At 46.3% G+C, this 115,343-nt stretch carries 106 protein-coding genes and 3 tRNA genes (2 of these 109 running past the window's edge); 54 read left to right on the top strand and 55 right to left on the bottom strand.

Annotated features, from left to right (window positions below):
* Window positions 1-542: the 3' portion of a ParA family protein gene (locus ACXACM_RS06270; protein WP_474820528.1), read on the top strand. Its footprint begins 226 nt before the window's first position; only the last 542 of its 768 coding nucleotides appear in the window; its start codon lies off the left edge, out of view; the stop codon is at window positions 540-542.
* Window positions 543-553: 11 nt separating this feature from the next.
* Here ACXACM_RS06270 and ACXACM_RS06265 read toward each other — a convergent pair whose 3' ends face one another.
* Window positions 554-1,183, bottom strand: coding sequence for a LysE family translocator (locus ACXACM_RS06265; protein ID WP_474820526.1), 630 nt, complete (start codon window positions 1,181-1,183; stop codon window positions 554-556).
* Between the two features lie 198 nt (window positions 1,184-1,381).
* On the opposite strand from ACXACM_RS06265, the gene ACXACM_RS06260 reads away from it, so the two are divergent.
* The 3 genes from ACXACM_RS06260 (at window position 1,382) to ACXACM_RS06250 (ending at window position 3,193) form a co-directional block, all read left to right on the top strand.
* Window positions 1,382-1,816 carry an MAPEG family protein gene (locus ACXACM_RS06260; RefSeq protein WP_474820524.1) on the top strand — a complete coding sequence of 145 codons (435 nt, stop codon included), beginning with the start codon at window positions 1,382-1,384 and terminating at the stop codon, window positions 1,814-1,816.
* 73 nt (window positions 1,817-1,889) lie between these two features.
* A complete protein-coding gene (locus ACXACM_RS06255) occupies window positions 1,890-2,843 on the top strand; it encodes a diguanylate cyclase (RefSeq protein ID WP_474820523.1) in 954 nt (317 codons plus the stop codon).
* 8 nt (window positions 2,844-2,851) lie between these two features.
* Window positions 2,852-3,193, top strand: coding sequence for an Hpt domain-containing protein (locus ACXACM_RS06250; protein ID WP_474820521.1), 342 nt, complete (start codon window positions 2,852-2,854; stop codon window positions 3,191-3,193).
* 50 nt (window positions 3,194-3,243) lie between these two features.
* On the opposite strand, the gene ACXACM_RS06245 is transcribed toward ACXACM_RS06250, so the two are convergent.
* From ACXACM_RS06245 to ACXACM_RS06220, 6 genes are all read right to left on the bottom strand, one after another.
* The gene (locus tag ACXACM_RS06245) at window positions 3,244-5,256 is read right to left on the bottom strand and encodes an EAL domain-containing protein (protein ID WP_474820520.1); all 2,013 of its coding nucleotides are present in this window, start codon (window positions 5,254-5,256) and stop codon (window positions 3,244-3,246) included.
* 393 nt (window positions 5,257-5,649) lie between these two features.
* Window positions 5,650-5,736 (bottom strand) — tRNA-Leu (locus ACXACM_RS06240).
* A gap of 85 nt (window positions 5,737-5,821) precedes the next feature.
* Window positions 5,822-6,496: a 3'-5' exonuclease gene (locus tag ACXACM_RS06235; protein ID WP_474820518.1), complete on the bottom strand. Its 675-nt coding sequence runs from the start codon at window positions 6,494-6,496 to the stop codon at window positions 5,822-5,824.
* Between the two features lies 1 nt (window position 6,497).
* Window positions 6,498-8,330: a DUF294 nucleotidyltransferase-like domain-containing protein gene (locus tag ACXACM_RS06230; RefSeq protein ID WP_474820517.1), complete on the bottom strand. Its 1,833-nt coding sequence runs from the start codon at window positions 8,328-8,330 to the stop codon at window positions 6,498-6,500.
* A gap of 96 nt (window positions 8,331-8,426) precedes the next feature.
* Window positions 8,427-10,151, bottom strand: a complete 1,725-nt coding sequence (locus tag ACXACM_RS06225) for a sodium:solute symporter family protein (protein WP_474820516.1) — start codon at window positions 10,149-10,151, stop codon at window positions 8,427-8,429.
* Window positions 10,152-10,154: 3 nt separating this feature from the next.
* The gene (locus ACXACM_RS06220) at window positions 10,155-10,421 is read right to left on the bottom strand and encodes a DUF4212 domain-containing protein (RefSeq protein ID WP_474820514.1); all 267 of its coding nucleotides are present in this window, start codon (window positions 10,419-10,421) and stop codon (window positions 10,155-10,157) included.
* Window positions 10,422-10,674: 253 nt separating this feature from the next.
* Here ACXACM_RS06220 and ACXACM_RS06215 point away from each other — a divergent pair, with 253 nt between their 5' ends.
* A complete protein-coding gene (locus ACXACM_RS06215; protein ID WP_474820513.1) occupies window positions 10,675-14,112 on the top strand; it encodes a PAS domain-containing hybrid sensor histidine kinase/response regulator in 3,438 nt (1,145 codons plus the stop codon).
* Here ACXACM_RS06215 and ACXACM_RS06210 read toward each other — a convergent pair.
* Window positions 14,090-14,731 carry a mechanosensitive ion channel domain-containing protein gene (locus ACXACM_RS06210; RefSeq protein WP_474820512.1) on the bottom strand — a complete coding sequence of 214 codons (642 nt, stop codon included), beginning with the start codon at window positions 14,729-14,731 and terminating at the stop codon, window positions 14,090-14,092. The genes ACXACM_RS06215 and ACXACM_RS06210 overlap by 23 nt on opposite strands.
* A gap of 178 nt (window positions 14,732-14,909) precedes the next feature.
* Here ACXACM_RS06210 and rimK point away from each other — a divergent pair, with 178 nt between their 5' ends.
* Genes rimK through ACXACM_RS06195 form a run of 3 tightly spaced genes read left to right on the top strand, consistent with a single transcriptional unit; the run spans window position 14,910 to window position 17,302 of the window.
* Window positions 14,910-15,815 carry a 30S ribosomal protein S6--L-glutamate ligase gene (rimK, locus tag ACXACM_RS06205; protein ID WP_474820510.1) on the top strand — a complete coding sequence of 302 codons (906 nt, stop codon included), beginning with the start codon at window positions 14,910-14,912 and terminating at the stop codon, window positions 15,813-15,815.
* Window positions 15,815-16,849 (top strand): succinylglutamate desuccinylase/aspartoacylase family protein, encoded by a 1,035-nt coding sequence (locus ACXACM_RS06200; RefSeq protein WP_474820509.1) that lies wholly within the window; start codon window positions 15,815-15,817, stop codon window positions 16,847-16,849. The genes rimK and ACXACM_RS06200 overlap by 1 nt, the downstream gene beginning before the upstream one ends.
* Window positions 16,850-16,858: 9 nt before the next feature.
* Window positions 16,859-17,302, top strand: coding sequence for an ATP-dependent zinc protease family protein (locus ACXACM_RS06195; RefSeq protein ID WP_474820508.1), 444 nt, complete (start codon window positions 16,859-16,861; stop codon window positions 17,300-17,302).
* 29 nt (window positions 17,303-17,331) lie between these two features.
* Here the strand turns inward: ACXACM_RS06195 and ACXACM_RS06190 are convergent, their stop codons facing one another.
* Entirely contained in the window at window positions 17,332-17,973 is a 642-nt protein-coding gene (locus ACXACM_RS06190) for a response regulator (RefSeq protein WP_474820506.1), read from the bottom strand.
* A 12-nt stretch (window positions 17,974-17,985) separates the two neighbouring features.
* Window positions 17,986-19,932: an acetate--CoA ligase gene (gene acs, locus ACXACM_RS06185; protein WP_474820505.1), complete on the bottom strand. Its 1,947-nt coding sequence runs from the start codon at window positions 19,930-19,932 to the stop codon at window positions 17,986-17,988.
* A 293-nt stretch (window positions 19,933-20,225) separates the two neighbouring features.
* Here acs and ACXACM_RS06180 point away from each other — a divergent pair, with 293 nt between their 5' ends.
* The gene (locus ACXACM_RS06180) at window positions 20,226-21,341 is read left to right on the top strand and encodes a DcaP family trimeric outer membrane transporter (protein WP_474824247.1); all 1,116 of its coding nucleotides are present in this window, start codon (window positions 20,226-20,228) and stop codon (window positions 21,339-21,341) included.
* 43 nt (window positions 21,342-21,384) lie between these two features.
* On the opposite strand, the gene ACXACM_RS06175 is transcribed toward ACXACM_RS06180, so the two are convergent.
* The 5 genes from ACXACM_RS06175 to trxA all read right to left on the bottom strand — a co-directional run bounded on the left by ACXACM_RS06175 (window position 21,385) and on the right by trxA (window position 26,893).
* Window positions 21,385-22,542, bottom strand: coding sequence for a Na/Pi symporter (locus tag ACXACM_RS06175; RefSeq protein WP_474820504.1), 1,158 nt, complete (start codon window positions 22,540-22,542; stop codon window positions 21,385-21,387).
* A gap of 110 nt (window positions 22,543-22,652) precedes the next feature.
* Window positions 22,653-23,705: an aldo/keto reductase gene (locus ACXACM_RS06170; RefSeq protein ID WP_474820502.1), complete on the bottom strand. Its 1,053-nt coding sequence runs from the start codon at window positions 23,703-23,705 to the stop codon at window positions 22,653-22,655.
* Between the two features lie 25 nt (window positions 23,706-23,730).
* Window positions 23,731-24,804, bottom strand: coding sequence for a chemotaxis protein (locus ACXACM_RS06165; protein WP_474820501.1), 1,074 nt, complete (start codon window positions 24,802-24,804; stop codon window positions 23,731-23,733).
* Window positions 24,805-24,969: 165 nt separating this feature from the next.
* Window positions 24,970-26,235, bottom strand: coding sequence for a transcription termination factor Rho (gene rho, locus ACXACM_RS06160; protein ID WP_216027565.1), 1,266 nt, complete (start codon window positions 26,233-26,235; stop codon window positions 24,970-24,972).
* A 331-nt stretch (window positions 26,236-26,566) separates the two neighbouring features.
* Entirely contained in the window at window positions 26,567-26,893 is a 327-nt protein-coding gene (gene trxA, locus ACXACM_RS06155; RefSeq protein ID WP_474820499.1) for a thioredoxin TrxA, read from the bottom strand.
* A 99-nt stretch (window positions 26,894-26,992) separates the two neighbouring features.
* On the opposite strand from trxA, the gene rhlB reads away from it, so the two are divergent.
* Window positions 26,993-28,276, top strand: coding sequence for an ATP-dependent RNA helicase RhlB (gene rhlB, locus ACXACM_RS06150; protein WP_474820498.1), 1,284 nt, complete (start codon window positions 26,993-26,995; stop codon window positions 28,274-28,276).
* Window positions 28,277-28,284: 8 nt separating this feature from the next.
* Complete coding sequence (locus ACXACM_RS06145; protein ID WP_474820497.1) at window positions 28,285-29,796, top strand: Ppx/GppA phosphatase family protein; 1,512 nt, start codon at window positions 28,285-28,287, stop codon at window positions 29,794-29,796.
* 63 nt (window positions 29,797-29,859) lie between these two features.
* Here ACXACM_RS06145 and hemB read toward each other — a convergent pair whose 3' ends face one another.
* Genes hemB through tatA form a run of 7 tightly spaced genes read right to left on the bottom strand, consistent with a single transcriptional unit; the run spans window position 29,860 to window position 35,433 of the window.
* Complete coding sequence (hemB, locus tag ACXACM_RS06140) at window positions 29,860-30,858, bottom strand: porphobilinogen synthase (protein ID WP_474820495.1); 999 nt, start codon at window positions 30,856-30,858, stop codon at window positions 29,860-29,862.
* Between the two features lies 1 nt (window position 30,859).
* Window positions 30,860-32,755: a sensor domain-containing diguanylate cyclase gene (locus tag ACXACM_RS06135; RefSeq protein ID WP_474820494.1), complete on the bottom strand. Its 1,896-nt coding sequence runs from the start codon at window positions 32,753-32,755 to the stop codon at window positions 30,860-30,862.
* An 8-nt stretch (window positions 32,756-32,763) separates the two neighbouring features.
* Complete coding sequence (locus ACXACM_RS06130) at window positions 32,764-33,543, bottom strand: TatD family hydrolase (RefSeq protein WP_474820492.1); 780 nt, start codon at window positions 33,541-33,543, stop codon at window positions 32,764-32,766.
* 20 nt (window positions 33,544-33,563) lie between these two features.
* Entirely contained in the window at window positions 33,564-34,085 is a 522-nt protein-coding gene (locus ACXACM_RS06125) for a type 2 periplasmic-binding domain-containing protein (protein WP_474820491.1), read from the bottom strand.
* Between the two features lie 20 nt (window positions 34,086-34,105).
* Entirely contained in the window at window positions 34,106-34,894 is a 789-nt protein-coding gene (tatC, locus tag ACXACM_RS06120; protein WP_474820490.1) for a twin-arginine translocase subunit TatC, read from the bottom strand.
* Window positions 34,895-35,194: a Sec-independent protein translocase protein TatB gene (gene tatB / locus ACXACM_RS06115; RefSeq protein WP_474820488.1), complete on the bottom strand. Its 300-nt coding sequence runs from the start codon at window positions 35,192-35,194 to the stop codon at window positions 34,895-34,897. It lies immediately after the preceding gene.
* Window positions 35,194-35,433, bottom strand: a complete 240-nt coding sequence (gene tatA, locus ACXACM_RS06110) for a Sec-independent protein translocase subunit TatA (protein WP_474820486.1) — start codon at window positions 35,431-35,433, stop codon at window positions 35,194-35,196. The genes tatB and tatA overlap by 1 nt, the downstream gene beginning before the upstream one ends.
* Window positions 35,434-35,617: 184 nt before the next feature.
* Between tatA and ACXACM_RS06105 the strand changes: the two genes are divergently transcribed.
* Window positions 35,618-36,568 carry a hypothetical protein gene (locus ACXACM_RS06105; RefSeq protein WP_474820485.1) on the top strand — a complete coding sequence of 317 codons (951 nt, stop codon included), beginning with the start codon at window positions 35,618-35,620 and terminating at the stop codon, window positions 36,566-36,568.
* Window positions 36,569-36,583: 15 nt separating this feature from the next.
* On the opposite strand, the gene ACXACM_RS06100 is transcribed toward ACXACM_RS06105, so the two are convergent.
* The 8 genes from ACXACM_RS06100 to orn form a co-directional block, all read right to left on the bottom strand.
* The gene (locus ACXACM_RS06100; protein WP_474820484.1) at window positions 36,584-38,503 is read right to left on the bottom strand and encodes a methyl-accepting chemotaxis protein; all 1,920 of its coding nucleotides are present in this window, start codon (window positions 38,501-38,503) and stop codon (window positions 36,584-36,586) included.
* A 198-nt stretch (window positions 38,504-38,701) separates the two neighbouring features.
* Window positions 38,702-39,199 carry an acetolactate synthase small subunit gene (ilvN, locus tag ACXACM_RS06095; RefSeq protein ID WP_474820483.1) on the bottom strand — a complete coding sequence of 166 codons (498 nt, stop codon included), beginning with the start codon at window positions 39,197-39,199 and terminating at the stop codon, window positions 38,702-38,704.
* Window positions 39,199-40,917, bottom strand: a complete 1,719-nt coding sequence (locus ACXACM_RS06090; protein ID WP_474820482.1) for an acetolactate synthase 3 large subunit — start codon at window positions 40,915-40,917, stop codon at window positions 39,199-39,201. The genes ilvN and ACXACM_RS06090 overlap by 1 nt, the downstream gene beginning before the upstream one ends.
* A 222-nt stretch (window positions 40,918-41,139) precedes the next feature.
* Window positions 41,140-41,511, bottom strand: a complete 372-nt coding sequence (locus ACXACM_RS06085) for a MaoP family protein (RefSeq protein ID WP_474820481.1) — start codon at window positions 41,509-41,511, stop codon at window positions 41,140-41,142.
* A gap of 254 nt (window positions 41,512-41,765) precedes the next feature.
* Complete coding sequence (locus ACXACM_RS06080; protein ID WP_474820479.1) at window positions 41,766-42,227, bottom strand: hotdog fold domain-containing protein; 462 nt, start codon at window positions 42,225-42,227, stop codon at window positions 41,766-41,768.
* A gap of 182 nt (window positions 42,228-42,409) precedes the next feature.
* A tRNA-Gly gene (locus tag ACXACM_RS06075) sits at window positions 42,410-42,485 on the bottom strand.
* Window positions 42,486-42,620: 135 nt separating this feature from the next.
* A tRNA-Gly gene (locus ACXACM_RS06070) sits at window positions 42,621-42,696 on the bottom strand.
* A 233-nt stretch (window positions 42,697-42,929) separates the two neighbouring features.
* A complete protein-coding gene (gene orn, locus ACXACM_RS06065; protein WP_474820478.1) occupies window positions 42,930-43,475 on the bottom strand; it encodes an oligoribonuclease in 546 nt (181 codons plus the stop codon).
* An 83-nt stretch (window positions 43,476-43,558) separates the two neighbouring features.
* Between orn and rsgA the strand changes: the two genes are divergently transcribed.
* The 4 genes from rsgA (at window position 43,559) to ACXACM_RS06045 (ending at window position 47,162) form a co-directional block, all read left to right on the top strand.
* The gene (gene rsgA, locus ACXACM_RS06060; RefSeq protein ID WP_474820477.1) at window positions 43,559-44,593 is read left to right on the top strand and encodes a small ribosomal subunit biogenesis GTPase RsgA; all 1,035 of its coding nucleotides are present in this window, start codon (window positions 43,559-43,561) and stop codon (window positions 44,591-44,593) included.
* Window positions 44,594-44,717: 124 nt separating this feature from the next.
* Window positions 44,718-45,590, top strand: a complete 873-nt coding sequence (gene asd / locus ACXACM_RS06055) for an archaetidylserine decarboxylase (RefSeq protein ID WP_474820475.1) — start codon at window positions 44,718-44,720, stop codon at window positions 45,588-45,590.
* Window positions 45,591-45,593: 3 nt separating this feature from the next.
* Window positions 45,594-46,466 carry a DMT family transporter gene (locus tag ACXACM_RS06050; protein ID WP_474820474.1) on the top strand — a complete coding sequence of 291 codons (873 nt, stop codon included), beginning with the start codon at window positions 45,594-45,596 and terminating at the stop codon, window positions 46,464-46,466.
* On the top strand, window positions 46,467-47,162 hold the full coding sequence (locus ACXACM_RS06045; protein ID WP_474820473.1) for a glycerophosphodiester phosphodiesterase: 696 nt from the start codon (window positions 46,467-46,469) through the stop codon (window positions 47,160-47,162). It begins immediately after the preceding gene.
* A gap of 4 nt (window positions 47,163-47,166) precedes the next feature.
* On the opposite strand, the gene ACXACM_RS06040 is transcribed toward ACXACM_RS06045, so the two are convergent.
* From ACXACM_RS06040 to ACXACM_RS06025, 4 genes are all read right to left on the bottom strand, one after another.
* Entirely contained in the window at window positions 47,167-47,592 is a 426-nt protein-coding gene (locus ACXACM_RS06040; protein ID WP_474820471.1) for a MerC domain-containing protein, read from the bottom strand.
* 79 nt (window positions 47,593-47,671) lie between these two features.
* On the bottom strand, window positions 47,672-48,502 hold the full coding sequence (locus ACXACM_RS06035) for a divergent polysaccharide deacetylase family protein (RefSeq protein WP_474820469.1): 831 nt from the start codon (window positions 48,500-48,502) through the stop codon (window positions 47,672-47,674).
* 151 nt (window positions 48,503-48,653) lie between these two features.
* On the bottom strand, window positions 48,654-49,664 hold the full coding sequence (locus ACXACM_RS06030) for a D-cysteine desulfhydrase family protein (protein WP_474820468.1): 1,011 nt from the start codon (window positions 49,662-49,664) through the stop codon (window positions 48,654-48,656).
* 7 nt (window positions 49,665-49,671) lie between these two features.
* On the bottom strand, window positions 49,672-50,838 hold the full coding sequence (locus ACXACM_RS06025) for a murein hydrolase activator EnvC family protein (RefSeq protein ID WP_474824245.1): 1,167 nt from the start codon (window positions 50,836-50,838) through the stop codon (window positions 49,672-49,674).
* A gap of 202 nt (window positions 50,839-51,040) precedes the next feature.
* Here ACXACM_RS06025 and ACXACM_RS06020 point away from each other — a divergent pair, with 202 nt between their 5' ends.
* The 4 genes from ACXACM_RS06020 (at window position 51,041) to gpsA (ending at window position 53,320) form a co-directional block, all read left to right on the top strand.
* Complete coding sequence (locus tag ACXACM_RS06020; protein ID WP_474820467.1) at window positions 51,041-51,466, top strand: rhodanese-like domain-containing protein; 426 nt, start codon at window positions 51,041-51,043, stop codon at window positions 51,464-51,466.
* A 13-nt stretch (window positions 51,467-51,479) separates the two neighbouring features.
* A complete protein-coding gene (grxC, locus tag ACXACM_RS06015) occupies window positions 51,480-51,737 on the top strand; it encodes a glutaredoxin 3 (protein WP_474820465.1) in 258 nt (85 codons plus the stop codon).
* Window positions 51,738-51,799: 62 nt separating this feature from the next.
* Window positions 51,800-52,312, top strand: coding sequence for a protein-export chaperone SecB (secB, locus tag ACXACM_RS06010; protein ID WP_474820464.1), 513 nt, complete (start codon window positions 51,800-51,802; stop codon window positions 52,310-52,312).
* A gap of 6 nt (window positions 52,313-52,318) precedes the next feature.
* Complete coding sequence (gpsA, locus tag ACXACM_RS06005; protein WP_474820463.1) at window positions 52,319-53,320, top strand: NAD(P)H-dependent glycerol-3-phosphate dehydrogenase; 1,002 nt, start codon at window positions 52,319-52,321, stop codon at window positions 53,318-53,320.
* Between the two features lie 92 nt (window positions 53,321-53,412).
* Here the strand turns inward: gpsA and trmL are convergent, their stop codons facing one another.
* The 5 genes from trmL to ACXACM_RS05980 form a co-directional block, all read right to left on the bottom strand.
* Entirely contained in the window at window positions 53,413-53,877 is a 465-nt protein-coding gene (gene trmL / locus ACXACM_RS06000; protein WP_474820461.1) for a tRNA (uridine(34)/cytosine(34)/5-carboxymethylaminomethyluridine(34)-2'-O)-methyltransferase TrmL, read from the bottom strand.
* 109 nt (window positions 53,878-53,986) lie between these two features.
* On the bottom strand, window positions 53,987-54,190 hold the full coding sequence (locus ACXACM_RS05995) for a hypothetical protein (protein ID WP_474820460.1): 204 nt from the start codon (window positions 54,188-54,190) through the stop codon (window positions 53,987-53,989).
* Between the two features lie 285 nt (window positions 54,191-54,475).
* Window positions 54,476-55,462, bottom strand: coding sequence for an alpha/beta fold hydrolase (locus ACXACM_RS05990; RefSeq protein WP_474820459.1), 987 nt, complete (start codon window positions 55,460-55,462; stop codon window positions 54,476-54,478).
* Window positions 55,447-56,832, bottom strand: a complete 1,386-nt coding sequence (locus tag ACXACM_RS05985) for an ATP-binding protein (protein ID WP_474820457.1) — start codon at window positions 56,830-56,832, stop codon at window positions 55,447-55,449. Before ACXACM_RS05985 ends, ACXACM_RS05990 begins: the two co-directional genes overlap by 16 nt.
* On the bottom strand, window positions 56,829-57,536 hold the full coding sequence (locus tag ACXACM_RS05980; protein WP_474824243.1) for a response regulator: 708 nt from the start codon (window positions 57,534-57,536) through the stop codon (window positions 56,829-56,831). Before ACXACM_RS05980 ends, ACXACM_RS05985 begins: the two co-directional genes overlap by 4 nt.
* Before the next feature lie 302 nt (window positions 57,537-57,838).
* Here ACXACM_RS05980 and ACXACM_RS05975 point away from each other — a divergent pair, with 302 nt between their 5' ends.
* The gene (locus tag ACXACM_RS05975; RefSeq protein ID WP_474820456.1) at window positions 57,839-58,624 is read left to right on the top strand and encodes a Spy/CpxP family protein refolding chaperone; all 786 of its coding nucleotides are present in this window, start codon (window positions 57,839-57,841) and stop codon (window positions 58,622-58,624) included.
* A 59-nt stretch (window positions 58,625-58,683) separates the two neighbouring features.
* Here ACXACM_RS05975 and ACXACM_RS05970 read toward each other — a convergent pair whose 3' ends face one another.
* Entirely contained in the window at window positions 58,684-59,094 is a 411-nt protein-coding gene (locus ACXACM_RS05970; protein WP_474820455.1) for a methylglyoxal synthase, read from the bottom strand.
* Window positions 59,095-59,459: 365 nt separating this feature from the next.
* Here ACXACM_RS05970 and ACXACM_RS05965 point away from each other — a divergent pair, with 365 nt between their 5' ends.
* The 7 genes from ACXACM_RS05965 (at window position 59,460) to argA (ending at window position 66,340) form a co-directional block, all read left to right on the top strand.
* Window positions 59,460-59,585, top strand: coding sequence for a hypothetical protein (locus ACXACM_RS05965; protein ID WP_474820453.1), 126 nt, complete (start codon window positions 59,460-59,462; stop codon window positions 59,583-59,585).
* A gap of 107 nt (window positions 59,586-59,692) precedes the next feature.
* Window positions 59,693-60,712: an N-acetyl-gamma-glutamyl-phosphate reductase gene (gene argC, locus ACXACM_RS05960; protein ID WP_474820452.1), complete on the top strand. Its 1,020-nt coding sequence runs from the start codon at window positions 59,693-59,695 to the stop codon at window positions 60,710-60,712.
* Window positions 60,709-61,473 (top strand): acetylglutamate kinase, encoded by a 765-nt coding sequence (gene argB / locus ACXACM_RS05955; protein ID WP_474820451.1) that lies wholly within the window; start codon window positions 60,709-60,711, stop codon window positions 61,471-61,473. Before argC ends, argB begins: the two co-directional genes overlap by 4 nt.
* Window positions 61,474-61,493: 20 nt before the next feature.
* Window positions 61,494-62,405 (top strand): ornithine carbamoyltransferase, encoded by a 912-nt coding sequence (locus tag ACXACM_RS05950; RefSeq protein ID WP_474820449.1) that lies wholly within the window; start codon window positions 61,494-61,496, stop codon window positions 62,403-62,405.
* A 13-nt stretch (window positions 62,406-62,418) separates the two neighbouring features.
* Window positions 62,419-63,621 (top strand): argininosuccinate synthase, encoded by a 1,203-nt coding sequence (locus tag ACXACM_RS05945; protein ID WP_474820447.1) that lies wholly within the window; start codon window positions 62,419-62,421, stop codon window positions 63,619-63,621.
* Between the two features lie 15 nt (window positions 63,622-63,636).
* Complete coding sequence (gene argH, locus ACXACM_RS05940; RefSeq protein ID WP_474820446.1) at window positions 63,637-65,019, top strand: argininosuccinate lyase; 1,383 nt, start codon at window positions 63,637-63,639, stop codon at window positions 65,017-65,019.
* Window positions 65,020-65,026: 7 nt separating this feature from the next.
* The gene (argA, locus tag ACXACM_RS05935; protein ID WP_474820445.1) at window positions 65,027-66,340 is read left to right on the top strand and encodes an amino-acid N-acetyltransferase; all 1,314 of its coding nucleotides are present in this window, start codon (window positions 65,027-65,029) and stop codon (window positions 66,338-66,340) included.
* A 74-nt stretch (window positions 66,341-66,414) separates the two neighbouring features.
* Here argA and ACXACM_RS05930 read toward each other — a convergent pair whose 3' ends face one another.
* Window positions 66,415-66,924 (bottom strand): YgjV family protein, encoded by a 510-nt coding sequence (locus ACXACM_RS05930; RefSeq protein WP_474820444.1) that lies wholly within the window; start codon window positions 66,922-66,924, stop codon window positions 66,415-66,417.
* 651 nt (window positions 66,925-67,575) lie between these two features.
* On the opposite strand from ACXACM_RS05930, the gene ACXACM_RS05925 reads away from it, so the two are divergent.
* On the top strand, window positions 67,576-68,589 hold the full coding sequence (locus tag ACXACM_RS05925; protein WP_474820443.1) for an aldo/keto reductase: 1,014 nt from the start codon (window positions 67,576-67,578) through the stop codon (window positions 68,587-68,589).
* Window positions 68,590-68,634: 45 nt separating this feature from the next.
* On the opposite strand, the gene ACXACM_RS05920 is transcribed toward ACXACM_RS05925, so the two are convergent.
* Both ACXACM_RS05920 and ACXACM_RS05915 read right to left on the bottom strand, forming a co-directional pair.
* Window positions 68,635-70,326 carry an NAD-dependent malic enzyme gene (locus tag ACXACM_RS05920; protein ID WP_474820442.1) on the bottom strand — a complete coding sequence of 564 codons (1,692 nt, stop codon included), beginning with the start codon at window positions 70,324-70,326 and terminating at the stop codon, window positions 68,635-68,637.
* 52 nt (window positions 70,327-70,378) lie between these two features.
* Window positions 70,379-73,021, bottom strand: coding sequence for a penicillin-binding protein 1A (locus ACXACM_RS05915; RefSeq protein WP_474820440.1), 2,643 nt, complete (start codon window positions 73,019-73,021; stop codon window positions 70,379-70,381).
* Between the two features lie 141 nt (window positions 73,022-73,162).
* On the opposite strand from ACXACM_RS05915, the gene pilM reads away from it, so the two are divergent.
* The 10 genes from pilM (at window position 73,163) to ACXACM_RS05865 (ending at window position 83,065) form a co-directional block, all read left to right on the top strand.
* Window positions 73,163-74,230, top strand: coding sequence for a type IV pilus assembly protein PilM (pilM, locus tag ACXACM_RS05910; RefSeq protein ID WP_474820439.1), 1,068 nt, complete (start codon window positions 73,163-73,165; stop codon window positions 74,228-74,230).
* Entirely contained in the window at window positions 74,218-74,802 is a 585-nt protein-coding gene (locus ACXACM_RS05905; protein ID WP_474820437.1) for a PilN domain-containing protein, read from the top strand. Before pilM ends, ACXACM_RS05905 begins: the two co-directional genes overlap by 13 nt.
* A complete protein-coding gene (locus tag ACXACM_RS05900) occupies window positions 74,799-75,407 on the top strand; it encodes a type IV pilus inner membrane component PilO (RefSeq protein WP_474820436.1) in 609 nt (202 codons plus the stop codon). The genes ACXACM_RS05905 and ACXACM_RS05900 overlap by 4 nt, the downstream gene beginning before the upstream one ends.
* A complete protein-coding gene (locus tag ACXACM_RS05895) occupies window positions 75,404-75,955 on the top strand; it encodes a pilus assembly protein PilP (RefSeq protein WP_474820435.1) in 552 nt (183 codons plus the stop codon). The genes ACXACM_RS05900 and ACXACM_RS05895 overlap by 4 nt, the downstream gene beginning before the upstream one ends.
* Window positions 75,948-77,729 carry a type IV pilus secretin PilQ gene (locus ACXACM_RS05890; protein ID WP_474820434.1) on the top strand — a complete coding sequence of 594 codons (1,782 nt, stop codon included), beginning with the start codon at window positions 75,948-75,950 and terminating at the stop codon, window positions 77,727-77,729. Before ACXACM_RS05895 ends, ACXACM_RS05890 begins: the two co-directional genes overlap by 8 nt.
* A gap of 267 nt (window positions 77,730-77,996) precedes the next feature.
* Window positions 77,997-78,512: a shikimate kinase AroK gene (aroK, locus tag ACXACM_RS05885; protein WP_474820432.1), complete on the top strand. Its 516-nt coding sequence runs from the start codon at window positions 77,997-77,999 to the stop codon at window positions 78,510-78,512.
* A gap of 25 nt (window positions 78,513-78,537) precedes the next feature.
* Window positions 78,538-79,605 carry a 3-dehydroquinate synthase gene (gene aroB / locus ACXACM_RS05880; RefSeq protein WP_474820431.1) on the top strand — a complete coding sequence of 356 codons (1,068 nt, stop codon included), beginning with the start codon at window positions 78,538-78,540 and terminating at the stop codon, window positions 79,603-79,605.
* Between the two features lie 73 nt (window positions 79,606-79,678).
* Window positions 79,679-81,466, top strand: coding sequence for an SPOR domain-containing protein (locus ACXACM_RS05875; RefSeq protein WP_474820430.1), 1,788 nt, complete (start codon window positions 79,679-79,681; stop codon window positions 81,464-81,466).
* The gene (locus tag ACXACM_RS05870; RefSeq protein WP_474820429.1) at window positions 81,466-81,918 is read left to right on the top strand and encodes a YaiI/YqxD family protein; all 453 of its coding nucleotides are present in this window, start codon (window positions 81,466-81,468) and stop codon (window positions 81,916-81,918) included. Before ACXACM_RS05875 ends, ACXACM_RS05870 begins: the two co-directional genes overlap by 1 nt.
* Window positions 81,919-82,192: 274 nt before the next feature.
* Window positions 82,193-83,065 carry a Dam family site-specific DNA-(adenine-N6)-methyltransferase gene (locus ACXACM_RS05865; RefSeq protein ID WP_474820427.1) on the top strand — a complete coding sequence of 291 codons (873 nt, stop codon included), beginning with the start codon at window positions 82,193-82,195 and terminating at the stop codon, window positions 83,063-83,065.
* Between the two features lie 29 nt (window positions 83,066-83,094).
* Here ACXACM_RS05865 and ACXACM_RS05860 read toward each other — a convergent pair whose 3' ends face one another.
* The 3 genes from ACXACM_RS05860 to ACXACM_RS05850 form a co-directional block, all read right to left on the bottom strand.
* Entirely contained in the window at window positions 83,095-83,292 is a 198-nt protein-coding gene (locus ACXACM_RS05860; protein WP_474820426.1) for a DUF2970 domain-containing protein, read from the bottom strand.
* 23 nt (window positions 83,293-83,315) lie between these two features.
* Window positions 83,316-83,651 carry a hypothetical protein gene (locus ACXACM_RS05855; RefSeq protein ID WP_474820425.1) on the bottom strand — a complete coding sequence of 112 codons (336 nt, stop codon included), beginning with the start codon at window positions 83,649-83,651 and terminating at the stop codon, window positions 83,316-83,318.
* Between the two features lie 215 nt (window positions 83,652-83,866).
* The gene (locus tag ACXACM_RS05850) at window positions 83,867-84,610 is read right to left on the bottom strand and encodes a TorF family putative porin (RefSeq protein ID WP_474820424.1); all 744 of its coding nucleotides are present in this window, start codon (window positions 84,608-84,610) and stop codon (window positions 83,867-83,869) included.
* Between the two features lie 336 nt (window positions 84,611-84,946).
* Here ACXACM_RS05850 and rpe point away from each other — a divergent pair, with 336 nt between their 5' ends.
* The 8 genes from rpe to ACXACM_RS05810 all read left to right on the top strand — a co-directional run bounded on the left by rpe (window position 84,947) and on the right by ACXACM_RS05810 (window position 93,484).
* Entirely contained in the window at window positions 84,947-85,627 is a 681-nt protein-coding gene (gene rpe, locus ACXACM_RS05845) for a ribulose-phosphate 3-epimerase (protein ID WP_474820423.1), read from the top strand.
* A gap of 30 nt (window positions 85,628-85,657) precedes the next feature.
* Window positions 85,658-86,668: a tryptophan--tRNA ligase gene (gene trpS / locus ACXACM_RS05840; protein WP_474820422.1), complete on the top strand. Its 1,011-nt coding sequence runs from the start codon at window positions 85,658-85,660 to the stop codon at window positions 86,666-86,668.
* Window positions 86,669-86,692: 24 nt separating this feature from the next.
* On the top strand, window positions 86,693-87,283 hold the full coding sequence (locus ACXACM_RS05835) for an anthranilate synthase component II (protein ID WP_474820420.1): 591 nt from the start codon (window positions 86,693-86,695) through the stop codon (window positions 87,281-87,283).
* Window positions 87,284-87,382: 99 nt separating this feature from the next.
* The gene (locus ACXACM_RS05830; protein WP_474820419.1) at window positions 87,383-88,606 is read left to right on the top strand and encodes an HDOD domain-containing protein; all 1,224 of its coding nucleotides are present in this window, start codon (window positions 87,383-87,385) and stop codon (window positions 88,604-88,606) included.
* Between the two features lie 299 nt (window positions 88,607-88,905).
* On the top strand, window positions 88,906-90,111 hold the full coding sequence (locus tag ACXACM_RS05825; protein WP_474820418.1) for an aspartate aminotransferase family protein: 1,206 nt from the start codon (window positions 88,906-88,908) through the stop codon (window positions 90,109-90,111).
* 25 nt (window positions 90,112-90,136) lie between these two features.
* A complete protein-coding gene (astA, locus tag ACXACM_RS05820) occupies window positions 90,137-91,174 on the top strand; it encodes an arginine N-succinyltransferase (protein WP_474820416.1) in 1,038 nt (345 codons plus the stop codon).
* Between the two features lie 15 nt (window positions 91,175-91,189).
* Window positions 91,190-92,659, top strand: a complete 1,470-nt coding sequence (astD, locus tag ACXACM_RS05815; RefSeq protein WP_474820415.1) for a succinylglutamate-semialdehyde dehydrogenase — start codon at window positions 91,190-91,192, stop codon at window positions 92,657-92,659.
* A gap of 18 nt (window positions 92,660-92,677) precedes the next feature.
* A complete protein-coding gene (locus ACXACM_RS05810; RefSeq protein ID WP_474820414.1) occupies window positions 92,678-93,484 on the top strand; it encodes a 2-oxoadipate dioxygenase/decarboxylase family protein in 807 nt (268 codons plus the stop codon).
* 106 nt (window positions 93,485-93,590) lie between these two features.
* Here the strand turns inward: ACXACM_RS05810 and ACXACM_RS05805 are convergent, their stop codons facing one another.
* The 3 genes from ACXACM_RS05805 to parC all read right to left on the bottom strand — a co-directional run bounded on the left by ACXACM_RS05805 (window position 93,591) and on the right by parC (window position 98,654).
* Window positions 93,591-95,735, bottom strand: a complete 2,145-nt coding sequence (locus ACXACM_RS05805; protein ID WP_474820412.1) for a sensor domain-containing protein — start codon at window positions 95,733-95,735, stop codon at window positions 93,591-93,593.
* A 1-nt stretch (window position 95,736) separates the two neighbouring features.
* Window positions 95,737-96,276, bottom strand: a complete 540-nt coding sequence (locus ACXACM_RS05800) for a heme NO-binding domain-containing protein (protein ID WP_474820411.1) — start codon at window positions 96,274-96,276, stop codon at window positions 95,737-95,739.
* Between the two features lie 83 nt (window positions 96,277-96,359).
* Window positions 96,360-98,654 carry a DNA topoisomerase IV subunit A gene (gene parC, locus ACXACM_RS05795; RefSeq protein ID WP_474820409.1) on the bottom strand — a complete coding sequence of 765 codons (2,295 nt, stop codon included), beginning with the start codon at window positions 98,652-98,654 and terminating at the stop codon, window positions 96,360-96,362.
* A 188-nt stretch (window positions 98,655-98,842) separates the two neighbouring features.
* Here parC and ACXACM_RS05790 point away from each other — a divergent pair, with 188 nt between their 5' ends.
* Entirely contained in the window at window positions 98,843-101,974 is a 3,132-nt protein-coding gene (locus tag ACXACM_RS05790; protein ID WP_474820408.1) for a hybrid sensor histidine kinase/response regulator, read from the top strand.
* 18 nt (window positions 101,975-101,992) lie between these two features.
* On the opposite strand, the gene ACXACM_RS05785 is transcribed toward ACXACM_RS05790, so the two are convergent.
* Window positions 101,993-102,679 (bottom strand): DUF2982 domain-containing protein, encoded by a 687-nt coding sequence (locus ACXACM_RS05785; RefSeq protein ID WP_474820406.1) that lies wholly within the window; start codon window positions 102,677-102,679, stop codon window positions 101,993-101,995.
* Window positions 102,680-102,975: 296 nt separating this feature from the next.
* Here ACXACM_RS05785 and ACXACM_RS05780 point away from each other — a divergent pair, with 296 nt between their 5' ends.
* The 3 genes from ACXACM_RS05780 (at window position 102,976) to ACXACM_RS05770 (ending at window position 106,381) form a co-directional block, all read left to right on the top strand.
* Window positions 102,976-103,995 (top strand): aspartate carbamoyltransferase, encoded by a 1,020-nt coding sequence (locus tag ACXACM_RS05780; protein WP_474820405.1) that lies wholly within the window; start codon window positions 102,976-102,978, stop codon window positions 103,993-103,995.
* Window positions 103,995-105,278: a glutamate-1-semialdehyde 2,1-aminomutase gene (gene hemL, locus ACXACM_RS05775; RefSeq protein WP_474824241.1), complete on the top strand. Its 1,284-nt coding sequence runs from the start codon at window positions 103,995-103,997 to the stop codon at window positions 105,276-105,278. Before ACXACM_RS05780 ends, hemL begins: the two co-directional genes overlap by 1 nt.
* A 74-nt stretch (window positions 105,279-105,352) precedes the next feature.
* Entirely contained in the window at window positions 105,353-106,381 is a 1,029-nt protein-coding gene (locus ACXACM_RS05770) for an adenylate/guanylate cyclase domain-containing protein (protein WP_474824239.1), read from the top strand.
* Here ACXACM_RS05770 and ACXACM_RS05765 read toward each other — a convergent pair whose 3' ends face one another.
* Complete coding sequence (locus tag ACXACM_RS05765) at window positions 106,382-107,308, bottom strand: Dyp-type peroxidase (RefSeq protein ID WP_474820403.1); 927 nt, start codon at window positions 107,306-107,308, stop codon at window positions 106,382-106,384. It abuts the gene before it with no gap.
* 68 nt (window positions 107,309-107,376) lie between these two features.
* Entirely contained in the window at window positions 107,377-109,062 is a 1,686-nt protein-coding gene (ggt, locus tag ACXACM_RS05760; protein ID WP_474820402.1) for a gamma-glutamyltransferase, read from the bottom strand.
* Window positions 109,063-109,379: 317 nt separating this feature from the next.
* Between ggt and ACXACM_RS05755 the strand changes: the two genes are divergently transcribed.
* Entirely contained in the window at window positions 109,380-110,258 is an 879-nt protein-coding gene (locus ACXACM_RS05755; protein ID WP_474820401.1) for a glycosyltransferase family 2 protein, read from the top strand.
* A gap of 100 nt (window positions 110,259-110,358) precedes the next feature.
* Here the strand turns inward: ACXACM_RS05755 and ACXACM_RS05750 are convergent, their stop codons facing one another.
* The 3 genes from ACXACM_RS05750 to glnK all read right to left on the bottom strand — a co-directional run bounded on the left by ACXACM_RS05750 (window position 110,359) and on the right by glnK (window position 113,759).
* The gene (locus ACXACM_RS05750) at window positions 110,359-111,861 is read right to left on the bottom strand and encodes a catalase (protein ID WP_474820400.1); all 1,503 of its coding nucleotides are present in this window, start codon (window positions 111,859-111,861) and stop codon (window positions 110,359-110,361) included.
* 293 nt (window positions 111,862-112,154) lie between these two features.
* Window positions 112,155-113,390, bottom strand: a complete 1,236-nt coding sequence (locus ACXACM_RS05745; protein ID WP_474820399.1) for an ammonium transporter — start codon at window positions 113,388-113,390, stop codon at window positions 112,155-112,157.
* Window positions 113,391-113,420: 30 nt separating this feature from the next.
* Window positions 113,421-113,759 (bottom strand): P-II family nitrogen regulator, encoded by a 339-nt coding sequence (gene glnK / locus ACXACM_RS05740; protein ID WP_216024306.1) that lies wholly within the window; start codon window positions 113,757-113,759, stop codon window positions 113,421-113,423.
* 244 nt (window positions 113,760-114,003) lie between these two features.
* On the opposite strand from glnK, the gene ACXACM_RS05735 reads away from it, so the two are divergent.
* The gene (locus ACXACM_RS05735; protein WP_474820398.1) at window positions 114,004-114,816 is read left to right on the top strand and encodes a hypothetical protein; all 813 of its coding nucleotides are present in this window, start codon (window positions 114,004-114,006) and stop codon (window positions 114,814-114,816) included.
* Between the two features lie 70 nt (window positions 114,817-114,886).
* Window positions 114,887-115,343: the 5' portion of a DUF808 domain-containing protein gene (locus ACXACM_RS05730; protein ID WP_474820397.1), read on the top strand. The gene runs 449 nt beyond the window's last position; only the first 457 of its 906 coding nucleotides appear in the window; the start codon lies at window positions 114,887-114,889; the stop codon falls past the right edge of the window.

Below are 115,343 nucleotides of genomic sequence, written 5' to 3'. Positions count from 1 at the left end.
CTGCGTTTATACATGAAACCGCCTTCAGTGGACTTTCCGTTCTACCTGCACATCCTTCCTTAACGGAATTGGAGCGGGAACTTGAGACCCGCTATAAGATGTTCAAACTGAAAGAAACGCTGGCCGCGCTGGAAAACGATTACGATCGGGTTTTTATCGATACGCCACCAAACTTTAACTTTTATTCAAAAGCTGCGCTCATTGCAGCGGACAGCTTTATTGTGCCTTTCGATTGCGATGATTTTTCAGTACAGGCAATTGGCAGGTTACTCAATAACGTGCTTGAGTTAAGAGCAGATCATAACCCGGAACTCGCCTTCGAAGGCATTGTGATCAATCAATTTAACCCTCAGGCGAAACTTCCTACTGCACTTATTGATGAATTGAAGAATCAGTCTTTGCCGGTGCTGGAGTCAAAAATAACCAGCACAGTAAAAATAAAAGAGTCACACTCAAAGCGAACGCCCATGCCATATTTGGCGCCCTCACATAAAGTCAGTTTGCAAATTGCGGCGCTGTGGGACGAGCTTGAATCTTCTTGAGAGGGATTTTGCTAAGCTACTGGGTGATTTAGCGTTTCAAATAAAATGACCAACCCGAGAAGAAGAAGAATAGAACCAGCAACCCTCTCCTGCCAGATCGCAAACCGGGGGCGGCGTTCAATGAGAATTTTGATTTTAGCGTAGAGTGCTACGACGAGAAGGTCGCTGCTCAAAGCCACAATAGCGTAAATAAGCCCTAGAGTGAGTAGCTGGGCCTTTACATCGGCAGCCTCCACATCAACAAACTGAGGCAAAAATGCGAGAAAGAAAAGGATAGTTTTGGGATTTGTTAATTCTACCATCAGGCTTTGCCTGAAGATTGTACGCCTGCCTTTCACAACTGCGCCTTTTAGCTGAGGCTTGTGCGCTTTGTATAGCCCGCTTGCACCCAAGTACAGTAAGTAACAAGCCCCGCACAGCTTGATACCAACAAACAATATGGGTGAAACAACTACGACCGTAGCAACGCCCGCAGCCGTGGCTACTGCGTAAATGATACTGCCTAATGCCATACCTGTTGCTGCTGCCAAGCCTCCACGGGAGCCGCTGCCCATGGTACAGGCCAAAATATACAGATTTGATGGGCCTGGAGACAAACTGAGTGCATAAGCGGCCACAATAAATGCCAGAAGCGTGTCCAAAGATACGATGAGGCTCTCTCTCTAAATCAAGTTAACGGTGTATTGATGAGAGCCAATTGTAATCTAATAACCTTTCCAACCAAGCCTATTTTATTTTTTTTTGCTATCACTATAACCATAAACTTACTTTTGGGTTGATCCCATTTATTGTTGACTGAGAAAAAAGACAGACTTAGTTTAAAAAAAGGCGAGAACACCGTGGTAGATACTTATTTTTGGTCCTTGATGGGTTTATGGGCTATATTTTTAACCGTGATAATACAAAGCATCGTTGCTGCCACAGCCCACGCCAAAGCGCCGGGGGCAGTTCCAGGTAAGTTGCAGGAAGATCTTAGTCACGATTCTTTCGTTTTTCGCAGCCACCGCACGTTCCATAATTCGCTGGAAAACCTTCTTGTATTCGTTGGTCCCGCGTTAGTTGCAATATTCGCTGGTGTCCCTCACTTATGTTTAGCAGTGATTGTGTGGGTTTATGCCTTTGCCAGGTTCGTGCACATGGTGCTTTACTATTTCATCGCCACAGAGAAAAACCCGAGCCCCAGGAGCTACTTCTACTTAATTGGATTAGGCGCTAACCTTATACTTTTTGCTGTGTTAGGGTATGAATTATTTACAAGTTATACCATGGGTTAATATACATCTTTTCATCGGAAGTTTAGTGTAGGCATCTGATGGACAATTAATTACTAAATAAAGAGGGGTTCACTTGTATCAACGCCCAGCTCAAAGGTCTATCAGTGACTGCACGGTTCTCATTGTTGATGACCAAACATCAAGCCGTTTGGTAATGGCCACCCTGTTACAGGACATTGCAACATGCGTGCAGGCAAGTAATGCACGAGAAGCGCTGGATTACTGCGCCCATATGCCTCCGGATTTAGTACTGATGGATGTATTTATGCCGGAGATGGACGGTCACGAAGCCTGCACTTTGCTAAGCTTGAACCCTAAAACCCAGCAAATTCCGGTTATTTTTGTAACCGGCTCCATTTCGGATGAAGAACAGGAAAAATGCTGGAACGCTGGCGGCGTGGATTTTGTGCAAAAGCCCGTTAATGCGACGACTTTAATTAACCGGGTTAAGTCCCACCTCGCCCATAAATTGAAAACAGATTTACTCGAGCAGTTGATTTATACCGACAGGCTTACTGGCTGCTTTAACCGCCACTATCTTGAGGAACGACTTCCTGACATCGTCAGAGACGCAAGCAGGGACGAATCCCCGTTATCCGTTGCCATATTTGATATTGATTTTTTCAAGCAGTTTAATGATAAATATGGTCATATTGAAGGCGATACATGCTTGTGGAAACTCGCAAAGGCACTTAAAGAGTCTTTACTGCGCCCCATGGACAGGCTGGTGCGTATAGGCGGCGAAGAGTTTATGATCCTTCTTCCGGATACAAACGAAGCGGGGGCAAAAACGGTCTGCGAACGCATTCTCGTCACCATTGACAGACTGCAATTAAAACACGAAGACTCGGCCTTCGGCATAGTAACAGTGAGTGCCGGAGCCGCAACCTTTTCACCGGAAGGCACCTACAACATTGACCAAGTTGTATTAAAAGCAGATCAATGCCTGTATAAAGCTAAAGAGAATGGCAGGAATACTTACGCATATATTGACGAAGCAGGCAGTATCAAAACACCAGGATCATAATACAAACTATGAGTACAACTGACACGTTAGACAAAGCGTCCGCACTTAAGCGGTTGATGAACAATGAAAGCTTGTATGACAAACTCGTGATCTTGTTTACTTCTCAAATTGACGACGTGAAAACTAAACTAGCAGAGTTTCGAGAGTTGCCTCCTGAAACATTGCGATTTGCACTTCACACATTAAAAGGCTCGGCCGGAGAAATCGGTGCAGAAGCTCTTCACAGTGAACTTGCCAGAGTAGAAAACATCGTGAAAACAACACCAGAGAGCATTTCTGAGAAAGACATTCGCGCTGTTGAACATGAAATTAACCGTCTGATGATTGAGTTAGCAACTCCCGACAGCTAATTCTTGTCGGATGATTTCCACGGGGTTAATTTCACCCGTGAATCTTTTTATCAATTAAGAGTTCTGACTTTCCTATTTATGCTTTGGCAAGTTTGTAGAAGTGCATCAAGCGGCGCCGGTTTTGCAATCAGATACCCCTGGAAATACCTGCATCCCAAGCCAGAGAGTTTGTGCATCTGTTCTTCGGTCTCCACACCTTCCGCCACTACGTCATACTTGCAAATACTGGCTATTGAGATAATGGCATCCACAATAACGGCGCTTTTCTTGTCATCGAGTGTCCACACAAAACTACGGTCTATTTTCAGCTCATTGATTGGCATATTAAGCAGGTGCTGTAGAGACGCATGCCCCGTACCAAAGTCGTCAAGGGACAGCCGAATTCCCAATTGTTTCAAAGCCTGAATGGATTCAAAGCACATGGTGTTCACGTCGACAAAAAACGTCTCCGTGATTTCCAGACACAGATAGCTTGCGTCAACCTGATATTTTTCGATAAGTCGTTTGAGTTCTTCTGCAAAGCGGGTATCCATTAATTCTTTACTGGAAATATTTACCGACAACGTGAAATCGCTTTCAGGGATCGACTTCAATGCCAGGACTGCTTGCTCCATAACCCAAAAGTCAATATCCCTAATCAATCCAACTTTTTCTGCAACTGTTATGTACACTTCAGGCGAAAAGCTTGCCAGCGGCAGATGACTGGTTCTCAACAGAACTTCAGCCCCTGCTATCCGTTTTGAAACAACATCGTACACCGGCATAAAAACGATATTAAATGCCTGCTTTTGCAATGCTATTCGCAATTCTTGTTCAATAAAGCGCGCTTGACGATACTCTTTTTTCAATGCGGGCTCGTAGACTTTATAACTCGCTTCTGCATCGAGAATAGCATCAATAGCAATGGTACTTTGTGATAGAACCTCATCAATAGTCATGCCCGCGGTGCCTCGGGCAATACCCATTTTTACGTCAAGACGCAAGTGCCCGAGTGAAGGAAAGTTTACCCCCCGCTGCGCTGCCGACACTAATGTGGCAAAGAATGCCTCATCGCAATCCTTCATTACCATCAAAAGGTTCTCATCTTGCTTTTTTACTAAAACCGGTCCTGACTTGTCCCCTTGTGAGAAGGGAATGAACGTGGAGTTAATTAAAGCAAGAACCGTTTCTCTGGAAAATTCACGCTGTAAGGCAGCAAAGTTTCTCAATCGAATGTTGACGATGGTCAGGGGCTGTTTGAGGGACGAAGGATAACGCCGTTTGAATCCGTGCAGATTCAACATATCGAACTCTGTATCGTAATCGGCCAGCGCCTGTAGCCTGGATACCTCCTTGCTTTTAATTCTTAGGTAGTGTCCCAACAGAAACAGAAATATTATCGGCCAAGCAATGGAAAGCAACGTGTGAACAAATGTTGGGGCAATGAAATAGCTAACAAATACTAATTCGTGAAGATGTAGCAAGTATCTTCCCGGCGCACTTAACACGTTGCCGGCAAAATTTACCGAAACATGGGAAATTGACGAAAAGTCAGTACCCGCAGCTGAAAACGGCACATCAAACTGTCTAACCCACCATTGATCAGTGGTCACCCGATCTTTAGACAACTGCTGAACAGCACCAGGTGAAAACCTTACTGATTGATAGCGCGTAGTACTCGGATCACGGTCATTGTACTCTACATCCTGACGCAATGAGCGAAGGGTGAGCTTTAGCGGCAGGTTTACATCGATACCGGGATTTTCAGCAGTCGCATAAACACTAATGAAAGCCAGGTTATGCAAGTGTACAAAGCTACCAGCTCCGTCTCTTCCTCTCAAATCGAATTGTAAACCACAAGTACTACCTGCCCTGATGGTGCCTATAGCACAATCCAAGACAATTTCTTTGTCCTCATTAATTTCAAACAAACTCTCTTTTCTGTAGCCGGAAACGTCGACGCCGGAATATGTCGTCAGAACGTTAATTTCACTTTTATTTAGGGAGGAGTGACAAAATAACAATAACGCCAAGGAGCACAGTGCCATCGCAAACAACAATTGTTTGTATATCTTTATAGACAATCTGCTTAGTCCTGAGGCCGGTGGCATGATTTTTTTACATGTCCTGAGTTGTAATTCTTTAACCAGACCAATTGGAATTGGCCACTATCGGCGATTGTATCGATCCTCTCATGCAGTTAAGTATCGAACTTTATAACCAATTATTTATTTCTATTATTTTTTCTAGACTTTTGTCTATGCCATCCCAAACAGCCCGAGGGGTTCAGCCATTTGTGTACAATTCAACTTTTATGGAAGAATTCTTGAAGTATAGGGAACAGGTTTAGAAACACACCTGGAAATATGTAAAATTGGGTAACAGTGGTTACATTCTGTTACAGAATATTTCTTAAAATTATTGGGTTAGCTAAATTTAAAAGAGTTTGTAATTTGAGTAAGATGAGAGTTTTGTGATGGTGCCCAGGGGCGGACTTGAACCGCCACGACCGTTAGGTCACTAGCACCTGAAGCTAGCGTGTCTACCAATTTCACCACCTGGGCTAACAAGAAAAACCAGGGTTAGGAGCCCTGCCTTGTTGTGGGAGCGCAATTTACGGGTTATCTGTTGTTTTGTCAATTCCCTTGGTCAACTTTTTTCCATTTTTCTATAGCCAACAGCATGAGTATGCAACAAATCACCTATACTCACCTTCTCACACCCATTGAGCACATGATTCTGCGCCATCCAAAGTTGAATTGTGGCCATAGCATCGTCTAACGCGTTGTGCGCTGGCGCTGCTGGTAAGCCCAGTCGCTGGCGGCATACTGATAAGGTAGCGCTGTTTGGTGGCAACACTTCCTGATATTTTTTTAACTGATACACAGCGAGTTTAAGGGTATCCAGGTACAGCACAGGCGGACAGTGAACACCTGTATCTTCGAAGGCGCGTTGTAAAACTGCCAAATCCAGGTGTGCATTGTGAAAGACCCAAATATGGGAGTCGGCATAGGTTACCAAATGCTTAAGCACTTCCCGAATGTGCTCGCCATCGGCTATATGTTCTTGAATCAAACCATGAATAACCGGGCTTTGAGCTACATCTCCAGTCGCCCTTACAACAGAATAATAACAGCTATCTAACCGGATACTTTGCCCTTTCCCTTCTACCCATCCTATTGATGTCACTTTCGCACTTGCCCAGTCCAACGAGGTTAGCTCTAGATCTATAGCCAATAAGGGCGTTTCATGTAGTGATAGTCGTTTTTTTTCGGTAGGGAATTTACCAAACAAATTACCAAACAGACGAAGAATAGCAGACACGTTAGCTCATCCCGCCGGAAAAATGCATTACCGCACCTTGCTGCGCCCTGTCTATCGCTTTGAACGCAGCTTTTAGTTGGTGCTTTTCAATAGACGATAAGTCGGACACCCGAATACGGTTATCCGTTACATTATTAGTGAGTTGATGACGCCAGCGTAACCTGTTCAAAAATAGCCAAATATCACGCAGGTTTTGGGCGTCTCTGGTCGACAAACCCGCTCCGGCAGGTAACGCAGCTAATCGGGATAAGGTCGCCGGCATTGTCAGTCCACTTGCCAGGGCATAAATGCGAGCTAAATTATTGATGATCGCGACGGCTTTTACTTTCAGATCAATGGAATCTTTATGCTGATACCCTTTTTCATAAACAAACTTCTGAAACATCGATAGCGGCACAGTTACATCATTGTTGTGACGGGCTAGAGCAGCCAGAAAGATTTTTTGCTTTAACAATGGCGCCCTTAGCCGCTGCAAGCTACGAAATAGGTCGCTATCACCCGCAGCACAACGAGCGTCCAGGAAGATATTAAAATGCATGATAGCGGTGGGTGTTGGCTGCCTGACCCATTCCTTCGCTTCTTTTTCAGCCTGTTCCAGCGACAGCCGTAATGCTGAATTCGAAGCCATAATATTTCCGTCACACAGTTTGATCCCGCATTTGGCCAAACCATTACAAACATAGTCTGCCAGGGCACTAAAATATTCTGCCTCTTTATCATTGGGCGTTTTTTCCAGCAGTAATCCGTTGTCTTGATCCGACCCCATCGTTTGATCTTCCCTTGCCTGGGATCCATAAACCACCCAACTGTACTTCATCGGCGCAGCGCCGTTTTCACGCTGATAAAAATAAATTAGTTTCCGGGTCATAATGTCCGTTGCCTGAGACAGCACTTTCCCAGCGATATCAAAGTCCCCCAGCCGCTTGGCGTGAGTAGCAAAGTAGTGCGGCATTTGCCATGATAAACGGGTAAGTTCATATAAATTATCCGCTTTTGCCAATTCACCAATGATAAATAGCACATTACCTCGCTGGTGCCTTACCACGTCTGACGCGGTAATCATCCCTAACGGTTTTCTGCTATTGCGATCTACCACCGGTAAATGGTGAATATTGCGCTCAGTCATTAATGCCATAGCATCAAACATAGTCCGATACTGGTGTATCATAGCCGGTGAGCTGGTCATGATGTCGGCCACAGGTAAGTTGGTATCCGTCGCCTTAGCGACAACCCGGTTACGCATATCCCGATCGGTTACAATACCGACTAATTTGTCATTTCCGGTTATTAACAATGAAGAGACTTTGCTTTCACTCATAATGCTGGCAGCCTCGCGAATGGTCACCCACTCTGACGCCTGAACCGGTGTACCGGAAATAATTTCATGGAGGGCTTTGTACAACCACATGGAGTTAGAATCATTTACCGCCTGATTCTGTAATCCATCAGTGCGAGCACAGTGAAAGAAGTCTCCCACCACCGGCATATCCATAGCGCGGTAGAAAGCATCTGCAGTAAAGCAAAATATCAGACCCGGCTTGTCCACACTTACTGTCAGAGGATAGACAACTTTATCAATTAACTGATGGTAACCGAAATAATCGCCTTCACTGAGATGTCGTTCTGCCGCATCGGAGTCTTTTACTGAGAATTGACCATTTTGAATAAGAAAAAGCCGGCCTTCATTTTCCTTTAATAGCTCGCTCTTGTTTTCTTCAGTGAGATAGATCAGGGTGGCCTGTTTAGCAAGTTCGCTCATGTCGTCGTCACCTAGCTTGTCAAAAGGCGCTGACGTTTTAAGAAAATCAACCACCTGCTGTGGTAACACGCTCATAAGTACACCTACTTAAATATCTTTTGTGGTGATAAACGACAAGAGGCTCATCGCGGGGATAAGCCTCTACTTTGGTCAAGATTGCAAAAGTTGCTATCAGTGAGCAGACGCCTCTCCTGCCCCTTTGGGATAACGAATATCCTCAACCATTTGTTGGATCTCATCCGGTGCTTCACCCGTCATCTTAAATACTACGAATGCCACCAGGAAATTTACCACCATGCCCAAGGTACCAATACCTTCAGGTGAGATACCAAACCACCAGTTATCTGGCGTATTGGCTGCAGGATTTACGAACTTGAAGTAAATGATGTATGCCGCAGTGAATGCAATACCTGCAATCATGCCTGACACAGCGCCTACTCCGTTCATGCGTTTACTGAAGATCCCCATTATTATAGCCGGGAAGAAGCTCGATGCAGCCAGACCAAAGGCGAACGCAACCACCTGTGCTACAAACCCTGGCGGATTGATGCCAAAATATCCCGCAATCACAATGGCGACACCAGCGGCAAGACGGGCGTAGAACAACTCAGCTTTATCAGTGATATTCGGCGCAAAGTTTCGCTTCAATAAGTCGTGAGACACAGAGGTAGAAATAACCAGCAGCAAGCCCGCTGATGTTGAAAGTGCGGCAGCCACGCCACCAGCGGCAACGAGTGCAATCACCCACGCTGGCAAATTAGCAATTTCCGGGTTCGCCAACACCATGATATCTCTATCCACTTTCACTTCATTTTTGCTTGCTGGGTCATCGATACTGCCCGCAGCATAGAACATTTTACCATCGCCGTTTTTGTCTTTAATGGTAATGAGGCCCGTTTTCTCCCAGTTCTTGATCCATTCCGGACGTTCAGAGATTTCAGTTCCGGCCAAATCAGGGCCATTGATAGTTTCAATCATATTCACCCGGCCGAATGAGGCCAGTGCAGGTGCTGTTGTGTAAAGTATTGCAATGAACAGTAACGCCCAGCCTGCTGACTTACGTGCGTCACGTACTTTCGGCACGGTGAAGAAACGCACGATAACGTGGGGTAATCCTGCCGTACCTACCATCAGTGCAAAGGTAATAAAGAACACATCAATGGTACTTTTCGAGCCATTAGTATATTCATTAAAGCCAAGCTCGACGGAAAGGTTATCCAGTTTTTCAAGCATGTACATACCTGAGCCATCTGCTAATGTGGCACCGAATGCGGTTTGCGGCAGTATGTGCCCGGTAACCATCATGGATATAAACACAACCGGAACAAGATAAGCGAAAATGAGTACGCAATACTGCGCAACTTGAGTATAGGTAATACCTTTCATTCCACCTAAAACGGTATAGAAGAAAACAATGGCCATACCAATAACCACACCGGTTACGATGTCAACTTCCAGGAAACGGCTGAATACTACGCCTACGCCGCGCATTTGACCTGCTACATAGGTAAAACAAACGAAGATGGCACAGAATACTGCAACCGTTCTCGCTGTTTGGGAGTAGTAGCGGTCTCCGATGAAATCCGGTACAGTAAATTTACCGAATTTGCGTAGATATGGAGCAAGACATAAGGCGAGTAAGACGTAGCCGCCCGTCCATCCCATAAGATAAACAGCGCCATCGTAGCCCATAAAGGAAATTAAACCTGCCATGGAGATAAATGATGCAGCGGACATCCAGTCAGCTGCGGTTGCCATACCGTTCATGATTGGAGGAACACCGCCTCCGGCAACGTAAAAATCATTCGTAGACCCTGCGCGGGCCCAGATAGCTATTGCTATGTATAATGCGAAAGAAGCACCAACAATGATAAAGGTTAATAATTGAACATCCATGGTTTACTCCTCGTCGACACCGTATTTTTTGTCCATTGCGTTCATTTTCGCCATGTAGACAAATATCAGCGCAACAAACACGTAAATTGAGCCTTGTTGTGCAAACCAGAAACCCAATTTAAAACCAAAGAATTGAATCGTGTTAAGTGCATCGACAAACAAAATGCCAGCGCCAAACGACACAACAAACCAAACCACCAACAATTTGGCGAGGAGGGAGAGGTTTTCCTTCCAATATGCCTTCTTGTCGTCTTCATTCTTAAATGCCATCTTTCCGTCCTCTTGTCAGGTTAAGCAGATGTTCTTTTTTTACATTTGTATAACGACTGTTTTTTTCCCGTTTTTTTCATTAAAGCGAACTATTCACCTGCTGAATCAAAACGCGCAAAAACCTGCCGAGACTCACTTTTTCTATACTCTAGACGGGGTAAGGCATTCGAGAAATGAGACCATGGTCGTAGGTCAAGAAATAATCAGGAGCGTATAATGAACGCCAAATTGTTAAGGGAATGTATATAAAGCAATGACTTTCGCATGGGTTTCACTGGCACTGATTTATCTGTTCACCCTGTTTTATATTGCCAGTTGGGGAGATAAAAATTCACCTACCGCCAGATGGTTGACTTCTCACCCTGCTATCTACTCTTTGGCGCTGGCTATTTATTGTACTGCCTGGACGTTTTTTGGCGCGGTGGGACAGGCTAGTCGTGACACCTGGATCTATCTGCCAATATTGCTAGGCCCGGTGTTGGTGTACGTCCTGGGCTACCGGTTTATCTATAAGCTCACATTAGTGAGTAAAAAGCAGCACATTACCACCATTGCTGATTTCATTGCATCACGTTACGGCAAACGGCAAGGCGTAGCCCTTTTGGTTACGCTAATTGCGCTACTGGCCACCATTCCTTACATCGCCTTGCAATTAAAAGCTATTGGATCAACTTTCCAGCTATTAACGCAGCAGCCAAACAGCCATTTAATCATCATTGTTGCTACCAGTTTTATTGCTATTTTCGCCATTTATTTCGGAACCAAACAAACCGATGTTACCGAATATCGTCGTGGGCTTATGCTGGCGATTTCCTTTGAATCGACGATAAAACTGATCGCCCTGTTGCTGGTTGCTTTTGTGGGTTACGCTGCCTGGAAAGCAATGGAAAACCCTCCTCAGTACAATCGCTTTTTTACCAAGCAAGCGCTGTCTCAATTTGGATCATACTCTTTCATAGCACAAACAATCATGGCGGCAGCCGCGGTTGTTTGTTTGCCCCGCCAGTTCCACGTGGCAATTATTGATAACCTTAGCCTGAATCATCTTAAGACTGCACGATGGCTATTCCCGCTCTACCTGGTGATAACTGCAACGGTGATCCCTGTTATTGCTATAGCTGGAAATGCTATTTTTGCAGGCCAAAACGTAGAACCCGATACCTACGTGCTTTCCATGGCAATATATTCAGAGTCGTTGATAATTCAGATAATCGTGTTTGCCGGGGGGCTTTCTGCTGCCACTGCAATGATTATTGTCGCCACATTAACGCTGAGCACCATGCTCACTAACGATGTTATTTTGCCCCGCGTATTACTTTTTAAACCTGGTGGTCCCCGTCATAAAGACTACGGCAGACGCATTCGCCTTATTCGCCGTATTGTCATCGCTATCATTTTACTGCTGGCATTTTTCTACCACCAGCAAATGACGAACAGCCGCTCATTGCATTCCATCGGATTGATCGCTTTTTCATTGGTGATCCAGCTTATTCCAGCCGTAATTGGTGGCTTATATTGGAAGCGTGCTCACGCAAACGGCGTTTATGCTGGTTTGGTTGTCGGCTTATTTACGTGGGTATTATGGTTAATTCTGCCCCTAATAAACGGTGCGCCTACCACCGCTGTGCAGAGCGAGCAAATCAGTCAGGGGGCGCTACTTAGTTTAGCGATGAACTTCATAGCCTACGTGGGGTTCTCTATTTTCGCTCCCGCCAGGTTGGTTGACAGAATTCAGGCTGAAGCGTTTGTATCCCCCACCAATGTACGAAGCGATGCGGTTCGCAGGAACAACACTCATGTTACAGTTTCAGATCTGATCACCCTCCTCTCGACCTTTATGGGCACAGGTCGTTGCGAGCAGCTTATTGAAGAATATCAGAACCTTAATCATCGTCAGATAGATAGAACCAGTACCCCGGACGATGAGTTTTTAGCCTTCTGTGAGCGAGCACTAGGGGGGGTAATTGGCGCTGCCAGTGCAAAAGCACTCATCGATTCCATTTTGAAAGGGAAAAAGCTCGACTTTACTGAGATTATTAATTTTTTTGATGATACTACCCAAGCCATGCAGTTCAATATGACCGCCTTGTTAACGTCATTAGAGAACATGGACCAGGGAATTAGTGTAATTGATAAACACCTTAATCTCGTGGCATGGAATAAGCGATATTCCACCCTGTATAGCTACCCTGACGGCATGCTTACTGTAGGCACGCCGATAGAAAAGCTAGTACGCTACAATGCGCAAAAAGGCGAATTTGGCCCCGGAGACCCAGAGAAGCAAGTCGAAAAAAGGCTTGAACACTTGCGGTCCGGCACACCCCATCGTTTTACCCGTCAACGCCATGATGGGCGGGTCATTGAAATGGTCGGCAACCCATTGCCCGGCGGCGGTTTTGTAACCAGTTTTAATGACATTACCGGTCACATTGAAATTCAACAGGCTCTGGAAGAATCGAATGTCGATCTGGAAGCCAGAATTAAGAAACGTACGGAAGAAGTTCACTCAATAAATGCGGAGCTTAGGCTTGAAATTGAACGTCGTTCTGAAGCGGAAAAAGAATTGATCCGCGCGCGAAAAGCGGCCGAAGATGCCAACGCCAGTAAAACCCGTTTCCTCGCCCTCGCCAGTCATGATGTCTTGCAACCACTTAACGCAGCCAAGCTGTATGTTACAGCCCTCCAGGAAGCTGAGTTGTCAGGTTCAGTAAACGAAATTATTACCAAACTGGCACACTCAGTCTCGTCCAGTGAAGCCCTTATAGGTACCCTTTTAGATATTGCGCGCTTGGATCAAGGTGAGCTTAAACCATCAATAGAAGCCATACACATACCCACTTTGCTCAAACCATTAATTGATGAAATGAGAATGCAAGCGAAAGAAAAAGGCCTTCTGTTGCGCACGCGTATCAGAGACTGCTGGGTCTTGGCAGACAAAACATTTCTCTACAGAATTGTGCAAAACCTACTTTCTAATGCGGTGAAATACACTGACAGCGGCAAAGTTTTACTTACCGTTCGCCCTAGGAAAGACCGTGTTTTGGTGCAAGTCAGAGACACGGGTATTGGCATTTCTGAAGAGCAGCAAGGGATGATTTTCAGTGATTTTTATCGTACTCACGACTCTACAGAACACGGTGTCGGTCTGGGCTTAGGCGTTGTTCGCCGTCTAGGTCAACAGATGCAAAGCAAAATTTCCGTGTCTTCTACACCGGGTAGAGGCAGTCGTTTTACGCTGGAAGTGGGTAAAGCCGCAACCCGCCGCCAGGTTCTTCAGGAAACCCCTTCCAGGTTGTCGTCCTTTATGGGTCTTCGGGTGTTATGCGTAGACGACCAGCAGGAAAACCTGGATGCACTTCAAACTCTCCTGGAAAAATGGGGAATAACCGTTGTGCTAGCAACCAACTGGGACGATGCGTTAAAGCAGGCCGATATCTTCGCGCCCCAGATTTTGTTAATGGACTACCAACTTGATGCTGAAAAGAACGGCCTCGATCTTATCGAAGCTATCCGCCAGCATCTGAATATTGTGGTGCCAGCCTCGTTAGTAACGGCGAACCACGAAGATGAACTCATCGCGCAGTGCAAAGAGCAAGGTGTAAATTACCTGACAAAACCTTTGAAGCCCGCCAAATTAAGGGCGTTACTGCAGAGCTTGTCTCGCCACATTAAGGACGGGAAGAAGGGGTAACTTCCTCAGACAATGTGTCTTTTTTGTCTGACTCGGTTGGGGCAGGAGGCGGCTGAGCACTGTTCGCTGTCACTTTACCAAGTGTTCCCCATTTACCCTTTGGATTGACCAGAACCGGCCGGGTTAAGAGCAGGTTATTGGGGTAGAGCACGGTTTCTCTATCTTGGGTTACCAAGCGGGTATTGAACAGGTTGATATCTGCAATATAGCCTTCAATAAAGTTATCGCCGTCGAGTATTCGCACATAATTTCCCCGGCGATAGGTGACATTAGTGAGCAAAATGAAATAAGCAGTAACGTTACTAATAAGCGACCAGTTGGCAAACAACGCCACGCCAAGTAACGTGAGTATAGACGTGGAAAGTACCAGTAAACCGGAGAAATCTACTCCCCAGGCCAGCAGAATTAGTGCCAGTGTCACTGTACCGCTTAAGATGCGAGCAGTAAAAAGGCCCTTCATGGCACTTGATGACTTCAGCTTGCTTTTTTCTACATTTTTTTCGAGACGAGGTATCGCAAAACGCGTCATGATCACATAAAGAAAAAACATCAGAACAGTCCAGATGACATTTGTCTGATATTCGATGAACCAAGCGCTAATTTGTTGCAGCCATTGCATGCATGACACCCTGATAAAAGTTGGATTGTTTAGAGAAAGAAGCAGGAATATTGAGCGTTCAATAAAAGATCGCTTTGTGTTCAAACGCGGGTAATATAATATCCACTCACTCCCTGCTTTGTCACGTTTTTAACGCGGTCGTGACAGCAAAATTACTCTGTTAAGGTCTATTGCCGTTATGCGTATTGCCATTTTGTCCCGCAATCCCAAGCTATATTCAACGCGCCGTCTCAAAGAAGCTGGTATCGAGAAAGGTCACGAGGTTGACATTATCGACACCATGCATTGTTACATGGACATAACCAGTGCCAAGCCATCAGTGCGCTACAAAGGGAAAAGACTCCCTTTCTACGACGCCGTTATTCCCCGTATAGGAGCTTCTGTGAGCTTTTACGGAACGTCCGTCGTTCGCCAGTTTGAAATGATGGGAACCTACAGTATCAATGAGTCTGTGGCAATTAGCCGCTCAAGGGATAAATTGCGATCTTTACAGTTGTTATCTCGCAAAGGGATTGGCATGCCAAGAACCGGCTTCGCACATCATCCGGACAAAATCGACGACCTGATTAAAAATGTTGGCGGCGCTCCTGTTGTCATCAAGCTATTGGAAGGCACCCAGGGTATCGGCGTTGTACTCGCTGACACACAGAAAGCCGCAGAATCGATTATTGAAGCCTTTATGGGCTTAAACGCCAGTATTCTGGTGCAGGAATATATTAAGGAAGCCGGCGGCTCTGACATCCGCTGCTTTGTTGTTGGAGATAAAGTGGTTGCGGCAATGAAACGGCAAGCAGCGCCGGGAGAGTTTCGCTCCAATCTTCATCGAGGTGGGTCTGCAAGCTTAACGCGTTTATCACCGGAAGAACGTAAAACCGCTGTCGCAGCTGCTAAAACCATGGGGCTGAACTGCTGTGGTGTAGATATTCTTCGCTCTAACCATGGACCTGTGGTGATGGAAGTAAACTCCTCCCCAGGCTTAGAAGGTATTGAAACTGCGACCAAAAAAGATGTTGCCAGTATGATTATCGACTTTATCGTGAAATCAGCGAAACCTTTCAATACACGCACAAGAGGAAAAGGGTAATGGCTAACCAGCCTCTTGAAATTGGTGGCCAGCGCATTTTGCCCGGCGAAACTAAGCAAATCGAGCTCGAAATGCCGCCCCTGTATACCTCAACGAATATGAGTATTCCAGTATACGTAAAGTGCGGTAAGCGAGCAGGCCCGACGCTGTTCGTGTCAGCAGCCATTCACGGCGATGAACTCAATGGCATTGAAATAGTCGGCCGTTTAATTAATGCAAAGGCCATTGAAAAGCTCCGCGGCACCTTAATTGCGGTGCCAATGGTAAATGTTTATGGCGTCTTAAACCAATCTCGCTATCTTCCGGATCGCCGTGATTTAAATCGCAGTTTCCCCGGCAGTAAAAAAGGCTCCTTGGCCGGCCGCCTGGCTAATTTGTTTTTCAAGGAAATTGTCACCAAGTGCGATTTCGGCATAGATCTGCATACCGGGGCCATTCACCGCAGTAACCTCCCCCAAATAAGAGCAGACCTCGATGATGAGGAAGTACTTGAAATGGCAAAAGCATTTGGGGTGCCAGTACTGTTAAACGCAGATTTACGCGATGGCAGTTTACGCCAGGCTGCCAGCGAAGCCGGAGTTAAAATACTTTTGTACGAAGCGGGGCAAGCGCTGCGTTACGACGAATTTTCCATTCGCGCCGGTGTAAGAGGAATAATTAACACTATGCGCCATATCGGGATGCTTAACAAAAGCCGTACTAAAGGCCATACAATACAACGCTTTATTGCCCGGGAAAGCGGCTGGGTTCGGGCTCCTGAGAGCGGCTTTGTGCGGCATTTGGCACAACTGGGTGATCACGTGGAAAAAGGTGATCGACTCGCTACCATTTCTGATCCATTTGGAGAAGTGCTGGAAACTATATACAGCCCAATGCACGGCGTCATAGTGGGCAAGCAAAATATCCCGCTCGCACAGGAAGGCGAAGCCATTTATCACATTGGCTATTTCAACAAACCCGATTCCGTAGCAGAGCATGTAGAACTGCTACAAGACAACCTGGTACCTGATGAACCCGGATTACCGGGGCCTTAAGGAGACACGATGCAAGAGCAAAAAAAGCGATTAATTGGCGCATTGGAATATTGTGATTTACCTGAGTTAGCCATCAATGATCTCACCATCCGCGTAGATACCGGAGCCACGACATCATCGCTACACGTTGATAATATCGATGAGTTTGAAAAAGAGGGTAAATTGTGGGTGAGCTTCGATATTCACCCGGATATTCACAACGTTGACAGTATAGTGCGACGGGAAGCGCAGGTTGTAGCACAAAAGAAAGTGAAAAGTTCCACTGCTACGCTGGAACGACGCTACGTAATAGATACCGAGATTGTCATGCGTGAAGAAAGCTGGCGTATTCAACTCACACTCACTGATCGCCGGGAAATGACTTACTTGATGTTATTTGGTCGTGAGGCAATGAATGGGCGCTTCGTGGTTGACCCTGAACTCGAATTCGTACTTACGGAAAAGCGTCTCTAACTACCTTTTCGGTCAATAAGGAAAACCGCCTACTTGGGCGGTTCTAGTTCTAGCTGAGACGCGATGAGTACTGCCTGGGTGCGGTTATTAATGCCCAACTTTTTGAAAATGGCGGTGACATGTGCTTTTACCGTTGCTTCAGCAATATCAAGATTATAGCCAATTTGCTTGTTGAGCAGCCCATCACGCATATAACACAACACCTTGTACTGAGACGGCGTCAGTGTAGCGATGCGGTCAGCTAACTGCGAAAATTCATCATCTACGTTTTCTATCTTTTCACTTACCGATTCGGGCAACCAGATATCACCGTCGAGAATTGATTCTACTGCGTTGGCTATGTCACCGGAACTGGCCGTTTTAGGAATAAAGCCCAAGGCTCCCACGCCAACAATTTTAGAGATAATTGCAGCATCTTCAGTACCAGATACTACTGCAACGGGCAGCTCAGGGTAGAGCTTGCGAATGTGCAACAGGCCGAACAAATCGTTACTGCCTGGCATATGTAAATCCAGCAACAGTAAGTCGATATCCTCCTTCTCAAGAATATCAACTGTCGTGTTAAGGTCTCCGGCCTCTCGCAGCACGAGGTCGGGCAAAGTTAACGATAACGCCCCCCTTAAGGCATCCCGATACAAAGGATGGTCGTCAGCAATCAACAACGTTATCATATTTTTCCCTATTTACTTGTTTAGGCGCTCCTCTATGAGTGTATCAACTACTGATGGATCCGCCAACGTTGACGTATCGCCGAGCTGCTCGTGCTCATTAGCCGCTATCTTGCGCAAAATACGACGCATGATTTTGCCTGAACGGGTTTTCGGCAAACCTCGCGACCATTGAATCATGTCAGGTGTAGCAATGGGGCTTAATTCCTGGCGTACCCAGGCACGCAGCTCTTTTGTCAGCGCTTCATCTGGAGCAACACCTTCGTTTGGTGTTACATAAACATAAATTCCCTGGCCTTTGATATCATGAGGGAATCCCACAACAGCGGCTTCAGCCACTTTCGGGTGTGCCACCAGCGCACTTTCAATTTCTGCCGTTCCTAAGCGATGCCCGGATACATTCAATACATCATCGACGCGACCTGTGATCCAGTAATAACCATCTTCATCTCGTCTTGCACCATCTCCGGTAAAGTAAACGCCTTTATAAGCACTAAAGTAAGTACTTATAAAGCGGTCATGATCGCCATAAACTGTTCTCGCCTGACTGGGCCAACTGTCTTTTATGACCAGATTACCTTCCGCAACACCCTCAAGTTCATTACCTTCTGCGTCAAATAACGCAGGTTGAATCCCAAAAAATGGGCGTGTTGCAGATCCTGGTTTAAGCGGTGTTGCACCAGGCATGGGTGTGATCATCAAACCACCTGTTTCCGTTTGCCACCAGGTATCCATAATCGGGCAGCGACTCTCGCCCAACACCCTGTGATACCACTCCCAGGCTTCCGGATTAATAGGCTCGCCAACCGACCCCAGTAACCGTAGGGATGATAAATCGCAGCCTTCTGCAGGCTTATCACCGTGAGCCATCAGCGCACGAATAGCTGTAGGAGCAGTATAAAGACTGTTAACCTTGTACTTTTCCACTACCTGGGCAATGCGTCGGACATCCGGATACGTGGGTACACCTTCGAAAAATACCTGCGATGCGCCGTTGATAAGTGGCCCATAAACCATGTAGCTGTGCCCGGTGATCCAGCCCACATCAGCGGTACACCAGTAGACATCATCTTCACGGTAATCAAAGGCGTATTTGAATGTCATAGACGTATAAAGTAAATAACCGCCTGTGGTATGCACCACACCTTTAGGCGTACCTGTAGAACCTGATGTATAAAGAATGAATAAGGGATCTTCAGCGTTCATTACTTCTGGTTCACATTGCGCACTGCAATCTTCAACCAGGGAACTCCACCACACATCAAGGGAGTCATTAAAAGCTACGTCGCCCCCCGTAAGCTTATGCACGACAACGGCAGTTACCGAGGGGCAAGCGCCATTAGCAACCGCTTTATCGACGTTCAGTTTCAACGGTACCTGGCGACCGGCCCGGCGACCTTCATCACATGTTATAACGACTTTCGCCTTACTATCGTTAATGCGGTCAGCTATAGCGTTGGGTGAAAAGCCGCCGAAAATCACAGAGTGAACCGCACCTATTCTGGCGCAGGCTAACATAGCGTATGCAGCCTGAGGGACCATTGGCATGTAGATCGCCACGCGGTCGCCCTTCTCTACGCCAAGCTTTTTCAAACCATTGGCGAGCTTACATACTTCGTAATGCAGTTGCTGATAAGAGACTTCCTCGCTATCTTCAGGGGAATCTCCCTCCCAGAATAATGCTGTTTTCTTCCCGTTATCCCCAAGGTGGCGATCAATACAGTTGTAACTGGCATTAATTTCACCATCTTCAAACCATTTTATAGACACGTCGTCTGACCCAAAATGGGTATTTTTTACTTTGGAGGGCTTGGTATACCAATCCAGCGTACTTGCGTACTCCCCCCAAAACTCCGTGGGATCGTCAACGGAACGCTTGTACATCTGATCATACTGCTCTTTTGTCAAATGGGTTTGTTCGAGAATATTCTGTGGGACAGGATACGTCTTGCTGGCAGTCATGGATAATGCCTCCGATGTCGTGTGTAATTCATTGAAAAAATAACTGTGAAACAGGGTAGCGTTATTAATGTAAAGCAAAATGAGACTTTGGTCTTAGCGATTTCCTGCTTTTAACACTACAATAATACGACTTTAGTCTGATAGACCAACCGCTTATTTGCAACTGATGAAATCTCAGCCAAATTAGTCTTCGTTAACTCCTTTTTTACAGTTTCTTAACTTAACACAAGAACACGGGAACGATAATGACACACACATTCAAAAAATCGGCGTTGTCTCTTTCTGTAGTAGCCATGATGACACCAGCAACAATACAGGCTGCCAGCCTTGGTGGTACCGATATAAGTTTCACCGGCTATGTAAAAGCAGATGCGCTTGTCAGTAACTATTCAGAAGGCACACTGGGAGCGGGAAGTATTGGCAGGGAGTTTTATATTCCTTCACTTACCCCAGTGAGTGGCAATGACGAAGGGACACAGTTCGACTCTCATATCCGTCAATCCCGTTTTCGCTTTACTTCGAATACCGACACGCCAGAAGGCGACACCGTCACGGGCGTTCTCGAACTCGACTTTCTGGTTACAGATGGCGGTAACGAGCGTATCAGCAACTCATACACACCAAGGATCAGGCACGCTTTTATTAAATATAAGAACTGGCTTGTTGGCCAAACATGGACAACCTTCATGGATGTAAGCTCCTTGCCGGAATCGTTAGACTTTATTGGTACCACCGACGGTATTACCTTCGGGCGTCAGGTAATGGTGCGTTATTCTCAAGGTGGCTTTCAGTTTGCGTTGGAAAATCCGGAAACCACAGTGACACCTTTTGGTGGCGGAGGACGAATAGTCGCCGACGACAATGCAGTACCTGATGTGATCGCGAACTACACCTGGAAGCAAGATTGGGGCTATGTCAAAGTGGCGGGTATTGTGCGTCAGTTGTCCTACGACGATGGCGCTGATATTGACGACAGTGAAACCAGTTATGGTGTACAACTGTCTGGTAAGTTCATGTTGAACAATAACGATGATATACGCTGGACGTTTAACACAGGGTCAGGCTTAGGTCGCTATGCAGCGCTGAATGCATCGAATGGTGCTGTTATCAATGCCAACAATGAGTTAGAAGCTATCGATTCAATGGGGTATTCGATTGCGTATCGTCACCTGTGGAGCGAAAAAATGCGCAGCAGCGTCATGTTTTCAGCTCTCGATATCGACAATGACACCAACCTCACTGGTACAAGTGTAACCCAAAGTACATACAGTACCCGGGTGAACCTGCTCTACTCACCGACAAAATCACTCACTGTGGGCGCAGAATATGCTTACGCCAAACGGGAAACAGAAGGCGGATTGGAAGGCGATATGAACCGCATCCAGGTTTCCGCCAAGTACGCTTTCTAGAAACTAAAACCATTTCTGAAAAACCCTGTCTTCGCAGGGTTTTTTATTGTGACAGGAAAATCACTGATAACGGCACAACAAAGAAAAGCCCAGCGATATATGCAGCCCCGTATACCTTGCGTTCCGACGCTGCACAAGCCAGCCCGTAAGACAATTTAAGGGGGATATTCCTAAGAAACGGTATGCCGAAAATTAGTAGCACAGAAGCGATATTAAAAAGTAAGTGAACCAGTGCAATTTGCATGGCAAACCCACCCATAGGACCGGTAATAGCCAGTGCAGCAATAAGAGCTGTTATACAGGTACCAATGTTTGCCCCCAAAGTGAATGGATAAATATCTTTGGCCCGCAATATACCACTTCCAACTAAAGGCACCATGAGTGATGTGGTGGTAGATGATGATTGTACCAACACCGTCATTACAGCCCCGGACGCAATCCCTGATACCGGGCCTTTACCGATACTAGTGTGTAAAACCTCTTTTGCTTTACCCACCATTAACACTTTCATGATTTTACCCATAAACGTGATTGAGAGCACAATTAGCAATATCCCGATAGCAATTTTAGCAATTCCCGGATACACCGACGGTAAGAACATTAATGCGTCTGTGACCCAATTCACAACAGGCTGGGTTACTGCTTTGATTGGATTCACACCATCCATCGCCAAACCGCCATCCATATGCATCAGGCTGACCAAATATTCACTACTTTTCTCCAGCACACCGGTAGCGATTTCCAATGGCAGGAAAACGAGTACGGCCAACACATTAAAAAAATCGTGAATAGTTGCGGCGTGAAAAGCATTTTTGAATTCATCTTTTCGGGCAACGTGGCCCAGACTTACTATGGTATTTGTAATACTTGTACCAATATTTGCGCCCATTATCATTGGAACAGCAATAGTGATAGGCAAGCCACCGGCTACCATGGCAACAATTATGGACGTGACAGTGCTGGACGACTGAATTAATGCGGTACTGACCATGCCGATGATAAGCCCCATCACAGGGTTAGAGGCAAATTCAAATAGCCCCTTTGCATGGTCAGCAGTGGCAAATTTAAAACCACTGCCTATCATAGATACTGCCAGTAGCATCAAATAAACCAATGCCATCAGCAATAACCAGTTTTGTGCAGAATGACGAGGCGCTCCGGCCTGTAGCACCTGTTCCGTGTTGGTGGTTGAGAGCGTCATACAATTACTCACTAGTATCAGTGACACTAGTCTATGTCGTATTTATGACATATCCATGACGCTCGTCTACGAGCTATCCTCCCCTTTCTTTCGCTGCATCAACCTCACGCTCAGAAAGGCTGAGGATAACGCTTATAAACATCGTGAATTTGTCGCAGTACCGCCTCGTCTAACGTAAGTTCAAATGCCTTAATGTTTTCAGTCAACTGAGAGGGTGTCGTGGCACCGATGATTGTAGAGGTGACGCCAGGTACTTGTTGGCACCATGCCAGAGCTAATTGGGAAGGGGTCATGTTTGCCCGACGGGCAATTTCCGCATAGCGACGCGTGGCCTCATGCGCCAACGCCTTATTCCGAAACAACCCCTGACGTTGCACAAATGTCCACCGCGACCCTTTAGGTCGTGCATCATCTAAGTATTTTCCGGATAGCATGCCTGTGGCCAACGGCGACCAAGGTAGGTAAGCAATATTCTCTAACTGACACATTTCAATAAGATAAGGCCAGTCTTTCCCATGCAGTAAACTAAATTCATTCTGAATAGAGACAGGAGGAGGAATATTCATTTCTTTGCACAAGTTTAAAAACGTATGAATGCCCCAGGGTGTATCATCGGACAAGCCCCAGTGACGAATTTTGCCACTTTCTAAGGCGTTGCGAATGCCCTCAAGCATATCTCGCATTCCAGCAATTTCTTCTTCCCTGTTGATATTTTCCGCTGATATTTTACCCGGCCAATGCTTGCCAAAATGGGGTGTGGTGCGATTGGGCCAGTGGAGTTGGTACACATCCACATAATCGGTTTGCAGGCGAGCCAAAGACGAGTCCAGCGCTGAGGCAATTGCTTCACCTGTGATGTCGCCGCCGTCACGGATCCAACGAATGCCAGACCCGGCAATTTTAGTCATTATAACCAGATTACTTCGCTGTGACTGATGACGTGACAACCAGTCCCCAAGCATGCGCTCAGTATCACCGCTGGTAGGTTCATTAGGAGGAATGGGATACATTTCAGCGGTATCGATAAAATTGACTCCGCTATCTAACGCAATGCCCATTTGCGTATCCGTGTCGTTCTGGTTGTTTTGTATTCCCCAGGTCATAGTGCCCAGACATACTTCAGAAACAGATAACTCACTGCTTCCCAGGGTAGAATATTTCATTTTTAACTAGCCTTACATTGCATTTCTAAGCAGAGTGGGTGTTACTTTTTTCTAACTTAGCCTCTGCTTTCGCGAGTTTACTTTCTATGTCACGCCGCGACTCGACCATCTCATTCGCCAACTCAGCCAACGACTTGAACTCAGAAAAACCGAGTTTTCGCGTGTCTATTTTTTGATATTGCCGTTTGCAACGATAAAAAAACATGACAAAGTTAGCAAAAGCCCGTTGAAAGGTCGCGAAACTTTTGACCAGCAGTAACACCAGCACGACGGATGTGCCCGCGGCGATAGATAAACTCACTATTTTTACTTTTTGCTGCTGACTTTCAATCATAGGCTGCAATGCAGAACCCACACTTCTGAGCTTCTCCTCTACATCGTGAGCCTGGCGTCGAAACTCTCCTTGCAACCCGTCGTTATGGGTTAGCCCCATAGTATTATAAGCATTACTCAGTTGTGAAAATGTGTTGTCGTACTGTTTGATAACAGTCAGTGCCTGGGTATCATTCTGCGTTTTAGCAAGCTGGTTGAGCTTTTCCAGAGCTTGCCTGACGTCTTGACGATGAAAGCTGTTTTTATCCAGCAAGTAACTTTGATTGGCCAGCTGTAGGCCTACCTTCAATGGGTAAGCGTCACTGCCATAACTAAAAAACGACGACGCTGCCATGGACGCTTCCAGGTCATTAAGCTTTCCTCGCAAGCCGGATTGCCCATGTAACCCCAGCTGATTTTGCAATGTTACTAATTGCTGAAACAGTTGCTGGTAATCGTGCATGCTTTTCGCCAATTCACCTGTTTTTTCCACTGGTAAATCATACTGGTTAAGTAGTGGAGACAAAGCGGATAGCTGCCTGTTAAAGTGCTCTGCCCTGCTAGTAAACTTATGAAAGTAAGCCATTTGGTGTCGCAGCAAAAAATCTTTTTCATGGCGGCGTAATTGCAACAACTCCTTTTCAAGATTCAATAGCAAGTGGTGCTGCGCCTGCAACCTAAATAATGTTTTGGTAAAAAAATGCTGGTTAGCCACCATCAGCACCATACCCAAAACACAAATTAACGTCATTAAGAGTAAACGGGACTTAATTGAGTCGAATTTCATATGCACACCACTTTGTTGATAATTATCAACATACGCCAGAATTATGACCAGTTTGTTATACCCTAAAAGGGTTGGAAAACACGTCACCTTTGTTAGTAGCACCCAGCCGGCGGATTGCAGACACAAAAAAAGCGGGCTAGCCCGCTTTTTTACCAATTCGCTGTTTTAGCTTTTCTGACGCTTCATGGCGTCGAAGAATTCGTCGTTGGTTTTGGTCATCGACAGTTTATTAATGAGGAATTCCATCGCATCAATTTCCGACATTTCATGGACAATTTTGCGCAGGATCCACATCTTTTGCAGTTCATCCTGGCTAGTCAGTAGCTCTTCACGACGGGTACCTGAACGGTTGAAATCAATAGCAGGGAAAACTCGTTTCTCAGCAATCTTACGATTCAGGTGCAACTCCATGTTACCTGTACCCTTGAACTCTTCGTAGATAACTTCGTCCATCTTAGAACCGGTATCGATAAGTGCTGTGGCGATGATGGTTAAACTGCCACCTTCTTCAACATTACGGGCAGCTCCGAAGAAACGCTTGGGTTTATGCAATGCATTGGCATCTACACCACCAGTAAGTACTTTACCTGATGATGGGATAACCGTGTTGTAAGCACGAGCCAAACGGGTAATAGAATCGAGCAGAATCACCACATCTTTTTTGTGTTCAACCAAGCGCTTGGCTTTCTCGATTACCATTTCCGCTACTTGCACGTGTCGACTTGCCGGCTCATCGAAGGTTGAGGCCACAACTTCACCACGCACTAAGCGGTGCATTTCTGTAACTTCTTCCGGACGCTCATCGATAAGCAATACCATCAGTTCACACTCGGGGTGATTGGCGGCAATAGACTGAGCAATATTCTGCAACAATAGCGTTTTACCAGCTTTAGGTGGAGCAACGATAAGACCACGCTGACCTCTACCGATTGGCGATGCCAAATCCAGAACCCGTGCGGTGATGTCTTCTGAAGAACCGTTTCCACGCTCCATACGCAGGCGATCAGCGGCATGCAGAGGAGTTAAGTTTTCGAAGAGGATTTTATTGCGGGAGTTTTCTGGCTTGTCGAAGTTAACTTCACGAATTTTCAGCAGGGCAAAGTAGCGTTCACTGTCTTTTGGCGGTCTGATTTTCCCTGAAATCGTGTCGCCTGTACGAAGGTTGAACCTTCGAATCTGGCTGGGTGATACATAAATATCATCAGGGCCAGCCAGGTAGGATGAATCTGCGGACCGCAAAAAGCCAAAGCCATCCTGTAAGATTTCGAGAACGCCGTCTCCGAATATATCTTCACCGCCTTTAGCGTGGTTTTTCAGAATGGAGAAGATAATGTCTTGTTTTCTGGCTCGCGCCATATTTTCCAGGCCCATTTCTTCGGCCAGGGCGACCAGTTCGTTGATCGGCTTGTTCTTAAGTTCGGTTAAATTCATACTGGTGGGTCTTTGTGCTTGAACTTCATTTACGGGACGCTAGCCCCTGATTAAAATTAATATTTGGAATAGATGTTCGCCCAGGTTGGACGTAAGCAGTGCGCAGCTCGGCTTGAGCTAATAAGTAAAAGTTAGCACCTTATTTAGCCAGCGTCCACTTTTTTTCCTTCATATGTTAAAAACTTTTACATTCTGTGGGTTATACGGCCATTTAACCACGGCAAATAGTTGCAAAGAACAGTGATGTCGAACACCCAAAAACAAAAAACTGCCGTCAAAGACAGCAGTTTTTTTAATTTATAGAGACGGACCTGAGGTCACGCTCCATAACTTATAGATTTTCGTTTAAGAACTCAGCAAGTTGAGTTTTCGACAATGCACCAACCTTTGTTGCAGCTACATTACCGTTCTTGAATAACAGTAATGTTGGAATGCCACGAATGCCATATTTTGGCGGTGTTTCATTATTTTCATCGACATTCAACTTACCAACTGTTAATTTGCCTTCAAACTCGGTCGCAACTTCTTCAAGAATTGGTGCGATCATTTTACAGGGGCCACACCATTCGGCCCAGAAGTCAACTAGCACAGGGCCATCAGCATTGATAACATCTGCTTCAAATTTGTCGTCAGTTAACTTGATAATTTTGTCGCTCATTCTTTTCTCCAATATTTGGTCAGCAGCTGATTTGTCTCAGCTTTACCATTAGTGTTATAAGAAACCGTTTTTGATGCAAGCACAGATAAGCTATAAGCTATGCAAACAACACATTTAACTGAAACACATTTTTCTGATTTACCCATAAATGACAAAGTCATTACGGCACTTAAATCAGCAAACTTTACGCACTGCACACCTATTCAGGCGCTTGCCTTACCTCCGTTGTTAGAAGGTTTGGATATCGCTGGCCAGGCGCAAACAGGCACCGGCAAAACAATGGCATTTCTTGTCGCAACTTTCCACCACCTATTGGAAAAAGCACAAGACAACGTCACTGGTAAACCTGGTCCTCGTGCCATCATTATGGCACCTACCCGCGAACTGGCAGTGCAAATTTATAATGATGCCAAGCCTCTAAGCGAGCACACCGGTCTCTCACTTGCTTTAATATATGGGGGCGAAGGATACCAAAGTCAACGTGAATCCCTGCAAGAAGGGGTAGATATTGTCATTGGTACGACGGGCCGCATACTAGACTATTACAAACAGGGCGTTTTTACCCTGGATAATATACAAGCTGCTGTGCTTGATGAAGCAGATCGTATGTTCGATTTGGGTTTTATCAAGGATATTCGCTTTTTATTCCGTAGAATGCCTCCTGCTACTCAGCGATTAAGTATGCTTTTCTCTGCTACACTCAGTTACAGGGTTCAGGAACTGGCATATGAACACATGAATAATCCGACTCATGTACAGGTTGAACCTGAACGAAAAACGGCAACGCGAGTAAAAGAGGAACTCTTTTATCCATCTGATGACGATAAGATGCTGCTGTTACTCACGTTACTTGAAGAGGAATGGCCGGATAAAGCCATTGTTTTCGCCAACACCAAAAGTGGTTGTGAACGCGTAACAGATTGGTTGTCGGCCGATGGTCATCGTGTAGGTATGCTTAGTGGCGATGTTCCTCAGAAAAAGCGATTGTCTATTCTGGATGACTTTACCACCAACAAGCTTGATATTCTGGTGGCTACAGACGTCGCAGCCCGTGGATTACACATCGACAAGGTCACGCATGTCTTTAATTATGATTTACCCGATGATGCCGAAGATTATGTACACCGTATAGGAAGGACTGGCCGTGCGGGACAAAGTGGACAAGCCATTAGCTTTGCGTGTGAAAAATACGCCCAAAACCTGCCGGACATTGAGGAGTACATTCAGCACCCAATTCCGGTTACTGATTTTGACAAAAGCGCGCTTCTCGACGATGTAAAGCCACCGCGACCACGCCGTCGTAGACCGGCTAACAACAGGAATGCCTCCCGAAGAGGTAAGGGCCGTGGCAACGGTGGTAACAGTAGAAAAACGTCTAGCTAAAGGGTTTTATGCAGCCAGAAATTCAACATGATACCGTAGTTCACGGCGAGTACTATGCGGCGGTTGACCTGGGTTCCAACAGTTTCCATATGGTCGTGGTTCACGTGGTCAACGGCAGTGTCCAAATCATTGGAAAAATTAAACAAAAAGTCAGACTGGCTGCAGGCCTGAACGAATCACTGGAACTTGATGATATTAGCATGGAGCGAGGCTGGCAATGCCTGCAAACTTTTGCTGAGAGATTGCAGGATATTCCCCGCTCCAACGTTAAAGTCGTTGCTACCGCAACCCTTCGCCTGGCAACTAACGCCCGCACGTTTATTTCCAAAGCTGAGGAAATTTTAGGGCACGACCTCAATGTTATAAGCGGCGAGGAAGAAGCGCGTCAGATATACCTGGGGGTCGCTTATACTTCCGCTAATCAGGGGAATTCCCTGGTGATCGACATTGGTGGCGCCAGCACAGAAATTATCATTGGCAATGACATGCATCCTATTCATCTGGTGAGTATGGACATGGGCTGCGTGACCTTCATGGAGCGCTACTTCAAAGGCGGAATAATTTCACAACAAAATTTTGCAGCGGCTCAGCATCATGCTGACTTACAGCTCGCTGGCACCGCTGACACATTCCTGTGTTTCGACTGGCACAATTGCCTGGGTGCTTCCGGCACACCTCAAGCCATTACGGAAATTTTGGTAGCACAGGGCATTAGCGACGCCATTCGCCTCGATTACCTCTATGATCTTCGTGAGCAATGTATTCGCTGTGGTCACATTGACAAGCTACATATCAAAGGCCTTGAAGAGTCCAGAAAACCTATATTCCCAAGCGGGCTGGCCATTCTTATCACCCTGTTTGAGCGCTTGAAAATCAAAGATATGAATATATCCGGGGGCGCATTACGGGAAGGGTTGATCTACGGCATGTTAGACAATCTGCAGGAAAATGATCGTCGCAGTCAGACTATTAATCAAATGATTTCACGTTATCATATTGACAGACATCACGCTGAATCGGTGAGAGGCCTAGCCTTGCGTCTGTGTCATCAATTATGCGCTCAAACCAGCCTTTGTCATCTTGATACCGAAGCAGTATTGGGCGCTGCAGCGTCTTTGCATGAAACGGGTTTACACATTGAATTTAAGAAACACCACGAGCACGGGGCATATATTCTCACCTACGCAGATTTGCCTGGTTTTACTAAGCTTCAAAGAGTAGCCATTCGCGATCTGGTTCAGGGGCATCGATTAAGTATAGATCGTTCCCGATTTGCTCACTATCACGACGAGGTTCGCCCTATGTTAGAAGGGCTACTTCGGGTGTTGCGGATCGCGGTAGTAGTCTGCCTGCGCAGACAAAATAAGCACATACCGGAAGTGCAACTACAAGCAGACGACGACGCCTGGACACTTGTATTTCCGTCAGGCTGGTTAGCGGCGCACCCGTTAATAAACGCCGAATTGGCAAATGAAACATGGTTACAACACAGAGCAGGCTGGAAGCTTACCTGTCAGTAGCCGGGTTGGCAGCATTGCGCTGTAGGGCAGATGTTTCCAACTCTCAGTTCTGCGCTGTTTTACTTATCCTTTGAGTAATGAAATAGCTTGTGGCGCAAAGTAGGTTAGTACGCCATCAGCACCCGCCCGCTTGAATGCCAATAAAGACTCTAAAATAACGGCATCTTCATTTAGCCAGCCATTATTAAACGCGGCTTTGTGCATAGCGTACTCGCCACTCACCTGATAGACAAAAGTGGGGACTTGCAACTCGGCTTTACAACGTCTGACAATATCGAGATACGGCATACCTGGTTTGACCATTACCATATCAGCACCCTCCTGAAGATCCATGGCTATCTCGTGAATAGCCTCGTCAGAATTAGCAGGGTTCATCTGATAAGTTTTCTTGTTTCCACCCTTGATGTTGCCCGCGGAGCCTACTGCATCACGAAAAGGCCCGTAGTAACTCGAGGCATATTTCGCAGAATAAGCCATGATACAGGTATTTATGTAGCCATTGTTTTCCAATGACTCTCTGATAGTACCTATACGTCCGTCCATCATATCTGAAGGAGCAATGATGTCAGCGCCAGCATCAGCGTGGGACAAAGCCTGCTGCACCAGAACGTCGACAGTTTCGTCGTTCATCACGTAGCCTTCACTGTTTATAAGACCATCCTGACCATGTGATGTGAAAGGGTCCAATGCCACATCAGACATTAGCATGAGATGCGGAAATTCCCTCTTTAGCGTACGCAAAGCCTGTTGTGCCAGCCCTTGGGAATTAAACGCTTCTTTGGCGCAATCTGACTTCAACTCCAAAGGAGTAACCGGGAATAACGCCAGCGCGGGCAACCCCATCTCTACAAGCGGTGCAAGGTGAATCATCAGCACATCCACAGACATTCTCTCCACACCTGGCATGGAGGGAACTGACTCTCGTTTATTTTTTCCTGGTAAAATAAATACCGGATAAATTAAATCATTAACTGTTAAGTGGCTTTCTGCCACCATATCACGCAGTGCATCCTGACTGCGTAAGCGACGCATTCTTTTCGCGGGAAAAGAAGAAATTGACATGTTAGTCTCCCGTAAAATATTCCGCAACAACGCGGTTTCTGCCTTGCTGTTTCGCCACATAGAGCTGTGCATCAGCAAATTTAAGCAATTTAGCTTCGTGTTCTGCGTGAACGATAACCGTGGACGCAACACCCGCACTGATGGTCATGGGGATAACTTGTCCGTCCACTACCACGGGTGTATTTTCAACTTTTTCACGCATGGACTCCAACACCTGGCGAGCCCCTTCTTCGTCAGTGTTCGGCAGGATAATACCAAACTCCTCGCCGCCATACCGACACACATCGTCAGAAGAACGTCGCAACAATAGTTTTAATAAGTTTGCGACGTGCCGAATACATTCATCACCAGCACTGTGCCCATAAGTGTCGTTAATGTTCTTGAAGTGGTCAATATCTACCATCGCGACACTCAATGGCGTTTGTTCTCGACGACTTCGTCTACTCTCGGCTAACAGGCGTTTATCAAACTGTCGGCGGTTTTTAATACCTGTGAGCGAGTCGATACTGTTGAGGGTTTCTAACTCCTGATTGGCCGCAGACAGTTCCCTGAGGGCTATTTCAAGTTCCAGAGTGCGCTCCTGAACTTTGTACTCAAGATCATCCTGATGCTGCTTTTCCAGAGTGAGTAAGTCCTCTCTTGCTGCAAGTGCAGCCTGTTCCTGCGTCAATGCGCGTTGGCGGGAAGCATAAACGGCATCTTTATGCTGGCTGTAGCTAATAGCAATAACAAAGGCAAGTAAGATAGTTTCAACGGTCGCACCGAGCATCAATAGATAAATTGACGGTACCGGAAGTATCCAAATTCCAAGATTATCCATACTCGCTAAGAAGCCGCTCAGCAGAATGATGCCCCACGCAATAGAATAGTAGCGGGCAACAATATGCCCTTTGAAACTAAGCCAGACGCCAATGAAGAAGATAAACATAACTACCAGGCAAAGTAGTACCAAAAAGGCTTTGATGAGATAACCGTAGGGGAGAATAATACTTATAAGTACATTTGCGCCGAACAGAATACCCACCCACTTCAGCGCTTTGTCCAGACGCATGCTGTACTGTGTAATGTCCAGCAACTGGCGGGAGAAAAACATGGCGAACATAATTGCGGCATTAGCGAAAACGGCTACAGCCCTGTGTTCGAACCACACCCAGTCTGGCCACAAATAGGCATATGCATGACCATTCATCGCCGATAATGTCAGAGCCAGACTAAACACGTAACAAGTGTAAGAAAGGAACACGTTGCTATGGGTTGTCAGAAAAAAGAAAAAATTGCTCAACCCAATAGCAAGTAAAAATCCTAAAAAGCACCCCATTAATAGCGTCAGACCGCTGGATTTCTCGATAAATGTGACTTTTTCCCATACTCTGACAGGCACCTTGATTGACCCGTTAGATTGCACCTTTAGCACCACCTGCAAGGATTTGTTTGTAAGCGGCACAGGGAACAGCATAGAAGGGTATTTAATGACCCAGTCTTCGAACGCCAGAGAATCTCCGCCGCGATAGATAACAAGAGGCTGACGTTGACCTGGTACAAAATACGCTACTGTAATGTTATCGAGCAAAGGGTAAGCGACTTCCAGCAGCAAGGGAGAATGATTTTGCTCATTCGCCTCAATAGTGAATCTAAACCATTGTGAATCGGCTAGCATGCCAAGATTGACGGGATTTTCGATTGCTACCCAGTCTAATGAATTTGAATAAGCAAGTTCCGATAGAGTCACACTGCTTGCCGGTGGCGACTGAAGATGCTCTATCTGTGAAAGCTTACCTTGTTGTGCTTCCAATTCAATATAAGGGTTTACAGTATAAACGAAAAGCGCAACAACGATCACAGTAATTGCAATTAGCCACTCATCGTAACGACGAACTGTGCTCGCATTGATTTCCATGCTGCCCCCTAGTCAGGTAACCCGAATAAATCGCAGGTATTAGCAAAGCTTTTGGCTGCAATATCATCAATGGACTGCGCTTTTATATTAGCAATCATTTCGCCCACCGACGCTATAAATGCAGGTTCATTATTTCGCACTCGTGGACGACGGTTTTTCGGAAACAAATAAGGTGCATCTGTTTCTAAAATCAATTTTTCGAGAGGTAATTCAGCTATTGCCTCACGAAGGGCTTCACCTCGGCGAGGGTCGCAAACCCACCCGGTAACACCAATGTACAGACCTTCCTGCAAATACGCTTTCATTGCATCAATTCCGCCGGTAAAACAATGAGCAACACCACCGACCAACTGACCTTTAAAGCCATTTAGACATGCCATTTGCCTATCAAGCGCATCTCTTTCATGTAGGTAAACTGGCTTTTTGTGTGCAACAGCTATCTCAAGCTGAGCTTTGAAAACACTTTCCTGAATATTCCGGGGAGAAAAATCCCGGTTGAAATCAAGCCCGCACTCCCCAACAGCCACCACTCCTGGAAGCGAAAGGTGCGCTTCCAGCAGCGTAAAATCTGCGGCAGTCATAAGTTTAGCATTGTGAGGATGACAACCAACTGTATAACACAAGACATCAGGGTAACGGAGATAAAGAGATGCTGCTTGTTCCCATTCACTGGGCTCTGTAGTGATCACACACAGCTTAGTCACGCCCGCGGCAAGGGCGCGCTGTATCACCTCGTCAGCCTCGAATCTTTTATCGAGAAGATTGACACCTGCATCAAACCATTTCACTTGGCCAGCACTTAATACGACTATTCAACCCGACGCACTGACATGCGACTGTTTTGACCCTCTTTACCCAGGTAAAACGCACCAAGCACACCACGCTCGATAACGACTGTATCACCTTCGTTAACACGTAGATTGCTGCGCTTGTCATTTTCACGCCACACCATGCCATTATCAAGGGTAATTATTCGGTCCCCTCGAGGACTCTCCGTGATGCTCGCCACAGTTGCGCCCAGTGTAGATGGCAAGTTTTCTTTTGCTAAACGCTGAGATTCAAGGCCGAAGTCATCTCCTCTTGAGGGGCTGCTCGGGGATGCAATAACCGCCTGTTGGGTAGGCCTTTCGCTGGCAATATCATCCACTGACTTAGTAGCTCCAGCATATATATTCATGGATTCCGCAACGGCGTCAAAACATATTAACCGCTTTAAATCATTTTGCTCGTTTCGGCATGCTTGCATGGCATCGGCAACGGTTTCAGCCTGAGACACTGAAGATAGCAAGACTAAAAGTACTGCTCCGGCAATGTGAACGGTTTTTTTCATGGTAATTCCTGACTTTGTCATTATTTTTCTAAACGATTTTCTTCGGCGACTGACTCGGATGTATTGTCGGACTGTATTTCCTCATCTTCGTCGGCTTTGTTACCCGCATAAAAGCCACCGACGATAACGCCAACCTCAAACAAAAACCACATTGGTACAGCCAGTAGAGTTTGCGATATCACATCGGGAGGCGTTAGTAACATGCCCACAATAAACGCTCCAACAACAACGTAAGGTCGCTTGGCGCGCAGGGTTTTAGCATCGGTCACCCCCGTCCAGCACAACAAGATGATGGCTATGGGGATTTCAAATGAGACACCAAAAGCAAAAAATAGTTTTAAAACAAAGTTGAGATAACTTGATATGTCTGTACTAACCGTTACACCTTCCGGCGCAACACTGTTGAAAAAGGCGAATGCGATGGGGAATACCACGAAATACGCAAAGGCCATTCCAGCATAAAAAAGCAACGTACTTGAAAACAGAAGCGGTGCAACAAGCTTTTTCTCATTTTTGTATAAGCCTGGTGCTACAAAAGCCCATACCTGATACAAAACATAGGGAATAGCGATAAAAAACGACAGCACCAGGGTAAGCTTAAACGGGGCGAAAAAAGGCGATGCCACATCAGTGGCGATCATTGATGAGTTCTCAGGTAACGACTGCAACAAAGGTTCAGCTAACAAGCGGTATAAGTCTTGTGCGAAATACGCAAGACAAAGAAACACGACCAATACACTGGCCAGCGCTTTTAACACCCTGCTGCGCAACTCGATAAGGTGAGATATAAGTGAATTAGCGTCAGACATCTATTTCTTTTTATATGGTTCTTGCACAGATTCTGCTGCGCCTTTTAGCTCATCGACGCTTTGCTGCAACTCTGGCGAAATATCTTTGAGACCCTGTTGCTCGGCTTTTTTCAGGTTTTCGTGCAATTCGTGCACGCGTAACTGATGCTCCATCTCCTGCTTAAAACCAGTCGCGGTATTTCGTATACTACGAACAGTGTTAATAGTGGAACGCAAAGCGCCTGGAAGTCGCTCAGGCCCTAAAATCAGGAGCGCCAGCACGCCGATAACCAGGATTTCCCAAAAGCCAATATCAAACATCAGGATTTTTCTTTAACGTCTGCCTTAGTGTCTGCTTTTACATCTTCAGCAGTCTCTTTGCGTGCCACTCGCTTCTCTTCGTTGAAATCGGCATCGGCCTCTTCGTCAGTTACTGCTTTCTTAAAGCCTTTAACCGCACCGCCTAAATCTGAGCCGATACTTTTTAACCGCTTGGTTCCAAACAACAAAACTACAATTACTAACACAATAAGTAATTGCCAAATACTAATTCCACCCATTGAAAATCTCCATCTACAACTATGACATACAGTATGCCACTGCCAGAGACAGCTTTCACGACATTATTTAAAGTGTGTCGCAGGATTGCGGCAATTTATCGCCTGTGATCTATAATTCGCTTTGACCTCTTACTCGTAACCTTGCATGCTACACCTTACTACACGGATAAGTTAACGAGCATTCATGTCATGTATAGTACTGTTGATATGTCTGTCAGCGCCAGCGATTACCTCAAAGGCGTCTTCTGATGACATACAACCTGACATTGTCGTTCCGGAAAAAGCCAATAAACTTTGGTTCGATTCCTGGCAGCAGGAACTCACCCAATCTATGGACTATACCGCACGCCAGTTAGACAGTTTTTTCGCTGTAGCAGGTAGTGACGCATACCGCAATGCCAGGGCCGAGGGCAGAGTCAGTCTTGGGTGGGAACCACGCAGCCGCGACCTGTCAGAGGTCGACTTGCGTTTCCGCGTTCGAGTAAAGTTGCCAGCACTGGAAGACAGAGTCGACCTGGTACTGAGTGACTCAGAGGAAAGCGATAGCCGCAATGCCATTAAGGCAGCAAGGGTGCAACAAACCCGAGGCCAGGACAACACCACCATTGCACTGCGATATAAATCCAGTGATAACGCCCGACTTTCCCATCGACTGGGAACCGGTCGTCGCGGTCAAATTTACGGAAAGTCACGATTTCAGGATGTATGGTCTTTTAATCAACAACTCGCCTTGTTTTACGATACCGAACTATACTACTACAATCGGGATGGTTTTGGTGCTGAAGCTGGCGCAACCCTTCAGTACCTGAGCACGCGAGACCACGTTTTTCGTTTCAATAATCGCTATTATTATCGCGATGACAGAAAAGCATGGTTCTGGCGCCACGACGTGCAATATCTTCAACCACTATCAGTAAAATCCGCCGTGATCTATACGCTGTATACTGAAGGTACAGAGCAACCCCATCGCTCTCTGACAGAGGTATACTCCAGCGTCAGGTATCGTACAAACCCCACTAGGGACTGGCTATTTTACGAAGTCGAGCCCTTTGTTCTGTGGCTCGAAGAAGAAGACTTCAAGCCATCGTACGGCATCGCACTGCGCGTTGAGGTATATTACGGCAAAGATACATAACGCTCTTCTTGCTCCTTAAAATTTATAATGAGATAGTTGTTGTTGCATCGCCGCTATTTGTTCTACCAACGCTGTGCAGTCGTTGGCAACACTTTGTGCATGGGCCTGATTTTCATTCCCTACTGACTGAATGCTAACTAAACGCTGAGAGACATCCTGAGATAATGTTGCTTGCTGACTCGCCATAGTCGCCGTATCTGCATTAAGGGATGTAATGGTAGCGACTGCGCTAAGGGCTTTTTGCAAAGTTTCACCCGCGGCTTGCGTCACCTCTACAGTAGCGAAAGCATTATCTTTATTAAGTTGCATTCTGCCAGATGCGTCACGACTTCCTTGTTGCAACCGCTCTATCATCACTCGAATTTCTTCTGTAGATGCTTGGGTACGACTGGCCAGTGAACGTACTTCGTCAGCCACTACAGCAAAACCACGGCCTTGTTCTCCAGCTCGCGCAGCCTCAATGGCTGCATTCAAAGCCAGTAAATTAGTTTGTTCCGCAATATTGCGGATAACATCCATTACGCCACTTATTTCTTCGCTGGAGCGGGCAAGATTAGAGATCACATCAACAGTCGCGTCTATATCCTGTGCCTGCTTTTCAATATCACTGATAGTATCCTTTAACACACTGACACTGTGCCGGGTGTCTGTATCTGCAGCAGAAGCAGCATCACTGGCGCGATGAATATTATCAGATACAGCTACCGCGCTGTGCTGCAATTCTTCTACTGCCTGAGTGATGGCCTGGGTTTCTCCCGTCAATGCGTTTACAGTAGTTTGTGAATCAGTTGCCGCCCTACTCAGCGTCTGTGATTTGGTGAGCATCGCTTTCGTCCCGCTGTCTACGCTTTGTAATGTCGATTGTAATTGGGCTAATAAGCGATTAAAAGCTTTCGCCATTGTACCGAATTCATCGTCGTTGGTGTTTTTAAAACGATAGGTCAGGTCTCCCTCACCGCTAGCCAGGTCAGTAACAACCTGGTTAAACTCATCCAGCGGCTGGCCCACATACCGTTTTACCAGCAGCACTAGACAACCCAGGATAATTCCCCCAGCGATAAGGATTTTAAACAGCAGAACCAGAATGGCATTACGCACCATAGCGTTTTTTTCTTGGTTTGACTCACCCAAAATGATGTCGTAACCCCAAGCAGAAAATGGCACCACAGTGAGCCCCCAATCCTCGTTGCCGGCTAGTGCGCTGTTCACATCTCGCTCAGTTACGTGTGAAGAATGCATTCTCACATTTCCCTTACCATCTCGTAGCGCAACAAAGCCATTCTCAAGCAAACGGCTGCTCAGTATGACATCCTCCAACATCTTCAAATCAGCTGAATAACCTACATACCAAATACCAATCACTTGATTGCTGGCATTAAACATGGGCTCGTAGCCGGTAAGATAAGGGCTGCCTAAAATGTCCACCTCGCCATAATATGCCTGACCTTGTTTTATTTTCGCCATAGCCTTACCCGTGGGTGACAGCTTTGTACCAACGGCACGCTGGCCGTCTTTAATGACATTGGTGCTGACGCGAATAAAGTCGTCACCACGACGGCTAAACAGGGTAGCGGTTCCCCCCATGACGTCTGTAAGTCCATCTACCAATTCGAATTTATTAGCCTGAGGTTTACCGCCTAGTAAGAGCTCTGTAGATAAGGTTTCTTTGACCATCACATCTCCGCTTTGAGATGGTGTTCCCAGTGCCAGCCCCCGCTGTTTGAGCAATGCCATACTACTTTTTACGCGTTCAGACATAAGAGAATCGGTAATAGCAAAAATATTGAGTAACTGGTTCGATGTTTTTGCTTTTTGCGTTTCCACCTGGGTTTCCATATCTGACGTAATTGTCAGAGTTGTAACGGTGCCAATAATGACGGTGAAAACAACTATTACAATCGTAATAGCAACCAGGAATCTGCGTTTAATCGACATAGGGGTCCTTTATCACGGCTTGGCTGACAATCTGACCGACCTTCCAAAATCTGTCTTATTGTCTGATATTTAACATTGCCTTTTAGCTTAGTGTAAGCTAGCTGAAATAGCGTAACTTTTTCTTTAGATTTAATATTATTGTTTAGGTGGGGATATAAAAAAACCGGCATGTGCCGGCTCTTTTTCAAACGTTTGGTATCAGGGGCGAAGCGACCGCTCCCCGCGAGCCAGGCCGCAAACACCAGTCCGGGAAGATTCAATGATCTCAGCGCAATCAGCCATAGCAGCAGCAAACGCATCGAGTTTATCCGTGGTACCGGTAATTTCTATGGTGTAGTTGCTACCGTTAACATCGACTATTCGTCCTCGGAAAATATCACTATTGCGTTTCACTTCCGCACGAATGTCATCGGTACGTGTTGCCACTTTAATTAGCATTAGCTCACGTTCAACGTGAGTCCCATCGGTCAGATCCACAACTTTCAATACGTCAATAAGCTTATTTACCTGCTTGGTAATTTGCTCGATAACCTTGTCATCACCGTGAGTAGTGATGGTCAGTCTGGATAAGCTTGGATCATCCGTAGGTGCTACGCACAAAGAGTCGACATTGTATCCACGTTGAGAAAATACCCCGACGATACGAGACAATGCACCCGGCGCGTTTTCCATTAATACTGAAATAATTCTTCTCATTAGGTTCGCTCCGTTTTGCTCAAGCGCATGTCATCCATGGCACCGAATTTCACTTGCATGGGGTAAACGTGTTCGTTTTGATCAACAGCAATATCCATAAATACCAGCCTGTCTGTATAGCTGAAACACTTCTCCATGGCAGCATCCAGGTCTTCCAGTCGGTCTACTTTAATACCGACATGACCATAGGCTTCAGCTAACTTCACGAAATCAGGCATTGAATCCATATAGGAGTGAGAATGGCGGCCTTTGTAAATCATATCCTGCCATTGACGTACCATGCCTAAAGCACGGTTGTTAAGAGAGATAATTTTTACCGGCAAATTATATTGCAAACAGGTAGACAATTCCTGAATGTTCATTTGAATACTACCGTCACCCGTAACCACAACAGACGTTGCTTCAGGATGTGCAAATTGAACGCCCATGGCAGCTGGTAAGCCAAAACCCATGGTGCCCAGTCCACCGGAATTAATCCATTGACGAGGTTTTTTGTAAGGGTAATACAAGGCTGCAAACATCTGATGCTGACCCACATCAGAACTTACATACGCTTCACCATTCGTGTGCTTGTATAGGGATTCAATGACCGTTTGTGGTTTAATTACTGTATCGCCCTGCTCAAATTTCAAGCACTCGCGTTTGCGCCACTGGCTTATCTGCTGCCACCAGTCAGCGAGTTTTTCACCTTGTCCGGATAAATCTTGTTTTTCGAGCTGTTCGAAAATTTGGTCTAACACTTTGTCGATACTACCCACAACCGGGATATGTGCATTTACGGTTTTTGAAATCGAAGCGGGGTCGATATCAACATGAATAATTTCAGCATGAGGACAGAATTTGGCAACATTGTTGGTCACCCTGTCATCAAACCGTGCACCTAAAGCGATGATACAATCTGAATTGTGCATGGTTTTATTGGCTTCAAGAGTGCCGTGCATTCCAAGCATACCTACGAATTGATCGTGAGTTCCGGGAAACGCACCAAGGCCCATTAGTGTGCAAGTTACTGGTACTTGCAACTGTTCAGCTAAAGCAATCACTTTTTCAGATGCGTTACAGGCTACAGCACCTCCGCCTACGTACATAACCGGACGCTCTGCTTTCATCATAGAAGCAATGGCTTTTTTGATTTGCTTCATGTGCCCTTTTTCAGTGGGATTGTACGAGCGCATAGCAACAGACTCGGGGAATACGTAAGGATGGGTCTCCTGCACATTCACAATGTCTTTCGGCAAATCGACGACAACCGGTCCTGGTCGACCCGTATTGGCGATGTAATAAGCTTTTGCGATAGCTTCTGGAATATCAACCGCGCGCTTTACGAGAAAACTGTGTTTTACGATGGGCCGTGAACACCCAACCATATCCGTTTCCTGAAACGCATCTTCGCCTATCAAAGATGACGCTACCTGGCCTGACAGTACAACCATAGGAATGGAGTCCATATAGGCGGTAGCAATGCCTGTAATAGTGTTGGTTGCGCCTGGGCCTGAAGTGACGAGGACTGTACCAGTTTTGCCAGTCGAACGTGCATAACCATCCGCCATGTGGGCGGCAGCTTGTTCGTGACGTACGAGCACGTGCTTGACATCATCCTGCGCAAACAACGCATCATAAATGTCTAAAACGGCACCACCTGGGTAGCCGAACACATGTGTGACCCCTACATCTTTTAGCGCTTCAACCACCATGGCCGCGCCTGACATCATTTTCACAGTCAAATCTCCTGTTTGTGGATTTGTTTCTCGTAACCTTAATTATCGTATTTGCGGAATATACCGTAGCGCGGACTATATCGAAGGATTTAGAAAGATAAAACAGTTAAAAAGGCAAAAGTGAGATATATATCCCAATATACAGAATAATTAGGATGAATATCTCATAAAAATAAAATTTCTTACTCGCCATAGGACAAGCCTTTACATGTTTTTTACAAACTAATCGTCTGTAAGCACTAAGTCGGTATCGTCCGGCGTCATGTCTTCATCGCTCTCAGCCACCGCCACCTTTTTCGAACCGTAGATAGACGCGGCTTTAGGACGATTAATACGCTTTTGGTATTTTAACCATACTTTTTCTTCCGGCGTGCTTGCCTCGACCTGTCCATGAGCAACGCCGATATAGCGCATTTCAGACTCTGATTCAGGTGCCAGTTTGCCGTCGACCAACGCAGCGATAAGCGTACCACTTTCTGTTAAAACTTTCGCTTCTTTTATTGAAAAATCCCCGGATCGTGCAAATCCATAAGGATAGTTTTTTCGGTCGTTAAAAGGTCGCTTTATTAATGCTTCACGCTTTAGCTCTGCCATAGTCAAACCCTGTTTTTGAATTACTTAAAACTGGAACTGCTTTTTTAGCTAAGTAGGTACAAAAAATCATGTTTTGTTACCCGCGAATGAAGGTCGTACAGCCCAAACCGTACACAGACACATCAGCACTTCACGTAATAGTAATTCAGTGCCAGATTGTCAATCAAAAAAAGTGGCAAATGCCACTTTTTTCTACATCTTAATAAAACTGTCATGTACCCGTTAGTTTTTGGGGTTATTAGATAGTTATATGACTATTTCCTTTCACTAACCCAAATGGTAATCGTTCCCTCCACAACTATATTATCTTGCTCGTCATAAGCTGTAACTGTGACGGGTAAATTTCCGGGCTTCCATCCGTCGCTCGGCACCTCTGCAACACAACGGATGTTTGTATCAGCTTTGGCGGGATACGTAACTTCCATTCCCTTTGGTATCCATCGCAAATTTTTAGGAATGGAAGCTTCACTCATGAATCCCATTGCCATTTCCAGCCCATTGCAAATCGCTATAACGTGTACTGTTCCAATGTGGTTTTGTAGCAATTTTCGCTTCTTGATCAGCACTTCACAACGGTTAGGTTTGAGATCAGTGACTAATGGTGAAATAGTCGAGAAATACGGCGCCCTTCGCGCTGAGTACCAACTAAAGAGCTTTCTTCCAAAGGGAAGTTTTAAAAACTTGCTATATATCTTGAGTAAATAATTATCGGCCATTCTTATTCGCCCCAACTGGTTAGACCAGAAAGGGTAGCCCGAAGTAAACGTAAAAGCAATGTCTTGTAAAAATGGATAATAAGTATGCGAACTCGCGCCCCCGACCTTGGCAATCACTTCGTGACGAGGTATGTGCTCTATCAACTGAGCTGTGGCGTAGGAATTTAATACAAACTGAAAATTGGAGCGGGAAACGAGATTCGAACTCGCGACCCCGACCTTGGCAAGGTCGTGCTCTACCAACTGAGCTATTCCCGCTTTGTTTGCAAGGATAGTGTTAATCTAACATATTTCTTCGTCACCTTGCCAAGCTTGGCAATCACTTCGTGACGAGGTACATGCTCTACCAACTGAGCTATTCCCGCATATAGATAGGTAATATAACTGAAGCATTGGAGCGGGAAACGAGATTCGAACTCGCGACCCCGACCTTGGCAAGGTCGTGCTCTACCAACTGAGCTATTCCCGCTTTGATTGCAAGGATAGTGTTAATCTAACATATTTCTTCGTCACCTTGCCAAGCTTGGCAATCACTTCGTGACGAGGTACATGCTCTACCAACTGAGCTATTCCCGCATTACAAAAAAGCTTCAGTAAACTTTGCGAAAGAATGAGCCCTCGCGAAAGTGGAGCGCATTGTACAAAAATAATGACAATGCGCAACCCTTATTTTATTTTTTTTGAAAAAAAGCGCCCTTTCGTCTAAATCGTAAACACTTTTTCACGGTAGAACTTGAGCTCTTCAATGGATTCGCGAATGTCGTCCAGGGCAAGGTGAGCACCTTGTTTGGTAAATCCGTCCAGAATCTCAGGTTCCCATCGTTTTACCAGCTCCTTTATAGAACTGACGTCGATACTGCGGTAGTGAAAATAGTCCTCCAGTTCAGGCATATATTTCACCATAAAGCGTCGATCCTGACCAATGGTGTTGCCGCAGAGCGGAGACTTACCTGCAGCCACATATTGGCTGAGGAAGGCAATTGTTTGTCGAGCAGCCTCGGCTTCATTAATTTGACTTTCCCGACAGCGTGCTGTCAAACCGCTGTTCCCGTGAACCCGTGTACACCACTCATCCATACCGTCGAGTATTTCATCAGGCTGATGAACGGCGATTACCGGCCCCTCTGCAAGCACATTCAATTGCGGGTCAGTAACGATAGTGGCAATCTCAAGCACTTTACAGGTTTCAGGGTCGAGCCCCGTCATTTCCATATCTATCCAAACCAGGTTGCCATCGTTTGTTGTCATGCATTCTTCCTCGTGATTAGCGTGGCACACCGGCCAGACAAACGGTATCATAACAGTAGTATACGTTAACTTTGCAGGAAATCGTGGCAAAAAAACCAAAACTCACCCATCGCCAGAAACGTCAGGTGGCAGCGAACAGAGCACGTAGGCTTAAAGATAAAGGTGTGGATTCACAAAACAGTCTGGATACAGCCAAGCTCTCCCAGGGCCGTGTGGTGGGACGGTTTGGAAAACACGCGGATGTGGAAGACGTCCAGGGAAATGTGTTCAGGTGCCATATTCGTCGCACGATTGAATCTGTTGTTTGTGGTGATGACGTGCTTTTTGATACTGGCACGCAAGGTGATTCAGGTGTTAGTGGTGTCATCGAAGTAGTTCGTGACCGCCGCTCTGTACTTACTCGCCCCGATTACTACGACGGCGTTAAACCTATTGCTGCCAACATAGACCAAATTATTGTAGTCAGTTCAGTAAAACCTGACCTGTCACTGAATATCATCGACCGCTACCTCATTGCCTGCGAGGACATTGGGATTTCACCCATCCTCATTTTAAACAAAACTGAACTATTGTCCGATGGGGAATTTGATGAAATTAAAGGGCAGTTAGCTATTTACGAGTTTTTGGGTTACCCGCTAATTTACACCAGTTGTAAGCGAGGCGATGGTATTGCCGAACTCAAAACTTGTCTGAATGATAAAGTGAGCGTGTTTGTTGGTCAGTCCGGGGTAGGAAAGTCCAGTCTTATAAATCAGGTACTCCCTGATGCCGATGAATTGGTTGGCGAAATTTCAGATAATTCAGGGTTGGGCCAACATACCACCACAGCGGCCAAACTGTTGCATTTCCCCGATGGCGGAGACCTTATCGATTCCCCCGGCGTTCGTGAGTTCGCGCTTTGGCATATGCCTGTTGAACGGATCACATGGGGTTTCATCGAGTTCAGGGACTATTTGGGTGGCTGTAAATTTCGCGATTGCAAACACCTTAATGACCCCGGCTGTCTGCTAAGAGCTGCCGTGGAAGAGGGTAAAATAAGTCAAACCCGCTTCGATAGCTATCACCGCATTTTGGCCACCATGGATGAACAGCGTCCGAGCTATACAAATCCGTTTTAGGCAATAGCCAACCGGCTTATATCAAACATTGATGGTTCATAACTCGAAATTGCATTATCCCAACAAATTTTGCGCTACAATTGGCCGCTGATAACCTTCACATTTGGTATTTTTTGGAGAGCTTGTGCTGGATTGGTTCAAAGTTAATTTACAATACGTTTTGCCCAAACATTTATTGTCTCGATTAGTGGGGAAATTTGCTGCTGCCGAAGCAGGCAAACTCACAACCCTATTTATTAAGTTCTTCATAAAAAAATACAAAGTGAATATGGATGAAGCTTTGTATCCCCATCCCGAGCACTATAAAACCTTCAACGAGTTCTTTACCCGTGAATTAAAGACTGACGCCCGCCCGCTTGCACAAGGCGACGATGTTATCGTTCAGGCCGTGGATGGCACCATGAGCCAATTCGGTGACATCCGTCAAGACAGTATTTTCCAGGCCAAGGGGCATGATTACAGCCTGACAACTTTGCTTGGTGGTAAACCCGAGCTCGCTCAACCCTTTAAGAACGGAAAGTTTGCCACTGTATACCTGGCGCCCCGCGATTACCATCGTATCCACATGCCAATAGAGGGCACGCTTACAGATATGGTTTACGTGCCAGGAGAGCTTTTCTCTGTAAACCCGTTAACAGCAGAAAATGTACCCGGATTGTTCGCACGTAACGAGCGCGTGATAGCATTTTTTGATACGCCAGTGGGAAAAATGGCCATGGTATTGGTTGGTGCTACGATAGTGGCCAGCATTGAAACAGTTTGGGCTGGTACAGTTACCCCGCCAGCTGGCAAGAATGTCCAGCACTGGCAATATGAGCAAGACTCAGAATCGAGCGTATTTTTGCAAAAAGGTGAAGAGTTGGGCCGGTTTAAACTGGGGTCAACCATTGTAGTGTGCTTCGAAAAAGACAGTATAGACTTTGAAGACTTGGCACCTGGCTTGGTGACGCGCCTGGGAGAGCCATTTGCGGTTATATCTGACAATGAGCCATCTTAACGAATGGACCCCGTAAAACGGAGTCTGATAGCGCTTCACTTTACCGTTATCTTACTAGGAGCAACTGGCTTATTTGCGAGTATCATTCCTTTGAGTGCCACCGATATTACTTTCGGTCGCTCGCTTTTTGCTTGCATCTGCCTGTTTCTCTTTTTACGTGTTTCCAAAACATCTTTAAGACTGAAGACGGCTAAGGACTACCGTACTGCGATTTGTCTGGGCGTCCTTATGGCCGTTCACTGGATAACTTATTTTGCAGCGATGCAATACGCCGGTGTAGCGGTAGGAATGATAGCGTTGTTCACCTTCCCGGTAATCACAGTGCTCATTGAACCCCTGTTTGAAAAAATCAGGCTTGTGTGGCAGGACTTTGTTAGTGCATTGATTGTGCTAACAGGTGTAGTATTGCTGGTACCTGAAATATCGCTGGAAAACGACGTTACCCTTGGGGTAATAATCGGGGTGTTTTCTGCCGTGCTCTATGCCATGAGAAATCTACTTCACCGGCAACATTTCTCACATTACTCTGGCGCGAAAGCCATGGCCTGGCAAATCCTTATCGTTACGGTATGTTTGTTACCCTTTTCAAGCCCGGACATGCGTGCAGCGAATGGCGAAACCTGGCTGTTACTCGCGCTTTTGGGGTCTTGCTTTACTGCCTTGCCCCACGCTCTTGTAGCAAGTTCGCTGCGCTACTTGCGAGCTAAGACATTCTCACTCATTGCATGTATGCAACCTATGTACGGCGTAATCCTTGCCATTATTTTACTGCAGGAGTCTCCGGGTTGGAAAGCGCTGATAGGCGGGGTTTTAGTTACATCCGCGTCCTTATACGAGACGTTAAATGCACACAAACTCCACAAGAGAAATCACTAGATGGATATTTTTGCCCATAGAGGCGCTAGCGGTAACGCTCCAGAGAACACACTACAGGCCTTTGACTTAGGGTTTGATCACGGTGCAACTGGCGTTGAGTTTGATACCTATGAAGTAGAAGACAAAATTATGGTCATCCACGACCGTCATCTTGAGCGCACAACGTCTGGAACAGGGCGGATTGAAAACTCAACCGTGGCATATTTACGCTCTTTGAATGCGGGAGGAAACGAACCAGTACCGTTTTTGGAAGAGGCGCTATGCACTGTGCCCGAAGGCAAGCTTTGCAATATTGAGATTAAAGCCGTGAAAGATGTGGAATCATGGATTTCTTGTTTTGAGCAGGCATGTAAGCAAGCAACAATAGCGGCAGAAAATATTATTATTTCGTCTTTCAACCACCCTCTACTACGCCATATCGCCCAGCTAAGGCCAGACGTAAAAATTGGCTTGCTCACCGCCAGTTACGAACTCGATATTCCTGCCTTTGTAAAAACGATGAATCCCTGGTCAGTCAATGTCGCTTTGGACGTAATAGATAAACCCATGGTAGACGCTATTCACAAAGAAGGCTGCAAGGCGTTTGTTTATACCGTCGATATGCCAGAGGATATCTTGTTAATGAAAGCCTGGGGTGTAGATGGGATTTTCACTAACTTTCCAAAGCGCGCCAGGGCACTAATCGATATAAGCTAAGTTTCTATTTAGTAAAGTGCGCAGAGAAAAGACTGTTTCGGCAACAATCACATTGCCGGCACAAACGCATATTAATCCAATGGCCAGTTACGATGAGCAAGGCACCGATAGTAACGGTAAGCGGCTCATAATGATGGCCGAAAATATCTTTAAACCAATAGATGAGTCCACCACTAAACAGCAACCCAAGAGGGTAAAATTGGCCGTGAAAGCGCAGAGCGCCATTAGTCAGCGCAACGCCACCAATAAGCATAGAAATAGTGAGAATACTACGCTCAAACCAGACTTGAGCAAAGAATGTAGACCCTATTAGGGGAATGAGCGGTAGCAAAAGAGGTAACGACAAGCAATGCAATGCACACAAGCCGGATATCCATATACCCAGCTTGTCTAATTTCGTCGAGTTGTCAGCGTCATCAATCGGCGTCATTATTGAGCTCATTCGCAAAAGGGACGTTATACTATAACAACCTGCAAAAAAAGCAAAATGTCAAACGCCAATTTTTAAACTAATTCGGCGCAACTAACGGTGGAACAACGATATTTTGTTTTGCCATCATAGTTCCTGGCGCCGGTGTAAACAAATCACTGACCGATGCCAACTGAACCCCTGCCCCATCCAATTCCGGTAATTTCTTTCGTAAGAAACGCAATGTAATTGGATAGGGGTGCGCAATAGCCACTGCAACCCCTTGCTTTTTAGCTAATTCCAGCAACCGCTGATATTGCTTTTCCATGGCTTCATGCGTACGTACATGGTCCAAAAATACGTGGCGTCGCGCCGTAGGTACACCGGCATGAAGAGCAGCATCTTCTGCAACAGTTTTTACGGAAGTACGACTGTCGATAAAGAACAAATCCCGCCGCTTTATCATTGCCATTAACGAACGCATAGGACCGGCTAAACTAGTAAGCCTGCTGCCCATGTGATTGTTCACACCAATGGCATACGGTACTTTATTGAGTGCCTGTTCGAACAATCGCTGCATTTGAGTATCGTACATGCCCACTTTAAGGCCATCAGGCCCCATGTCCTGTCCGTCGTAGGACTCCATGGGCATGTGTAACATTATATCCCGCCCCTGGGCATGAGCCAGTTCGGACAATTCAGTTGTCAGGGGAGCATCAGGTAAAATCGAGAACGTCACTTCTCTGGGCAGGTCTAAAGCCCTGTGATCAGAGTCGCGATGTCCGATGTCGTCTATGATCAAGACGATTTTTGGTTGGACACTTGCAGCTGTGACTGGTAGACAGAAGAGTGTAAACAACACACTCAAAAACAACGCAAACCAATCAAACAACTGACGGTCAGTTCTTTTGAGTAAACAAATTTTTAGCAAGCGCACGCCTATTATAATTGTAAAGTGCCCGTATTCCCTTTTGGGCTATTTATTTAGTATTTATATCCATACATAACGAGCATAACAGCGATTTTAGAAATTTGAAGTTTGTTGTAAGGTTTTTTGCTTTTTTTTTGCAAAAACACAACTTTTAGACAGGAAGAAGTACATCTGGGTAGGCGTGAAGCGCTGTGGCCCCACCTGTGTGGAGGAAAATTACCGTATCGGTGGATCTGAAATCCTTATTTCGAAAACCACTAATAACCGCAGCGAGCGCTTTTGCGGAATAAACCGGATCAACAAGAATCCCTTCTTTTCTGGCCATCAAATGAAGCGCTTCATTACCTTGGTGAGACGGTATTCCATAAGCCTCGCCTTGAAAGCCAGGTAGCAATGTAAACACTGGAGGGACGTTCAGAGACAAAGAAAAAGACGACACCATTTCATCGGCAATAGCTTTAACATTGTTAAGAACGGCAGCATGATCAGATTTATACACGTTAACACCAACAACGTTAAACGGGTTTCCTAACAGCGCGTTGCCAACAACTAAACCGGCCTGGGTACCGCCACTCGCGCTGGCGTGAAAAATAAAACACCTTCCACGATTGAGATGTGCTTTGCATTGCTGAGCCAACTCGTCCACCGCACAGGCATACCCCACAGCCCCCAAGGCATTGGAACCGCCAGTGGGAATAAAATACGGCTTTTTGCCTTGTTGCTTTTTTTGCTTTTGGAGTTCTGCCACCTTATTTTGCTGCATCGCTGCATCAGGTACCCGATGAATAGTGGCACCGAGAAACTCGTTCAACAATATATTGCCATTTTTTACATACACATCCTGTGTTCTTGGTACCGACGTTGATAACACGACATCACACTCTAACCCCATCGACGCACAAGCCGCTGCAGTTTGCCTGACGTGATTCGATTGCAAGGCACCTACGGTAATAACAGAAGTAGCGCCTTTCTCAAGTGCGCCACCGAGAATGAACTCCAACTTGCGGGTTTTATTTCCACCGTGGGCTAAGCCAGTGCAGTCATCACGCTTAACCAGAATTGTGCCACCTTCGGCGCCAATTGCAGCGGCAAAACGGGGAACAGGTGACAATGGAGTGGGTAAAAAAGCCAGTTGTTTGCGAGGAAGTTCAGAGAGTTGCATCAGACACCTACAAATCAAGCCAACTTGAGGGATTTAGCGCCTTGCCTTTGTGGCGAATTTCAAAGTAAAGATTCGGCGATACCTGACCGCCACTTTGCCCGACAAGGGCAATAGTTTCTCCGTCAACAACGGTGTCACCAGCCTGTTTAAGCAATGCCTGGTTATGCCCGTAAACACTCATATAGCCTTTCCCATGGTCGATAATAGTGACCAAGCCAAACCCTCTTAACCAGTCAGAATAGAGTACTCGACCATGAGACACTGCTCGCACGGAACTGCCTTCAGCACCCTCAATAATAATGCCTTTCCACCGCACCTGACCTTGCCGACGAGAACCGAAAAGCCGTCTGACATTGCCTGACGCTGGTTTTATCAGCTTGCCCTTAACTCCGGACAGACCTTCTAACTCGGTATTAGCTAATTCTGCCCGCCGCCTGGCTTCCTCAATAGCACTGACTAATGCAGCTTCGTTTTGTTTTAACTCGTTGACCTTAGCGGCGTCGGAAGCAATTTTTTGATTGAGCTTTGCCAGGGTGCTTTTTCGGTCTTGTTGCCGGGTAACCAGCACGTTTCGTTGATTTTTCTGTTTTGTCAGCAATGTGTTCAGTTCTTCAGCTTTTTGTGCCAGCCCCAGGGTAACAGTTTCAAGTCTGGCCACGTTGTTTTTAAAACGCGTTATTTGCGCTAGCCTCGCCTTGCTGAGATATTGATAATAAGTCAGCACGCGCTCGAATGTGCTCGCCTCATCCTGATAAAAAAGCATTTTGGCGTAATCAAAATTGCCCGCCATAAAGGCACTTTTGAGCTGACCTGCTAATGTTTCCTGCTGTTGAATGATGGCCTTTTTCAACTCCAACTGCTCTGCAGTCAGCTTTTTCTGTTGATCTCGATTATCATCCAGTGCCTGAGATGTAACATTCAGTGCCCGCGCAACCTCTGCTATTTCAAGCTCTGACTGTCTCAACGCATATACCAGCTCATCAGCATTGGCTTTGTTGGCAGCGAGGGTGGCCTGACGTGCTTTGAGCTCTGCCTGTAGCTCAGCGAGCTTTGCCTCGGCCTGCTCTTGGGCAACAGCAGACACCGGCAATAGCAAGCAACTTATCAGACAAATAAGCACCAGCCCACATTTGCGAGGAAACAGGTACCAAAATTGATTACCGTGGTATGTCATAGGTTCCGTGTACTGTAAGTGCGCACTTTTTACTGCGAGCATGAGGAATTTCTTGAGTTAACACCATAATATATCAACAAGATAGAGGATTCATCAGCATTCTAACGCATATCCCAATACGTCAAAGCTGGTTTCTAACCTATTTTTCTATATACTTTGCAGTCGTTTTTACTCGTCCAACCATATAAAAGGTTTTTTTGAAATGGAACAGCTCGTCGAATTCGCTGGCAATAATATGTTACTGGCTGGCGCCTGGGTAGCCTTAGTTGGCATGTTAATTTTTAGCTATGTCTCTGCCCTTGGCTCTTCTGTAAAAGAAGTAAATACTCATGAGATGACCTTATTAATTAATAAAGAAGACGCTGTTGTCCTGGACACCAGAGCACAAAAAGAATTTAAAGCTGGTCACATTTTGGGGGCTAGACAAATTAAACCTGAAGAACTGCGGGAGAAAAATTTCAAAAAGCTTGAAAACGCAAAGGACAAACCCATTATTGTTGTTTGTGCAATGGGTAATACTGCACGTGGCGTGGCAAGCGCCATGACAAAAGCGGGCTTTGACAATGTTAAAGTACTCAAGGGCGGCATGAACGCCTGGTCTTCTGCAGGGCTCCCCGTTTCAAAGTAATAGGAGCAAATTTGTGAGCAAAGTTGAGATTTACACCAAGGGGTACTGCCCGTATTGTCATCGTGCAAAAGCGTTGCTGTCTCAAAAAGGTGTCGAATTTAAAGAAATCGCCATCGATGTAAACCCAGAGTTGCGCGAAGTGATGATAGAGCGCGCCAATGGCGGTTATACCGTGCCACAAATTTTCATCAATGATACCCACGTGGGCGGATGTGATGATTTATTCGCTCTGGAATCAAAAAATAAACTTGATGCGTTACTGGCTCAGTAGCGCTCTATTTTCATAGTAATTGCAATCCAGCAAGTATCGACGTTACAGGATCTAAAATAATCATGGCTGAAGAAAATCAAAACACTAACGGTGCAGACGCGGGCCAACAACAAGCAGCCCCTCAGTTTAATATCCAACGCATTTATACAAAGGATATCTCTTTTGAATCACCAAATGCACCCGCGGTGTTCCAAAAGGAATGGAAACCAGAAATTAAGCTGGATATCGACACCTCTACTGACAAGATGGCAGAAAACGCTTTCGAAGTTGTTCTGTCTGTAACTGTTACAGCCAGTATTGGCGAAGAAACTGCTTTCCTGTGCGAAGTTGAGCAGGCGGGTATTTTTGCCGTTGCACCTGAAATGCCAGACCAGGCAAAAGCGCATTTGTTGGGCTCTTATTGTCCTAACCTGCTCTTCCCTTATGCAAGAGAAGCGATTTCCAACCTGGTTAACCGTGGTACATTCCCACCGCTGAATTTGGCACCTGTTAACTTTGACGCTATTTTTGCGGCATATATGCAAAAACGCGCACAACAGGCCCAGGAAGAAGGCGGTCAGAAGCTGGACGCGTAAACAGTGATGAACGCACGCTCAGTATCGGTACTCGGCGCAGGGTCTTACGGCACCGCCCTTGCCTTTTGTCTTGCCAGAAACGCTATTCCCACACTCATTTGGGGTCGTGATAGCACTCACATGCAAGCATTGGCCAGTGAGCGTGAAAACGCTCGGTATTTACCGGGCGCAGCATTTCCCGACAGTTTACAGGTAGAGCCTGACTTAGCTACCGCTGTTGCTGCCAGCAGAGACATTTTAATAGTGGTTCCAAGTCACGGATTCAAAGACTTATTGGTTGCCATTAAACCCATGCTCACCTCTCAACACCGTTTGATCTGGGCAACCAAAGGCCTGGAGCCCGGCACGGGTAGATTGCTGCGTGATGTCGCTTTGGACGTGCTTGGAGATATCTACCCCCTTGCGGTTTTATCCGGTCCCACCTTTGCCAAAGAAATGGCTGCTGGGTTACCTACCGCAATATCCTTATCATCTACCAGTCAAGCGCTGATCGATGACTTTGCCCAAAAACTACATTGCAGCCGCTCTTTCAGGGTTTACAAGAACCCCGATTTCACCGGTGTTCAGCTTGGTGGAGCGGTCAAAAATGTGATTGCCATTGGAGCAGGACTCGCTGACGGTCTGGGCTTTGGCGCAAACGCCAGAACCGCCTTGATCACGAGAGGTCTGGCCGAGTTAACCCGTCTTGGTGTGAAGCTTGGCGCACAGCCTGAAACGTTTATGGGGATGGCCGGCCTTGGTGATCTGGTGCTAACGTGCACAGACAACCAATCCCGTAACCGTCGCTTCGGTTTGGCGCTCGGCGAAGGTAAAGATGTCGAAACCGCCATTAAGGATATAGGGCAGGTTGTTGAAGGTTACCGCAACACCGAGGAAGTACATATTCTGGCCAGGAAATACGGCGTTGAAATGCCTATTTGCGAACAAATTTATGCCGTTCTCTATGAAGGAAAGTCGCCAAAAGAAGCCGCTTTGGCATTACTTGCAAGAGATTTAAAAGCCGAGTAATTAACGGCTTTGAGTACTGATAACGGAGCCAGTCGCGCTTCGGAGTTAGCGTTTATTCACCAAGTGACATGCAGGCAGCTTTGTTAGAAACTTTAACGGGCACCTTCGTAACCTAATTGTCGCCAACTTTCATAAACAAAAACAGATACTGCGTTTGAAAGATTCATGCTGCGACTGCCAGGCGACATGGGTATACGCACCCGTTGCTCCGGTGGTAACGACTGGATAATATCGTCTGGTAAACCGCGGGTTTCCGGACCAAATAATAAAGCATCACCCTTTTGATACTGCACATCACTGTGAAATGATTTTCCTTTTGTTGTGCAGGCAAAAAGTCGCTGGGGTGAAGCATTTAGAAGGTATGCATCCAAACTAACGTGGCGCTTTACATCAGCAAATTCGTGGTAATCAAGGCCAGCTCTACGAACGCGTTTATCGTCCCATTCAAAGCCCAGGGGCTCAATGAGATGGAGCGAGAATCCGGTATTTGCACAAAGCCGAATAATGTTTCCTGTATTAGGAGGGATCTCCGGTTGAAAAAGAATAATGTCTAGCATGTATGCCACCGCTTATCTATTTGGCGCGCTAGCATAAGCCCAGAGACCGCGCGATACAAGTACCGCGCGTCCGTAGTTGCGTTTTGCTTAATATTGGTGCATTGCTACGCTATTGAGGGTGCAAAACACGGTTGGAATTGCGCTGCGCAAGCCAACGGCGTGCACGGCGTTGAGCTGATGAAGAAGGGAGTACACTTGGCAAGCTCAAGGATACAGGTAACGTGGCTTCCATGGCGTGGCCATAAACACTGGCTAGCCCCGTATCACCAACAACATGTAATTTCATGTTTTTTAGCTGTTTATCTGGTTTCATTTCATTCTGCCTTTTCGGTGCTGCGAGTGCCTCTGCGGGCATTTTCTGTTTTCTTCGGTATTTAACACTGGCTCCCATCGTTAAATCACGCAAAGCGTCCAGGGAAAACCAGTTTTAGTTATCAACAGGTATTGCACAACGCGTTCCTACTTTAGTTCTGTCAATAAAAATTCATCAAAAAGTAGTAACTTCATGGCCTTAGTTCAGCTCTACGCGAATAAGCTAGGGCATCAATCCAAGTTTTTTAATTCAGAATGTGTAATTTTTTCCACAGATTGTAAAAGTTTACTGCCGGGTAATCTGGGAGTATTGAGTGAGGAAGTCTAGTAGAAGCGTCATCACTGGACGACGGATATCATCTCGTTCTATGAGCAACTCGTGACGAGCACCTGGAATCGTTTTAAATGTAGCATTTGGCAGTTTTTTGGCTACGCGTTTTTGCCTGCGATTATCAACAACTTTGTCAGCCCCAGCGCTTAGCACGAGGCAGGGTAAACCGAGGTTACCTATTCGTTGTTCAATATCGTCCATTGCTGACAATGCCGCTTTTAGCCAGTTAAATGTAACACCGCCAAGCTGAAGAGAAGGGGTTTCTGTATAGAGTTTGCGAAACACCTGATACCTAATGGGGCTTTGCGTGAGTTTATTTTGGCTAAACGGCACCGCGGCATAATCTGCCTGTCCGTAAAAATAACCGAAGTTTTTTCCCAGACGAGAATATTTACGCATGGATGCATTCAACAATGCCTTTTCAATCCAAGCAGGTAAAGCAGGCCGGATACCAAACATAGGTGAACAGAAAACCACACGCTGAAATGCACTTGGCGCGAGCAAGGCTGTTAGTGCCCCGATGGCGCATCCCATGCTGTGAGCAATCAGATATCGAGGGCCTTCGGGGGCAAGCTTGCTAACAATATCGTTAATAAACTGCATCATATCCGTCACATAGTCGTTAAAGGTAGTTACGTACCCGTGATGTGGATTGTCAGTCATGCGCTCAGACAACCCCTGGCCCCTGTGGTCATGGATAAATACCGCAAAACCATTTCGATAGAAATCGTAGATAACTTCTTTATATTTTAGATAAGCTTCAATACGGCCAGTACTTATCACTATCGTCCCCCTAGACGATTCAGGCGCGCACCAAGCGTACGCAAGCTGCACCTCATCGACACCGGAAAAGCTGCCGGTAACAACGCAATCTTGCCAGAACCCATCTATCGTTTGGGCCGCACTCTGCAACTGTGTTTCAGATGTTATTTTCCAGTCCATGACTCTCTGCAGCTGCGTGGTAATGTGATTTCCACATGCAAGCCGCCGCGTTCGCTTCGATTCGCAATTATACTGCCATGATGCAGGTCCACTGCGGCTTTTGCAATGGCCAGTCCCAGTCCTACACCTCCGGATTCTCTATCCCGTGCCAGGCTGGCGCGATAGAAAGGCGCGAAGATAGCCTCACATTCATCGTCAGACAACCCCGGTCCATCATCGTCGACCGTAATCTTCCAATACTGTTCTTCTGTTTCAACGTACAGTGCTACTTTCAGTTCAGCGTACCTCAATGCATTGCGCACTACATTTTCGACAGCGCGACTAATGAGTGTGGCATTCACTGGCACGGCTTCATCTGGGATTGTACCAACAACTAACTGCTTATTGAGATTCTCGGCCTCGAACCTGGCGTCAGATACAATCCCGTCCAATAGGGTCTTTATGTTAAAAGGGCGTATTTCAGGTTTACCTGCTCCGGCTCGTGTAAGCTGCAAAAGCTGGCTTATCAACGCTTCCATTCGCTCTGCTTCCCGCTCAATCCTTTCTAGTGACTGAGTATCTACTCCCTTCTGATGGGCTAAGCCAACCGCCATTTGCAAACGGGCTAAAGGTGAGCGCAATTCATGAGAAATATCAGCCAGTAAGCGCTGTTGAGCTTGCCACAACTTTTCTAGTTGTGCAGCCATACTGTTGAAGTCTCTCGCCAAATGGCCTAACTCATCTTTTCTCAATGCCGGCTTTTCAACCCGGGCTTGCCAGTCTCCTGACGCAAGTTTTCTGCTCGCTTCCTGGATATGATCAATGGGCTTAACTAAAGAGCGAGCGAACAAATAGGACAATAGTACCGTGACCAAAAGTGCCGTTACCATAAAGTAAACGATGGGGCGCTGGGTATTTGGTGGGCCAGCGGGAAAACCCACAAAAACAGCGTATTCGGTATCTTTTATCGACACTTTCATCGGTCCAACAGCGCGGAAACCACCCTGTTTCAGGGTAAGGGGTTCATCCTCATACGCTAGCTGTAAAAAACTCCGGCGCTCCATTAGCGGCATTGGCGGCCCGCCACCGCGAATCACCTGCCCAGTTTTCAGATCGACAACAATTATCATGTGTCGGGAAATACGGTCAACGCGATTCAACAATCGTCTCAATGGTTGAGCTTCTTCACGACTCACCCGTTTCAACGTGCTCACACCGCGTTGCAATGCGCTTGCTTCTTGCTCTGTTGGTGTCTCAATTACCATCTCGTCTGAAAAGAAGCGAACGGCGTAGAAGGTGATGGTTGCAGTGGCAATAAAGGTAATCCAGAACCATAGGAATAGCCGACCTACCATTCGTCTGGCTGGGTTAACTTTATCAAACCACTTCATGATGATAATCTGAGCAGATACCCTGCCCCCCTGATAGTTTTTATTTTGTCCTCAGATGTAGTTTCGGCCAACTTTTTGCGCAAATTACTCACGTGCATATCTATACTGCGATCAAATGCCTGAAGTGGTTTGCCTAGCACGTTTTGACTGATGTCTTCTTTAGTAACCCGCTCTCCGGCATTTACCATGAGAAGTTGGAGTATGGAGAACTCTGTGTTTGTCAGCGTGAGAGGCTGACCATGACACATAGCCGATTGTCTGGCATTACTCAGCTCAATGCCATTGACGGTCAAGTCTTGCTGATGTCTCGACTGGCTGCTTAAATCCAGACGACGAAATATTGCTTTTACCCGTGCAACGAGTTCCCTGTGGTTAAAAGGCTTGGGCAGATAATCGTCTGCGCCTAACTCAAGCCCCAAAATTCTGTCGTAGTCATCGCCTCTGGCTGTCAGCATCAACACAGGTGTTAAATGGGTAATTCGCAGTTTTTTAAGCACGTCGAAACCGTCCATTCCCGGCATCATGACATCCAGTAAGATTAAATCTACCTTCTCTGTGGACGTTGCTAAGCTTAGGCCTTTCATACTGTCGTTTTCTACCATAACGCGGTAGCCACTACCTTCAAGGTAGTCTTTGAGCATATCAGTCAGTTCATGATCATCATCAATAATAAGTATGGTTTGACTTTTGGCACCAGCAACCATGTTATTTCCTCCAGACGACGGTAATAGGGAAAAGCTTCGCGTTCCGTAGCGAGCCATAGTGCCTACTATGGACTTGGGAAAAGTGGACTCTGTCACGGTAATCTCCTGTTTAGTTTACCCTAACAAGACCATTGTAAAGACGTATTACTCCGTTTTTTACGAAAGCTTTACAGTACCTAGTCACACATTTTCGAAATTTGCCCATACACTTAATTCAACGTATGAAAAAAGCATATCGCGTTTTTTCAGCTTTACCTGGCAACGAGCCACTATAAGCCGATACGTTCATTAAGTGGAGAGATATGATGAAAAAACTACTGATTGCGTCATTAATTAGCGGCATTCTTTTAGCTGGTGCTGCTATTGCAAAACCTGAGCACAAAGCACCTGAAGGCAGGGCTTTGTTGCACACGCTGCAACAATTGGATCTGGAAAAAGATCAGAAAAAGGCCCTAAGACAACTGGTTAGAGACTTTCACGAAGCACAAAAAAGTGAGAAAGACGGAGATCGTAAAGGCAAACGCCGTGGCGAACCTAAGGTTGACATGGCAGAGCTAAGTGAATCCGAAATTGCTCAACATGCTAGCGAAAAGTGGACAAAAATCAAAACCCATCGTTTGGCCATTGCAGAGCTTAAACACAATGCATGGCAGATACTAACCGACGCACAACGCTCTCAACTTGATGAGTTAATGGAAGAGAGAAAAGCCGAACGGCTAGAGCATATGGCTGCTAAGAAAGAAGAAGGTGAATTGCCAAGACCATTTTCTGAGCTTGATCTTAGCGAAGAGCAGGAAAGCCAACTAGCGGCTATTTTCACGTCTCATCGACCTCAAAAAGAGGCAGAGTACGAGGAAATGAAAGCCCTTAGAGAGCAAGAACAGGCTATCATCAGGCAAACAACCTTTGACGCTGAAGCCTTGTCTGCTTTGTTGGACAGCCACCAGCAGCAATTTGTTCAACACGCTGTAGAGCGCGCGCAGATGCATGCCAGTATTGTGGCCCTGCTTAGTGAGGAACAAATTGAAACTCTTAAAGACAATCGGCCTTTTCATGGACCGGGCAAGGGACGTCATCCACACAGCTAGTGTTACTAAAGAGTTACCTCGATAAAACAAAACAGCCCAAACCAGGGCTGTTTTTGTATTTAATATTCGGGTTTAAAGGGAGAGTAATCAGCAGAGAAAAACAACGGCGATGTAATGACTAAATCAGCAGTGGCTGACGTACACGCCACAGGAACATTCCACACCGAGCACAACCTGAGCAATGCCTTGACGTCTGGATCATGAGGTGCAGGATTTAGCGGGTCCCAAAAGAAAAACAAACCGTCGAGTTGTCCTTCTGCGATTAGCGCACCGATTTGTTGATCGCCACCTAATGGGCCGCTTTTATAACGCTTCACCTCTAACCCGGTATTGTCTGCAATGAGCCCACCCGTGGTTCCCGTTGCCACAAGATTGCATTGTTTTAACCCTTCGAGATGCTTTTTTACCCATGCCAGAAGCTCTGGCTTTTTATGATCATGAGCTACCAGTGCGATTGTTTTTTTATTCATTTTGTGTCCTTAAATAGTGCTTGTATAACTCAACGCCTCGATATGTATTCCAAACGTAAACTGTATGCTCGGCTAGGCTTAGGTGAAAACCGCTTAGAATTGCCAAAAACTGCTCACTAATCTTCGGGCATTGCACAAATAGTACGCTAACTGTCAACGCTTTGTCACAGTTTATCGATTAACTAAATAGGATCAATAAAAGTGCTACGACCAGATAAAATAATTATACATAAATATTGAATAATTATTCTAAATAGGTATTATAGCCCACGGTTTAGTAATCTCTGCAAAAACGATAGCTATTAAAAGTCAGCCTCTGCGCTGTTTTCTTTCGTTGAAGACGGAGAATTTGACAGGAAAATCTCATGATTCAATCAACCAGCAGGCCCGACCAGCAGGTTGTTAAGGTAAAACAGTTTAGCTCTCCCCTGGCTGGCTACACATCGTATATTCCATGCCGACGATTTGGTATGGGTGTGCGTTTGCAGTAGCACACTTTTTACCTTTGTACGCGACGCGAGTGAAAACCAGTATCCCTTTCATTCGTGTACAAAGGTAGAAAGTGATTTTTTTCGTTTTTTAAGTAATTAATCCCACTATGTTAAAAGTATCAATTATCGGAGCCAGTGGTTACACCGGGGCTCAACTCGTTGATTTAGTTCACCGTCATCCGACTATGGAATTGGCAGGTACCTACGTTTCGGAAAAAAGCGCCGATGCGAATAAATCCCTGGCATCACTTCATGGTCAGTATGCCCATTTAGCTGATTACACACTCACACCCATGCAGGACGGTTCATTGGGTGAACTGGCAAACACCATGGATCTAGTGTTTTTAGCCACCCCCCACGAAGCCAGCCATGACTGGATGCCAATACTGAGTAGTGGTAAGGCTAAAATTCTTGATTTATCCGGGGCGTTTAGAATTAAAGATGCATCAGTATTTGAGCAATTTTATGGTTTTCCTCATACCGCCACTGACAGTCTTGCGCAAGCAGTATATGGGTTAGCCGAATGGTATGCGGACGACATAGCTGCAGCTCATATTGTCGCTGTACCAGGCTGTTATCCCACTGCCGCGCTCAGTGCGTTGAAACCTCTTGTATCGAGCGACCTTTTAGATAATGGTATGCGGCCCATCATCAATGCCGTTTCTGGCGTGAGTGGTGCAGGTAGAAAGGCAGCGTTGGCAAACAGCTTTTGTGAAGTAAGCTTGCAGGCTTATGGCGTATTAGGGCATCGACATACCCCTGAAATCGAAGCTTGGTTAGGTACTGGCGTTATCTTCACTCCACACCTCGGCAACTTCAAGCGCGGTATACTTGCTACCATTACAGTGAAAGTTAAAGCTGGAACCACAGCAGCCCAACTTAATGACGCTTATTACAAGGCTTATGTAAATAAACCCTTGGTTCGGCTGCGCGACACATTTCCTAAAGTAGATGACGTCGTTAACACGCCTTTCGTAGATTTACACTGGAAATTCGATGAAACATCCGGATATGCAGTGATCACCAGCGCCATCGACAATACCCTTAAAGGCGCGGCATCTCAGGCTGTGCAATGTGCAAACCTGATAAGCGGATTTCCTGTATCAGCGGGGTTGTTAACAGCATGAACCTGCCTCCGATTGTAATAAAAGTGGGCGGCGCATTACTTGAAGATGAAGCCGCAGCCCTGAAACTTCTCGCTTCTGTTAAGCACGTCATGGCGCAACGGCCGGTTATTCTGGTTCATGGTGGCGGGCCGCTGGTCGAAACGCTTATGGCAGCATTGAATCTGCCTAGTCGAAAAATTGATGGGCTGCGTGTCACGCCTGACGAACACATGCCCTATATTTGCGGTACGCTGGCTGGTAGTGCAAACAAAGCATTATGTGCACTCTCAATTAAAGCGGAAGTGACACCAGTTGGACTGTCCCTGCTAGATGGCAATATGGTAACGTGCGAAGTGCTCGACGAAAAGTACGGAGCAGTGGGTGTGCCAGCCCCTGGAAGCCCAGCTCTGATAAACAGTATTATCGAGCAAAAACTGTTACCGGTGGTGAGCTCAATTGGCGCAAACAATCATGGGCGCTTACTGAATATCAACGCCGATCAGGCTGCTACCGTTGTTGCACAACTGGTCAACGGTGAACTGTTACTGCTATCTAACGTAAAAGGCGTTCTTGACGCACAGAAAAAGCTACTCAGCAGTCTTAATCAGTATCAAATTAACGCCCTGGTGGCTGAAGGTGTTATCACTGATGGCATGAAGGTCAAAACCGATGCAGCCTTGTTAGCAGCCAGCTCACTTGGCCGCCCGGTAACCATTGCCAGTTGGAGTGATGACATAAGCGCCATATTGAATCAGGACACAGGTACGCGCATCGCACCTTAGCGTATCTTTAGGAGAATAGAATGAAACAGGATTTACTGACATTTGCAAGCTGGTCTCCCGAAGAGGTTAAATCTCTATTGGAGCTAGCCGTTACGATTAAACAAACTCCCGCAGCTTATAATCAGGTACTGGCGGGTAAGTCTATCGTTGCATTATTTGAGAAACCATCACTTCGCACCCGGGTGAGTTTTGATATCGGGATCAACAAGCTCGGTGGTCATATGGTCTATCTCGACGCACAAAGCGGAAAATTGGCCGGCCGTGAAGATAACGTAGATACGGCTGCAAATCTTGCTTGTTGGGCAGATGCCATCGTTGCCAGAGTATTTTCTCATGAAACCCTGGAGCAATTCGCCGATGCAGCAAACGTTCCTGTGGTTAATGCGCTTTGTGATAAATATCATCCGTGTCAGGGACTTGCCGATTATTTAACGATGTTCGAAGCATTTGGGAAGACTGAAGGCCTCACCATGGCTTACATTGGCGACGGTAACAATGTTACCCACTCATTGCTCATTGTCGGTGCATTGTTGGGCTGTCATCAGGTCGTTGTTACGCCTGCTGGCCATGAAGCCGACCCAACTATCGTTGCCCAAGCACAGGAAATCGCAGCACATACTGGTGTAAAGATTGTGCAAAGCAACGATATTGACGCTGCTATTGGCGCGGATGTACTTTATGCAGACACATGGCTCTCCATGGGAGACGATACGCCATTGGAAGCCATAAAAGACAAGTTTATGCCCTATCAGGTCAATGAAGCCCTGATGGAAAAGACCGGTGCTAAATATGTCATGCATTGTCAGCCAGCTCACAGAGATCTGGAAATTACCGGCTCGCTCATCGACAGTGACAAATCACTGCTGATGCAAGAAGCGGAGAACAGAATGCATGCACAAAACGCCATATTAACTAAATTACTCGGTTCCTAAGAGGACAGCTTTAATGAAAAAAATTAACAAAGTAGTGCTCGCTTATTCAGGCGGGCTTGATACCTCGGCCATCATTCCATGGCTTAAAGAAAACTATGATTGTGAAGTTGTTGCTTTTGCAGCTGACGTTGGTCAGGGCGAAGAAGAGCTTGAAGGCTTGCACGAAAAAGCCATCGCTTCAGGTGCAAGTGAATGCTACATCGTCGACCTTAAAGAAGAGTTTGTTAGCGAATACATTTTCCCTACTATCACCACGGGTGCGGTTTACGAAGGCGAATATCTGTTGGGTACGTCAATGGCGCGTCCGGTAATTGCTAAGGCCCAGGTGGAAGTAGCGCGTAAAGTTGGTGCAGACGCGTTGTGCCACGGATGTACGGGTAAAGGAAACGACCAGGTCCGCTTTGAAAGTACTTTCGCAGCCCTGGCACCTGAGCTTCACGTAATTGCGCCATGGCGTGAATGGGACATGGTATCCCGTGAAGATTTGCTGGCGTACCTGGCAGAGCGAAATATTCCTACTACGGCATCAGCGACCAAAATTTACAGCCGTGACGCAAACGCATGGCATATTTCTCATGAAGGTGGCGAGCTTGAAGATCCATGGCAAGAGCCGACTAAAGGGGTATGGACCCTTACGGTCGACCCGGAAGATGCGCCAAATGAAGCTGAGCGCGTGACCCTGTCTTTCGAAGAAGGCAAACTGACCAAAGTAAATGATGAAGCCCTGTCTCCTTACCAGGCATTGGTTAAATTAAACACCATTGCAGCGGCCCATGGCGTTGGACGCATTGACATTGTAGAAAACCGCCTTGTGGGTATGAAATCCCGCGGATGTTACGAAACACCGGGCGGCACTGTTTTGCTAAAGGCGTATAAAGCGCTTGAAACCATGGTTTTAGACAAAGCTTCCTTTAAATACCGTGAGCAAATTGGCCTTGAATATTCTCACGTTATGTATGATGGCCGTTGGTTTACGCCTTTAAACGATGCACTGCTCGCAGGTGCTGCATCATTCGCAAAACGCGTGACCGGCGACATTGTTGTGAAACTTTACAAAGGTCAGGCTACTGTCACCCAACGTCGTTCACCTAACAGCCTGTATTCAGAAGACTTCGCGACTTTTGGTGCAGACGATGTATACGACCAGAGTCATGCTGAAGGCTTTATTCGCCTGTTCAGCTTGTCCAGCCGCATTGAAGCGCTGAAAAAGCAGTAGTCACAGGAGAATATCATGGCATTGTGGGGCGGCCGTTTCGCGGCAGGTAGTAGTAATATGTTCAGGCAGGTAAATGACTCCCTGCCCTTCGATCGGGTAATGGCAACGCAGGATTTGCAGGGGTCCATTATTTGGTCTCGCGGACTTAAAAAAGCCGGCGTGTTGACAGAAGACGAACAGGCAAAGCTGGAATCAGCTTTGCTTGAACTCAAAGCTCAAGCGGAAAACGGCGAACTGGATTTTGACGCCAGTGAAGAAGAAGACATTCACAGCTTTGTTGAAGCTGCACTCATCGACAAACTTGGTGATATTGGTCGTAAACTGCACACTGGCCGCAGTCGTAACGATCAGGTCGCTACAGATTTTCGTTTATGGGTACGCGAGCATGTTGATTCATTAAAAGCTGACTTAAAAGCGTTAATTCGATCTCTGCTTAACACTGCTAGCCGCCACCAGCAGGCCATTATTCCCGGGTACACCCATTTACAACGGGCACAACCCATTCATTTCGCACACTGGTGTCTGGCCTATGTTGAAATGTTTAAACGAGATCTCGACCGTATGCGAGACCTCAAGAAACGCATGAATCAGTGTCCGTTAGGCTCTGGTGCTCTGGCTGGCACGACTTATCCGGTAGATCGTGAAACATTGGCTGAAGAGTTAGGTTTCGATTCTCCCTGTCTCAACAGCTTAGATGCAGTGTCAGATCGGGATTTTGTGCTGGAACTACTGTTTTGTGCATCTACCAGTATGATGCACATTTCACGCATGGCAGAAGATCTTATCTTCTATAACTCCGGCGAAGCTGGCTTTCTACAATTAGGCGATGCTGTAACGTCGGGTTCCTCACTGATGCCTCAGAAGAAGAACCCGGACGCGCTGGAATTAATGCGTGGCAAATGCGGCCGCGTATTTGGCAGCCTTCAGGGGCTGCTGGTCACTATGAAAGGCCTACCGCTCGCATACAACAAGGATATGCAGGAAGACAAAGAAGGCGCTATTGATACCGTCAACCAATGGCATATTTGTTTGTGTATTGCAGTGGAAGTACTTGATTCACTCTCGCTTAATGAAGAGCGATGCCGTGAAGCAGCGACACAAGGCTTTGCCAACGCCACAGAGTTGGCCGACTACCTTGTTGGGAAAGGCATTCCTTTCCGTACTGGTCACGATATCGCCGGTAAAGTAGTGCTGGCAGCCATCGACAAGGGCTGCGCCATAGAAGATCTGCCGCTGGCTGATTTACAAGCCATCTGCGACGTTATTGGCGACGATGTATATCCGGTCCTGCAACTGGAATATGGCGTTAATCAACGCAATATTTTAGGTGGAACCAGTCATGAAACAGTGACTAAAGCACTGTATCAGGAACTGGAGAATCTGGACAAGCTGGAGTAATACAGTAATGGTGTTAGCTCATCATGACGGTATAAAGCTGTTTAGAAGCTCTTTGCCGTACATTAACGCACACAGAGGAAAAACCTTTGTGCTGATGTTTGGCGGTGAAGCCATAGAGCAAAATAACTTTGCCAACATTATTCACGATATCGCCTTGCTTGCCAGCTTAGGTGTGCGATTAGTGCTTGTCCATGGCGCAAGGCCACAAATTGACGAGCGCGTGGGTTTGCGCGGTATTGAAAGCCGTTTCCAGGATGGTGTGCGCATTACCGACAGACAAACGCTGGAATGTGTCAAAGACGCCGCGGGCTCAGTGCGAAGTCACGTTGAAGCGCTTCTCACAATGGGTTTACCCAATTCTCCCATGCACGGTGCACAAATTCGGGTATGTACCGGAAATCTCGTCGTTGCCAAACCCATGGGGGTGCGCGGTGGCGTCGACTTTGAAAGTACCGGACTGGTTCGCCGCATCGATACTACGGGTATAAGCGATCACTTGAACGATGGCTCTATTGTATTGCTTTCGCCCATGGGTTATTCCACCACGGGCGAAGTATTCAACTTGTCCCATGAGGATGTGGCAACACAGGCTGCCATCGCACTGAAAGCAGATAAAATAATTGTTTTCTCAAAGGACGACGGCATTCGCCACAACGATGGTAAGCTACTGCGCACCATCGAACGCCCACAGTTAGAACAGTTGATATTTGAAGAACAAATACAGACAGAAAATACCGTACTTAGCGCCCTGACAACCAGTGTTGCAGCCGGCGTACCTCGCGCGCATTGCATCAGTTATGAAACCGACGGCGCGTTACTGCAGGAACTTTTCACTCGTGATGGCGCCGGCTCTTTGGTACTGGAGCATCACTACGAACAGCTGCGGGGTGCGACCATCGAAGACGTGGGCGGCATCATCAATTTGATAAAACCTCTTGAAGAAAGTGGTGCATTAGTAAAGCGCTCTCGTGAACGTCTAGAAAATGAAATCAATCAGTTCATTATCATTGTTCGCGATGGGATGATAATAGCCTGCGCAGCTCTGTTTCTTTATCCAGACGAAGGAAAAGCAGAGTTGGCCTGTGTGGTTACTCACCCTGATTATCGGGGCAAAAGCCGCGCAGAACGCATTCTGGATGAAGTGAAACGCCGGGCATTAGATGCGGGCATTCACACACTGTTTGTATTAACAACACTAACAGCACACTGGTTTTTAGAGCATGGTTTCCGTCCGTCTGATTTAAGCGAGCTTCCACAGGCGAAAAAAGAGCTTTACAACTTTCAGCGCAATTCGAAGATATTCACGCTTGCACTTACCTGATGTGTTTTGCGGGGTGATGCAGTCTACTTTGTCGTGTGCCGGTTATGGCACACGACAAAGTAGACAAGTTTGTTTTACGAAGTAGTACCAGGCCGATATCTTAATTTCCAGATCGTCACCAGGTTCACTAAAATAAGTGTGGCTTCCAGCAATGCAGTACCCATTGAACCCACCAGTACATTATTGGTTAACCAACAAAGTGCGCCTACGATAAATCCAATGCGCATGGTGATGCCATGCAGACAAAATACTGCGTAAGTTCCGACACAGCTCCCCAAGATTGGAAACATATCCTCCCACTGTTCTGCGAGGAATACGCCCCATGTAAATGCTACGACAATGAAGAAAAAAGCCACCTGTTTGGAATTTGTCTTCAGGGAGACCCCCGTACGCAAGACTGCCAGTATCGCCCCTGCTGCGGCCGTCATCGCATTCAAGAAATAAAAATGTATTGCGTTATTGATATTCATGATGACCAACAAAATTTTTAGGCGCCGATCATCTCGTTGGTAAAAACAGGCGATACCAAGTGCGAAACTGAGAAAGCCCAGTGCCTGAACACCATCAAATTCTGGGAGCGTCATAGATAAAAAGACAAAGTGCGTTACAAACGGGAAACGTTATCAACGCTGCAACGGATGCGCAACAGACATTCACTTTCTAATCATCTTTCATTTCATATGTGGAATAAAAGAGCGGACATTCCCTTGTCCGCAAACAGGCTCGTCAAAGCTAATTGTGCTGACGGTGTTGTGTTCAACATAACTTTCTTTGACAGTAAAAACGCAAACAATAATCAACACCTTCGTATATAATAGCTATTTCAAAGAATATACCACTTCGACTTATAGCAATAATTTCAATACCTTATGAAAATTCACATTTATCTTAACCCCTAGCGAGAGCCTGAGGCGTAGCCAGACGAAGACGCGCGATACAGATATCTCTGCTTCAGCGCTTCTGCCTTTCGAATTAAGAGGGATTAAGAAAAAAATAACGGACAACAATCGTTTTACCGCACAAATTGATGATTAATTGAACAATATGCAGGTAAATTTTAAGAAGCTTCAACTGCTCTTGGTATTTGCATGTACCCATATACCGACGGTAACGCTATTTCTCGGCACTTCATCTTTTGCTTTAACTGATAGCCATGGAATACTTGCATTAAGGTGCCACAGTATGATGAGCTCCTATGCCTCAATGTGTTCTCAGCTGTCACCAGGTAATTATTTATGAAAATTAACGACAAATCCGGCTATCACCTTTATACACCTGACCCGAACCGCTACGAGAAAATGGTATATAAACGCTGCGGAAACAGCGGTATTTCGCTACCTCTCATCTCATTGGGCCTGTGGCACAATTTTGGTCACGCTGATAACTTGTTAAAAGGGCAGGACATTCTTCGCACCGCATTTGATTTAGGCGTGGTACATTTCGATCTTGCCAACAATTACGGCCCGCCTTATGGCGCTGCAGAAACGAACTTTGGCCGCTTATTCAATACAGATTTCGGTCCCTACAGAGATGAATTATTTATATCAAGTAAGGCTGGTTATGACATGTGGCCAGGCCCTTTTGGGAATTTTGGCTCTCGAAAGTACCTGATAAACAGTCTGGATCAAAGTCTCAAACGCATGAAACTTGATTACGTAGATCTTTTCTATCACCACCGTCCAGACCCAGAAACGCCATTGTATGAGACCATGTGTGCGCTGGATTATATTGTGCGTTCTGGCAGAGCCCTATATGTAGGTATATCTAACTACCCTGCCGAAATGGCAGCTGAAGCGATAGAAATCTTAGATTCACTGGGAACACCCTGTTTAATTCATCAAGCCCGGTACTCTATGTTCGATCGCTGGATTGAAGATGATCTACTAGATACATTAGCGCAAAAGGGGGTTGGCTGTATTGCATTTAGTCCGCTTGCACAGGGTATGTTAACCAATAAATATATCGACGGCATCCCAGAACGGAGCCGAGCTCACAGCCCTATGACTTACCTGCAAAGAGAAACCGTAGAACAACAACTGCCTAGGATTAAATCATTAAATGAAATCGCCCTGGCAAGAGGACAGTCGTTGAGTGACATGGCCATAGCGTGGCTCTTAAAAGACCGGCGCGTGTCTTCAGTGTTGGTGGGAGTAAGCAGTGCAGAGCAACTTAAGCAAAACGTTATGGGGTTAAGTAATACTCATTTCAGCGACGAAGAACTCAAGGCTATTGAGCACATACTAAAATAAAAAAGCCGTGCCAAGGCACGGCCAGACATCGTGAGATACTATAGTTTATATGCTCACACGCTTATACGGACGATACTCAGCTTGCCAGAAGTTCTTATCAATACTAATTTTTAATGCTTCATCTGACATTTCAAGTGCCAGGTCCTGTGCCATGGCAACTTTAGCTACTGCGAAAGCTATGTCTCTGCTCAGTGATGCAATTTGAGTCAGCGGTGGTAACAAACCACCTTGCTGAGTATTTGCTAAGGGAGATGCTTCGGCTAACGCGTTACTTGCCGCCATCAACATTTCATCACTTATGAGTTTAGCTTTGCTGGCAATCACACCCAGACCGATACCGGGGAAAATATAACTGTTGTTACACTGTGCGATGGGAAGGCGCTTCCCATTGTATTCAACTGGCTTAAAAGGGCTGCCGGTAGCGATTACCACTTCGCCTTCTGTCCACTCGATAACTTGTTCAGGGCGGGCTTCAACCTGACGAGACGGATTACTTAGTGGAAAGATGATGGGTAATTCACAATTGGCCTTCATTGCCCGGACAACCTGCTCCGTAAATAGCCCGGGCTGCCCGGATACACCTATGAGAACATCAGGTTTAGCACAGTGCATTACATCCAACAGTGATGGGTAATCGCCAGAAAAGCTCCAATTTTCAATGTGCTGCTTGGTTTGTTGTAACTTCTGCTGGAAATCACGCAGTCCTTCCATTCCCTCCGTTACCAGACCGAAGCGATCAATCATAAACACTTGTTGGCGAGCCTGAGCGTCAGAAAGCCCTTCTGAGACCATTTGTTGGATGAGCATTTCTGCGATACCACACCCCGCAGAGCCCGCGCCAACAAATACCACTTTCATTTCCGACAGCTTGCGTTGCGTGGTGCGACATGCTGCCAGAATAGTACCCAATGTAACCGCTGCTGTGCCCTGAATATCGTCGTTAAAACAACAAATTTCGTTGCGGTACCGTTTAAGTAATGGCATGGCATTAGGTTGGGCAAAATCTTCAAACTGAATCATTACCTCAGGCCAGCGCTTCTTCACCGCTTTAATAAACATATCTACGAATTCGTCGTAGTCTTCCTGCCCGATGCGAGGGTGTCTGGCCCCCATGTACATTGGGTCATTAAGCAATTTTTCGTTGTTGGTGCCGACATCGAGCATTACCGGTAATGTATAAGCAGGGCTAATACCTCCACAAGCGGTATACAGTGACAGCTTTCCGATTGGAATCCCCATCCCTCCTATACCCTGATCACCCAGGCCTAAAATTCGTTCTCCATCAGTAACGACAATGACTTTGACCTTGCGTTTAGTGGCATTGCGAACAATATCATCCAACTGATGACGCTCTTCCCAGGACACAAACAATCCCCGTGAACTGCGGTAAATGTCGGAAAATTGTTCACAGGCATCGCCTACGGTAGGCGTGTAAATAATGGGCATCATCTCTTCAATGTGAGACTGAATGAGGCGATAAAACAAGGTTTCATTGTTATCCTGAATAGCACGTAAATAAATGTGCTTATTCAGCGCATCGTCAAAAGAACTGTATTGTAAAAAAGCCCGTTCAACCTGCTCCTCAATAGACTCATACCTAGGCGGTAACAAGCCTGTGAGATTAAACGACGCACGTTCCATGGCCGTAAAGGCACTGCCCTTGTTTAACAAGGGCGTTTCCAGTAATGATGGGCCAGCGTGGGGTATATATAGATATCGGTTTGACTCGTCTGACATTGTTTTTCCGATTTATTGTTAGCAATTTAGCCCGACTAAAGAAAGTTCTCGCCTAAAAAATTTCCTCTGGCTCGGGCGCTGAATTTTCGTCACCTTGAGCTGGGTCAACCACTTCATCTTCGAGTACGAATACCTTCGGTTCAGTGCCCTGCTTAAAGTATTCGAATAGTGTCGTATGGTCTGTGCGTCTGGTCAACTTCCCTGTGGTTCGATCTATACGAACTCGTACCACTCCGTCGGGAATCGACATAGGCTGTTCAGCAACACCATCCAGCATTTTTTGCATAAACCTGATCCACGCAGGCTCAGCAGCTTTCGCACCATCTTCACCGCCAATCATAGCATTTCCAAACCAATTGAATTTTTCCGGATTGCGGTTTATCAGGTTTTGATTTCGGGTAGCTCTGCCCAAATTTCGATTCATGTCGTCAAATCCGACCCAAGCAGTTGCGATGATATCCCTATGAAATCCGCTGAACCACGTATCCCGGGCATCATTAGTAGTACCGGTTTTCCCAGACAAATCGTCTCGTTGTAAAATATTACGGGCCCGCCAACCGGTTCCCATCCAATAAGTTTTCTTGTTCCAACTGCCATTTGCGCGCACGCCAGTTCTCATCATATCAGCAACAAGAAATGCATTTTCTGCACTAATAACCTGAGGTGCTGAACGCTTTTCTGGTGAGTCAGCCCCGTTACTCGGAATAGCGGCAGCCAGACCACCTTCTTTATTCAACTGCACTTCAAGTAACGCTTCAAGGTTTTCCTCATGTTCAATGACATTGCCTTCTTCGTCGTGGCAAGGGTCACATGCCCAGGTTGGTTCTGTTTTCCACAGCACTTCACCCAGCTCGTTTTCCACCCGGTCAATGAAATACGGCGTGACGAGAAAGCCGCCGTTGGCGATCACCGATGTCGCCCTAACAACTTCAAGGGGTGTGTGTGAGCCTGAGCCTAAAGAAACCGTTTCGTCATTAGGGATCTCATCAGGGTCAAAACCAAATTTTGCCAAATGTTCTCTGGCTCTTTGTAACCCCACGCCGCGCATTAAGCGCACAGAAACCACGTTTTTGGATTTGCCCAACGCCACCCGCATACGAATAGGTCCATCGTATTCAGGAGGCGAATTTTGCGGACGCCAGGCTACTCCTGTCGATGCATCCCACTGATTAATCGGCGCATCATTGATTACTGATGCCAGTGTGTAGCCATTTTCTAAAGCGGCAGAATATATAAAGGGTTTGATATTCGAACCAACCTGACGTTTTGCCTGGGTCGCCCGGTTGAATTGACTCTGGTAAAAACTGTAGCCGCCCACCACAGCCTGTACTGCACCATTATGAGGGTTAAGGGCGACGAGAGCCCCGCTTACAGCAGGTATCTGTGACAACTTCCATAAATCGTCTTCTTTGCGGATGTACACCACTGCCCCTGGCGATAATATGTCACTTGTCACAGCAGGTTCTTTACCCTGCCGTGAATCAGTGATGTAAGGTCGGGCCCAGTCTAAACCTTCCCAGGTAAGTGCTATTGATTGCCCATTAAGGTCTAATACCTTTGCTGACTTTTCTTCAATTTCTGTGACAACGGCCGGCACCAGAGGATGGAAATGAGGAATACTATCCAGGGTGGATGTGATTTCATCGAGTGTCCAGTCGCCCTTTGGTTTTGATTCAATTTGCGGGATATCAGATGCTGTCTTTGCCTCTTCAGGACGATTCCACAACCACGTTACCGGCCCTCGATAGCCGTGTCGCTCGTCATAATCATGGAGGTTGCGCACTACCGCATGTTGGGCAGCCAGTTGAGTTTCTGCAGGTGCGGTAGCATAAACCTGATATCCACCGGTTTCTGCTTCTTCTTTGCCATACAACTCAACCATTTCATTATAAATATAATCTGCGAGATAAGGCGCATCCACATCAATTTCAGCGCCGTGTTTTCTGGCGGTCACCGGCGCAGAAACAGCTTCGTCAAATTCAGATTTGGTTATGAAGCCTTCATCAAGCATACGCAATAAAACGATGCGCCTGCGCTCCACCGAGCGCTCGGGCCGGCTAACAGGATTAAGTACAGATGGCGCCTGCGGTAACCCGGCAATCGTCGCTAATTGCGCCAGGGTGAGATCCTTTAAGTTCTTACCGTAATAGACTTGCGCTGCGGCACCAAATCCGAAAGCCCGGTGACCCAATTCAATTTTATTCAGATAAAGTTCGAGAATTTCCTCTTTCGACAATTCCTGTTCCATATGAATCGCAATGAACACTTCTTTAATTTTTCGAATGAAGGTTTTGTCCCTGGTTAGAAAAAAGCCCCTGGCTAACTGCATCGTTAATGTACTGGCACCCTGTTGCTTCTCCCCCGTGATCACCAGGTTTATTGCCGCTCTTACAACGCCGATGGGGTCGATTCCGTGATGATCATAAAAACGGCTGTCTTCAGTAGCGATGACAGCTTCGATTAATTTTTCCGGTACATCCTCAAGTTTTACTGGAATTCGCCGTTTAACTCCATATTGAGAAATCAATTTTCCGTCTTGAGTATAAATTCTCATAGGTGTCTGCAAACGAACGTCCTTCAGGACAGTGACGCTAGGCAGGTCAGATTTGATATAAAAATAAATACCAGTTAGTGCGGCAATTCCAAGAACGCCGCCTATAATTATCAGTAAAAATAGGGGTTTAATATACTTCACGAGGTTACAATTACCCAGAGTGTTGTGTCAGTTAGGCCGAAAAAATTATACCTATGTACCGGTAATAGAACCATACAGTTTAAATGTTTTACGATACATTCTACTTTAGAGCATTAATTTTCGAGATTCGGACGTCTACAGATGAAATCGCTGTTTAAGAAAAAGTTACCGCCTATTGTGGGCCTCGACATAGGTACGCGTCAAATAAAAGCTGTTCTTATTGAACGCACGGCAAAGGGGTTCGTGCTTCAGGCATATGCCTGTGAATCCATTGTAAAGCGAGCTTTCGCCGAACGGGAAATTAAAGATTTCGATGCCGTGAGTCTCACTCTGAAAAAAATTAAAAAAGTATTAAAAACAAAAGTTAAGTCTGTCTCTATTGCCGTTGCAGGATCATCCGCTTTAAGTAAAGTCGTGCACATGGACCCTGATCAAACAGATTTCGAGCTCGAGGGCCAAATTGAAATAGAAGCTGACAGCCTGATCCCGTACCCGCTGGAAGAGGTTTATCTGGATTTTGAAGAGCTAGGACCAAGTAAATCCCATCCCGGTAAAAACAATGTGTTACTTACCGCAGCCCACAAAGACATGGTTGACAGCCGTATAACACTTGTTCGAGAAATTCCCTTTGAGCCTAAAATTGTCGATATGGAAGGCTACGCGTTAGGCAATGCGTTGTTTTATTTTAACCCCATTGAAAGCGAAGACGAACGGGTGTGTTGTATCAATTTGGGGGCGTCACTGCTGCAACTTTGTGTGTGGCAGAGCGGAGAAGTTATTTATACAAAGGAACACGCCTTTGGCACAAATATGCTGATGCAGGATCTTGCGGCCATAAATATGCTGGATGCTGAAGAAGTTGAAAAACAAGTACTAGCTGGCTCACTTCCCGGTAATTGGGAACAAGATACCCTGCCGATTTTCGCAGCTAACTTGCAACAACAAATAAACCGCGCCATTCAAATGTACGTTTCTACTCTTCATGCAGAAAGGCCACAGCGAATATTATTATGCGGCGGCGGTGCTACCATTCCCTCTTTAGTAGAAGCGCTTCGACAGGATCTCGGCATGGAAGTTGATGTATTTAACCCTTTTGAAGACATGACTATCAACCCCAAACTAAATCTAGATAGATTGAATCAAATAGCACCACAACTGGCACTTGCTGCCGGGTTAGCCAGCCGGAGTTTTAGCGAATGGCACATGTAAACTTACTTCCCTGGCGGGAAAAACAACGGCAACAACAAAAACAAAATTATTTGGCCAGTTTGTTAGGCGTCGCCATGCTGGTTGGCGCTGTGTTTTGGCTTATTGGCCAGGCCATCGACAATCAAATCAACAATCAAAACTCCCGCAATAACTATCTCAAAAGAGAAATAGCGGCTCTTGATAGCCAAATTGCTGAAATCCAAAAAATCAAAGAAAGTAAAAAAGCCATCGAACAGCGCATGGCACTAATAGAACAGCTTCAAATTAGTCGGAACGTAGCGCCATCTGTTTTCGATGAGCTGGCTAAAATTGTTCCTGCCGGCGTGTCTTTCCTGTCAATGAAACGCAGAGGCAACAGTATTGAAATTCAAGGCTTAAGTGATTCGAATAACAGGCTATCTGATTTTATGCGTCGTTTGGAAAATTCAGAAGTTTTCACGGGTGGCGAACTCTCTTCCATAAAGGCGGATACATCCGCACGAGACGCGGTAAGCGATTTTACGTTAACGTTTTTTATTAGTCCCAGTGTATCTCCCAGGCTGGAACAGGCACCAACAGGAGCCAAGCCATGAGTTTTGACGTAAGCAAGCTAAAGGAACTCAACGAACTCGATTTTGACCAGGTGGCAATTTGGTCAAAAGAAGTGAAAATTGTTGTCGCCTTGTTTGTCATAATTGTAGTAGGAGCGTTGGGCTACTGGTTTATTGTTAAACCCAAGCTGCCAGTTTTAGATCAGGCTGAAATTGAAGAGCAGGAGCTGAAATTGCAGTTTCAGGCAAAATATCGTATCGCCGTTAACTTAAACGCGTACAAAGAGCAACTCAAACAAATAGAAGCTGACTTCTCGACTATGCTTCGTTCTTTGCCTACGAGTAACGAGACCCCAGGCTTACTCGACGACATTACTTACGTGGGCACTACCTCGGGCCTGACATTCAAGTTGTTAAACTGGCAGCAGGAAATTCCCAAAGAGTTTTATACTGAATTACCCATAGAAATTGAAGTTTCTGGCGGATACCACAATTTTGGGGCTTTTGTTTCAGAAGTTGCTGACCTGCCCCGCATTGTTACCCTTCACGATTTTGAAATTATTCATGAAGGCAATAGACTCAATTTACAAATGCAGGCCAAGACCTACCGCACATCGATGTCGGGGCAGCCGGAGGAAAAACAGTGATTACCATCAACCTTCGTTTTTTCCCAGCGCTGACTCTTTGTTTGCTTTGTAGTGCCTGCGCACCGAAGCTCGACGATTTGGTAGCCTACACAGACCAGGTAAAAGCCACGACAGTCGTTCAGGTAGATCCTTACCCTGAATTTACTTCACAGCCGGCTTTTAAGTACGCAGCAAGTTCATTTCGAAGCCCTTTTGCCCGACCTGAAGACCGCACTTCTCCGGTTGCAGCAGCCACAAGAAATAACTGTATTCAGCCTGATTTTGATCGAAAAAAAGAAAAATTAGAGAAGTATGGTCTTGATTCTTTAACGTTATCTGGCACATTTAGCACGCAAGGTGTACGCTGGGTATTGTTTAAGACAACCGAAGGTGCGCTTTTGAAAGCCCGAAAGGGGAATCACGTAGGTTTGTTTTATGGTGAAATCACACATATTGGTGATGACGCAATAACTATTGAACAATTGCTGCCCGATGGAGCGGGATGCTGGCAACGGGAAAAAACCACGCTGACGATGAACACGTCAGCAGGAGATAATAACAATGTCTGAGCGATACGTATTCAATAACCTATTTCTGCGGAGTAGAAAATGGGTTTGGGTTTATGGAAGCCTGTTGCCCTTTTTTGCGGGCGTATCTTTAGCGGAGCCGGCTCCGGCACCAGTGCAACAAACAGATGCCGTACTGGTAGATCCGTATGCAGAAGAAGAACAAATTTTTTCTACCACACTGACTAACATCGACTTTTCCCGTGAAAGCGGTAACCTTGCCGTTACCACACTTTCTTTTGATAACGATATTGTCAACGCGCAACTCATAGAAGCACAGGGGCGCCTGACTATTATGCTTCCTGAAACACAACTTGCCGATAACCAGCTGGTAGAGCTGGATGTTACCCAGTTCAGTACCAGCGTTAATACAATCGAAACCTTTCAAGAAGCCGACCATTCCACAATCGTTATTCAATACGACGGTAACGTACTGGCAAGACATCGCAAACAGGGTGATACACTACGTATTGAAATTCAGCCAATGTCCAAAGAAGAGTTGGCGGAGCTGGATCAGGACACGACCTATTCGGGCAAACCAATTTCCCTTGATTTTCAGGATGTGCCTGTACGCCAGGTACTGCAAATCATCGCGCAAACTAATGGCTTTAACCTGGTAACCACCGACACCGTCACCGGGAATGTCACGATTCGCTTAGAAGGTGTTCCATGGGATCAGGCCCTTGCAATGATCCTCAAAATCAAAGGACTTGATAAGCGAATGGAGGGGAATATTTTGCTGGTTGCCCCTGCCGAGGAGCTTACAGCACGAGAAACAGCACAATTACAATCAGTTAAACAGAAATCAGATTTGGCCCCCCTGCAAACGGCTAATATCACAGTAAACTATGCGAAAGCAGAAGTACTCGCTGCGATTTTAAAATCTCAGGATGGCGGTATTCTGTCTGAACGTGGGTCGGTAACTGTAGACGAGAGAACCAATACGTTACTCATACGCGATACCCAGTTCTCCATCGATGAGGCAAGAGACGTTGTTAATGCGCTGGATATTCCAGTGAAACAAGTTCTGATTGAATCCCGTATGGTTACGGTGCGAGATAATGTAGATGAAGAGTTAGGCGTGCGCTGGGGCTTTACTGATACCCAAAGCAATGGTGCAATTTCTGGCTCCATTGAAGGTGCAGATTCCGCGTCGTCGGGCGTCGTACCGTCCATAGATAACAGACTAAATGTAAACTTACCGGTTTCCAGTACATCCGCCGGGCGGATTGGGTTCCAAATAGCTGAATTGGTGGATGGTACCATCCTCGATTTAGAGCTTTCTGCATTGGAATCGGAAAACAAAGGCGAAATCATCGCCAGTCCGCGAATTACTGTGGCTAACCAACACGAAGCCTACATTGAACAGGGTACAGAAATACCTTATGTGCAGGCTACCTCAAGTGGTGCCACATCTGTAGAGTTCAAGAAGGCCGTATTGAGTTTGCAAGTCACGCCTCATATTACGCCGGACAACCGGATTATACTTGATTTAGTTGTCACCCAGGACACCCGCGGGGAAACAGTTACAACGCCAACTGGGCCAGCAGTCGCTATTGATACCCAGGAAATTAAGACTCAGGTATTGGTAGACAATGGTGAAACTGTGGTATTGGGTGGTATCTTCCAGCAAACCAATACCGATGACATTACAAAAATTCCACTTTTCGGCGATTTGCCTGTAGTGGGTAATCTGTTTAAAAATACCTCTACGGTTTACCAAAAACGGGAGCTGCTAATTTTTGTAACGCCCAAAATTGTCACTGAATCATTGTAAAATGACTCTCTAAAGTCAAAATTTGAGTAGAAGGGCTGTTTAAAGCCCTTTTAGGCATTTTATAAGCTACTGTTTTCTAAATTGATAGATTAAAAGTGCAACAAAACTTGCATCGCTAGCGGTGAAACTGAGATAATCGCGCTCTCGAAAATAAAGCGAGGTCTTAAGTTTTGTGTCCGTTAGTACTAATGACAGACGCAAGTGAACGGGTAGCGAAGAAGCAAGACACCTACCCTTAACAGTATAAAAGTTGTGATATAAGCAAATATGGCTGAAAAACGTAATATCTTTTTGATTGGCCCAATGGGTGCCGGTAAAAGCACAATCGGCAGACACCTTGCAGACGAACTCCACCTTGATTTTTATGATTCCGACCAGGAAATCGAACGCCGTACCGGCGCAGATATTACCTGGATATTCGATTTGGAAGGTGAAGACGGTTTCCGCAAGCGCGAAGAAAACGTCATTAATGATTTGACGGACATGCAAGGCATTGTGTTGGCAACGGGTGGTGGCTCTGTAACAAACAAAGCCGTACGCAATCGGTTGTCTGCACGTGGTATTGTGGTCTACCTGCAAACAACTATCGACAAGCAGGTTGCCCGCACTCAGCGCGACAAACGCCGTCCGCTGCTGCAGAAGGGTGAGCCTGAACAGATCCTTCGAGATCTTGCCGATGAACGCAACCCATTGTACGAAGAAGTCGCAGATTACATCGTAGATACCGACGATCAGTCTGCACGTGCAGTTGCAAACCAGATCATCAGTAAAATTGGATTATAAGTAACATTTAGAACGGAGCTACGTGATGTCGAAGTTAACTGTAGAACTCGGAGATCGTAGCTACCCGATCCTCATTGAAGCGGGTCTACTCTCTCAACCACAGTTATTTAAACCCTTCATCAAGGGTCCTTTGGCAGTGATTGTCACCAATGATACTGTCGCTCCCTTTTACCTGGATAAAGTTAAAGCCGCGTGTGGTGATGTGAGGGTTGAAACCATCACCATTCCCGATGGTGAACAGTACAAATCCCTTGAGCAATTTAATGTCATTATGACCCGCTTATTGGAGATGAACGCTGCCAGAGACACAACGCTAATTGCGTTAGGTGGTGGCGTGATAGGTGATTTGTGCGGCTTTGCTGCAGCCTCGTACCAACGGGGCGTTCCGTTTATCCAAGTACCCACTACCTTACTTTCCCAGGTTGATTCCTCGGTGGGTGGAAAAACTGCGGTGAATCATGTTCTGGGTAAGAACATGATTGGGGCGTTTTATCAGCCCGTGTTCGTTGCTATCGATACCGAGACATTATCCACTCTGCCAGCAAGAGAATTTGCAGCTGGCATGGCCGAAGTAGTGAAGTACGGCATTATATACGACAAAGATTTTTTCAAGTGGCTGGATGATCATGCCGATAACCTGAAAAAGCTCCATCCGACAACCTTGGCTGACGCTATCTACCGGTGTTGCGAAATAAAAGCCGATGTCGTCGCTAAAGATGAGCGTGAAGGTGGTTTACGTGCCATACTCAATCTTGGCCATACATTTGGCCACGCAATAGAAGCTGAGCAAGGTTATGGCAATTGGCTACATGGAGAGGCTGTCGCGGCAGGTATGGTACTTGCTTGTCAAACAGCAGAAGCATTGAATTGGATGACAGCGTCAGAAAGCCGACAGGTCAAAGCTTTGCTCGAGGTATTTAATTTACCGGTTTCAGGCCCAGACAACATGTCGAAAGAGGCCTACATGAAACATATGCGACGGGACAAGAAAGTTGAAGCCGGAAACATCCGGTTTGTCATTCCCAAAGGAATTGGCCACGCAGTGGTAACTAAAGAAGTTAACGACGACATCCTGAACCGGATTCTCAACTAACGGCAGTGCCAACGGTAGGTTGCTGAGCAGTCACTGCAGTCGTTAGAAACGGCAGTGAGCAACAGAGGGTGTAATGGTGCAATCTGAATTGCATGAAAGACTGGAATATCTGGTCAACTATTCTTCACAACTGATTTTTGTCAGCGGGGATTCCGTTGCACAACAAAAGAAAACACTGGAGTCATTTGTATTCCAGCAGCATGACGAAACGGAAATAGCGTATTTGTCAGCAAAACCAGATATGGACTTGTCTGACTACCGACGTGAGCTTTGTAAACAGTTATTGGGTACCCTTGTGGGTAGCTATGTTCGCCCGCTAAACGAGCTTCTGGCCGGGTTAAACGAACATGTTGGCCCGATTCTGATTACAATTACACAAGCGGAACACGTACCTGACGCCTTGTTGCAGGAATTATGGGATCTTGTGCTTCAAAGCCGGTTTGCTGGTAACAAACAACACCTCAATGTATTGTTGTTTGGTGAAACCCAGTGGGCGGAGAAGGCAAAGAAATGGCTACCTGCGAAGAATACCGAAACGCCTCTGCTGATAAGCAGTCAGTCAGTGGCGGCTCAACAACCTGGCTCAGAGTTAGATATTATGATTGAGAATCGACGTAAAGCTTTCCACGAACATCTGGCAAACCGTGACGGTTATGAAGGGCACATTGAAACGAAAAGTGCGAGCACATTGGGCTCTCCACTATTTATTTCTCTCATCGCCATACTGTTCTTGTGTGTGTTTGCCGGTTTAGTGTATTGGCAGTACAGCGACGACATCAACGCATTGTTTACGCCAATAGAGCAACCAGCCCCACCCCAAACATCGGTGCAACCAGGCTCTGCATATAATGAATTACAAACAGATACGGCCAAACAAGCTCCGCCTTCAACCAACACAAATACTGACAACACTGTGGTGACGAGCTGGGATGAAGCTGTGGCCGCAATCGATGATGAACCAAGTTCCACTAGCACAGGTGCACAAGAACAACAGGCAGACGAAAATAATGAGGACTTGTTAGCTTTTATTGAAGATGTCACGTCAGAGCCAACCCAAGATAATACTGAGGAGCCTGAGCCTGCAAACAATTCCGCATTCGCTGACAGTGTAGTCGACTCCGTATCAGCAAAAGATACTTACAACGTCTCAAAAGACCCACTTTCTACATCAGGGTTTTCTGACATGACAGTGAAAAAAGCGCCGACAAAAACACCTCCTCCACGACCAGATGTACAGGAAGAAAATGTTGTTACGGCACCTGAAACAGAAAAAGTCGAGCCAGAAGTGCGGGAAGAAAGCATTGCTCAAGTACCAGTAGTAGAAGAAGTAGAGCCGGAAGTTCAGGATGTAGAAACGCTCAACACTGCGACTGGTGAAGAACCAGCCATAACAGTAACTCGAAATCCACAGGTAAGCGAGGCTACACCCCAGGCGGTTGACAATATGGAAACATCATCTGGCCCGAATATGACTGAACCGACGGTTACTGAGCCTGAGCTTATTGAAGAAATGACACCTGCTGAAACACCCATGACATTCTCAGGCTCTAATGATTACGACAACCAGCAGCTATCGGAGATGATCGAAGCCAAAGACTATGTGATTCAATTAGCGGGCCTTAAAGATGAAGCACTGATGGCTGAATTTATTACTGATAATAACCTAGAGCCTTATATTTGGATCTACCGTACTCAGCGCTATGGTGGAGACTGGTTTGTGCTTATTTATAATCAGCGATTTGAAACCTTTTCAGCAGCGACGGCAGAAGTAAACAACTTACCTCCGTTCCAGGGCCGGGAAGGTGTTTTTATCAAGCGCGGTAAGAATATTCTCGATGAATTGCAGGCTGTCGCAAACTAATGCCAATACAAATTTGGGTTGACGCCGACGCTTGCCCAGTCGCGATCAAAGAAATTTTGTTTAAGGCCGGGCACAGAGCGAAAGTGTTGGTCACCTTTGTTGCCAATCACGGTATTCGCGTTCCTCCCTCTCCCTGGCTAAAGCGTTTACAGGTAGAGAAAGGTTTTGATATTGCTGACAACGAAATCGTCATGCGCGTGAATAGAGGCGACCTGGTTATTACATCAGATATCCCACTAGCAGATGAAGTCATTGCCAAAGGGGCAGAAGTGCTTACATCCCGTGGAGAGCAATTGACGAAAGAAAATATCCGTTCAAGACTCAATATCCGTGATTTTATGGATACCATGCGAGCAAGCGGCGTACAAACCTCAGGCCCCCCGCCATTATCATCAAAAGAAAAACAAGCCTTTGCCAATGTTCTGGACCGCTTTTTAGCCCATTGCCATTGATGGCACTACCAGCATCGCTCCATTTTTGTCACAATCTGCATTGGGCGCAAGATTGCAGGTTGTGGCGATCAACGATGACAGATACAATTACGGAATTGTTCTTAATCGGATTTTCTCCTGGCTAAATTAACCAGCCAACGTGATTGTCCGACAAAAGTTGCAAGCTGTAATGGTTCTGTTCGTAGGTTGAAATCCAACGGGCCTGGGAAAATCTTCTAATAACATCCTTTTCACGTTAATTTCGTGGTGCGCGCGTAGGTATTATTCAAAGAGCATGAAGCAGAAAAAAAACCGGGCATTTTTGAAGTGGGCCGGAGGAAAGTACAGTCTGGTTGAAAATATAAATGAAAAGTTGCCAGCGGGAAACAGACTAATAGAGCCTTTTGTTGGTGCAGGTTCTGTATTTCTGAATACCGATTTCAAGCGTTATCTGCTTAATGATATCAACCCCGATCTCATCAACCTTTATAACTTTTTAAAAGCACAGCCTGACGCGGTTATTCACGATGCCTCTCGCTTTTTCACCCCCGACCACAATGACGAGGCAACATATTACGCATTGCGAGAGGAATTTAACCAGACTTCTGACGAATATTATCGCGCGATCCTCTTCCTTTATTTAAACCGTCATGGCTATAACGGGCTCTGTCGCTATAGCCTGGCCGGACGATTCAATGTTCCCTTTGGGCGCTATAAACAACCCTATTTTCCGAAAGAAGAAATGCTGGTATTTGCAGAAAAATCTCAGAAGGCGGTATTCACTTGTTTACCCTTTGAAAAAGTTTTCAGCAGAGCCAGAAGAGGCAATGTAATTTATTGTGACCCTCCTTATGCGCCAATTAGCAAAACCGCAGCATTTACAAGCTACGCAGCAAAACATTTTGGCATAGACGCGCAACACAAGCTCGCCGCGCTAGCCAATCGCGCTTCATTGGTAAGGGGGATCCCAGTGCTAATTTCTAATCACGATCTTGCACTGACCCGTTCTCTATACAAGGTGGCAGAAATGTCGGCATTAACAGTGAAGCGCTCAATTAGCCAAAACGGAGCAAAGCGCAAACCCGCAGAAGAGCTGTTAGCATTCTTTCCGCCAAACCCCAACCTGCCGCCACCCAAGGTAAGAAAAAAACGCACCATAGTAAAATAGCCCGAGCGGACAAGGTTCGAAAAAGAAATTCAGGTGAGGATAAGTTTTACGACAAGCATCAGGCCAAGCACAAGCAACGTGACGAATACCACGCCGATTAAAATGTAACTTGCCATTTTGCCATGCTTAAAATCACGCTCGTAATTGCTGTGGCTTTGAACGCCAAAAGCACTAGCTAAAACACTGAGGATCACAGACCATAAACCTGGCGGTGTGTTATGCTCCATATTAGGCAGACCGGACTATCGGGCTAGTGATTCGTTATGACTGAGCGAACACTTTCCGATCTTCCGTATAATAATTCGAGTAAATCGAAAAAGTGGAACTGATAAGACGAGGACTTGCCAGAAAACCATTCCAGCCAGCTCACTTCACTGACCATTGCAGCGCCACATTGCGTGACCAGATGCCCCTGAGGTAGTGCCTGCTCATACTCTTCACTAACAGGATGGAATTCGCACATTGCTAAAGCTTGAGTGCTTGCGTATTCTTGCGCTAAAAACAAACTTACGCTCAAACACACCGCTATTACAGCCGTTTTTTTACAGAGATAATCTCTAAGGGTTGTGCTTTTTGCGCTATTCATCTTGCGACCACCAAGGTTAATATTTAAACACAGTATATCTGTTTATGGGTTACGAACAAGTGTTAACTAACCTGACCTTCAGAACGGATTTGTAAAAAGCGCTGAGACCAGCAGGATGATTGTATCTGTTGAGTGGTATGACGTGTAGATGTAAAAAAGCCGGAACTCTAAGTGCCCCGGCTTTTACTCTCAACGTCATATTTTACAGTGTGTTGTTACAGCTCGAAATCCATGCCGTAAGCTACAACAAACTTCACAGAATCATTGTCGTAAGCGTCTGCACCAGAGTCGTCTAAATCAGTGCCTGTAACTGCAAAGCTAAAACCATCTTTTGCAATTGAGACTGCCCAGTCTGCATATCCATCAGGAACACCGTTGAAATCTTCGGCGAAGTCACCTTGGTGATAACCAACGTGAAGACCCAGTTCGGCACCGGATGCAACAGGCATTGCATAGTCTAAAGAAATATATGACGCTGAACCAAAGCCATAATCACGCTCGATAGTGCCGTCATCAACAGCCATAGTCTCATCGTGTTCAGTATTTGCAAGTAGAGATAACGTTGCACTGAAGCCGCCGTAACCAATGCTGCCGTATACTTCGCCAAAATCGAAGTCAGCTTCGTCGTCGTAGTTGTAGTATAAGTAACCTACGTCATAGGTGAAATCGCCCGCTTCACCAGAAAAACCAAAATAAAGGTCGTGCTCGTAAGAATAAACATCATCGGCACCGTAGTTTACGTTGGATGCCCATGTACCAGCATAGAACCCACTTTCGTGTGCGTAATCGATACCACCTTGTACAGCTGCATCATTGGTTGTTTGAGTCAAACCACGCCAGATGTAGTTATTGGTGACGCTTACGTTTGCGCTAAGTTCTGCAAAGGAAGGCGCTGAAGCAAATAACGCAGCTGACGATACGGCAACAGCCAGCAAGGTTTTTTGAATACGAGTTTTCATGTGTTCTCCGAAAATTATTAACTTATATAGGTTTTTAGCTATCAGTGTTTATATTGTTTTTATTAGATTTTTTTCCATCTTATCTGTGTAACGCAAAACTAATGCCCACATGACCAACTTTTTAAGATGTTAATAAAAATAGAATAACTAATTGAATAAAATGAGTTTTTATTCACATAAAATAATTTATTTCCGGAGCATATCGGCGAAGCACCAATATGGATCGCACCATGCTGGAACACATTCACATTATTGGTGCATTAGCAATGCGAGACAAATGTCGTGCTACGGGGTATTATCCGCCTCGTCTCGTCGCCACAGATACAGGTATTTCCTATGAAAGACTTTTTAATAGCCCCTTCTATTCTTTCTGCGAATTTCGCGCGTTTGGGTGAAGACGTTGATAAGGTGCTTGCAGCTGGTGCCGATGTTATCCACTTTGATGTTATGGATAATCACTATGTCCCTAATTTATCTTTTGGACCGATGATTTGTAAGGCTCTCAGAGAACATGGTGTCACAGCACCAATAGATGTGCACCTAATGGTCACGCCGGTTGATGTTCTTATACAACAATTTGCTGATGCCGGCGCAAGCTATATTAGTTTTCATCCTGAAGCGTCTGCCCACATCGACCGCTCGTTGCAGTTGATTATAGATAATGGTTGTCAGCCCGGTCTTGTATTTAACCCGGCCACGCCACTGCACTATCTCGATCACGTCATGGACAAGCTTCATCATATTCTAATCATGTCGGTGAACCCTGGGTTTGGTGGCCAATCGTTCATACCTTCTACCCTTGAAAAAGTGCGGGCAGTGAAACAACGGGTAGAGGAAAGTGGCAGAAATATCCGAATTGAAATTGACGGCGGGGTAAAAGTCGATAACATTCGAGCCATCGCCCAAGCAGGTGCTGATATGTTCGTTGCCGGCTCGGCAATTTTCAATGCACCAGACTACAAGCAGGTTATTGATTCAATGCGGGAAGCATTGAGCTTAGCCCACGAGCAAATATAAATTTTAAGATCTCCAAACAGGTAAAATGTAATGAGCAAGAAACCCATCGTACTTAGCGGCTGCCAGCCATCAGGACAACTCACCATAGGCAATTATATGGGTGCTCTCAAGCAATGGGTTGCCATGCAAGATGACTACGACTGCCTTTACATGCTGGTCGATCTTCACGCTATTACGGTAAGACAGGAACCCGCAGCGCTGCGTGAAGCTTGCCTTGACGGGTTAGCCCTTTACCTGGCCTGTGGTATTGACCCTGAGCGCAGCACTTTATTTGTTCAGTCTCATGTACCAGAACACGCCCAGTTGGCATGGATCCTTAACTGCTATACCCAAATGGGCGAATTAAATCGCATGACGCAGTTTAAGGACAAATCAGCAAAAAACGTCAGCAACATTAATGCGGGATTGTTAACTTACCCCACTCTCATGGCTGCAGATATTCTGCTGTATCAGGCGAACCAGGTTCCTGTGGGTGATGATCAAAAACAGCATCTTGAGTTGTCTCGTGATGTAGCTACCAGAATGAATAACCTGTATGGCGAGATGTTTAGCATACCAGAGCCCTACATACCTGACTTTGGTGCCCGCATTATGAGCCTGCAAGAACCGAAGAAAAAGATGTCCAAGTCTGACGATAACCCAAACAACTTTATAGGTTTACTTGAAGATCCTAAAAAGTTGATTAAAAAGATAAAGCGTGCGGTAACCGACTCTGACGAACAAGCGCGAATATACTTTGATACCGAGGAAAAACCTGGCGTCTCAAACCTGTTAACCCTGTTATCCCTTTCAACCGGACGAAGTATTGATGCGTTGGTTCCTGAATATGAAGACAAGATGTACGGCCATCTCAAGGGCGATGTAGCCAACGCTGTCGTGAGTCTTTTAGAGCCAATACAAACCAGATTTAAAGCCATCCGCGAAGATCGGGCTTACCTTGATACGGTGATGAAACAGGGGGCGGAAAAAGCTTCTGAGCGCGCCGCGGTCACACTTGATAAGGTGTATGACACGCTCGGTTTTATTCCTCGTCCTCGCTAATTAAGGGTTTTAAAGGGTCATGCTGTGTTGTTGTTAATAGATAACTTCGATTCTTTCACTCACAATTTAGCCCGATATTTCGAAGAACTGGGTCAGCACGTACACGTAGTAAGAAACGACGCGTTGACCCTTGCGGAAATTGAGGCCTTAACGCCAACACACCTTGTTTTTTCGCCTGGCCCCCGAACCCCTGACGAAGCTGGCATTACACTGGCTGCGATCCAACATTTCGCCGGACGGATCCCCATGCTAGGCGTTTGTCTGGGTCACCAATCCATAGGTCAGGTTTTCGGTGGCACCGTCACCACGGCAAGTGACATACGTCATGGTAAGACATCGCCTTTATTTCATACCAATGAAGGTTTGTTTGTAGAGTTACCCCAAGGCTTTTCTGTCACCCGCTATCACTCATTGGTTATTGATCCTGAATCACTCCCACCGACACTCTGCGTTGATGCCTGGTGTGAAACGCTATGCGGCAAGCGAGAAATAATGGCTCTGAGGCACACTTCCCTGCCTGTTTGGGGGGTGCAATTTCATCCAGAATCCTTACTCACACAGCACGGTCATGATATTTTACGACGTTTCTTAACACTCGCAGACGACACATTTTGATATATCAGTCTATTTTTGTTTGCACGGACTGGTAAAACATCAATATTTTTTCGATATCTGCCGATAACAAGGTATTATGATTGAACACGAAGTGATGACATGTTGTCGGATGCAATTGCAGATAAACGCCCAGAACGAACCCTTTTCAGTCGGAGCACCACGTTGGTAAAGCAAGCCACGCCTCAATTTCCTCCTATAGAAGAACGATTCAACAATTTGTTACTTTCAAGTGACATAGTGGCAAAAATGATGGGGAAACGTAGCCCAGGAGAGGTCTCCTTCACTGAATCTGAGCAGAATAACGCCCGTAGGCTATTGCTGCAGGTTGAAAAAAATGCAATTAAAACTAAACAGGTTGAAGCAGAATCTGCAGCCTCTTATCTCGAAAGGGTTAGCGCCATTCTCCACCAGCGGCTATTCGGTGAGATACAACGTCAGATTCAAGATGTTAATTCCGTGCTAACCCAAGCGGTCGGCCTGAACGAGAATGTGGCACCGCTTCTGGACACACTTTCCCTTAGAGCGACATCCATAACGCGTATCGAACCACTGGCAGCGGCATTGCCCTGGTTATATGACGATCTCATGGCTGTGGTGAACACACCCAAATTTCGCCGTAAAGATTCCCGTGGAAAAATCATTCCAGTTGAAACACTGAGGACAGCGCTAAGTTTTTTGGGTATTGATAACCTCCGTCTTCTCGTGCCAGCTATGATTTTCAAAAGAGCAGTACCCAAAATTACCGATCCTTTTCCAGAAATAAAACATCGTGTAATTCAATATGCACAGGGGATCGGGCTGTGTATGCGCGCTATGGCAGAGGCCCATAAGCAATTGCCTCATGAAGCTTTCGCCGTGGGTCTGTTTTCTCAACTGGGCCGCTGTGCAATTATTCGACTATACTTTAAATTTTTCGAACAGCTTCGCGTAGAAATGTTGCTAGAAGCAGAAGCAGAGCGAGACACCGAATTGCACAGTGCATTGGGCCAGATCCAACCCTCGGCAAACTACTTAATTGCTGTGCAAGAAGCCTATTCAACCAGCCTAAGTGAAAGATTGTTAACGGCAATGCAGTTCAAACGACTAAGGCTTGTTCTACCGCTTACTGAACTTGAGGAGCAAACAGACTCTCCACACCCGCTTACCACTCTGTTAACAGGGTCGACATCGTATTGTGCTATCCGCATGTTGCATGCCGGTAAATTTATCAATAAAGAAGAAACGCCCGCTGCCTTAAGCCGAACAAAACTGACACGCTCTGAACGCGATACGTTAAAAATGTTGGATATATTCCAGTTACCACTCACTGAAAACACAAAATAGCATTAATTTTTTATGGATATTCATTCACTTTAATGAATATCCGCCGTTGCCTCTGTAAAGTCCTATAACCCCAATCTCTCCTATTAGTAACAATTAGAATGTGCTTTGGGGTTGCATCCAAATAGTTATTCACTTTTACTGCAAATTATACCAAAGGCCCCTAAAAACAAGGCCTTCAGCTAAACAAGCATGGTTACAAAGCGGCGTAATAAATGGCATACTGATACGCTAATATATGTTTTATATCCAGGCTTTCCGTGCACCGGTTTCTGGATCACCCGATAACAGAGGTAACGAAAATGAAAGTAACTCGCGCAACCTTCGATGAGGTTATGGTTCCAAACTACAACCCTGCTAACATAATACCGGTTCGTGGAGAAGGCTCTCGTGTTTGGGATCAGGACGGTGCTGAATATGTCGATTTTGCCGGTGGTATTGCGGTAAATGTTCTGGGTCACAGCCATCCGGCCCTTGTTGCCGCTTTGAATGAACAAGGCAGTAAACTTTGGCACCTAAGTAACGTTTTCACTAATGAACCGGCCCTTCGACTGGCAACCAAGCTTACTGAAGCCACATTTGCAGAACGGGTATATTTTGCAAACTCTGGTGCCGAAGCAAACGAAGCAGCGCTGAAGCTGGCGCGTCGTTTTGCGTTAGAGAAATTCGGCGAAGACAAAAATGAGATCATTGCTTTCAACAAAGGGTTCCACGGTCGTACTTTCTTTACTGTGACAGTTGGAGGCCAGGCTGCCTATTCTGATGGTTTTGGCCCAAAACCTGGCGCAGTTGTCCATTGTGACTACAACGACCTAGCGGCGTTTGAAAAGCTTATTTCCGATAAAACCTGTGCTGTTATGATGGAGCCGCTGCAAGGTGAAGGCGGCATAATCTCGCCAGATCCGGCTTTCGTAGAAGGTGTTCGTGCTCTGTGCGATAAGCACAACGCCCTGCTCATTTTCGATGAGGTTCAATCCGGTGTCGGACGTACGGGTCACTTGTACGCTTACATGGGCCTGAACGTAGTACCAGATATCCTCACTACAGCAAAATCTCTGGGCGGCGGCTTCCCCATAGGTGCTATGCTTACGACCGCAGATATTGCCGCACATCTTAAGCCTGGTACCCACGGCAGTACATACGGCGGCAACCCGCTGGCATGCGCTGTGGCCGAAGCGGCCTTTGACGTTGTGAATACCCCTGAAGTGCTCAATGGTGTAGTGGAAAAAGAAGCATTGTTCCGCGAACTACTCACGCAGATAAACGACAAATATCACGTTTTTGAAGAAATTCGCGGTAAAGGTCTGCTGTTAGGTGCAGCCCTCAATAAAGACTATGAAGGACGCGCTCGGGATTTCCTCGTAGCATCAACCAGTGAAAAACTCATGTGCCTGGTAGCTGGCGCCAACGTGGTACGTTTTGCTCCATCGCTGATCATTTCAGAACAGGAAATTCGTGACGGTATGGCAAGGTTTGAGCGCGCTGTTGCTCATGTTGTATCAGCCTAATCAGTCTTTAGCAGAGTAAGCGTTTATGTATATTATTCGCCCAATCTCAAGTGACGATTACGCGGCATTGCATACCATTGCCGTTGAGTCCGGCATCGGCTTTACGTCGTTGCCGGTGAATGAAGCGTTACTTCAGAAAAAAATTAACCGTGCAGAACAGGCTTTTGCTTCTTCGGTAAACTCACCGGGCAATCAGTCATACCTGTTTGTGCTTGAAGACACTACTTCCAAGACCGTGGTGGGAACGACCGGAATAGAAGCTGCCGTCGGCCTCGACGATGCGTTTTATCACTATCACGTGGGAAAAGTAGTGCATGCTTCCCGGGAACTTAACATTCACAACACCGTTGATATTCTCTCCGTATGTAACGACTACACAGGCGTGACGGAAATATGCACACTGTTTCTTAGAGAACAGGCTCGCGGTGGCATTAATGGGCGTTTTCTATCTAAAGTACGCTTTTTGTTTATGATGGAACACAGAGAGCGCTTCTCTGAGACTATTATCGCAGAAATGCGCGGTGTCAGTGACGAACAGGGAAAATCGCCGTTTTGGGCATGGTTGGAAGAGCATTTCTTTTCTCTCGATTTCCCAACGGCTGATTACCTTACCGGTATAGGCAATAAACGCTTTATTGCCGAGCTGATGCCTAAGTATCCCATTTACGTAAACCTGCTCAGTAAAGAGGCTCAGGCCGTAATTGGTCAAGTTCACAATAAAACCAAGCCGGCATTGCAGTTGCTGGAAGAAGAGGGGTTCGGTTACAGAGGGTATGTTGATATCTTTGATGCTGGCCCAACTGTTGAAGCCAACCTCAGCCATATTCGTACAGCACAACTCAGTAGAAAACTTCCCGTACTTATTGATGACCAAACTGCCGCGCAAGGTGGGCAAACCCATTACATTATCAATACATCAGTGAAAGACTTCAGGGCGGTTGCCACCGATTTGGCCGTCAGTGAAGAAAAACAAGTAGCCGTTATTTCACGTCAGGCGGCCGCTGCACTGAATATCAAAGAAGGTGATATGGTGCGCTTTGCGCCAGTTCACTATCGCGACTAACCACAGGATTGATTCATGCAAACTACACACTTCATTAATGGTGAGTGGGTCGCCGGACAAGGACACACTTTACAATCCATCGACCCTGCTAAAAATCAGGTGATATGGGAAGGACTTTCAGCTTCTTCAGCACAGGTTGACGAAGCCATTAAAGCTGCGCGACAGGCCGCTCCCAAATGGGCATCGCTGGCTCTGGAAGCGCGCATTACCATCATCAAAACATACGGTAAATTATTGGCTGACAACAAGCCAGCTCTGACAAAAATCATAGCCAAAGAAACCGGTAAACCCGAGTGGGAAACGGCCACAGAAGTTGGCGCTATGATGGGCAAAATTGGGATTTCCGAGAAAGCCTATCACGAGCGGACGGGCACCGTTGAAAATCCAATGCCAGTGGGGCAAGCCTTCATACGGCACAAGCCTCATGGCGTTGTGGCAGTGTTTGGCCCTTATAACTTCCCTGGCCATTTGCCAAATGGTCACATTGTTCCTGCGCTGATAGCTGGAAATACAATCGTGTTTAAACCCAGTGATCTTACTCCCCTGGTCGCTGAGTTCATGGTTAAACTGTGGGAAAAAGCCGGTTTGCCTGCAGGTGTACTCAACCTTGTTCAGGGAGAAGTAGACACTGGCAAAGCGCTGGCGTCTCACCCGGGCATTGATGGGCTGTTCTTCACCGGCAGTTCCCGAACGGGAAAAATTCTGCACGAGCAATTTGCCGGCCACCCAGGCAAGATCCTGGCCCTTGAAATGGGCGGAAATAATCCGCTTATCGTTAAGGATGTGGGCGATACTGATGCCGCTGTTCATGACATTGTGCAGTCGGCTTTCGTTACATCAGGACAACGTTGCACCTGTTCCCGTCGATTATTTCTCCCCGCCGGAGCAGCAGGAGACAACATCCTGGCCCGTTTGATAGAAGTAACGAAAAACATACGGGTTGGCGAATACGATGCCGAAGAACAACCATTCATGGGCGCGATGATTTCCGCAAACGCTGCCAACATGATGGTAAAAGCACAGCAAGAACTGGTTGCCTTGGGTGGCAAAATCGTCCTTGAACTCACGCAACCTGACACCAATAAAGGCTTTGCAACTCCAGGAATCATTGATGTCACAGATATGCTTGACTCACTGCCTGATGAAGAGCACTTTGGGCCATTGTTAAAAGTCATTCGCTACAATGATTTCGATGCCGCCATTGAAGAGGCCAACAACACACGTTATGGGCTTTCCGCTGGTTTCCTCGGCGATAGTGAAGCCGATTACCGTTACTTCTTCCAGCGAATTCGGGCAGGTATCGTTAACTGGAACCGTCCAATTACCGGCGCAAGCAGCGCAGCTCCCTTCGGTGGCGTAGGCGAAAGTGGCAATCACCGCGCCAGTGCTTTCTACGCGGCAGACTACTGCGCGTACCCAGTAGCTTCTGTTGAACTCGACAAAGTCACACTGCCAGGGTCTCTCAACCCAGGTCTGACTTTATAAAGAAGGATTTTTTGAATCATGCATACTGATGTAGATACCTTGTTCTCACGCTTGTGGGACAAGTACGTGGCTATAACTCCCTCGGCTTACAAAATTCATCAACTGTTAGCCGGTGAAGAGCAAAGTAAAGAGATCGTCAACGATCACGTTGCCTTCAGGACGTTCAACCTGGATAAAACTTCGTTAGACAAGTTAGCTGCGCATTTTCTTGCCCTCGGCTACGAAGCTAAAGGCGATTACGACTTTGAAGTCAAGAAACTCGACGCCAAACACTTTGAGCATCCTGATAAAACCAAGCCAAAAGTGTTTATCAGCGAACTACGGGTTGATGAGCTCTCTGACCCAGCTCAGGAGATTATTCATAAGCTGGTTGATCAGATGGACCCTGATGTTGTTAACAGCGAAACCTTTTTATACTCAGGCCCTCAGTGGTCAATCACTAAGGCTGATTACGACACGCTACTCAATGAGTCGGAATACGCAGCATGGCTTGCAGCATGGGGTTTTCAGGCAAACCACTTTACGGTAAGTGTAAATTACTTGAAGCAAACTCAGTCACTAGCTGACGTCAACACGCTGTTGAAAGAAGCCGGTTTTGTCCTCAATACTTCTGGTGGGGAAATTAAAGGGGGTAAGGATGTATTCTTAGCTCAATCATCCACCATGGCTGATAAGGCAAGTGTAGACATGGGAAGTGAAGCTGTCACAATCCCGTCGTGTTTTTACGAGTTTGCCCAGCGCTATGAATTGCCAGATGGCAGTCTTTATCAGGGGTTTGTTGCTGCCTCGGCAGATAAGATTTTTGAGAGCACTAACGCCAGATAACAACGTTTTTTATAAAACATTAAAAAGGGCGATTTGCCCTTTTTTTGTTCATGTTCTACCAAATGTCAGTACCGGCTATAGTCGGTTTACCCCACATTTACGGGTACTAACTATAAACCCGCACGGGTAGTTTTGTAAGAAACTCCCTGAACGGAGAGGGCTTATCAAAATAATACCCCTGTAACAGATCAACACCGGCTTCTCGCAATATGGGTAAATACTCGGAAAGTTCCACCCCTTCGGCGACGGTTTGAATTTCCAACCGTTGCAGCATGGCAATAATACCCTGAAATAACGCCAGGGCTTTTTTGTCATAATGAATGTCTTGTAATAAACTGCGGTCGAGTTTCACTGTCGTAAAAGAAAACATCCGTAAATAACTGAGCGCAGAAAAACCACTGCCAAAATCATCCATGGCAAGGCTAAAGCCTTTATTTCGCAGCGAAGACAATGCGTCAATAGCACGCTCGGAATCCTGGATGAAGATGGATTCTGTTAACTCAATCTCGATATACGCAGGAGAAATATTATGCTCCCGGCAAATTGTCGCTGCCTGGGCTGGAAATTCTGGGTCGAGCAATTGGTTAACACTAATATTAACGGCCAACTGTATAAGTTCATGTTCGGCATCGAGCTCTTCAAGGTATTTACACGCACGCTCTAAGCTGAGTAATCCGATATGAAAGTCGAGTTGATGTTCCTCTGCAAGGGGTATGAACACGTCGGGACGCACGTTGCCGTGCAACGAAGAATGCCAGCGGCAGAGCATTTCTCCGCCCTTTAGCACACCGTGCAAATCGTACTTCCCCTGAACATAGAACTCCAAAGCACCTTGCGTGATAGCCTTGCGCAAGTCAGACAATAAACTCACTTTAGCTTTTACACTTTCCCACAACCCTTCTTCATACACATTGACCTGTCCTTTACCCCTTCCTTTCGCCTGATACATGGCAGCATCAGCATTTTGAATAAGGCGCTCTGCTGTCGTACCATGAGAGGGATAATTAGCAATGCCGATAGAGGCGGAAAGCAGCATATCACCAGCTTGGTTTTCGAACACCAATGCCTCAATAGCATCAATTATGGCCTGCCCAAAATTAGCCGCCGTTTCGGGTTTGCTACCGGGCAAGATTATAACAAACTCATCGCCCCCCCAGCGGGTGACTACTTTATTAATTGCTGGCGCATTTTCCATTACCTTTGCAACTTCTTTAAGGCATAAATCTCCAATATCATGACCCGCGCCGTCATTAATTTGCTTGAAGCCGTCAAGGTCGATAAATAACAAAGAAAATTCATTGTCACTCTGTAAGTAGTTTCTGAGAACGTCGTTGAGCCCGTTGCGATTAAACAACCCCGTCAACACATCATACATTGCCAATTGTTTTAAACGGGTTTCATTATATTTTTTCTCCGAGATATCTCGGATAGTGGCGATGATATAAGGCTTTTCCTGATAACGCGTTTCAAAGTGGGCTAGTGAGACGTCTACCGCAATTTCTTTCTTTTCAGTCAGTTTTAATTTGCTTTCAAACCGGATGGGTTTATCTTTTATCCCGTTACTATATTTACCCTGAAGAACCAGGAATTTATTTAAATGCCAACCGACACAATTCTTTTTATCGTCGAAGCTGAGCAACTTAAGAAAAGCGTTATTACATTCGGTAACAGTAAGCTCTTCAGAAAGCACTAACATGGGTTCCCGTGAACTGGCGAACGCCGACGCCATTAACTGAAAACTCTGTTCAGCTTCTCGCTCATGGGTGATGTTTCGTGTGGTACCGACGATGCGCATAGCAGAACCGAATGCGTTTCGCTCCAACACCCGACCTCGCAACCGCATCCACAAAAATTCTTCTTTGTGCCGATAGCGAAATGAGACTTCAAGGTGCTCTTGATCGCAATGCATTGCTAAAGACCACTGAAACTGCAAGTACTGTATGTCGTCTTCATGAATGTGCGTTAGCAGGGAAAACGGGTCTGTTTCAGTAATTATTTCTTTAACTTCGTGCAAAGAGAAGGCGCGAACCGAGATCTTGTCAGTAGTGGCTTCCCATTCCCACAGAGTTTCTTGAGCAGCCCAAAGCGCGAGTTTTAACCGTTTCTCCGTGCTTTGACTTTCCTGCAAGGCGCCATAGAGGGCTTCACTTTTTTCCGTTAATAGAGTTTCAGCCTGAAGTCTGGCCTGCTTTTCACGTTTGAGTCTGCGTTGTAAAGTTGCTAATTCCTTGCTTTCTTTATATTCAGACACATTAGCTCTCCACGGTAATACCGAACTCGTAAGTATGTGCTTGTTCTAATTTAACCGTTGTCCGTGATATACGTTGCCCGAAATGCGCAGCGGCGCCATCCATCAACCCTTCAGCAAGTGGCGCCAGTTCACGCACTGAATAATATTGGAGGCGCATAGTAGTGGCTGTTCTATCTATCACCTTAAAAGTAGGTAAATCTGCATCGGGATAAAGCTTCCGTACCTGGACGTGAATGTCGTTATCCAGTACAGCGAGAGCATCGAGAATACCTTCTCGCCCCGCCATAACCTGTCCATGGGCTTTAGCAAGCCTTGCAAACAAGTAGAGACCAAACTCATGCAAGAGTGTCTCCACAGGTTTACCGGTTTTGACCACCAGCACCGCTACTAACTTTTGCAGTTCTGAAAAGGGGTAATAACCAACCGCAGTGTAAGCGCCATCATTTTCGAGTTCGGCCTCAGTGATCACCTCATCGGCAAATTCAGGCGACACTTTTTCTTCCAGCATGTCGATTAGCGTTGTAAAAACGATTCCCAGCATAATTGAATCAGATTCTATTCTATTTTGACCTACTACCAGTGTAGTGCATGGCGATCAATAGACAAGCTAACCATTGGTATTACTTAGCCTTCCTGAGCATCTTCACTGTCTTGTGATTCGACACTGTTATATTCAACCACAATGTCATCTACCCGTTGTAATCCCCGGGGTAACTTATTACCTCTTCGGCCTCTTTCTCCCTGATAATGGGCCAAGTCTGATGGGGTTAATGTCATACTGCGCTTTCCGGCAATGACTTTAACCGATGCGCCTTCCGGGACAACAGCGGCAACAGACATAAACTCTTCTCTGGTTTGCGCTTTGGCACTTGGAATATTGATGAGTTTATTGCCCTTCCCTTTGGCCAGACTCGGCAAGTCCCGCAGTGGAAATAGCAGCATACGACCTTCATTACTCACAGATAAACACCAATCAGATTCGATGTTATTTACACGCTGTGGTGCCATAACTTTCGCCGCAGTAGGCAAAGTGAGAAACGCCTTACCCGCTTTATTTTTACTTATCATGTCGGCAAATTTACCGACAAACCCGTATCCGGCATCAGACGCAATCAAATAACGTTGCCCTTCATCACCCATGAGCACATCGGTGAACTGTTCACCTCCGACAACGCTAAACCGGCCAGTGAGTGGTTCACCCTGACTTCGTGCAGAAGGCAGACTGTGCGCGTCGCATGAAAAAGCCCGCCCGGAGGAATCGAGGAATACGGCCGGTTGATTGCTGCGCCCCCTGGCACTTGCAAGGTATCCGTCGCCGGCTTTGTAGCTCAACCCTTGGGCATCGACATCATGACCTTTGGCGCAGCGTGCCCAACCCTTTTCAGACAACACCACGGTTACAGCTTCAGAGGGAATGAGTTCTTTTTCTGACAGCGCTTTGGCCTCCCCTCGTTCGACCAAAGGTGAACGCCGATCATCGCCATACTTCTCAGCATCCGCCAGAATTTCTTTTTTGATCAATGTCTTCAGCCGGCGATCTGAGCCCAGCAATGTTTGCAGGTGATCTCGTTCTTTTTCCAGTTCGTCCTGCTCTCCACGGATCTTCATCTCCTCGAGTTTGGCAAGGTGACGTAACTTTAATTCAAGTATTGCTTCGGCTTGTTTATCAGAGAGCGAGAAACGTCGCATTAACTCCGCTTTGGGCTCTTCGAAAGTCCGGATGATCTCGATGACTTCATCAATATTCAAAAAGGCTATCATCAAACCTTCGAGAATGTGTAAACGGGCCAGCACCTTATCGAGGCGATATTGAAGGCGACGGGTAACAGTATCTTTCCTGTAAACTAACCACTCACTGAGGATAGTTTTCAAATCTTTAACTTGTGGCCGACCATCCAGCCCAATCATATTCAAGTTTACCCGATAACTTTTTTCTAAATCCGTGGTGGCAAACAAGTGTTGCATTAATTGCTCGTTATCCACGCGATTAGAGCGGGGGGTAATCAGTAGGCGGGTTGGATTTTCATGATCAGATTCATCCCTAAGATCGCTTACCATAGGCAACTTCTTTGCCTGCATCTGAGCTGCAATTTGCTCAAGTACTTTTGCGCCCGACGCCTGATGAGGCAGAGCAGTAATGACAATGTCACCATTTTCCTCATGATAAACTGCCCGCATCTTCACCGAGCCCCGCCCGGTTTCATACAATTTACGGATATCACTTTGCGGCGTGATGATTTCAGCATCAGTTGGATAATCCGGCCCTTGTACATGAGCGAGAACGTCAGCAAGCTCTGCCTTGGTGTTATCCAGCAACATGGCACAGGCATTGGCGACTTCCCGCGCGTTGTGAGGGGGAATATCTGTTGCCATACCAACAGCAATGCCCGTTACGCCATTGAGTAAAATATGCGGCAAACGGGCCGGCAATACCTTAGGTTCTTTTAATGTGCCATCAAAATTTGGTGTCCAGTCGACTGTCCCCTGACCAAGCTCATTTAATAAAACCTCGCTGAAACGAGAGAGCCTTGCTTCTGTGTATCGCATGGCTGCAAAGGATTTTGGGTCGTCTGGTGCGCCCCAGTTCCCCTGGCCATCCACTAATGGATAGCGATAGGAGAATGGCTGAGCCATCAGTACCATTGCTTCGTAACAAGCCGAGTCTCCGTGGGGATGAAACTTACCCAATACATCACCAACAGTTCGGGCCGATTTCTTGTATTTTGCTGTGGCACTCAAGCCCAGATCACTCATGGCGTAAATAATACGCCGCTGCACTGGTTTCAGGCCATCAGAAATGTGGGGTAACGCCCGGTCCATGATGACATACATGGAATAGTTCAAATAGGCATCTTCGGTAAATCTGCGCAAGGGGAGCTGCTCTACACCTTCCCCATTTATGATAATGTCGTCGCTCATGCGTTCTTTTCGTTATTCGGTGGTTAACTGCTTTTTAGCCATTGTGAGCCAAACCCTGACGATTCGCAATACACACCTTACTCACCGCATCCCAATGAAAAAAACCACAAACTGTTTCCGCTTACTTTTGTACAAACAGATGCGGTAGTGGTTTAATAGTCATCAACAGGAATAATGAAAATAATACTATGCGCGCAGCACTCTGGCCCTGGCTTTCCACACTGATTTTTACGTTATCGCTGTCTGCTTCTGTGCAGGCACAATCTACTCTGCAGCTTATTAATGAAGATTCCGCGACCAATTTAACAGACAACTTCGAAATTTATTACGAAAGTGATATTCAGCTTACCATAGGTGAAGCCGTTAAACGCCGGCCTGATTTTCGCTGGTACAGTAACAGCAACCCCAATTTCGGATTTCAGGTACGCGGGCTTTGGTTAGTCACTCGTTTTAGTAACGCCAGTAATATTGAAGACTGGGTGTTCAACATCAATTTCAGTCAACTCGACAAAGTAGATTTATACCTTGTACAAAACGGGCAGGTACTCCAGCAAAGCCATCAGGGAAAACTGCAAAAAGAACAAATTTTTCGCACGCCCACACTGCGTTCGACACTACCGGTAAATCAACCACTGGAATTGTATATTCGGGTGGAAAGCACATCCTCCAGCCTGATCGTCCCATTAACTGTTACACCGGAGCAATTACACAGTTACGGATCACAACTCGACAGCCTGCTCTGGGGCCTTTTTTACGGTGGCCTGTTCATACTTGCCATTTATAACTGCGTCCTCTTTATTGGCGCCAAAGAACCCGCTCTGCTTGCCTACGTCGGCTATATTATCGCTGTTATACTCTGGCAATTCGTGTGGGGCGGACATGTGCATTTACTGTTCCCCCATGGCGTAGAGCCCTGGTTTGCTTCGCATACAGAACTCATATTTGTATTAATTGGCATCAGTTCCGGCGTGTTCACAATGACGTTTTTGGAAACCCGGGCCCATTGTCAAAATGCTCACCCCATCATCGTGATGCTGCTGGTTCTGCAGCTTCTCGTAGGCATGAGTTGCGTGTTGGATATCCTTCCTCACATATGGAAAAACAACCTGGTGTATGGCGTGGGGCTTCTCGCTATTTGCAGCTATATCTATGCCGGTTTTGAAGCCTTTCTAAACCATTTCAAACCTGCCAGATACTTTATTTTTGCCTGGACCATGCTGGCGTTCGGCGCGGTCATTGGCATGCTGAGCCTTATCGGTCTTTTACCATCTAACGACTTCACAACCTACTGTTTCCAAGTCGGTGTATTTCTCGAAGCAGGACTGTTCTCTTTTGCCCTCATGGATAAAAGCCGCGGCCAGCTTGAATCAGAAGTTGACCAGGCCACCAATGACCTGCGCAATAACATGGAACTTATCGAAGAACAGAACGCACGTCTGGACATCGCGAGAAAAGATGCTATTAAGGCCAGTAACGTAAAGTCACAATTTCTGGCGAATATGAGCCACGAAATTCGTACCCCGCTCAATGCTATCCTTGGCTTTAGCAAAGAACTCACACATGCTGCGCTGCCTGTGGAGCAACAGGAGCAGGTTAGAATTATCAATACGGCTGCAGACAACCTGCTAGGTATTGTTAATGATGTACTCGACTTTTCCAAAATTGAGGCCGGCAAGCTCACTATTAATAACCAGCCATTTTCGCCCAACCAGCTATTGGAAGATATGGTCACGCTAATGTCAAAGTCTGCCCATTCCAAGAAACTGGAATTCGTTTTCAACTTAACACCACTGCCAGAAAAGCTTATTGGTGACGTTTTTAGAATTAAGCAAATCCTAAACAACTTATTGAGCAACGCACTAAAATTCACACCTTCTGGGACGATCACACTTTCAGCTACGGGTAAGTCTCTGCCTCATGGTATCTATGAACTGGCGTTCAGAATTGAGGACACTGGGATTGGTATTAGCCGTCAGGACAAGAAAAAGCTCTTTAATGCTTTTTCGCAGGTTGACGATTCTCTGAACCGAAACTATCAGGGCACGGGCCTTGGCTTAGTCATTTGTCGGGAACTTGTAAGGCTAATGCGTGGCGAATTGGAATTAAAAAGTTCCCCGGGGCTGGGAAGTGTATTTGATGTTACGCTTAGAACAAATCAACTGAGTCAGAAGTTTGCCTTAGGCAACCATGCTGAATGGATCGGCAAGCGGGTTGTCGTCTTCGACCCCATTCCTGACACTCGTCGTGCCACAGCCACCATGTTAACCCACATGGGTGCTAAAGTAATAAGCGCAGATTCTGTTGAGTTTTTACGTACGCGTAACAATCAGGCGGATTTGCTTTTTGCTACGCTACCGGGTTCCAAAGCAAAATTACGCAATACCTATTTAACCGAACTGGTCGAGTTCCCCGCTAAAAAACGCATTTTGTGGTATTCCGGACAAGAACCGTTTAATCAACTCCCAAGCCTTGCCCAGCACTTTCACGAACAAGTAAGAATGCCCGTTACCATCAGCAAACTGGAAAGCATTCTTCACCACAAACTTGCCAAAAAGAAAAATCCATTGCATGACAAGGTTAATACCTTACCCGCTGCACGGATCCTGGCAGTTGACGACATGGAGATGAATCTCAAATTACTGGAAACCTGGCTTGGTCATTCTCCTGTTTCACTTACCTGTTCCATGAGCGGACAGGACGCGGTTAACCGCTGCCACAGCACCGAGTTCGATCTGATCTTAATGGATGTGCAAATGCCCGGAATGGACGGTCTGCAAGCGTCTCGGCTTATCAGAAAAACGGCGCTTAACATGGGCACTCCTATTATTGCCGTTACGGCCCACGCTTTTAAAGAAGAGCAAGAGCGCTTGCTAGCCTCAGGGATGGACGACTATTTACCCAAACCAATGGAAATGGGTCAGTTGCTCGACCTGATTAAACGCTGGTGCCAAAACAGTGAACCAGCAGCAATGGCTTTGCCATCCATGGATTGGCAACTCGCCGTGAAGCGCACCAATCATCAGCCAGAAACAGCAAAAATGATGCTTCAGGACTTCAAGGCTTTGCTGCCGGCTACCATCACAACGTTAAAGACTTTGTGGGATAAAAGAGACTTCGAAGGCTTGAAAGCCGAGGTTCACAAACTACACGGCGCATGCTGCTATACCGGCGTACCAAAATTACAAGCGCAGGCCAACGAGCTTGAAACGGCGCTCAAGTTGGATCAAAAATTTCTTGTCGCTGAGCTTCTACCTGCATTGCTAAGTGAAGCGGAGGTTGTTGTTGCCGAAGTGGATGGTTTCATTCGTGATATGCATTAGCGCGGTTGAGCTCTCCGCTTACAAAGACCGCGCCTGCTGACACTGACGAAGTAACGCAACGAAGTCCGTAGGCTCGCGGTCAATATCTACGGCAGATATGTAGATGTCGTAGCCCAGCGAGGCTCTCAGCGTTTGCATGCGATTTGCCAACATGGCCTTAACGCCGGTAAATGTCTGGCCGTCAGAAGTGGAAAAGTGTTTGTCATCAAACATTGTTTGGTTATAGCACCCACCAGTTGAACAGCTTTCTTGTTTACTGTGCATCAACAGGGGGCGTTGCTCCATAAGCAGATGGGTCGCCAGACGCGGAGAAATCGTGCGCAAAAAATCAGCGTAGTCCTTAATTTTTATTCCCACTGCTTCCAATTCCACATGGTCGAGCCCCTGTTGCACTCGGGGGCAATCCACCCGCTGTATATTGTCCCATTGAAGAAACCAGTTTCCCAACCGATGGTGATAGCGAATTTCTTCCGGGGATATTTCAATACTGTACTGAGGCTCCCGAAGTTTAAACCACCCAATAAGCAAAGACACAATAGAGGCACTGGTGAGAAAAATACCTGCCAGGAACAGCCATTCAGGCATAAAGCTTAGCCATAAGGCAGACAGCAACAATCCGAACACACCCAACACGCATGCTGTTATTCCGTTGCTCTTAGATGTAGCCCGGACATAGATTGGTGAAACAGAGCTAGTTCCAGACATAAAAGTACACCACAAACATAATTATCGCCCAAATCACAATTAGCCGGATACGCTGACATTTGGGGCAATTGGTTCGCCAACCCTGTCTGTGATAACGGCTATTGTGAGTACGTTTCTTTTCTTTCATGTCTTACGTAAAACACGATGATTTTGTTTTTACCTGACAGTATTGTAACGCAAAAAAGCCAAGCCAACGCAACCTCAGCAAAGTATTGTTCATTCCTTAACAAAGTTTGTTCTACAGCCCAGTTTGAATTTGATAGACTAAGTAGGTTTACTTCATTTTTGAGAGCACTATGTCACAGTTTACTGGCAATCATGTCCTTTCGGTCAATCAATTTGACCGTGACGCCATCGAAAAAATTTTTAACGTGGCGCACTCTATGGAACCCTATGCACGACGAAAGAAACGTACTGCCGTTCTCGATGGTGCAATATTAGGCAACCTGTTCTTTGAACCGAGTACCCGAACCAGGGTTAGTTTTGGTACTGCATTTAATCTTTTAGGTGGTGAAGTAAGAGAAACCACCGGTATGAGCAGTTCTGCTCTTGCCAAAGGAGAATCCCTTTTTGATACAGCAAGGGTACTCAGTGGCTATTCAGATATTATCGCCATGCGTCACCCTCAGGCTGGCTCAGTAGCTGAATTTGCTGAGGGCAGCCGCGTACCGGTATTAAATGGCGGCGATGGAGCAAATGAACACCCCACACAGGCACTGCTCGATTTATACACCATCAAGCGAGAATTGGAATACAACGGTAAAAATATCGACGGATTACACATCGCAATGATCGGTGACTTGCGTTACGGCAGAACAGTTCATTCACTATCAAAATTATTGTGTCTGTATAACAACATTCATTTTACCCTCATTTCGCCGCAAGAGCTGGCCATGCCAGACAACGTTATCTCCGCTATCGAAAACGCGGGACATAAGTTAACCGTGACAAATCAAATTGAAGGTGTAGTGAATGCGGATATTTGCTATCAAACCCGTATTCAGGAAGAACGCTTCACCTCCCAGGAAGAAGCCAACAAATATCGTGGCCGATTCCGTCTGAATCAATCCATTTACACCCGTCATTTCCAGTCAAAAACCGTCATTATGCATCCTCTTCCACGGGATTCCCGTATGGAAGCTAATGAGTTAGATAACGATTTAAATTCGAATCCGAATCTCGCTATTTTCAGGCAGGCTGATAATGGGGTCTTAGTGCGAATGGCACTCTTCGCGCTTACATTAGGCGTCGAAAACCTTGTCAGCAAATACGAGCGTGATGTGGTGTGGTATACAAATAAGAGTCAATCATTATGATTTCAAAATCAGAAGCCCTTTTTAGCCGGGCGCAGAAAACAATTCCCGGTGGCGTTAATTCTCCGGTACGCGCCTTCAAAGCAGTTGGTGGCACGCCGCGCTTTATCACCAAAGCAGACGGCCCCTATATTTGGGATGCCGACGGCAATCAGTATATTGATTATGTCCAGTCCTGGGGGCCAATGGTGTTAGGCCACAATAATGATGCCATACGCGAAGCGGTAATAAACGCTGCACAAAACGGTTTAAGCTTTGGCGCCCCCACTGAAGCAGAGATCAACATGGCTGAAAAAGTCAGCGCCATGGTGCCTTCCATGGAAATGGTGCGTATGGTTAATTCCGGAACAGAAGCCACCATGTCTGCCATACGGCTGGCGCGAGGGTTTACCGGAAGAAACAAGCTGGTTAAGTTTGAGGGCTGCTACCACGGTCATGCAGATTCATTGCTGGTAAAGGCTGGCTCCGGAGCACTTACTTTCGGTGTTCCGAGTTCCCCGGGTGTGCCTGCAGATGTAGCCCAGCACACACTTACCGTTGAATACAATAACCTTGATAGCGTTGCAGACGTCTTTGCCGCCCATGGCGATGACATTGCTTGTATCATCGTAGAACCTGTTGCCGGTAACATGAACTGTATTCCACCTGTGGAAGGGTTTCTGGAAGGGCTGCGCAACATTTGCGACGACTATGGCAGTGTATTGATTTTCGATGAGGTTATGACTGGTTTCAGGGTTGCCAAAGGTGGTGCCCAGGCGCGCTATCAGGTTAAACCAGATTTAACCTGTTTAGGTAAAGTTATCGGTGGAGGTATGCCTGTTGGCGCATTTGGCGGCCGCCGTGAAATTATCGAGCACATATCGCCTACTGGCCCGGTTTATCAAGCTGGTACCCTGTCAGGGAATCCGGTTGCCATGGCTGCTGGTCTGGCGGCACTTGCCCAACTAGATGACGATGCAATGTATCAGGGAATATTCACACAAACCCAGGCATTGGCAGAGGGCATGGCCAATATTGCTAAAAGTCATAGCATACCTATGAGTACCAACGTCGCTGGTAGTATGTTTGGCTTGTTCTTCACCGATATTCCCCGCGTAACAAACTATCAGCAAGCCATTAATTGTAATCAGGAGCAGTTTAAGGTTTTCTATCACGGTATGTTAGAGCACGGTGTATACCTGGCACCAGCGTCTTATGAAGCTGGCTTTGTTTCTAAAATGCATACTACGGATATTATTGACAAAACGTTAACAGCCGCAGATAGTGTGCTTGGCAAGCTGAAGTAGTCTTTGGGGGCGTTGTGAGCATATCTGTTGTTTTTATCATTGTTGTGGTGGTTTACGCCTTTGTAATTACCATTATGTACGGAAAAAACAGACGCAAAAAAAATGAGTTGCTCGACATCATTGCTCGCACTGCGCCCCGGAATACCCCCATCGTCGACTCTGACCAGGAAAGGCAAGCCAGTTACCTGGAAAAAGCCAACGAGGCAATGCAACTCACTAAGAATTTCCAGAAATTTGTGCCACGACAATTTGTCGAACACTTTGCCAAAAACGGTAGCAGCGCCACCCTCGAACTGGGTCACGCCGATGAAGACGAAGTAGCCATTTTATTCAGCGACATCAGAGGCTTCACCGGTTTGTCAGAACGCCTGAAACCTCAGGAATTGATGCACTTCCTCAACTCCTATTTTTTGCGCATGAACGACCCCATCCACCAAAATCGGGGCTTTATCGACAAATTTATTGGTGACGCTATTATGGCCCTTTTTGACCATCCGGGAGGATCTGCACAAGATAAAGCCAGAGATGCGTTACAAGCGGCTATCGATTTGAGAAAGGCGCTGGGAATGTACAATTCACACCGGGACAACTGTGAATATGTGCCTATTAACATGGGGATTGGCATGCACTATGGACCGGTTATCATCGGTACTGTAGGTTCAGATGACCGCATGGACACCACAGTTATTGGTGATTCCGTTAATATTGCGTATCGCCTGGAATCTCTCACACCCAAATACAATGCGGATATTATCGTCAGTGCACAATTTTTGCAAACAGTGGGAGCGGAATACCCGGTCAAAACCCGACTACTGGATTGGGTGAGAGTAAAAGGGCGTCTTAAGCCCATTGAAGTCTATGAAGTTCTTGAGCATTTACCTGAAAAGGAACAACAAGACCGATTAGCTATTCAGACTCAAATTGCCGCTGGCTTGGCCTGTCGAATTCGTCAACAGTGGGATGATGCTTTAGCACACTTTATGAAAGCGCAGGAAATCAACCCTGATGATATGCTTCCCCAACATCATATTGATGTGTGCTTACAATATCGGGGAATGGTACTTGAAAAAGACTGGGATGGTGCGCTCAATCTCAATCAGTAATTAGGCCTCGCTGCGCTTAGCCTGCGCTTGAATAAAGGGCAGAGACGGTGCAAAAAACGCTCCCCCGGTTTCGGCACTGGTGTAATCCAGCCAACGGTCGTAGTCACCTTCTCCTGTTCCAAAAACCTGGCTGTATAACATGGCTTTAAATGGTCTTGCACTGGCAGCACAACTTACAAAAAACAACCCTTGTGTGGTGAGATCGCCATAGGGCATTCCTTGCTTTATCAAACCAGGTTGTTCATTGTCTCCGACCACCGCGCTGGCACGGATACAATGAGACATTGGGTTTTGTTCAGGACTGTGTAAATTGTGCTCCCTTGTTTTTCCCATGACTTGCTCTTGTTGGCGTACAGACAAACTTTCCCAGCGTCGCAAATCGTGGCGAAAGCGCTGAACATGGACATAACTGCCACCCACAAACTCACTTTCATCTTCTTCAATGACGGCAACCTTGCGTCGTAACATCCCCCGCGGATTATCCTCAGCGTATACATACCCGTTTAAATCACGTCCATCCAGAAACCGAAAACCTCTGACTTCCTCTACTAATTCAACATGAAGTCGCAATAACTCCATTACCTCTCGCCCCACCGCGTGACAAATATCCAGTCTGTCAGCTCGAATTTGGATAAACAAATCACAGGGAGTGGACGGTGCAGTTCTATCTTCACATTGCATGTCCGGAAATGGCGCTAATTCAGATGGCAATAACCCCGGATATAGCTCTGGCCAAAACCCGGAGCCAATAGCGACCATACCTGTCAACATGGCTTCATAATGTTCATTTTCGTAGTGCTCAAATATGTCAACGACACGAGCAAGTTTACCGCGCACGGTGTCTGCATCGTCATCGACGACGTTAAGCAACAGGTACTGCGCATGTAAATTAGGTTCAGCGCATACCCCTTTTTGAGGTTGACTCATGGTTCTGTTCCATTCGCCTTTTGTTATTGAGCCCCAGGCTCTTTTTAGGCAATAAGGTTAAGTGTGGCTCAATAACCTGCGGCTTGTCCATCTTTTCGACTTTCAGACGCCCCAATATAAACTTTCCGTTCACTGTCCCACATAATGGCCTGATAACCGCCATAGATGCCCGTTGCCGGTACTAACTTATGTCCCCGGGACATCAAATTACGTTTGACCTGCTCATCAATACCCGACTCCAGATGCACTTCGCCCCCATTTGTCATTAATGCGCCAGTGGGGCTACTTGAGCCTGAATGTAATATACGTGGCGCATCACCGGCTTCCTGTAAATTCATGCCAAAGTCAATTAGATTAACAATGATCTGGGCGTGCATCTGAGGTTGTGTTGCGCCCCCCATCACGCCAAAACTTAACCATGGTTTGCCATTGCGGGTAACAAAGCCTGGGATAATGGTGTGAAAGGGTCGCTTACCCGGCGCATAAACATTGGCATGATCGTCTTGTAAGGTAAATAGCTCTCCCCGGTTTTGCAAAATAAAACCAAGACCTGTAGGCGTCATTCCCGACCCCATGCCCCGGTAATTACTTTGGATCAGCGACACCATATTACCGTGTTTATCGGCAACAGTAAGATATACGGTGTCTCCCTCGTATACACCGGCATCTACTGTTTTTGCGGCAATGCCAGGTTGGATCAGCGCCTGTCTTTTAGCCGCATACTCTTTGGAAACTAACCACTCCACTGGTACATCGCTAAACGCGGTATCGGCATAAAATTTTGCCCTGTCTTCGAAGGCAAGTTTTTTTGCCTCAACGAAAGTGTGGATGTAATCGGCAGAACCAAACCCCATACCCTCTATATCATAGCGCTCAAGAATATTTAATATTTGCAAGGCTGCAATGCCCTGCCCGTTGGGAGGCAATTCCCACACATCATATCCGCGGTAGTTTGCTGAGACGGGCTCCACCCAATCGGAAGTATGGGTCGCGAGATCCTCGTAGCGCAAAAATCCTCCCTGAGTTTCCATGTAAGCGCTAATGGTTCTGGCAATATCCCCCTTATAAAACGCATCCCGTCCTCCGGTGGCTATTTTTTCGTAGGTGGCAGCCAACGCTGGGTTCTTAAACACATCCCCCTTTCTGGGCACCTTCCCATCTGGCATAAATGTTTCGCTGAAACCATCATAATGGCCAATTCGATCTGCATTCATCTGCCAGTAATACGCTATGAGTTCTGATACCGGGAAGCCGTTTTTGGCATACTCTATAGCTGGCGTCAGCACAGATGTCATGGGCAACGAGCCGAATTTATCATGCAACATAAACCAACCATCTACAGCACCGGGCACAGAAACGGGTAGTGGACCAAATGATGGAATACTGGTTAAGCCTCTGGCTGCGAACTCTTTCTTCTCCAGCGCTTTGGGAGACCGCCCTGAGGCATTTAGACCGTAGAGTTTTTTCTCGTCTGCTATCCACACAATCGCATAGAGATCGCCGCCGATTCCACTGCCGGTAGGTTCAACTAATCCGAGCATAGCATTCGCGGCAATTGCTGCGTCAATGGCGTTGCCGCCTTTTTTAAGGACATCCAGGCCAACCTGAGTAGCCAGTGGTTGACTGGTAGCTACCATGCCGTTTTGTGTTATCACTTCAGAGCGACTGGCAAACATCTCCCCGGTAATTCTATCGAATGCTAAAGCAGTATTGCATACACACCCCGTCATTAAAGCAGTGAAGAAAATTAGCATCGTTTTTTTCGTAAACTTATGGGTATAAAGCACGGTTTGGCTCTCCGCTTTTGAGATATGTAAAAATTACCGGTTGTGTGTAAATTACTGTTTATCACAAAGCGCTTAATGATGCAGCTAAAGCGTTGATCCGTTAATTTTCCTTTATTTCCGCGCACTAAAAAGTATTGACAGGCTGCTCAGCAAACATGGCGCTAAGTTTGCAGTATATCGCAGCGACTGTTTTCTATATTTTTACTAGACGCACCACGAGCCGTATCTGTGGAATTTACCTAATTCGTCCACTATTGGACAGCAACCGACAGAGAGACGACGTCATGAGCATTGAATTTAGTATTGTTACTATTGTTAAGCGACGTACCCAGCAGTTGTCTACATTGGTTAACAGTATCGAACGCTCGGAGCAGTTACCCAAAGAAATGGTAATTGTATGGATGGCTCCGCCCAGTGATGAATCCCTATTAAGTAGCGACCACTTCCCTATTCTGCACCGTTTTGCTGCAAGCGAATCATTTCCCATTGCTAAAGCACGCAACCGTGGGTTTGATACGTGTACAACCGATCGAATTATCTACCTGGATGCAGATTGCATCTGCCCCGACTCACTTTTAGGTAACCTGACTTCATCTTTGACGACAGGCAAACTCGTCACTGCCAACGTCAATCAACTCAATCAACTCAATCAAACCGTTGACGATATTAGCGAAAGTCACTTACAACAACTCGCACCTTTGCAACAAAGTACGGCGGAAAAAATTCCCTTTATAGAATTCGATACAACCATTTTTGGTATCACCCGAAAAGATTACGAGCGTGTAGGGGGCTTCGATCTTGATTATTGCGGCTATGGTCTTGGGGATCTGGACTTCGCAGCACGTTGCAGCCAGGCTGGACTTTACCTACTCAACACCGGACGCAATGTATACAAGCAATTCCATGGCCATTACCATCCTCCGGTAAATCATTTATGCGATATTGTTACCAATGCGGAAACCTTCAAACGAAAGTGGGGAACCTATCCCACGAGCAAGGTGTTTTCTCAGTTCGCTGAATTAGGTTTGATAAATAGCGACTATGAACAGGCGGGCATGCGAATAACCCGCTTACTCGATGAAGCTGAAATGGCTGAATTTTTCATTGATGCCCCCAGGGAAAAATCAGAGCCTGACGCTATTTCTCTGCAGCAAAGTGCCTAAACGTTTTGTTACCTAAGTAATAAAACCCACTTACTCATATAATAAAAAGCCCGGTCGATACTCACTTCGACCGGGTTTTGTTCTAACCTATATTGTCAGCTTAGTTATCTTCCAGTGGTGTTTGCTCAGTCACTGGTACAGCATTGACATCTGTGTCGAGGGCTTCCACGGCCTTTTTCACACCTGCGGCGTAGTCAGGGTGCACTTTCTCTAACACAGCGTACCAACGCGATTTAACGCTGTCAGAGCATGGCCCCATAGCGGCGGCATAGTTCTTATACAAACGGTCTTTCTGTTCTTCAGAAAACATATTGTAAAGGGCTCTTGGCTGTACGTAATCTATATCAGACTCTTCCTGATAATACCGGTCAGCATCACCGTCTATGCGAAGTGGGGGTTCGGGATGCTTTATCTGTGCAACAGGCCCATTGTGCTGATTGGGCTCATAGTAGGCATCAGGATTGCCAAAGTCATTTGTGAAGAAACGCATGGCGCCATCTTTGTGGTAATGATTAACCTGGGTATTTTTAGCCGCGTTTGCTGGCAGCGCCTCATAGTGGGTTCCGAGGCGATAACGGTGAGCATCTGCATACGAAAATACTCGCGCCTGTAACATTTTGTCAGGGCTAAAGCCAATACCCGGCACTACGTTAGAAGGGCTGTAAGCTGCATTCTCGACCATCTGAAAGTAATTTTCCGGGACAGTATGCATTTCCAACTCACCCACTTCGATAAGAGGATAGTCGCCATGGGGCCATACTTTGGTAAGGTCGAAGGGATTATATGCCTGCTTGCCTGCCTCTTCCTCTGGCATTACCTGGATATACATGGTCCATTTCGGATATTTTCCTTCTTCTACAGCGTTTATCAAGTCTTCCTGATAGGATTCCCGGGTTTTACCAATAATACCTTCCGCTTCCTCATTGGTGTAATGAGCATGGCCTTGGTGAGTTTTAAAGTGAAATTTCACCCAGAAGCGTTCGCCCTTTGCATTCCACATACTAAATGTGTGCGAGCCGTAGCCGTTCATGTACATAGGGTTTTTCGGAATGCCACGGTCAGACATAAGAATAGTTACCTGATGCACGGATTCAGGCTGCCCGGCCCAAAAATCGAACATCGCCTCAGGACTGCGTAAGTTTGTTTTCGGGTGACGTTTTTGCGTACGAATGAAATCTGGAAATTTAAATGCGTCGCGAATAAAGAAGATAGGCGTGTTATTACCTACCATGTCCCAGTTACCTTCGTCGGTGTAGAATTTAAGACTAAAACCGCGCACGTCCCGTTCTGTGTCAGCTGCACCTGATTCCCCTGCTACGGTAGACCAGCGGCTGAGCACATCAGTTTTTTTACCTATTTGGGAAAACATATCTGCGCAGGTGTATTGCGTAATATCGTGAGTTACAGTGAACGTGCCCTGTAAGCCCCACCCTTTCGCGTGAACCGTTCGCTCTGGGATCCGCTCGCGATTCTGATGGGCTAGTTTCTCAACGAGTTGATAGTCGGTGAGCAGTGCAGGACCTCTGGAACCAGCTGTTCTGGTAGTTTCATTTGATTCAACTGGTGCCCCGGCACTGGTTGTGAGTGTTGGCTTATCGCTCATCATGTTCTCCTAAATCAATTTTAATACCCTGCTCTGCTATTGATTGTTTTATTCAATAGTGTGATGCATACCAAGGTAGGGTCTATACGATCGGGTTTTGTACATGCATGGTGATAAAATGGCTCAATCTAATTTTGTAAACGATTGACCAGAATTTGAACGTGTTGACCCTTGCGGTATGTTCTGGCTATGAAGGGAAAATAAAAAGCCCCGCAGAAGCGGGGCCAAGTGATGGTGAGTTGAGCATTATTATTATTGTTGGTAGTTGCCCAATCGAGTCTTCGGATTAAAGATTAGCGACCAGAGGTAAAGTCAGGATATGCTTCCAGACCACACTCGCTCACGTCTACACCTTCGAATTCTTCTTCTTCTGTCACTCTTACACCGATGATAGCTTTAATGACTACCCAAACGATGAGGCTGGTTACAAACACCCATACAAAGATAGTGGCTGCACCCAGTAATTGACCGCCCATGCTTGAACCATCGTTGGTGAAAGGTACCAGAATCAAACCCAGTAAACCTACAACACCGTGAACAGAGATAGCGCCTACCGGATCATCAATCTTGACTTTGTCGAGGAAGATAATAGACAACACAACTAACAGGCCACCGAGAGCACCAAACAGTGTTGCTTGAAGCGGCGTAGGTGTAGAAGGTTCAGCGGTAATTGCAACCAAACCAGCCAGTGCACCGTTCAGTACCATAGTCAGGTCGGCTTTGCCAAACATCACTCGCGCCAGGATAAGTGCAGCAATAGCACCACCCGCAGCAGCGGCATTTGTGTTCATAAATACAACGGCTACGGCATTTGCACTTTCAACGGTCGCTGTAGCAAGTACAGAACCACCGTTAAATCCAAACCAACCCATCCACAGAATGAATGTGCCGAGTGTAGCAAGTGGAAGGTTAGCACCTGGGATAGCGTTTACTTTGCCATCTGCAGTGTATTTCCCTTTACGAGGACCAAGTACCAGTACACCCGCGAGCGCAGCTGCAGCACCAGCCATGTGAACAATACCGGAACCAGCAAAATCAGAGAAGCCCATGTCACCCAGAGTGTACATACCAAACACAGAATCACCATTCCACGTCCATGCACCTTCCATTGGATAAATGAAGCCAGTCATGACTACTGCAAAAGCAAGGAATGCCCAAAGCTTCATACGCTCAGCAACAGCACCAGATACAATTGACATAGCAGTAGCAACAAATACTACCTGGAAGAAAAAGTCAGCGGAAGGCGCATAAGTTGCAGCATCTTCGGCCACGCCAGTAGCGCCATCAGCAATAATACCGTCGAGGAATATACCGCCGCCATACATGATGTCGTAACCACAAATCATGTACATAGTGCACGCAATAGCGAACAAAGCGACGTTTTTCGTTAAGATTTCAGTTGTGTTCTTTGCGCGGACAAGGCCCGCTTCCAACATTGCAAATCCGGCAGCCATCCACATGACTAACGCACCGCAAATCAGGAAATAAAAGGTATCTAATGCATACCCGAGTTCAAATGTGATTTCCATTGTGTTCTCCGCAATTATTATTGTGTGGTTTTACAGTGCGTCAGCGTCTGCTTCGCCAGTACGAATTCGTACAGCGTGTTCAAGATCGTAAACGAATACTTTACCGTCGCCGATTTTGCCCGTTTTCGCTGCACCGACTATAGCTTCAACTAAACGCTCAACCTGGTCTGTCTGAACCGCAATTTCCAGCTTAACTTTTGGCAGGAAATCGACCTGATATTCAGCACCGCGGTATAACTCGGTATGCCCTTTTTGACGTCCAAACCCTTTCACTTCGGTAACGGTTAAACCGTCGATACCAATTTCTGAAATGGCTTCACGAACATCATCCAGCTTGAAGGGCTTGATGATAGCTGTGACTAGTTTCATGTGTTGCTCCCAAATAATGTTTTTATGTATTCGCCAGTAGCGGGTACAGACTGCAACACAAGTCCTGTGCCACAAATATTAACCATTACAAAACAACAACTTAAAATTATTATCCAGTCAGAAAACCGCCAACGACGCACCAAACGAATGCAACAACAAAAAACCGCACCAAGATAGTGCATTAAGTTACAAAAATGATCTCTTTGTGGAACTCTTTATAAAAAACGCGGTCTTTTTGTGCGTTATGGAAATCACTTTACAACCTGTATTCAGCCCAGAAAGAGAACATTTCGTCCCTTCTGCTCGCTCCCGAGTAGGGCGAGTTTTGCTTGTATCTGTAGTTTTACACTTTCTTCTTATTGCTATCCTCGCTTTACAGGAACGCAATCCTGCTCCCGTGCGTTCTGCTCAAAAACCTCCCATAGCCGCCACTCTGTACCCGGCTCCAGTTAAACGTGCCATTAAGGAAAGTGTTTTACGAGATCCTCCACCACAAGCGCCAAGTAACCATACTCAGAAACCACTCGCTGAAAAAGATAGTTACAGCAGTGAGATTGACACTAAAACGCCAGTAGACACGACTTCCACTGCGCCTTCACAAGCTTCGAACCCTGAGCCTGAACTACCTGCCCCTGCCGTAGAATCAGCAAAACAGCCACTTTCTGACCCGGCAAAGCCAGATTTGCAACCGGCCCGGTCGCCTGGTGCAACACGTCCAAGGCTTAGTTCTCGGCAGGCGCTGGATGGCTATTTTTCCAGGCTCGAAGAGGAAAAGCGCCAGGCGCAAGCAGAGCAAGCTGCTCGAGACAGGCGCGAACAACAGCGGTCACCTGTCATTGTGGATTCCCGCAAGGATGAGCCAGAAGAAGATACCAGTGCTCCACCGCCAGTTAATGTAGACTGCAGCTCAACAACCACCAAAACACTTAGCGTTATTTCTCGATTTACTGGCGGGCGAGTCACCTGTTCTGATCGCAGCAATGGCTTTGACACCTTTATTGATAAACGGCTGAATAAAGGCGTAGATCCAGAGGAAAATCCTGACAACAGACGCTGATTTTATTGTCAGTGGCCACAACAGTGGTTAATCTACATAAGAATTGATTTTTTATAAGGATTTCATCAACGTGGCGGCTGCAAACTTACTGGCACTTATCGACGACATCGCAACCCTGCTTGACGACATATCGGTCATGTCTAAAGTGGCTGCGAAAAAAACGGCCGGCGTACTGGGTGATGACCTCGCGCTCAACGCTAACCAAGTTCAGGGCGTGCGCGCTGAACGAGAACTGCCCGTTGTGTGGGCGGTAGCGAAAGGTTCGTTTATTAACAAAGTCATTCTTGTCCCTGCTGCACTCCTGATCAGTGCTTTTATCCCCGTATTGATCACTATTTTGTTAGTACTCGGTGGCCTTTATCTTTGCTACGAGGGTGCAGAAAAGGTATTACATCGCTTTTCCCCCCACCATGACGATGCCGAGAGAGAAGCACGGCTGGCACAATTTGCACAAGAAAATGTTGATTTGGTTGCGTTAGAGAAAGATAAAATTAAAGGGGCGATCCGCACCGATTTTATTCTGTCTG

It is taken from the genome of Alteromonas sp. AWQ4_252 (assembly GCF_056158205.1).
The sequence above is the reverse complement of the archived record's forward strand: the minus strand, read 5'-3'. Positions and strand labels throughout refer to the sequence as shown.

Coding starts and splice junctions, on each gene's coding strand:
- ACXACM_RS05790 (WP_474820408.1), top strand. CDS start 98,843: ATGCGCGCAGCACTCTGGCCCTGGCTTTCCACACTGATTTTTACGTTA.
- ACXACM_RS06230 (WP_474820517.1), bottom strand. CDS start 8,330: ATGAGCGTGTTACCACAGCAGGTGGTTGATTTTCTTAAAACGTCAGCG.
- tatC (WP_474820490.1), bottom strand. CDS start 34,894: ATGTCTGACGCTAATTCACTTATATCTCACCTTATCGAGTTGCGCAGC.
- ACXACM_RS05825 (WP_474820418.1), top strand. CDS start 88,906: ATGAAAGTAACTCGCGCAACCTTCGATGAGGTTATGGTTCCAAACTAC.
- aroB (WP_474820431.1), top strand. CDS start 78,538: ATGTCGAAGTTAACTGTAGAACTCGGAGATCGTAGCTACCCGATCCTC.
- trxA (WP_474820499.1), bottom strand. CDS start 26,893: ATGAGCGACAAAATTATCAAGTTAACTGACGACAAATTTGAAGCAGAT.
- secB (WP_474820464.1), top strand. CDS start 51,800: ATGGCTGAAGAAAATCAAAACACTAACGGTGCAGACGCGGGCCAACAA.
- ACXACM_RS05965 (WP_474820453.1), top strand. CDS start 59,460: ATGATTCAATCAACCAGCAGGCCCGACCAGCAGGTTGTTAAGGTAAAA.
- ACXACM_RS05870 (WP_474820429.1), top strand. CDS start 81,466: ATGCCAATACAAATTTGGGTTGACGCCGACGCTTGCCCAGTCGCGATC.
- pilM (WP_474820439.1), top strand. CDS start 73,163: ATGAAATCGCTGTTTAAGAAAAAGTTACCGCCTATTGTGGGCCTCGAC.
- orn (WP_474820478.1), bottom strand. CDS start 43,475: ATGACAACAAACGATGGCAACCTGGTTTGGATAGATATGGAAATGACG.
- ACXACM_RS05765 (WP_474820403.1), bottom strand. CDS start 107,308: ATGAGTCAACCTCAAAAAGGGGTATGCGCTGAACCTAATTTACATGCG.
- ACXACM_RS06050 (WP_474820474.1), top strand. CDS start 45,594: ATGGACCCCGTAAAACGGAGTCTGATAGCGCTTCACTTTACCGTTATC.
- rho (WP_216027565.1), bottom strand. CDS start 26,235: ATGAATTTAACCGAACTTAAGAACAAGCCGATCAACGAACTGGTCGCC.
- astA (WP_474820416.1), top strand. CDS start 90,137: ATGTATATTATTCGCCCAATCTCAAGTGACGATTACGCGGCATTGCAT.
- ACXACM_RS05810 (WP_474820414.1), top strand. CDS start 92,678: ATGCATACTGATGTAGATACCTTGTTCTCACGCTTGTGGGACAAGTAC.
- ACXACM_RS05905 (WP_474820437.1), top strand. CDS start 74,218: ATGGCACATGTAAACTTACTTCCCTGGCGGGAAAAACAACGGCAACAA.
- ACXACM_RS05900 (WP_474820436.1), top strand. CDS start 74,799: ATGAGTTTTGACGTAAGCAAGCTAAAGGAACTCAACGAACTCGATTTT.
- ACXACM_RS05945 (WP_474820447.1), top strand. CDS start 62,419: ATGAAAAAAATTAACAAAGTAGTGCTCGCTTATTCAGGCGGGCTTGAT.
- ACXACM_RS05750 (WP_474820400.1), bottom strand. CDS start 111,861: ATGAGCGATAAGCCAACACTCACAACCAGTGCCGGGGCACCAGTTGAA.
- rimK (WP_474820510.1), top strand. CDS start 14,910: ATGCGTATTGCCATTTTGTCCCGCAATCCCAAGCTATATTCAACGCGC.
- glnK (WP_216024306.1), bottom strand. CDS start 113,759: ATGAAACTAGTCACAGCTATCATCAAGCCCTTCAAGCTGGATGATGTT.
- aroK (WP_474820432.1), top strand. CDS start 77,997: ATGGCTGAAAAACGTAATATCTTTTTGATTGGCCCAATGGGTGCCGGT.
- ACXACM_RS06210 (WP_474820512.1), bottom strand. CDS start 14,731: ATGCAATGGCTGCAACAAATTAGCGCTTGGTTCATCGAATATCAGACA.
- argA (WP_474820445.1), top strand. CDS start 65,027: ATGGTGTTAGCTCATCATGACGGTATAAAGCTGTTTAGAAGCTCTTTG.
- ACXACM_RS05925 (WP_474820443.1), top strand. CDS start 67,576: ATGAAAATTAACGACAAATCCGGCTATCACCTTTATACACCTGACCCG.
- ACXACM_RS05755 (WP_474820401.1), top strand. CDS start 109,380: ATGAGCATTGAATTTAGTATTGTTACTATTGTTAAGCGACGTACCCAG.
- ACXACM_RS05860 (WP_474820426.1), bottom strand. CDS start 83,292: ATGGAGCATAACACACCGCCAGGTTTATGGTCTGTGATCCTCAGTGTT.
- ACXACM_RS06030 (WP_474820468.1), bottom strand. CDS start 49,664: ATGCAACTCTCTGAACTTCCTCGCAAACAACTGGCTTTTTTACCCACT.
- ACXACM_RS06165 (WP_474820501.1), bottom strand. CDS start 24,804: ATGAAATTCGACTCAATTAAGTCCCGTTTACTCTTAATGACGTTAATT.
- ACXACM_RS06195 (WP_474820508.1), top strand. CDS start 16,859: ATGCAAGAGCAAAAAAAGCGATTAATTGGCGCATTGGAATATTGTGAT.
- ACXACM_RS06040 (WP_474820471.1), bottom strand. CDS start 47,592: ATGACGCCGATTGATGACGCTGACAACTCGACGAAATTAGACAAGCTG.
- trpS (WP_474820422.1), top strand. CDS start 85,658: ATGAGCAAGAAACCCATCGTACTTAGCGGCTGCCAGCCATCAGGACAA.
- ACXACM_RS05830 (WP_474820419.1), top strand. CDS start 87,383: ATGTTGTCGGATGCAATTGCAGATAAACGCCCAGAACGAACCCTTTTC.
- ACXACM_RS05920 (WP_474820442.1), bottom strand. CDS start 70,326: ATGTCAGACGAGTCAAACCGATATCTATATATACCCCACGCTGGCCCA.
- ACXACM_RS05995 (WP_474820460.1), bottom strand. CDS start 54,190: ATGAAACCAGATAAACAGCTAAAAAACATGAAATTACATGTTGTTGGT.
- trmL (WP_474820461.1), bottom strand. CDS start 53,877: ATGCTAGACATTATTCTTTTTCAACCGGAGATCCCTCCTAATACAGGA.
- ACXACM_RS05865 (WP_474820427.1), top strand. CDS start 82,193: ATGAAGCAGAAAAAAAACCGGGCATTTTTGAAGTGGGCCGGAGGAAAG.
- ACXACM_RS05780 (WP_474820405.1), top strand. CDS start 102,976: ATGTCACAGTTTACTGGCAATCATGTCCTTTCGGTCAATCAATTTGAC.
- rhlB (WP_474820498.1), top strand. CDS start 26,993: ATGCAAACAACACATTTAACTGAAACACATTTTTCTGATTTACCCATA.
- ACXACM_RS05980 (WP_474824243.1), bottom strand. CDS start 57,536: ATGGTTGCTGGTGCCAAAAGTCAAACCATACTTATTATTGATGATGAT.
- ACXACM_RS06135 (WP_474820494.1), bottom strand. CDS start 32,755: ATGGAAATCAATGCGAGCACAGTTCGTCGTTACGATGAGTGGCTAATT.
- gpsA (WP_474820463.1), top strand. CDS start 52,319: ATGAACGCACGCTCAGTATCGGTACTCGGCGCAGGGTCTTACGGCACC.
- ACXACM_RS05745 (WP_474820399.1), bottom strand. CDS start 113,390: ATGGAAATCACATTTGAACTCGGGTATGCATTAGATACCTTTTATTTC.
- ACXACM_RS05975 (WP_474820456.1), top strand. CDS start 57,839: ATGATGAAAAAACTACTGATTGCGTCATTAATTAGCGGCATTCTTTTA.
- ACXACM_RS05890 (WP_474820434.1), top strand. CDS start 75,948: ATGTCTGAGCGATACGTATTCAATAACCTATTTCTGCGGAGTAGAAAA.
- ACXACM_RS06125 (WP_474820491.1), bottom strand. CDS start 34,085: ATGAAAAAAACCGTTCACATTGCCGGAGCAGTACTTTTAGTCTTGCTA.
- ACXACM_RS05950 (WP_474820449.1), top strand. CDS start 61,494: ATGAAACAGGATTTACTGACATTTGCAAGCTGGTCTCCCGAAGAGGTT.
- ACXACM_RS06215 (WP_474820513.1), top strand. CDS start 10,675: ATGACTTTCGCATGGGTTTCACTGGCACTGATTTATCTGTTCACCCTG.
- ACXACM_RS06250 (WP_474820521.1), top strand. CDS start 2,852: ATGAGTACAACTGACACGTTAGACAAAGCGTCCGCACTTAAGCGGTTG.
- ACXACM_RS06080 (WP_474820479.1), bottom strand. CDS start 42,227: ATGGCCGATAATTATTTACTCAAGATATATAGCAAGTTTTTAAAACTT.
- ACXACM_RS06200 (WP_474820509.1), top strand. CDS start 15,815: ATGGCTAACCAGCCTCTTGAAATTGGTGGCCAGCGCATTTTGCCCGGC.
- ACXACM_RS06085 (WP_474820481.1), bottom strand. CDS start 41,511: ATGGCAGAGCTAAAGCGTGAAGCATTAATAAAGCGACCTTTTAACGAC.
- ACXACM_RS06190 (WP_474820506.1), bottom strand. CDS start 17,973: ATGATAACGTTGTTGATTGCTGACGACCATCCTTTGTATCGGGATGCC.
- acs (WP_474820505.1), bottom strand. CDS start 19,932: ATGACTGCCAGCAAGACGTATCCTGTCCCACAGAATATTCTCGAACAA.
- argC (WP_474820452.1), top strand. CDS start 59,693: ATGTTAAAAGTATCAATTATCGGAGCCAGTGGTTACACCGGGGCTCAA.
- ACXACM_RS05875 (WP_474820430.1), top strand. CDS start 79,679: ATGGTGCAATCTGAATTGCATGAAAGACTGGAATATCTGGTCAACTAT.
- ACXACM_RS06025 (WP_474824245.1), bottom strand. CDS start 50,838: ATGACATACCACGGTAATCAATTTTGGTACCTGTTTCCTCGCAAATGT.
- ACXACM_RS06145 (WP_474820497.1), top strand. CDS start 28,285: ATGCAGCCAGAAATTCAACATGATACCGTAGTTCACGGCGAGTACTAT.
- ACXACM_RS06220 (WP_474820514.1), bottom strand. CDS start 10,421: ATGGCATTTAAGAATGAAGACGACAAGAAGGCATATTGGAAGGAAAAC.
- ggt (WP_474820402.1), bottom strand. CDS start 109,062: ATGCTAATTTTCTTCACTGCTTTAATGACGGGGTGTGTATGCAATACT.
- ACXACM_RS06170 (WP_474820502.1), bottom strand. CDS start 23,705: ATGAAATATTCTACCCTGGGAAGCAGTGAGTTATCTGTTTCTGAAGTA.
- ACXACM_RS05970 (WP_474820455.1), bottom strand. CDS start 59,094: ATGAATAAAAAAACAATCGCACTGGTAGCTCATGATCATAAAAAGCCA.
- ACXACM_RS05735 (WP_474820398.1), top strand. CDS start 114,004: ATGGAAATCACTTTACAACCTGTATTCAGCCCAGAAAGAGAACATTTC.
- ACXACM_RS05770 (WP_474824239.1), top strand. CDS start 105,353: ATGTACGGAAAAAACAGACGCAAAAAAAATGAGTTGCTCGACATCATT.
- hemB (WP_474820495.1), bottom strand. CDS start 30,858: ATGTCAATTTCTTCTTTTCCCGCGAAAAGAATGCGTCGCTTACGCAGT.
- ACXACM_RS06100 (WP_474820484.1), bottom strand. CDS start 38,503: ATGTCGATTAAACGCAGATTCCTGGTTGCTATTACGATTGTAATAGTT.
- ACXACM_RS05990 (WP_474820459.1), bottom strand. CDS start 55,462: ATGGACTGGAAAATAACATCTGAAACACAGTTGCAGAGTGCGGCCCAA.
- ACXACM_RS06175 (WP_474820504.1), bottom strand. CDS start 22,542: ATGACGCTCTCAACCACCAACACGGAACAGGTGCTACAGGCCGGAGCG.
- tatA (WP_474820486.1), bottom strand. CDS start 35,433: ATGGGTGGAATTAGTATTTGGCAATTACTTATTGTGTTAGTAATTGTA.
- ACXACM_RS06225 (WP_474820516.1), bottom strand. CDS start 10,151: ATGGATGTTCAATTATTAACCTTTATCATTGTTGGTGCTTCTTTCGCA.
- argH (WP_474820446.1), top strand. CDS start 63,637: ATGGCATTGTGGGGCGGCCGTTTCGCGGCAGGTAGTAGTAATATGTTC.
- ilvN (WP_474820483.1), bottom strand. CDS start 39,199: ATGAGAAGAATTATTTCAGTATTAATGGAAAACGCGCCGGGTGCATTG.
- ACXACM_RS05855 (WP_474820425.1), bottom strand. CDS start 83,651: ATGAATAGCGCAAAAAGCACAACCCTTAGAGATTATCTCTGTAAAAAA.
- ACXACM_RS06045 (WP_474820473.1), top strand. CDS start 46,467: ATGGATATTTTTGCCCATAGAGGCGCTAGCGGTAACGCTCCAGAGAAC.
- ACXACM_RS05985 (WP_474820457.1), bottom strand. CDS start 56,832: ATGAAGTGGTTTGATAAAGTTAACCCAGCCAGACGAATGGTAGGTCGG.
- ACXACM_RS06105 (WP_474820485.1), top strand. CDS start 35,618: ATGTCATGTATAGTACTGTTGATATGTCTGTCAGCGCCAGCGATTACC.
- ACXACM_RS05850 (WP_474820424.1), bottom strand. CDS start 84,610: ATGAAAACTCGTATTCAAAAAACCTTGCTGGCTGTTGCCGTATCGTCA.
- ACXACM_RS06020 (WP_474820467.1), top strand. CDS start 51,041: ATGGAACAGCTCGTCGAATTCGCTGGCAATAATATGTTACTGGCTGGC.
- ACXACM_RS05930 (WP_474820444.1), bottom strand. CDS start 66,924: ATGACGCTCCCAGAATTTGATGGTGTTCAGGCACTGGGCTTTCTCAGT.
- ACXACM_RS06180 (WP_474824247.1), top strand. CDS start 20,226: ATGATGACACCAGCAACAATACAGGCTGCCAGCCTTGGTGGTACCGAT.
- argB (WP_474820451.1), top strand. CDS start 60,709: ATGAACCTGCCTCCGATTGTAATAAAAGTGGGCGGCGCATTACTTGAA.
- parC (WP_474820409.1), bottom strand. CDS start 98,654: ATGAGCGACGACATTATCATAAATGGGGAAGGTGTAGAGCAGCTCCCC.
- tatB (WP_474820488.1), bottom strand. CDS start 35,194: ATGTTTGATATTGGCTTTTGGGAAATCCTGGTTATCGGCGTGCTGGCG.
- astD (WP_474820415.1), top strand. CDS start 91,190: ATGCAAACTACACACTTCATTAATGGTGAGTGGGTCGCCGGACAAGGA.
- rpe (WP_474820423.1), top strand. CDS start 84,947: ATGAAAGACTTTTTAATAGCCCCTTCTATTCTTTCTGCGAATTTCGCG.
- ACXACM_RS05785 (WP_474820406.1), bottom strand. CDS start 102,679: ATGTCTGGAACTAGCTCTGTTTCACCAATCTATGTCCGGGCTACATCT.
- ACXACM_RS05800 (WP_474820411.1), bottom strand. CDS start 96,276: ATGCTGGGAATCGTTTTTACAACGCTAATCGACATGCTGGAAGAAAAA.